Origin of the sequence: Kitasatospora sp. NPDC001603 (assembly GCF_040298365.1) — a bacterium.
Taxonomy (GTDB): domain Bacteria; phylum Actinomycetota; class Actinomycetes; order Streptomycetales; family Streptomycetaceae; genus Kitasatospora.
Genome location: NZ_JBEPAA010000009.1, coordinates 1 through 115343, shown reverse-complemented (window position 1 = coordinate 115343; position 115343 = coordinate 1). Strand labels below are relative to the sequence as shown.

Annotated in this window: 98 protein-coding genes and 3 tRNA genes (1 of these 101 running past the window's edge); 72 read left to right on the top strand and 29 right to left on the bottom strand. The window is 73.6% G+C overall.

Annotated features, from left to right (window positions below; all coding sequences use genetic code 11):
• The 3 genes from ABT263_RS09070 to ABT263_RS09060 all read right to left on the bottom strand — a co-directional run.
• Window positions 1-662, bottom strand: the 5' end (the start) of a protein-coding gene (locus tag ABT263_RS09070; protein ID WP_352289179.1) for a chitinase. The gene continues 880 nt to the left of window position 1, outside the view; 662 of the gene's 1542 nt are visible here — the first part of the coding sequence; the start codon lies at window positions 660-662; the stop codon falls past the left edge of the window.
• A 165-nt stretch (window positions 663-827) separates the two neighbouring features.
• A complete protein-coding gene (gene wecB / locus ABT263_RS09065) occupies window positions 828-1970 on the bottom strand; it encodes a non-hydrolyzing UDP-N-acetylglucosamine 2-epimerase (protein WP_352289176.1) in 1143 nt (380 codons plus the stop codon).
• 115 nt (window positions 1971-2085) lie between these two features.
• Window positions 2086-3519 (bottom strand): XrtP-associated glycosyltransferase, encoded by a 1434-nt coding sequence (locus tag ABT263_RS09060; protein ID WP_352289173.1) that lies wholly within the window; start codon window positions 3517-3519, stop codon window positions 2086-2088.
• A gap of 174 nt (window positions 3520-3693) precedes the next feature.
• Between ABT263_RS09060 and folC the strand changes: the two genes are divergently transcribed.
• From folC to rodA, 8 genes are all read left to right on the top strand, one after another.
• Window positions 3694-5085, top strand: a complete 1392-nt coding sequence (gene folC, locus ABT263_RS09055) for a bifunctional tetrahydrofolate synthase/dihydrofolate synthase (protein WP_352289170.1) — start codon at window positions 3694-3696, stop codon at window positions 5083-5085.
• Window positions 5086-5087: 2 nt separating this feature from the next.
• The gene (locus ABT263_RS09050; protein ID WP_329487632.1) at window positions 5088-5432 is read left to right on the top strand and encodes a DUF4233 domain-containing protein; all 345 of its coding nucleotides are present in this window, start codon (window positions 5088-5090) and stop codon (window positions 5430-5432) included.
• 109 nt (window positions 5433-5541) lie between these two features.
• Window positions 5542-5955, top strand: coding sequence for a nucleoside-diphosphate kinase (gene ndk / locus ABT263_RS09045; protein WP_329487631.1), 414 nt, complete (start codon window positions 5542-5544; stop codon window positions 5953-5955).
• Between the two features lie 309 nt (window positions 5956-6264).
• Window positions 6265-7290 carry a rod shape-determining protein gene (locus ABT263_RS09040; protein WP_305067939.1) on the top strand — a complete coding sequence of 342 codons (1026 nt, stop codon included), beginning with the start codon at window positions 6265-6267 and terminating at the stop codon, window positions 7288-7290.
• Window positions 7291-7383: 93 nt separating this feature from the next.
• Complete coding sequence (gene mreC, locus ABT263_RS09035; protein ID WP_352289167.1) at window positions 7384-8337, top strand: rod shape-determining protein MreC; 954 nt, start codon at window positions 7384-7386, stop codon at window positions 8335-8337.
• 3 nt (window positions 8338-8340) lie between these two features.
• A complete protein-coding gene (gene mreD, locus ABT263_RS09030; protein ID WP_329487629.1) occupies window positions 8341-8982 on the top strand; it encodes a rod shape-determining protein MreD in 642 nt (213 codons plus the stop codon).
• 54 nt (window positions 8983-9036) lie between these two features.
• Window positions 9037-11298 (top strand): penicillin-binding protein 2, encoded by a 2262-nt coding sequence (mrdA, locus tag ABT263_RS09025; protein ID WP_329487628.1) that lies wholly within the window; start codon window positions 9037-9039, stop codon window positions 11296-11298.
• The gene (gene rodA, locus ABT263_RS09020) at window positions 11295-12494 is read left to right on the top strand and encodes a rod shape-determining protein RodA (RefSeq protein WP_352289164.1); all 1200 of its coding nucleotides are present in this window, start codon (window positions 11295-11297) and stop codon (window positions 12492-12494) included. Before mrdA ends, rodA begins: the two co-directional genes overlap by 4 nt.
• Before the next feature lie 75 nt (window positions 12495-12569).
• Here the strand turns inward: rodA and ABT263_RS09015 are convergent, their stop codons facing one another.
• The gene (locus ABT263_RS09015) at window positions 12570-13874 is read right to left on the bottom strand and encodes a M14 family zinc carboxypeptidase (RefSeq protein ID WP_352289161.1); all 1305 of its coding nucleotides are present in this window, start codon (window positions 13872-13874) and stop codon (window positions 12570-12572) included.
• Between the two features lie 276 nt (window positions 13875-14150).
• Here ABT263_RS09015 and ABT263_RS09010 point away from each other — a divergent pair, with 276 nt between their 5' ends.
• The 11 genes from ABT263_RS09010 (at window position 14151) to ABT263_RS08960 (ending at window position 28813) form a co-directional block, all read left to right on the top strand.
• Window positions 14151-16076 carry a TIGR03960 family B12-binding radical SAM protein gene (locus ABT263_RS09010; protein WP_329487625.1) on the top strand — a complete coding sequence of 642 codons (1926 nt, stop codon included), beginning with the start codon at window positions 14151-14153 and terminating at the stop codon, window positions 16074-16076.
• Window positions 16077-16298: 222 nt separating this feature from the next.
• On the top strand, window positions 16299-17099 hold the full coding sequence (locus ABT263_RS09005) for a TIGR03936 family radical SAM-associated protein (RefSeq protein ID WP_329487624.1): 801 nt from the start codon (window positions 16299-16301) through the stop codon (window positions 17097-17099).
• Window positions 17100-17495: 396 nt separating this feature from the next.
• On the top strand, window positions 17496-20933 hold the full coding sequence (locus tag ABT263_RS09000; protein ID WP_352289158.1) for an Rne/Rng family ribonuclease: 3438 nt from the start codon (window positions 17496-17498) through the stop codon (window positions 20931-20933).
• Between the two features lie 223 nt (window positions 20934-21156).
• Entirely contained in the window at window positions 21157-21474 is a 318-nt protein-coding gene (gene rplU, locus ABT263_RS08995; RefSeq protein ID WP_030397424.1) for a 50S ribosomal protein L21, read from the top strand.
• 12 nt (window positions 21475-21486) lie between these two features.
• Complete coding sequence (gene rpmA / locus ABT263_RS08990; RefSeq protein WP_329487622.1) at window positions 21487-21744, top strand: 50S ribosomal protein L27; 258 nt, start codon at window positions 21487-21489, stop codon at window positions 21742-21744.
• Between the two features lie 99 nt (window positions 21745-21843).
• Entirely contained in the window at window positions 21844-23322 is a 1479-nt protein-coding gene (gene obgE, locus ABT263_RS08985) for a GTPase ObgE (protein ID WP_329487621.1), read from the top strand.
• A 335-nt stretch (window positions 23323-23657) separates the two neighbouring features.
• A complete protein-coding gene (proB, locus tag ABT263_RS08980) occupies window positions 23658-24794 on the top strand; it encodes a glutamate 5-kinase (protein ID WP_352289155.1) in 1137 nt (378 codons plus the stop codon).
• A gap of 118 nt (window positions 24795-24912) precedes the next feature.
• Window positions 24913-25440, top strand: coding sequence for a DUF8830 family protein (locus tag ABT263_RS08975; protein WP_352289152.1), 528 nt, complete (start codon window positions 24913-24915; stop codon window positions 25438-25440).
• Window positions 25441-25549: 109 nt separating this feature from the next.
• Window positions 25550-26872 (top strand): glutamate-5-semialdehyde dehydrogenase, encoded by a 1323-nt coding sequence (locus ABT263_RS08970; protein ID WP_352289149.1) that lies wholly within the window; start codon window positions 25550-25552, stop codon window positions 26870-26872.
• Window positions 26873-26972: 100 nt separating this feature from the next.
• A complete protein-coding gene (locus ABT263_RS08965) occupies window positions 26973-27566 on the top strand; it encodes an SCO2584 family spore wall biosynthesis protein (RefSeq protein ID WP_329487617.1) in 594 nt (197 codons plus the stop codon).
• 134 nt (window positions 27567-27700) lie between these two features.
• Window positions 27701-28813: an SCO2583 family membrane protein gene (locus tag ABT263_RS08960; RefSeq protein ID WP_352289146.1), complete on the top strand. Its 1113-nt coding sequence runs from the start codon at window positions 27701-27703 to the stop codon at window positions 28811-28813.
• A gap of 142 nt (window positions 28814-28955) precedes the next feature.
• On the opposite strand, the gene ABT263_RS08955 is transcribed toward ABT263_RS08960, so the two are convergent.
• Complete coding sequence (locus ABT263_RS08955; RefSeq protein WP_329487615.1) at window positions 28956-30014, bottom strand: M48 family metallopeptidase; 1059 nt, start codon at window positions 30012-30014, stop codon at window positions 28956-28958.
• Between the two features lie 245 nt (window positions 30015-30259).
• Here ABT263_RS08955 and ABT263_RS08950 point away from each other — a divergent pair, with 245 nt between their 5' ends.
• The 8 genes from ABT263_RS08950 to ABT263_RS08915 all read left to right on the top strand — a co-directional run bounded on the left by ABT263_RS08950 (window position 30260) and on the right by ABT263_RS08915 (window position 35023).
• The gene (locus ABT263_RS08950; RefSeq protein ID WP_329487614.1) at window positions 30260-30406 is read left to right on the top strand and encodes a hypothetical protein; all 147 of its coding nucleotides are present in this window, start codon (window positions 30260-30262) and stop codon (window positions 30404-30406) included.
• 160 nt (window positions 30407-30566) lie between these two features.
• Window positions 30567-30725, top strand: a complete 159-nt coding sequence (locus tag ABT263_RS08945) for a hypothetical protein (protein ID WP_329487613.1) — start codon at window positions 30567-30569, stop codon at window positions 30723-30725.
• Between the two features lie 136 nt (window positions 30726-30861).
• Window positions 30862-31494 carry a nicotinate-nucleotide adenylyltransferase gene (nadD, locus tag ABT263_RS08940; protein ID WP_329487612.1) on the top strand — a complete coding sequence of 211 codons (633 nt, stop codon included), beginning with the start codon at window positions 30862-30864 and terminating at the stop codon, window positions 31492-31494.
• Window positions 31495-31513: 19 nt separating this feature from the next.
• Window positions 31514-33373, top strand: a complete 1860-nt coding sequence (locus tag ABT263_RS08935; RefSeq protein ID WP_352289143.1) for an LCP family protein — start codon at window positions 31514-31516, stop codon at window positions 33371-33373.
• A gap of 173 nt (window positions 33374-33546) precedes the next feature.
• A complete protein-coding gene (rsfS, locus tag ABT263_RS08930) occupies window positions 33547-34017 on the top strand; it encodes a ribosome silencing factor (protein ID WP_329492097.1) in 471 nt (156 codons plus the stop codon).
• Window positions 34014-34661 (top strand): histidine phosphatase family protein, encoded by a 648-nt coding sequence (locus tag ABT263_RS08925; RefSeq protein ID WP_329492096.1) that lies wholly within the window; start codon window positions 34014-34016, stop codon window positions 34659-34661. Before rsfS ends, ABT263_RS08925 begins: the two co-directional genes overlap by 4 nt.
• A 179-nt stretch (window positions 34662-34840) precedes the next feature.
• Window positions 34841-34913, top strand: a tRNA-Ala gene (locus ABT263_RS08920).
• 37 nt (window positions 34914-34950) lie between these two features.
• Window positions 34951-35023: transfer RNA gene (locus ABT263_RS08915), tRNA-Ala, on the top strand.
• An 87-nt stretch (window positions 35024-35110) separates the two neighbouring features.
• On the opposite strand, the gene ABT263_RS08910 is transcribed toward ABT263_RS08915, so the two are convergent.
• Window positions 35111-36016 (bottom strand): helix-turn-helix transcriptional regulator, encoded by a 906-nt coding sequence (locus ABT263_RS08910; protein ID WP_352289140.1) that lies wholly within the window; start codon window positions 36014-36016, stop codon window positions 35111-35113.
• A gap of 102 nt (window positions 36017-36118) precedes the next feature.
• On the opposite strand from ABT263_RS08910, the gene ABT263_RS08905 reads away from it, so the two are divergent.
• From ABT263_RS08905 to ABT263_RS08870, 8 genes are all read left to right on the top strand, one after another.
• Window positions 36119-37561 (top strand): MFS transporter, encoded by a 1443-nt coding sequence (locus ABT263_RS08905; RefSeq protein WP_352289137.1) that lies wholly within the window; start codon window positions 36119-36121, stop codon window positions 37559-37561.
• Between the two features lie 101 nt (window positions 37562-37662).
• A tRNA-Ala gene (locus ABT263_RS08900) sits at window positions 37663-37735 on the top strand.
• Window positions 37736-37949: 214 nt separating this feature from the next.
• On the top strand, window positions 37950-39452 hold the full coding sequence (locus ABT263_RS08895) for an NsdA family TPR-like regulatory protein (protein WP_352289134.1): 1503 nt from the start codon (window positions 37950-37952) through the stop codon (window positions 39450-39452).
• A 209-nt stretch (window positions 39453-39661) separates the two neighbouring features.
• Complete coding sequence (gene leuS, locus ABT263_RS08890; protein WP_352289131.1) at window positions 39662-42559, top strand: leucine--tRNA ligase; 2898 nt, start codon at window positions 39662-39664, stop codon at window positions 42557-42559.
• A gap of 295 nt (window positions 42560-42854) precedes the next feature.
• On the top strand, window positions 42855-43640 hold the full coding sequence (locus tag ABT263_RS08885; RefSeq protein ID WP_352289128.1) for a hypothetical protein: 786 nt from the start codon (window positions 42855-42857) through the stop codon (window positions 43638-43640).
• A 204-nt stretch (window positions 43641-43844) separates the two neighbouring features.
• On the top strand, window positions 43845-44690 hold the full coding sequence (locus ABT263_RS08880; protein WP_352289125.1) for a DegV family protein: 846 nt from the start codon (window positions 43845-43847) through the stop codon (window positions 44688-44690).
• Window positions 44691-44960: 270 nt separating this feature from the next.
• The gene (locus ABT263_RS08875) at window positions 44961-45959 is read left to right on the top strand and encodes a helix-hairpin-helix domain-containing protein (protein WP_352289122.1); all 999 of its coding nucleotides are present in this window, start codon (window positions 44961-44963) and stop codon (window positions 45957-45959) included.
• A gap of 195 nt (window positions 45960-46154) precedes the next feature.
• The gene (locus ABT263_RS08870) at window positions 46155-48833 is read left to right on the top strand and encodes a ComEC/Rec2 family competence protein (RefSeq protein WP_352289119.1); all 2679 of its coding nucleotides are present in this window, start codon (window positions 46155-46157) and stop codon (window positions 48831-48833) included.
• A gap of 111 nt (window positions 48834-48944) precedes the next feature.
• Here ABT263_RS08870 and ABT263_RS08865 read toward each other — a convergent pair whose 3' ends face one another.
• A complete protein-coding gene (locus tag ABT263_RS08865; RefSeq protein ID WP_329487602.1) occupies window positions 48945-49238 on the bottom strand; it encodes a hypothetical protein in 294 nt (97 codons plus the stop codon).
• A 187-nt stretch (window positions 49239-49425) separates the two neighbouring features.
• Between ABT263_RS08865 and holA the strand changes: the two genes are divergently transcribed.
• Window positions 49426-50427: a DNA polymerase III subunit delta gene (gene holA / locus ABT263_RS08860; protein ID WP_329487601.1), complete on the top strand. Its 1002-nt coding sequence runs from the start codon at window positions 49426-49428 to the stop codon at window positions 50425-50427.
• Window positions 50428-50572: 145 nt separating this feature from the next.
• Here the strand turns inward: holA and ABT263_RS08855 are convergent, their stop codons facing one another.
• The 3 genes from ABT263_RS08855 to ABT263_RS08845 all read right to left on the bottom strand — a co-directional run bounded on the left by ABT263_RS08855 (window position 50573) and on the right by ABT263_RS08845 (window position 52730).
• Complete coding sequence (locus tag ABT263_RS08855; RefSeq protein ID WP_352289116.1) at window positions 50573-51439, bottom strand: hypothetical protein; 867 nt, start codon at window positions 51437-51439, stop codon at window positions 50573-50575.
• A gap of 550 nt (window positions 51440-51989) precedes the next feature.
• On the bottom strand, window positions 51990-52256 hold the full coding sequence (gene rpsT, locus ABT263_RS08850; RefSeq protein WP_329487599.1) for a 30S ribosomal protein S20: 267 nt from the start codon (window positions 52254-52256) through the stop codon (window positions 51990-51992).
• Window positions 52257-52424: 168 nt separating this feature from the next.
• On the bottom strand, window positions 52425-52730 hold the full coding sequence (locus ABT263_RS08845; protein ID WP_352289113.1) for an antibiotic biosynthesis monooxygenase family protein: 306 nt from the start codon (window positions 52728-52730) through the stop codon (window positions 52425-52427).
• 297 nt (window positions 52731-53027) lie between these two features.
• Between ABT263_RS08845 and lepA the strand changes: the two genes are divergently transcribed.
• The gene (gene lepA / locus ABT263_RS08840) at window positions 53028-54896 is read left to right on the top strand and encodes a translation elongation factor 4 (RefSeq protein ID WP_352289110.1); all 1869 of its coding nucleotides are present in this window, start codon (window positions 53028-53030) and stop codon (window positions 54894-54896) included.
• Between the two features lie 154 nt (window positions 54897-55050).
• Here lepA and ABT263_RS08835 read toward each other — a convergent pair whose 3' ends face one another.
• The 4 genes from ABT263_RS08835 to ABT263_RS08820 form a co-directional block, all read right to left on the bottom strand.
• On the bottom strand, window positions 55051-56118 hold the full coding sequence (locus ABT263_RS08835; protein ID WP_352289107.1) for an NAD(P)/FAD-dependent oxidoreductase: 1068 nt from the start codon (window positions 56116-56118) through the stop codon (window positions 55051-55053).
• 133 nt (window positions 56119-56251) lie between these two features.
• Window positions 56252-57178, bottom strand: coding sequence for an RNA polymerase sigma factor SigJ (sigJ, locus tag ABT263_RS08830; protein WP_352289104.1), 927 nt, complete (start codon window positions 57176-57178; stop codon window positions 56252-56254).
• Between the two features lie 146 nt (window positions 57179-57324).
• On the bottom strand, window positions 57325-59307 hold the full coding sequence (locus tag ABT263_RS08825) for an ABC transporter ATP-binding protein (RefSeq protein WP_352289289.1): 1983 nt from the start codon (window positions 59305-59307) through the stop codon (window positions 57325-57327).
• 23 nt (window positions 59308-59330) lie between these two features.
• Window positions 59331-61064, bottom strand: coding sequence for an ABC transporter ATP-binding protein (locus ABT263_RS08820; protein ID WP_352289101.1), 1734 nt, complete (start codon window positions 61062-61064; stop codon window positions 59331-59333).
• A gap of 323 nt (window positions 61065-61387) precedes the next feature.
• Here ABT263_RS08820 and ABT263_RS08815 point away from each other — a divergent pair, with 323 nt between their 5' ends.
• Entirely contained in the window at window positions 61388-63310 is a 1923-nt protein-coding gene (locus tag ABT263_RS08815) for an AMP-dependent synthetase/ligase (protein ID WP_352289098.1), read from the top strand.
• Between the two features lie 59 nt (window positions 63311-63369).
• Window positions 63370-64599, top strand: coding sequence for a radical SAM family heme chaperone HemW (gene hemW, locus ABT263_RS08810; RefSeq protein ID WP_329487592.1), 1230 nt, complete (start codon window positions 63370-63372; stop codon window positions 64597-64599).
• Between the two features lie 57 nt (window positions 64600-64656).
• Here hemW and ABT263_RS08805 read toward each other — a convergent pair whose 3' ends face one another.
• From ABT263_RS08805 to htpX, 3 genes are read right to left on the bottom strand one after another with little or no spacing between them, the layout of a single operon-like run.
• Entirely contained in the window at window positions 64657-65490 is an 834-nt protein-coding gene (locus tag ABT263_RS08805; protein ID WP_329487591.1) for a DUF3097 domain-containing protein, read from the bottom strand.
• Between the two features lie 31 nt (window positions 65491-65521).
• Entirely contained in the window at window positions 65522-66106 is a 585-nt protein-coding gene (gene pspAB / locus ABT263_RS08800; protein WP_352289095.1) for a PspA-associated protein PspAB, read from the bottom strand.
• Between the two features lie 29 nt (window positions 66107-66135).
• Entirely contained in the window at window positions 66136-67056 is a 921-nt protein-coding gene (gene htpX, locus ABT263_RS08795) for a zinc metalloprotease HtpX (RefSeq protein WP_352289092.1), read from the bottom strand.
• 260 nt (window positions 67057-67316) lie between these two features.
• Here htpX and hrcA point away from each other — a divergent pair, with 260 nt between their 5' ends.
• The 14 genes from hrcA (at window position 67317) to era (ending at window position 81174) form a co-directional block, all read left to right on the top strand.
• Window positions 67317-68351, top strand: a complete 1035-nt coding sequence (gene hrcA, locus ABT263_RS08790; RefSeq protein WP_329487588.1) for a heat-inducible transcriptional repressor HrcA — start codon at window positions 67317-67319, stop codon at window positions 68349-68351.
• A gap of 76 nt (window positions 68352-68427) precedes the next feature.
• A complete protein-coding gene (gene dnaJ, locus ABT263_RS08785; RefSeq protein ID WP_329487587.1) occupies window positions 68428-69567 on the top strand; it encodes a molecular chaperone DnaJ in 1140 nt (379 codons plus the stop codon).
• Window positions 69568-69657: 90 nt separating this feature from the next.
• Window positions 69658-70407 carry a 16S rRNA (uracil(1498)-N(3))-methyltransferase gene (locus ABT263_RS08780; RefSeq protein ID WP_352289089.1) on the top strand — a complete coding sequence of 250 codons (750 nt, stop codon included), beginning with the start codon at window positions 69658-69660 and terminating at the stop codon, window positions 70405-70407.
• Window positions 70408-70533: 126 nt separating this feature from the next.
• Window positions 70534-73854 carry a S41 family peptidase gene (locus ABT263_RS08775; RefSeq protein ID WP_352289086.1) on the top strand — a complete coding sequence of 1107 codons (3321 nt, stop codon included), beginning with the start codon at window positions 70534-70536 and terminating at the stop codon, window positions 73852-73854.
• A 183-nt stretch (window positions 73855-74037) separates the two neighbouring features.
• Window positions 74038-74391, top strand: coding sequence for a histidine triad nucleotide-binding protein (locus tag ABT263_RS08770; RefSeq protein WP_329487584.1), 354 nt, complete (start codon window positions 74038-74040; stop codon window positions 74389-74391).
• Between the two features lie 5 nt (window positions 74392-74396).
• Window positions 74397-75320, top strand: a complete 924-nt coding sequence (locus ABT263_RS08765; protein ID WP_329487583.1) for a ribonuclease Z — start codon at window positions 74397-74399, stop codon at window positions 75318-75320.
• A 226-nt stretch (window positions 75321-75546) separates the two neighbouring features.
• Window positions 75547-76680: a PhoH family protein gene (locus ABT263_RS08760; protein WP_396487028.1), complete on the top strand. Its 1134-nt coding sequence runs from the start codon at window positions 75547-75549 to the stop codon at window positions 76678-76680.
• A gap of 14 nt (window positions 76681-76694) precedes the next feature.
• Window positions 76695-77189 (top strand): rRNA maturation RNase YbeY, encoded by a 495-nt coding sequence (ybeY, locus tag ABT263_RS08755; RefSeq protein WP_329487582.1) that lies wholly within the window; start codon window positions 76695-76697, stop codon window positions 77187-77189.
• Window positions 77190-77208: 19 nt separating this feature from the next.
• On the top strand, window positions 77209-78534 hold the full coding sequence (locus ABT263_RS08750; protein WP_329487581.1) for a hemolysin family protein: 1326 nt from the start codon (window positions 77209-77211) through the stop codon (window positions 78532-78534).
• Window positions 78535-78566: 32 nt separating this feature from the next.
• Complete coding sequence (locus tag ABT263_RS08745) at window positions 78567-78803, top strand: hypothetical protein (RefSeq protein ID WP_329487580.1); 237 nt, start codon at window positions 78567-78569, stop codon at window positions 78801-78803.
• Between the two features lie 101 nt (window positions 78804-78904).
• Window positions 78905-79444: a DUF4383 domain-containing protein gene (locus ABT263_RS08740; protein WP_352289083.1), complete on the top strand. Its 540-nt coding sequence runs from the start codon at window positions 78905-78907 to the stop codon at window positions 79442-79444.
• 95 nt (window positions 79445-79539) lie between these two features.
• Complete coding sequence (locus ABT263_RS08735) at window positions 79540-79893, top strand: cytidine deaminase-like protein (RefSeq protein WP_329487578.1); 354 nt, start codon at window positions 79540-79542, stop codon at window positions 79891-79893.
• 139 nt (window positions 79894-80032) lie between these two features.
• Window positions 80033-80194 (top strand): hypothetical protein, encoded by a 162-nt coding sequence (locus ABT263_RS08730; RefSeq protein ID WP_329487576.1) that lies wholly within the window; start codon window positions 80033-80035, stop codon window positions 80192-80194.
• Window positions 80195-80244: 50 nt separating this feature from the next.
• Window positions 80245-81174: a GTPase Era gene (gene era / locus ABT263_RS08725; protein ID WP_329487573.1), complete on the top strand. Its 930-nt coding sequence runs from the start codon at window positions 80245-80247 to the stop codon at window positions 81172-81174.
• 63 nt (window positions 81175-81237) lie between these two features.
• On the opposite strand, the gene ABT263_RS08720 is transcribed toward era, so the two are convergent.
• Together ABT263_RS08720 and ABT263_RS08715 are read right to left on the bottom strand one after the other, a co-directional pair.
• A complete protein-coding gene (locus ABT263_RS08720) occupies window positions 81238-81504 on the bottom strand; it encodes a protealysin inhibitor emfourin (protein WP_329487572.1) in 267 nt (88 codons plus the stop codon).
• Between the two features lie 114 nt (window positions 81505-81618).
• A complete protein-coding gene (locus ABT263_RS08715) occupies window positions 81619-82638 on the bottom strand; it encodes a M4 family metallopeptidase (RefSeq protein ID WP_352289080.1) in 1020 nt (339 codons plus the stop codon).
• A gap of 332 nt (window positions 82639-82970) precedes the next feature.
• Here ABT263_RS08715 and leuA point away from each other — a divergent pair, with 332 nt between their 5' ends.
• The 4 genes from leuA (at window position 82971) to ABT263_RS08695 (ending at window position 87576) form a co-directional block, all read left to right on the top strand.
• Entirely contained in the window at window positions 82971-84767 is a 1797-nt protein-coding gene (gene leuA / locus ABT263_RS08710) for a 2-isopropylmalate synthase (RefSeq protein ID WP_329487570.1), read from the top strand.
• A 369-nt stretch (window positions 84768-85136) separates the two neighbouring features.
• Complete coding sequence (locus tag ABT263_RS08705; RefSeq protein ID WP_352289077.1) at window positions 85137-85703, top strand: TerB family tellurite resistance protein; 567 nt, start codon at window positions 85137-85139, stop codon at window positions 85701-85703.
• 276 nt (window positions 85704-85979) lie between these two features.
• Window positions 85980-86726, top strand: coding sequence for a DNA repair protein RecO (gene recO / locus ABT263_RS08700; protein WP_329487568.1), 747 nt, complete (start codon window positions 85980-85982; stop codon window positions 86724-86726).
• Window positions 86727-86730: 4 nt separating this feature from the next.
• On the top strand, window positions 86731-87576 hold the full coding sequence (locus tag ABT263_RS08695) for an isoprenyl transferase (RefSeq protein WP_352289074.1): 846 nt from the start codon (window positions 86731-86733) through the stop codon (window positions 87574-87576).
• A gap of 469 nt (window positions 87577-88045) precedes the next feature.
• Here the strand turns inward: ABT263_RS08695 and ABT263_RS08690 are convergent, their stop codons facing one another.
• Both ABT263_RS08690 and ABT263_RS08685 read right to left on the bottom strand, forming a co-directional pair.
• The gene (locus tag ABT263_RS08690; protein ID WP_352289071.1) at window positions 88046-89341 is read right to left on the bottom strand and encodes an LCP family protein; all 1296 of its coding nucleotides are present in this window, start codon (window positions 89339-89341) and stop codon (window positions 88046-88048) included.
• Window positions 89342-89377: 36 nt separating this feature from the next.
• A complete protein-coding gene (locus tag ABT263_RS08685) occupies window positions 89378-90169 on the bottom strand; it encodes a TIGR03089 family protein (protein WP_352289068.1) in 792 nt (263 codons plus the stop codon).
• A gap of 104 nt (window positions 90170-90273) precedes the next feature.
• Here ABT263_RS08685 and ABT263_RS08680 point away from each other — a divergent pair, with 104 nt between their 5' ends.
• The gene (locus ABT263_RS08680; protein WP_352289065.1) at window positions 90274-91410 is read left to right on the top strand and encodes a peptidoglycan recognition protein family protein; all 1137 of its coding nucleotides are present in this window, start codon (window positions 90274-90276) and stop codon (window positions 91408-91410) included.
• A gap of 17 nt (window positions 91411-91427) precedes the next feature.
• Here the strand turns inward: ABT263_RS08680 and ABT263_RS08675 are convergent, their stop codons facing one another.
• Window positions 91428-91919, bottom strand: coding sequence for an SgcJ/EcaC family oxidoreductase (locus ABT263_RS08675; RefSeq protein WP_352289062.1), 492 nt, complete (start codon window positions 91917-91919; stop codon window positions 91428-91430).
• Window positions 91920-91925: 6 nt separating this feature from the next.
• Here ABT263_RS08675 and ABT263_RS08670 point away from each other — a divergent pair, with 6 nt between their 5' ends.
• From ABT263_RS08670 to ABT263_RS08660, 3 genes are read left to right on the top strand one after another with little or no spacing between them, the layout of a single operon-like run.
• Window positions 91926-92906, top strand: coding sequence for a DNA-3-methyladenine glycosylase family protein (locus ABT263_RS08670; RefSeq protein WP_380390025.1), 981 nt, complete (start codon window positions 91926-91928; stop codon window positions 92904-92906).
• A 55-nt stretch (window positions 92907-92961) separates the two neighbouring features.
• Window positions 92962-93234: a type II toxin-antitoxin system Phd/YefM family antitoxin gene (locus tag ABT263_RS08665; RefSeq protein ID WP_352289056.1), complete on the top strand. Its 273-nt coding sequence runs from the start codon at window positions 92962-92964 to the stop codon at window positions 93232-93234.
• Window positions 93231-93500, top strand: a complete 270-nt coding sequence (locus tag ABT263_RS08660; RefSeq protein WP_352289053.1) for a type II toxin-antitoxin system RelE family toxin — start codon at window positions 93231-93233, stop codon at window positions 93498-93500. The genes ABT263_RS08665 and ABT263_RS08660 overlap by 4 nt, the downstream gene beginning before the upstream one ends.
• Before the next feature lie 2 nt (window positions 93501-93502).
• Here ABT263_RS08660 and ABT263_RS08655 read toward each other — a convergent pair whose 3' ends face one another.
• The 3 genes from ABT263_RS08655 to ABT263_RS08645 all read right to left on the bottom strand — a co-directional run bounded on the left by ABT263_RS08655 (window position 93503) and on the right by ABT263_RS08645 (window position 96454).
• Entirely contained in the window at window positions 93503-94795 is a 1293-nt protein-coding gene (locus tag ABT263_RS08655) for a coenzyme F420-0:L-glutamate ligase (protein ID WP_352289050.1), read from the bottom strand.
• The gene (cofD, locus tag ABT263_RS08650) at window positions 94792-95751 is read right to left on the bottom strand and encodes a 2-phospho-L-lactate transferase (protein WP_352289047.1); all 960 of its coding nucleotides are present in this window, start codon (window positions 95749-95751) and stop codon (window positions 94792-94794) included. Before cofD ends, ABT263_RS08655 begins: the two co-directional genes overlap by 4 nt.
• 64 nt (window positions 95752-95815) lie before the next feature.
• Window positions 95816-96454: a cysteine dioxygenase gene (locus ABT263_RS08645; RefSeq protein WP_352289044.1), complete on the bottom strand. Its 639-nt coding sequence runs from the start codon at window positions 96452-96454 to the stop codon at window positions 95816-95818.
• A 606-nt stretch (window positions 96455-97060) separates the two neighbouring features.
• Here ABT263_RS08645 and ABT263_RS08640 point away from each other — a divergent pair.
• The 3 genes from ABT263_RS08640 to ABT263_RS08630 all read left to right on the top strand — a co-directional run bounded on the left by ABT263_RS08640 (window position 97061) and on the right by ABT263_RS08630 (window position 103157).
• Window positions 97061-97333 (top strand): WhiB family transcriptional regulator, encoded by a 273-nt coding sequence (locus ABT263_RS08640; RefSeq protein ID WP_148644569.1) that lies wholly within the window; start codon window positions 97061-97063, stop codon window positions 97331-97333.
• Between the two features lie 226 nt (window positions 97334-97559).
• Window positions 97560-101453, top strand: coding sequence for a glycosyltransferase family 2 protein (locus ABT263_RS08635; RefSeq protein ID WP_352289041.1), 3894 nt, complete (start codon window positions 97560-97562; stop codon window positions 101451-101453).
• A gap of 6 nt (window positions 101454-101459) precedes the next feature.
• Window positions 101460-103157, top strand: a complete 1698-nt coding sequence (locus tag ABT263_RS08630; RefSeq protein ID WP_352289038.1) for a DUF5719 family protein — start codon at window positions 101460-101462, stop codon at window positions 103155-103157.
• 54 nt (window positions 103158-103211) lie between these two features.
• Here the strand turns inward: ABT263_RS08630 and ABT263_RS08625 are convergent, their stop codons facing one another.
• Window positions 103212-103664: a metallopeptidase family protein gene (locus tag ABT263_RS08625; RefSeq protein WP_352289035.1), complete on the bottom strand. Its 453-nt coding sequence runs from the start codon at window positions 103662-103664 to the stop codon at window positions 103212-103214.
• A gap of 162 nt (window positions 103665-103826) precedes the next feature.
• Between ABT263_RS08625 and ABT263_RS08620 the strand changes: the two genes are divergently transcribed.
• The 6 genes from ABT263_RS08620 (at window position 103827) to ahcY (ending at window position 110333) form a co-directional block, all read left to right on the top strand.
• Window positions 103827-104192 carry a DUF3499 domain-containing protein gene (locus ABT263_RS08620; protein WP_329487920.1) on the top strand — a complete coding sequence of 122 codons (366 nt, stop codon included), beginning with the start codon at window positions 103827-103829 and terminating at the stop codon, window positions 104190-104192.
• 164 nt (window positions 104193-104356) lie between these two features.
• On the top strand, window positions 104357-105742 hold the full coding sequence (locus tag ABT263_RS08615; protein ID WP_352289032.1) for a phosphomannomutase/phosphoglucomutase: 1386 nt from the start codon (window positions 104357-104359) through the stop codon (window positions 105740-105742).
• 148 nt (window positions 105743-105890) lie between these two features.
• Entirely contained in the window at window positions 105891-106073 is a 183-nt protein-coding gene (locus ABT263_RS08610; RefSeq protein ID WP_329487918.1) for a Trm112 family protein, read from the top strand.
• A gap of 87 nt (window positions 106074-106160) precedes the next feature.
• The gene (locus tag ABT263_RS08605) at window positions 106161-107411 is read left to right on the top strand and encodes an SIS domain-containing protein (RefSeq protein WP_329487917.1); all 1251 of its coding nucleotides are present in this window, start codon (window positions 106161-106163) and stop codon (window positions 107409-107411) included.
• A 178-nt stretch (window positions 107412-107589) separates the two neighbouring features.
• Window positions 107590-108564, top strand: a complete 975-nt coding sequence (locus tag ABT263_RS08600) for a cation diffusion facilitator family transporter (RefSeq protein WP_352289029.1) — start codon at window positions 107590-107592, stop codon at window positions 108562-108564.
• 320 nt (window positions 108565-108884) lie between these two features.
• Entirely contained in the window at window positions 108885-110333 is a 1449-nt protein-coding gene (gene ahcY / locus ABT263_RS08595; protein ID WP_329487915.1) for an adenosylhomocysteinase, read from the top strand.
• Between the two features lie 66 nt (window positions 110334-110399).
• On the opposite strand, the gene ABT263_RS08590 is transcribed toward ahcY, so the two are convergent.
• Both ABT263_RS08590 and ABT263_RS08585 read right to left on the bottom strand, forming a co-directional pair.
• Window positions 110400-111440, bottom strand: a complete 1041-nt coding sequence (locus ABT263_RS08590; protein ID WP_352289026.1) for a hypothetical protein — start codon at window positions 111438-111440, stop codon at window positions 110400-110402.
• Window positions 111437-111949 carry a SigE family RNA polymerase sigma factor gene (locus tag ABT263_RS08585; RefSeq protein ID WP_329487913.1) on the bottom strand — a complete coding sequence of 171 codons (513 nt, stop codon included), beginning with the start codon at window positions 111947-111949 and terminating at the stop codon, window positions 111437-111439. The genes ABT263_RS08590 and ABT263_RS08585 overlap by 4 nt, the downstream gene beginning before the upstream one ends.
• A gap of 119 nt (window positions 111950-112068) precedes the next feature.
• On the opposite strand from ABT263_RS08585, the gene ABT263_RS08580 reads away from it, so the two are divergent.
• Window positions 112069-112707, top strand: a complete 639-nt coding sequence (locus tag ABT263_RS08580; protein WP_352289023.1) for a hypothetical protein — start codon at window positions 112069-112071, stop codon at window positions 112705-112707.
• A 28-nt stretch (window positions 112708-112735) separates the two neighbouring features.
• Here ABT263_RS08580 and ABT263_RS08575 read toward each other — a convergent pair whose 3' ends face one another.
• Entirely contained in the window at window positions 112736-113692 is a 957-nt protein-coding gene (locus ABT263_RS08575) for an RDD family protein (RefSeq protein WP_352289020.1), read from the bottom strand.
• A 230-nt stretch (window positions 113693-113922) separates the two neighbouring features.
• On the opposite strand from ABT263_RS08575, the gene ABT263_RS08570 reads away from it, so the two are divergent.
• The gene (locus ABT263_RS08570) at window positions 113923-114927 is read left to right on the top strand and encodes a stage II sporulation protein M (protein WP_352289017.1); all 1005 of its coding nucleotides are present in this window, start codon (window positions 113923-113925) and stop codon (window positions 114925-114927) included.
• The last annotated feature ends 416 nt before the right edge of the window (window positions 114928-115343 follow it).

Here is a 115343-nt window from a genome sequence, read left to right as displayed (position 1 = left end):
AGGTGCTTGGGCAGCCCCGGCCGGGTCGGCGTGACGGTCGGGGTGACCGTGGGAGTCCCGGTGGGCGTCTGGGTCGGGGTCGTGGTCGGCGTCGCGGTGGGGGTCGCGGTCCCGGTCGGGGTGGGCTTCGGGTCGCCCGGCCCGATCAGCGAGACGTCGTCGGCCAGGTAGGAGGGCTGGCCGTACCAGCCGTGCAGGTAGACCGTGACGCTGGTGGTGCCGGCTCCGGTGGTGAAGGTGGTGGAGAGCTTGGACCAGCCCGCCGAGTTGGTCCAGGTGCCGGGGTCCGTGCCGCCGGTGCCGCGGGCGCCGAGGTAGACGTAGGAGCCCTGCACCCAGGCGCTCAGGGTGTACGTGGACGAGGGCTTCACGGTGACGGTCTGGGTGCACTCGCCGGTGTCGCCCGAGCCCGGGGTGGCGCGCAGCGCGTACGAGCCGGAGTGGACGGTGGCGGTGTCCGCGGCGGCGCCGGACGGACAGGTCCAGTGGCCGAGGTGGTCGGCGGCCTCGAAGCCGCCGTTGTCGATCACGTCGACGTCGGCGGTCGCCGCGCCGGAGGCGCTGGTGGCGACGACCAGGCCGCTCAGGCCCAGGGCGATCGCCGAGGCGCCGGCGAGCAGGGTGTGGACGACGCGGGCGCGCCGGTGTCGGGCAGGTGGCATGACTCCATCTCCTGTGGGGGGAGACCGTCGGCTCACGTGGGGGAGAGCCGTCCGGCTGTCGCTGGTGCGGGAGCTACCGACAACTCAAGTCCCTGTCGGGGGAGGAGACTTGCCCTCACAAGGTGGAGTAGACCAATCCGGCTGTCAAGAGTGCCTGTCCGGGCGTCAGGCGGCGGCGGGCTCCGACCGCGCGGCGAGCCCTGCCGTCAGCCGGGCGATCCGGGCGGAGGCCAGGCCGTCCCCGTACGGGCTCGGGGTGGCCGCCAGCCGGGCGAGCCGCTCGGGGGTGTCGGCCAGCCAGGTCCGGGCCAGGCCGCCGAGCTCCTCGCCGGGGGCGACCAGGGCGGCGAACCCCGCGTCGACGGCCTCCGGGCGTTCGGTGGAGCGGCGCACCACCAGCAGCGGGCGGCCGAGCACGGTGCACTCCTCCTGGACCCCGCCGGAGTCGGAGACCAGCAGTGCCGCGTGCCGGGCCAGGCCCAGGAACTCCGCGTACCCGACCGGCGCGGTCACGGCGATCCGCTCCAGCAGGCCGTCCAGCGCGAACCGTTCGACGGCGGCCGCGGTCCGCGGGTGCATCGGGAACAGGACGGGGGTGCCGGCCCGGGTGATCCGGTCCAGTTCGGCGAGGACGGCGCCCAGGGCCTCGGCGCTGTCGGTGTTCTCCGGCCGGTGCACGGTGGCCAGGACGTAGCCGTCCGGCTCCAGCCCGTGCGAGGCCAGCAGCGCGGTCCGGGCGGCCCGGTCGGGCAGCCGGCGGTGGACCACCTCGACGACGGTGTTGCCGGTGACGGTGATCCGTTCCTCGTCCAGCGACTCGGCGCGCAGGTTGGCCGCGTTCTCCGCGGTGGCGGCGCAGAGCAGGTCGGAGACGTGGTCGACCATCACCCGGTTGTGCTCCTCGGGCATCGCCCGGTCGAAGCTGCGCAGCCCGGCCTCGACGTGCACCAGCGGGATCTCCCGGGCGTTGGCGGCCAGCGCGCCGGCCAGGGTGGCGTTGGTGTCGCCCTGGACGACGACGGCGGCGGGCCGGTCCTCGGCGAAGGCGGCGTCCAGCTGGCCGAGCGACTGGGCGATCTGGCCGGCCCGCGGGCGACCGCCGACGCCGGTCAGCAGCTCCGGCCGGGGCAGGTCGAGGTCGCGCAGGAAGCGGCCGGACAGCGCCTCGTCCCAGTGCTGGCCGGTGTGCACCAGCCGGGTCGCGGCGCCGAGCTCGTGGATCAGCGGGGCGAGCTTGACCAGCTCGGGGCGGGTGCCGAGGACGACGGCGACACTGGCGGGCGGCAGCGGGGGAAGGAACGGGGACACGGTGGAACTCCGGACGGGTCTGGGCGGGACGGCGGGATCGCCCGCGGGCATCGAGGGTGTCGAGGATGTCGAGGATGTCGAGGCGGAAGCGGGTGGAAGGCGGAGCGGGCGCGGCTCAGGTCTCGAGGGCGGTGGGGGCGCCCACCGCGACCTTCTCGGCGTTGCGCCTGGTCTTGGCCCAGCCGTTGCGGCCGAGCAGCAGGCGGACGGCGGCCCGGGTGGCGACCAGGAACAGGTGGTAGGCGTAGAGCCAGACCAGGACGCCCCAGAGCAGGCCGGTGAGCCGGCTCCGGTCGGGGTGGACGCGCCGGCGGTAGGCGAAGCCCCAGAGCACCATCGGCAGCGTCGCGATCACGAAGGCGGCGGCCATCAGCGGCCCGAACCGGGCCTGGAAGTCGACGGTGTCCTCGGGGAACAGCGCCAGTCCGGCGGCCGTGATCCCGAGCGACAGCGGGGTGAGCACCACCAGCAGCACGCAGACCACCGGCTGCAGGAAGGTGTACAGCACCTCGGCCTTGCCGGCCCAGCGGTAGTGCGGCGAGCGCAGCACCCGCCCGGTGTAGCGCAGGCACTGCATGTTGCCCTGGGCCCACCGGGTGCGCTGGGTGAGGAAGCGGCGGAGCGAGACCAGCCCCTCCTGGGACACCCGGGCCTCCGTCACGTGTGTCAACCGCCACCCGGCCAGCCGCAGTTCGAGACCGGACTCGTAGTCCTCCAGGAGGGCCCGCTCCGGCCAGGGGCGGCCCTCGCGGCCTTCGTCGGCGGTGAGCGAGTCCAGCGCGGTGAGCCGGACGAACTGGCCGTTGCCGCCGAGACCGACGCTGCCGGTGCGCCGGCGCAGCAGCTGCATGCCGGCGTTGTTGGCCTGGAACTCGACGTCCTGCATCCGGACCAGCGCGCGGGCCAGCGCGTTGGCGGTCCGGCCGCGGCCGGGCAGCGGCCGTTCGTCGTCCGCGTTGCGCATCCGGACGCCGATCTGCACGGCGCCGGTGTCGGGGCGGGCCAGCGCGTGGTCGGAGCAGACCAGGCCCAGGGTGCCCGGCTCCAGCTCGCCGTCGGCGTCGACGACGCCGATGATCACCCGAGCGCGGTCGGCGTCCTCGGGCAGCCAGGCGTCGACGCTCCGGTAGGCGGCGTTGAGCGCGGCGCCCTTGCCGATCCGCGCGTGCGGACGGCGGCGCTGGACGAGGTGGATCCGGTCGTCCCGCTCCGCGGCGGCCAGGACCAGCTCGCGGGTGCGGTCCTCGCTGTCGTCGTCGATCACCCACAGGTGCGCCTCGGGGGCGGCTGCACGCAGCCCGGCGAGGGTCTGGGTGACGACGGCCTCCTCGTCCCGGCAGGGGATCAGCAGGTGCCACTGGAAGGCGGCCGGATCGCCCGGCTCGGCGGGCCGGTCGTGCCGGAAGGCGTGCCGGGAGCCGGCCCAGTAGAGGAGGAAGCGGCCGAACACCAGGACCATGTAGGCGAGGAGCACCAGCGACAGCAGCTCGGCGAGCTGGACGACACCGCTCCGATGGACCAGGAACGACTCGCGCAGGGCGTCGGGCATGGGACTGTCCTCCTGGTGATCAAAGGTGATGCGTCTCCCTGGGGTGCGAATCGATGCTTCATTGCCGTCTGAACTCGCTGAATCAATAGTAAATCGGGTGAATCGGAAAGTCAGGGCAAAGTGGTGGTTCTCACCCCGTCGGGAGCGCGCGACGCCGCTCCGTAGACTGTGCTCGTGAGCGACAAGGCCGACCCGAACCCGTACACCCTCCGCCCCGCCGACGACGGCTCCGGCGACGCCCTGCGCGACGTCGAGGTGGAACTCTCCAAGCGCTGGCCGGAGAACAAGCTGGAGCCCTCGCTCGACCGGATCGAGGCGCTGATGGACATCCTGGGCCAGCCCCAGCGGTCCTTCCCCTCGATCCACATCACCGGCACCAACGGCAAGACCTCCACCGCGCGGATGGTCGAGCAGCTGCTCAACACCTTCGAGCTGCGCACCGGCCGCTACACCAGCCCGCACGTGGAGTCCGTCACCGAGCGGATCACCCTGGACGGCGCCCCGATCACCCCCGAGCGGTTCGTCGAGGTCTACCGGGACATCGAGCCCTACGTCCGGATGGTCGACGAGCGCGAGCCGGTCGCGATGTCCTTCTTCGAGGTGCTGACCGGCATGGCCTACGCGGCCTTCGCCGACGCCCCGGTGGACGTCGGCGTGATCGAGGTCGGCATGGGCGGCTCCTGGGACGCCACCAACGTGATCGACGCCGCCGTCGCGGTGATCGCCCCGATCTCGCTGGACCACACCGACAAGCTGGGCGAGACCACCGGCGAGATCGCGGTCGAGAAGTCCGGGATCATCAAGCCGGGCTCCATCGCGGTCGTCGCCCAGCAGCAGCTGGACGCCGCCCAGAACATCCTGCGGCGCGCCGTCGAGGTGGACGCGACGGTGGCCCGCGAGGGCATGGAGTTCGGGGTGATCCGCCGTGAGGTCGCCATCGGCGGCCAGCTGGTGACGCTGCGCGGGCTCGGCGGCGAGGAGTACACGGACGTCTTCCTCCCGCTGCACGGCGCCCACCAGGCGCAGAACGCGGCGCTCGCGCTCGCGGCGGTCGAGGCCTTCTTCGGCGTCGGCGGCGCGCGCGGCGGGCAGCTGGACGCGGACAAGGTGCGGCAGGCGTTCTCCGGCGTCGCCTCGCCGGGCCGCCTGGAGGTCGTCCGCCGCAGCCCGACCATCGTCCTGGACGCCGCGCACAACCCGGACGGCGCGCACGCCACGGTGGCCGCGATCGGCGAGTCCTTCGGCTTCACCCGGCTCGTCGGCGTGATCGGCACCAGCGGCGACAAGGACGTGGCCGGCCTGCTGGAGGCCTTCGAGCCGATCCTGGCCGAGGTGGTCATCACCCAGAACTCCACCCACCGCGCGATGGACGCGGACGCGCTGGCCGCGCTCGCCGTCGAGGTCTTCGGGGAGGACCGCGTCCAGGTCGAGCCCCGGCTCGACGACGCCATCGCCGCCGCTGTCACCCTCGCCGAGGAGGACGGGGACCTCGGCGGCGCCGGGGTGCTGGTCACCGGTTCGGTCATCACGGTGGGCGAGGCCCGCCTGCTGCTCGGGAGGAAGTGACGATGAGGACGCTCTGTTCCTCGACACTGATCGGCGAGGCGCTGCTGGCGCTCTTCGCCGGGCTGGTGGCCATGCAGCTGTCCGACGTGCCGACCGCCACCGTCTGGACCGTGACGGGCATCGCGATGGCGCTGTGCGTGCTGCTCTGCGGCATGATCACCCGCCCCGGCGCGGTCGCGATCGGCTGGGTGCTCCAGCTCGGCCTGATCGCCAGCGGCTTCATCCTGCCGACCATGTTCGGCCTGGGCGTGGTCTTCGCCGGACTCTGGTGGTGCTCGGTGCACTACGGCCGGAAGATCGACGAGTTCAAGGCCGCCCGCGCGGCCGGCGCGGTCCCGGCGGCATAGGGCCCGGGCTCGCCCGAGGCCCGCTGCTCACGCAAGGTAACCTCTGCGGTAGTCGCACTCCGCACCGCGAACCGGGTGCGCGCCGAACCGAATTCCCAGGAGACGCACCGTGTCCCAGCGCACTCTCGTCCTGCTCAAGCCCGACGCCGTCAAGCGCGGCCTGGCCGGCGAGATCATCAGCCGCATCGAGCGCAAGGCCGGCTGGCGGCTCGCCGCCGTCGAGCTGCGGACCTTCGACCGGGCGACGCTGGAGCAGCACTACGCGGAGCACGTCGGCCGCCCGTTCTACGAGCCGCTGCTGGAGTTCATGACCTCCGGTCCGTCGATCGCGCTGATCGTCGAGGGCGAGGAGGTCGTCCCCGGCATCCGGATGCTGGCCGGTGCGACCAACCCGCTGGAGGCCGGTGCCGGCACCATCCGCGGCGACTACGCGACGATCACCCGGGAGAACCTGATCCACGCCTCCGACTCCACGGAGTCCGCCGAGCGCGAGATCAAGATCTTCTTCCCGACGCACGCCTGAGCACCACCCAGGACCTTCGGGTGCCCCGGTCGGGACCATTGGCCCGGCCGGGGCATTCTTATCGTGAAATAGGGAACTGGGGACGCCGACACGGCGTCCCAATGCTCGGAGAAGCGATCACGCTCCGGACAATGGACGGTATGCCCCACGTCGACGTCCGTACTGGCGGGCGTGACTACGATGGACGCGACTCATGGGCCCGGTACGGCTGGTCAGCTCGTCTTCGCCCAAGCCGTGGGCGCGCTCCCTCGTCCACCCCCCGCAATGACTCCGAGCCCGGGAAGGCACCTACACCCCATGGCAACCAACCTGTCGTTCATCGGCCGCGATCTGGCGATCGACCTCGGAACCGCCAACACGCTGGTGTACGTCAGGGGCAAGGGGATCGTGCTCAACGAGCCGTCCGTGGTCGCGGTCAACACCAACACCGGCGGCATCCTGGCGGTCGGCGCCGAGGCCAAGAAGATGATCGGCCGCACGCCCGGCAACATCGTCGCCATCCGCCCGCTCAAGGACGGCGTGATCGCCGACTTCGAGATCACCGAGCGGATGCTCCGCTACTTCATCCTCAAGATCCACCGCCGCCGCTACCTGGCCCGCCCCCGCGTCGTGGTCTGCGTTCCCTCGGGCATCACCGGGGTCGAGCGCCGCGCCGTGATCGAGGCCTCCTCGCAGGCCGGCGCGCGCCAGGTGCACATCATCGAGGAACCGATGGCCGCCGCGATCGGCGCCGGCCTGCCGGTCCACGAGGCCACCGGCAACATGGTGGTCGACATCGGCGGCGGCACCACCGAGGTGGCCGTGATCTCGCTCGGCGGCATCGTCACCGCGCAGTCGATCCGGGTGGCCGGCGACGAGCTGGACAACGCGATCGTCCAGCACATCAAGAAGGAGTACTCGCTCCTCCTGGGCGAGCGCAGCGCCGAGCAGATCAAGATGAGCATCGGCTCCGCCTTCGCGCTGGAGGGCGAGAAGGACGAGCACGCCGAGATCCGCGGCCGCGACCTGGTCAGCGGCCTGCCCAAGACCGTCGTCATCTCGGCGGCCGAGGTCCGCGAGGCCATCGACGAGCCGGTCAACTCGATCATCGACGCGGTCAAGACCACCCTCGACCAGTGCCCGCCCGAGCTCGCCGGCGACGTCATGGACCGCGGCATCGTGCTCACCGGCGGCGGCGCCCTGCTGCGCGGCCTGGACGAGCGGCTGCGCCGCGAGACCGGCATGCCGATCCACATCGCCGAGAACCCGCTGGACTCCGTGGCGCTCGGCTCCGGCAAGTGCGTCGAGGAGTTCGAGGCCCTCCAGCAGGTACTCGACGCCCAGCCGCGCCGTTAGCAGAAGCGTCAGACCTTGTAGTCAACTGAACGGCCCCCGCCCGGGCCCACAGCCCGGGTGGGCGGCCAGGTACGAAGGGGCAGTACCAGCACCGTGAGGGACACACGAGAGAGCCGGCTACTGCTCATCCTGCTGGTGGCCGTCGCCTTCGCGCTGATCACCGTGGACATCAAGGGCGGTGAGGGTTCGCCGCTCGGCGGCGCCCGGCGCGCCGCGGCAGGCGTCCTCGGCCCGGTCGAGCGCGGCGCCGCCACGGTGGTCGACCCGGTGGCCGACACCGTCCGCGCCTTCCGCGACGCCACCGGCCACAGCGGCCGCACCGACCAGCTGGCCCGCGAGAACACCGAGCTGCGCCAGAAGCTGGCCTCCTCCGACATGGCCGGCGGACGCACCAAGCAACTCGACGACCTGCTGCGCACCGCCGGCTCCGGCGGGTACACCGTCAAGGCCGCCCAGGTGATCGCGATCGGGCCGGCGCAGGGCTTCTCCTGGACCATCACCATCGACGCCGGCGGTGACGACGGCCTCACCCGGGACATGACGGTGATCAACGGCCAGGGCCTGGTCGGCCGGATCACCACCGTCGCCCCGACCACCTCCACCGTCCTGCTCGCCTCCGACCCGGGCTTCAGCGCCGGGGCCCGGCTGGAGGGCAGCGGGGAGATCGGCTTCGCCTCCGGCGGCGGCACCAGCGCGATGAAGGTCTCCCTGCTCAACGGCAAGGCCCAGGTGAAGGAGGGCGACCGGCTGGTCACCTTCGGCTCGCAGAGCGGCCGCCCGTTCGTGCCCGGAGTCCCGGTCGGCAAGGTGGTCCAGGTCGAGGCGACCCCGGGCCAGCTGACCAAGACGATCCTGGTCGAGCCCTTCGTCCAGTTCACCCGGCTCGACCTGGTCGGCGTGGTGGTCGTGCCGCCGCGCACCGACCCGCGCGACGCCGTCCTGCCGCCGGCCCCGGCCGCCCAGGGCCAGGCGGCGGCACCGGCCCCGGCCGCGCCCGCCGTCCCGGCCGCCGCCGTCCCGCCCGCCAAGACCACTGGGGGGAACTGAACCATGCGCCTCGCCCGCGTCCCCGTCACCGCCGTCCTCGTCCTGCTCGGCCTGATCCTTCAGGTCAGCGTCTTCGGCAGGCTCCAACTCCCGGGCGCCACACCGGACATACTGCTCCTCGTGGTGGTCGGCCTGGCGATGGTCTACGGGCCGACCGGCGGCTGCCTGGTGGGCTTCGCCGCCGGCCTGCTGGCCGACCTCGCGCCGCCGTCCGACCACGCGATCGGCCGCTACGCGCTGGTGCTCTGCCTGATGGGCTACGCCGCCGGACTGCTGCGCCCCGACCACGGCCGGCAGCGCTCGGTCTCCAGCGCGCTGCTGGTGGTGGCCGCCGCGGCGGTCGCCTCCACCCTGCTGTACGCGATGGTCGGCGCCCTGGTCGGCGACACCGCCGCCCGCCACGTCGGCCTCGGCAGCCTGGTGCTCACCGCCCTGCTGTACGACCTGCTGCTGGCGCCGTTCGTCGTCCCGGCGGTGATGCTGATCGGCCGCCGCTTCGGGCGCGACCCGGTGGCCGCCGCGGCCGGTGACGACGAGGGCGGCCCCGGGCTGGGCACGCTCGCCCGCTACCGGACGACCCGTGAGACCTCGTCCGGGCCGGGCTACAAGAAGCGGCGCTCGCTCGGCTTCGCCAAGCGGCCGTAGCCCCCGGCCCCCGCCCATGAATCCCGGAACCCCGCACTCTGGAGCGCACGAGACGTGAGCAACATCCCCGAGACCGGCCGTACCCGGCGGGTGACGATCCGTCTGGTGGTACTGCAGATCCTGGTGCTGTCGCTGCTCGCCACCCTCGGTGGCCGGCTCTGGTACCTGCAGATCCGCAACGCCAGCGTCTACACCGCCAAGGCGACCGGCAACCACATCCGCGAGGTCGTCGAACCCGCCGTGCGCGGCGAGATCCTCGACGCCTCGGGCCGCATCCTGGCCGGCAACGAGACCCGGCTGGTGGTCTCGGTCAGCCGCACCTCGCTGCTCCAGCAGAAGGACGGCGGCAAGGCGGTGCTGGGCCGGCTCGCCGAGGTGCTCGGCATGCCGGCCAAGGACGTCCAGGAGAAGGTCCGGCTCTGCGACGCCAAGACGCCGCAGCCGTGCTGGAACGGCTCGCCGTACCAGCCGATCCCGGTCACCAAGGAGGCGACCACCCAGCAGGCGCTGCAGATGATGGAGCGCCGCGAGGACTTCCCCGGGGTGACCGCGCAGCCCACCGCCGTGCGCCACTACACCGGCGTCGAGGGCGCCAACATGGCCCAGGTGCTCGGCTACCTCTCGCCGGTGACGGACGAGGAGGTCAGCAAGACCGCCGACAAGACCGGCCTGGACCGCTACCTCCCGGCCGACCAGATCGGCCGCGCCGGCCTGGAGTCGGTGTACGACCGCGACCTGCGCGGGACGGCCGGGATCACCAAGCTGGAGGTGGACAACCTCGGCCGGGTGATCGGCAACGCCGGCATCGTCGAGCCGCAGACCGGCAACAACCTGGTGACCAGCATCGACGCCCGGGTGCAGAAGGTCGTCGAGGACAACCTGGCGCAGGCGATGAACGACGCCAGGAAGACCTTCGACAAGGTGACCAACCGCAACTACGAGGCCGACTCCGGCGCCGCGGTCGTCATGGACGTGCACACCGGGCGGATCGTGGCGATGGCCAGCGCGCCGACGTACGACCCCAACCTCTGGCAGGGTGGTATCTCCGGCAAGGACTACCAGGCGCTGACCAGCAAGGACTCCAACTTCCCGCTGCTGAACCGGGCCATACAGGGTCAGTCCGCGCCCGGCTCGACCTTCAAGGTCATCTCCACCACCGCCGCCGTGCAGGCCGGCTACTCGCTGGACGGGACGTACCCGTGCCCGAAGAGCATGACCATCGGCGGCCGTGAGTTCAAGAACTTCGAGAGCGAGAGCTTCGGCTCGATCACGCTGGAGAAGGCGCTCGAAGTCTCCTGCGACACCGTCTTCTACGGGCTGGCCTACGACCAGTGGATGAAGGACGGCGGCATCAAGCCGAAGAAGGAGACCGCCGACTGGTTCTTCAAGACCGCCCACCAGTTCGGCCTCGGCGCCAAGACCGGCATCGACCTGCCCAGCGAGGTCACCGGCCGGGTGCCGGACCGGCAGTGGAAGCAGTCCTTCTACGACAACAACAAGGACGCCTGGTGCCGGCAGGCGGAGAAGGGCGGCAACACCTTCTCCGACCAGATCGCCCGGGAGAACTGCGTCGACGGCTACCAGATGCGCGCCGGTGACTCGGTCAACTTCGCGATCGGCCAGGGCGACACCCTCGTCACCCCGATCCAGATGGCCCGGATCTACTCGGCGCTCGCCAACGGCGGCACCTTCTACCGGCCGACCGTCGCCAAGGCGGTGATAAGCCCGGGCGGGGAGCTCGTCCGCGAGATCGCCCCGCACGAGGACGCCAAGTTCCCCGGCGACCAGAAGCTGCTGAGCTACATCGACCAGGCCACCGCGGGCGTCGTCACCAGCGGTACCGCCGCCTGGAAGTTCACCGGCGCCGGCTGGCCGCAGGGCAAGATCGAGCTGCACGCCAAGACCGGCACCGCCGAGGTCGAGGGCAAGCAGACCACCTCGTGGCTGACCACCTACAGCGGCGACTACGCGGTCGTGATGACGATAAGCCAGGGCGGCACCGGCTCCGGCGGCTCCGGCGACGCGATCCGACGGATCTACCAGTCGCTCTACGGCGTCGACGACAAGGGCAACATCGACAACGGCAAGGCGCTGCTGCCCAAGCCGCAGGCCGAGCTGCCGAAGTTCAACGCGGACGGCACCGCCATCATCAAGCCGGCCGGCTTCACCGCCGCCGCCGGGGACCCGGGCGTGACCGGCGGCTCGCCGCGGGTCTTCCTGGACCCGGCACCGCCGGCCGGCCCGCCGATCGCGCTCGCCGCGGTGGACGCCGCCGCCGTCGAGCCCAACCGGAGCACCGGAAGGAGCCGGACATGACCTCCTACGGCTCGTACCGCCAGCTGCGGCTCGCCCCGCAGCGCAGCGGGGTCTCGAAGGCCCTCGCCAAGGACTCCCCGCTCTGGCGGATCGACTGGATACTGCTGCTGGCCGCGATGGTGCTGTCGCTGGGCAGCTCCCTGCTGGTCTGGTCCGCCACCCGGGGGCGGGACTCGCTCACCCACGGCGATCCGCAGTACTTCCTGTTCCGGCACCTCACCAACGTGGTGATCGGGCTGGTGCTGTGCGCGGTGGTGATAGGGATAGGGAGCCGGCGGTTCCGCACGGTGGTGCCGTTCCTGTACGTCGCGGTGATCCTGCTGCTGGTGGCCACGCTGAGCCCGCTCGGCTCGACCATCAACGGCCAGCACTCCTGGATCCAGCTCGGCGGCGGCTTCTCCGTCCAGCCGGCCGAGTTCGCCAAGCTGGCGATCGTGCTGGCGATGGCCGTGGTGCTGTCCGACCAGGTGGACGCGGGGGAGCGGGAGTTCCCCTCGCACCGGGCGGTCTTCCGCGGACTGGTCTGGGCCACCGTGCCGATGGCGATCGTGATGCTGATGCCGGACGCCGGGTCGGTGATGGTCATGGCGGTCATCGTGCTGGGCATCCTGCTCGCCTCCGGCGCGGCCAACCGCTGGGTGTTCGGGCTGATCCTGGCCGGCGTCGGCGGCTGCGTGGCGATCTGGAAGCTCGGGGTGCTGAGCAAGTACCAGATCGACCGCTTCGCGGCCTTCGCCAACCCGGCGCTGGACCCGTCCGGAGTGGGCTACAACACCGCCCAGGCCCGGATCGCGATCGGCTCGGGCGGGCTCACCGGCAAGGGCCTGTTCCACGGGACGCAGACCACCGGGCAGTTCGTGCCGGAGCAGCAGACCGACTTCGTCTTCACGGTGGCCGGCGAGGAGCTGGGCTTCCTCGGGGCGATGGCCATCATCGTGCTGCTCGGCGTGGTGCTCTGGCGGGCCTGCCGGATCGCCCGGCACGCCACCGACCTGTACGGCACCATCGTGGCCGCCGGCGTGGTCGCCTGGTTCGCCTTCCAGGGCTTCGAGAACATAGGGATGTGCCTGGGCATCATGCCGGTGGCCGGCATCCCGCTGCCGTTCGTCTCCTACGGAGGGTCGTCGATGTTCTCGACCTGGGTGGCGATCGGACTGCTGCAGGCGGTGCAGAGCCAGCGGCCGATAGCGGCCTGAGCGCACGGACGCACCGGCGGGGCCGGTCCGGGGTCACCCCCGGACCGGCCCCGCCGCCGTGCGGGCGGCCCGCCGCTACCGGCCCTGGCCGCGCAGGCAGGCGGCCGCGGCGAGCACCGCGCGGGTCTGGTGGGCGGTCTGGACCTCCACCGGCACCCAGCGGGCGCCGAAGCGGTGGCGCAACTGGTCCAGGCTCTCGGTGACGATCCCCAGCGCCCGCTCGCGGGCGGCGTCCACGGCCGGACCCCCGGTGTCCGCCAGCAGGCGCAGCAGCACCGAGGCCACCCGCAGCGGGATCCGCGCGGCGGCGAGCCCGGCGGTGGTCACCCGGGAGACGGTGAGCGGCTGGGCGCACCACTGCTCCAGCCACTCGTCGGCGACCGGCGAGCAGACCGCCAGCGTGAACTCCACGGCGCGCACCATCGGGCCGTAGGCCCGGCGGGCGTGCGGCGGGACGTGCACGAGCAGGCCGGACAGCTCCTCGGCGCGGTCCCGCAGCACCCGGGCGGCGGTCCCGACCGCCTGCCGGACGGCCGGGTGCCGGCGGCCGTCCCCCACCGCGTCGACGGCCCACATCGGCACCTCCAGGACGGCCGTCACCCCGCCGTGGCGGCCGGCGTACGACCAGGTGGACAGCTCGGGCTCGTCCGGGAGCGCCCGGGACAGGCCGGAGCCGCCGGGCGCGGGCATCAGGTACGTCCCGGGGGCGGGGCTGGCCCAGCCGACCGCGTCGTACGAGTCGACGTCCAGCGGGACGGCGCCGCGCGCCGCCGAGCGGCCGAAGCGCTCGGACAGGCCCGGGACGGGCCCGGTGAGCTGCACGAAGGCGCCGCCGAAGTCCACGCCGTGCAGGGAGCACTGCAGGAACGGCCGCAGCTCGTCGATCAGACCGGTCAGCGCCAGGCTCTCCGGCATCGGCGCGCGGTCGGCGCCGGCGGGCGGCAGCAGCTCGGGCTGCTCCTCGAAGGAGGGCCGGAAGAAGTGCTCGTAGTGGCGGCGCATGGTGAGCGGTCCGTCCAGCCAGCCGGCGTTGAACGCGGCGCCGTCCGGGTCCAGGCAGGGCAGGATGTGCCAGGAGACGCCCGGCCGGGGCGGGTGGTCCAGCAACCGCTCCGCCAGCCGCAGGGCGCTGCTGACGCCGACCGGCTCGTTGGGGTGCGGGCCGCCGACCACCAGGACGGCGTCCGGGCCCTCGTCCACGGAGAGCAGCAGCAGCGGGTGCCCGGCCCGGGAGCGGCCCACCTCCCGCAGCCGGCAGCGGCCAGGGTGGCGGCGGGCGAGCCGGCCGGCCGCCGCCTCGGCGCGGGCCACCGTGAGGTAGCGGTCCGCCTGCTCGGGCGCGGGGTGGCACTGGGGCACCCGCCGGCCGGTGTCGGTCATGTCAGGAGGCCGGTGTCGGTGCCGTCGTGCATGGTCAACTTCCTTGTCCCGATGGCGTGCAGGGCCTCCCGGCGGAGCCCTGCCAGTACCGCATGGGCCGTCCGGGGCTGTCAACAGCCGATTCGACCCCCGCTCGGGGGCCGGCCGGGGCCCGCGGCCGGCCGGAGCGTCCCGGGATTCGGCTACCCTTGAGGGTCACCCCTCCCAGCCGTCGCGCACCACCCCACCGGGTCCGATGCCAGCGACACCATTCAACGTCGTAAGGGTTCCTAGTACATGACTGTCGAATCGGTCTTCCCACGCCTGGAGGCCCTCCTCCCGCACGTCCAGAAGCCGATCCAGTACGTCGGCGGCGAGCTCAACTCGACCGTCAAGGACTGGGACGCCTGCGACGTCCGCTGGGCGCTGATGTACCCCGACGCCTACGAGGTCGGCCTGCCCAACCAGGGCGTCATGATCCTCTACGAGGTGCTCAACGAGCGCGAGGGCGTGCTCGCCGAGCGCACCTACAGCGTCTGGCCGGACCTCGAAGCGCTCATGCGCGAGCACGACGTCCCGCAGTTCACCGTGGACGCGCACCGGCCGGTCAAGGCCTTCGACGTGTTCGGGCTCTCGTTCTCCACCGAGCTCGGCTACACCAACATGCTGACCGCGCTCGACCTGGCCGGGATCCCGCTGGAGGCCCGCGACCGGACGGTGGACGACCCGATCGTGCTGGCCGGCGGCCACGCCGCGTTCAACCCCGAGCCGATCGCCGACTTCATCGACTGCGCGGTGGTGGGCGACGGCGAGCAGGCCGTCCTGGACATCACCGAGCTGGTCCGCGGCTGGAAGGCCGAGGGCCGCCCGGGCGGGCGCGACGAGCTGCTGCTGCGCCTGGCGCGCACCGGCGGCGTGTACGTCCCCCGGTTCTACGACGTGGAGTACCTGGCCGACGGCCGGATCGCCCGCGTGGTGCCGAACGCGCCGGGCGTGCCGTGGCGGGTCTCCAAGCACACCGTGATGGACCTCGACGAGTGGCCCTATCCCAAGCAGCCGCTCGTCCCGCTCGCCGAGACGGTGCACGAGCGGATGTCCGTCGAGATCTTCCGCGGCTGCACCCGCGGCTGCCGCTTCTGCCAGGCCGGCATGATCACGCGCCCCGTGCGGGAGCGAAGCATCACCGGCATCGGCGAGATGGTGGAGCGCGGGCTGAAGGCCACCGGCTTCGAGGAGGTCGGCCTGCTGTCGCTGTCCAGCGCCGACCACACCGAGATCGGTGACATCGCCAAGGGCCTGGCCGACCGCTACACCGAGGACAAGATCGGTCTGTCGCTGCCGTCCACCCGGGTCGACGCCTTCAACATCGACCTCGCCAACGAGCTCAGCCGCAACGGCCGCCGCTCGGGCCTCACCTTCGCCCCCGAGGGCGGCAGTGAGCGCATGCGCAAGGTGATCAACAAGATGGTGTCGGAGGAGGACCTGATCCGCACCGTCTCGACCGCGTACGGCAACGGCTGGCGCCAGGTGAAGCTGTACTTCATGTGCGGCCTGCCCACCGAGACCGACGAGGACGTCCTCCAGATCGGTGAGATGGCGAAGAACGTCATCCAGAAGGGGCGCGAGGTCACCGGCCAGAACGACATCCGCTGCACCGTCTCGATCGGCGGGTTCGTGCCCAAGCCGCACACCCCGTTCCAGTGGGCCCCGCAGCTGTCCGCCGAGGACACCGACGCCCGGCTGGCCAAGCTGCGCGACTCGATCCGCGGCGACCGCAAGTACGGCAAGAACATCGGCTACCGCTACCACGACGGCAAGCCCGGCATCGTCGAGGGCCTGCTCTCCCGGGGTGACCGCCGGATCGGCGCCGTCATCCGGGCGGTCTACGAGGACGGCGGCCGTTTCGACGGCTGGCGCGAGCACTTCTCCTACGACCGCTGGATGGCCTCGGCCGAGAAGGGCCTGGCCGGCACCGGCGTCGACGTCGACTGGTACACCACCCGCGAGCGCACCTACGAGGAGGTGCTGCCCTGGGACCACCTGGACAGCGGCCTCGACAAGGACTGGCTCTGGGAGGACTGGCAGGACGCCCTCGAAGAGGTCGAGGTCGACGACTGCCGCTGGACCCCGTGCTTCGACTGCGGTGTCTGTCCTCAGATGGACACGGCCATCCAGATCGGCCCGACGGGCAAGAAGCTCCTGCCGCTGACGGTCGTCAAGTAGGGCGGCGCACGCCATCGCGGGACCCCGGCCGGGCGCTCCGGCCGGGGTTTCGCGCATCCGGGCTGACCAGGGGCGGAGCGAAGGTGGCGCGCGGGCGCGTACCCTTTGGGTGACAGAGTCCGGAGAGTGGCGCGATCGTGTCACGCCGGACGGGGACATCTGACTAAGGACTGAGCGACTCTGGCACGCCGTACGCCCGACGGTCCGCCTCCCGCGCCGACGGTGCAGCGGATCCGTCTCCGCTACACCAAGCGCGGCCGGCTCCGCTTCACCAGCCACCGCGACTTCCAGCGCGCCTTCGAGCGCGCCCTGCGCCGGTCGGCCGTGCCGATGGCCTACTCGGCCGGCTTCACACCGCACCCGAAGGTGTCCTACGCCAACGCGGCCCCCACCGGGGTGGCCAGCGAGGCGGAGTACCTGGAGATCGGCCTGGCGGCCCACCGCGACCCCGAGGAGCTGCGCGCGCAGCTGGACGAGTCGCTGCCGAAGGGCCTCGACATCATCGACGCGGTCGAAGTCCGGACGCCGAACTTCGTCGAGCGTCTGGAAGCCTCCGAATGGCAGGTCCGGCTGGATGGTGTCACCGGGCCGGAGGCGTCCCGCGCGGCCGCCGCCTTCCTCGCCGAGGAGCGGGTCGAGGTCGAACGCCGCACCAAGAACGGCGTGCGCGTCTTCGACGCGCGCGGCGCGGTCGCGGCGCTGGAAATCCTCTCGCCGCAGGTCGACGACGGTGCGGACACGGAGGGCGAAGGGGCCCGCGATGTTCGGACCGGCCGTGCCTGTGCGATACTGCGCCTGGTAGTACGACACGCCACACCAGCCGTACGACCCGACGACGTATTGTCCGGTCTCCGTGCGACGGCTGACCTGGCGCCGCCGGTCCCCGCAGAGGTGACCAGGCTGGCGCAGGGGCCGCTCGACGAGGAGACCGGCACGGTGACCGACCCGCTGGCGCTCGACCGCGCCGCGGCCCCGGCCGGCCCTGTGGCCGCCGACGAGCCGCGCGCAACCGCGTCCGCCTAGCGGGCGGAGGCCTGGTCCAGTGCCTCACTGGACCCGTTGGTCCTCCAGGCCCCCGCGGCTCCCCAGGGGAGCGAGCGTCGTCGAAGCACAGGCCGGCCTCTTGTGGCCCGCCGACCCGGATGGTCGGTGGGCCCGAGGTCCCCGTCCGGGAGCCACCCGGGGTTGGGGAACGGCGCAGCTTGGGAAAACCTCAGAAGACTGGGCAGACCAGAAGACTTTCGACACCCCGCCGCGTGCGGGGCGCCGAGCGAGACTACGAGCCCCTGTGCGGCCTCGCGTCCGCACGGCGGCACCAGGAAAGGCTCCGGCCCGAGCATCCTCGTGATGCCGGCCGGCCACCGGTGCCCTGCCGTGCCCGGATACGGAGCCCGGGGGCCTGACGGGAGATCCACCCGCATGCTCGATAACACCGATCCGCAGCAGAACGCGGCGCCGGAACCGAACGAGAACACCGCCGCCACCGGCGACGGCACGACCGGCGCACCGCCGCGCCGCCGCCGCCGTGCGGTGTCCCGCCCCGCGGGCGCCCCGCAGGGCGCGGCCGCCGACGGCGCCGAGACGGTCATCGCGGCCGAGGCGCCCGCCGCCGAGGCCCCCGCCGTGGAGGCGCCGGCGGCCGAGCCGGCCGCCGAGAAGCCGGTTCGGGCCCGCCGGACCCGCAAGCGGGCCGAGGCGCCGGTGAGCGCGCCCGCCGCGGCCGACGCACCCGTCGAGACCCCGGTCGAGGCCGCACCCGCCGAGGCGCCCGCCGCCGAGGCCGCGCCGGTCGAGGAGGCCCCCGCGGCCCCCGCCCGCCGCCCCCGTCGCCGCCGCGTGGCCGAGGCCGCGCCGGTCGTCGAGGCGGCCCCGGTCGAGGAGCCCGCCGCGGAGGAGGAGCCCGCCGAGGAGGCCGAGGCCGTCGCGCCCGCCGCCGAGCCGGAGCCCGCCCCGGCCCCCGCGCCGGTCGCCGAGGCCGAGCCGACCCACCGGGTGCGCCGCCGTGCGGTCCGCCCGTCCACCGCGATCTTCCAGGCCCCCGTCTTCCAGGAGCCGGCCCCCTACACCGCGCCGTCGGCCCCGGCCGCCGCCGCCCCCGCCGCGGCCGCCCCGGCCGAGACCCCGGCTCCGGCCGAGGCCCCCGCCGTGAAGAGCACGGAGGAGGACGAGTACGAGTACAGCGGCGTCGGCCGCCGTCGCCGTACCCGCACCCAGGTGCGGGTGCAGACCCCGAACCGCCGCAAGTCGGCCGCCGCCGCCGCTCCGGTGGCGCCCGCCGCCCCCGTGGTCGAGGCCCCGGTCGCGCCGCCCGCCCCGGTCGCGGCCCCGGCCGCCGTCGAGGCGCCCGCCGCCGGTCCCGAGGCCGAGGACGAGTGGGAGGACGGTCGTCCGTCCCGCCGTCGCCGCCGGGGCGGCCGCCGCCGCCGTCGTGGCGAGGCCGAGGACTTCGAGGCCGAGACGGCCGAGACCGAGCAGCCCGTCCAGGAGCCGGCCGCCGAGGCCGAGGACGAGGACGGCGAGGACGACGACGACCTGTCGGCCGGCCTGGCCTCGACCCGTCGTCGCCGTCGTCGCCGCCGTCGCAGTGGTGAGGCCGGTGCCGGCGAGGCCGCCGAGACCACCGAGGACGGCGTCCGCACGGTGGTGAAGGTGCGCGAGCCGCGCCGCCGCTCCACCGAGCCGTCGTTCGACCCGGACGAGGTGCAGTCCATCAAGGGCTCCACCCGTCTGGAGGCCAAGAAGCAGCGCCGCCGTGAGGGCCGCGAGCTGGGCCGCCGCCGGGTGCCGATCATCACCGAGGCCGAGTTCCTGGCCCGTCGCGAGTCGGTCGAGCGCGTCATGGTGGTGCGCCAGAACGGCCAGCGCACCCAGATCGGCGTCCTCGAGGACGGCGTGCTGGTCGAGCACTACGTCAACAAGGAGCAGGCCACCTCGTACGTCGGCAACGTCTACCTGGGCAAGGTCCAGAACGTGCTGCCGTCGATGGAGGCCGCCTTCGTCGACATCGGCAAGGGCCGCAACGCGGTGCTGTACGCCGGTGAGGTGAACTTCGGCTCGCTGGGCGGCCACGGTGGCCCGCGCCGGATCGAGTCGGTGCTGAAGTCCGGCCAGTCCGTCCTGGTGCAGGTCTCCAAGGACCCGATCGGCCACAAGGGCGCCCGCCTGACCAGCCAGATCTCGCTGCCCGGCCGCTACCTGGTCTACGTGCCCGAGGGCTCGATGACCGGCATCTCGCGCAAGCTGCCCGAGAACGAGCGGGCCCGTCTGAAGCAGATCCTCAAGAAGATCGTCCCGGACGACGCGGGCGTCATCGTGCGCACCGCCGCCGAGGGCGCCTCCGAGGACGAGCTGACCCGTGACGTCCAGCGCCTCCAGCAGCAGTGGGAGGAGATCCAGAAGAAGGCCGCGACCGGCAACGCCCCCGCGCTGCTCTACGGTGAGCCGGACATGACCGTCCGGGTCGTCCGCGACATCTTCAACGAGGACTTCACCAAGGTCATCGTCTCCGGCACCGAGGCGTGGAACACCATCCACGACTACGTCTCCAACGTGGCCCCCGACCTGGCCGAGCGCCTGCAGCGGTGGACCTCCGAGGTCGACGTGTTCGCGACCTACCGGATCGACGAGCAGCTGATGAAGGCGCTGGACCGCAAGGTCTGGCTGCCCAGCGGCGGTTCGCTGGTGATCGACCGCACCGAGGCGATGGTCGTCATCGACGTCAACACCGGCAAGTTCGTCGGTCAGGGCGGCAACCTCGAAGAGACCGTCACCCGCAACAACATCGAGGCGGCCGAGGAGATCGTGCGCCAGCTGCGGCTGCGCGACCTCGGCGGCATCATCGTGATCGACTTCATCGACATGGTGCTGGAGTCCAACCGGGACCTGGTGCTGCGCCGTCTGCTGGAGTGCCTGGGCCGGGACCGGACCAAGCACCAGGTGGCCGAGGTGACCTCGCTGGGCCTGGTCCAGATGACCCGCAAGCGGGTCGGCCAGGGCCTGCTGGAGTCCTTCTCCGAGCCGTGCGTCCACTGCAACGGGCGCGGCGTGATCGTCCACATGGAGCAGCCGAGCAGCCACGTCCACACCGGTGGCGGCCACGCCGTCGCGGCGGGCGAGCCGGCCTCGGGCGGCGGCAAGCGCCGGCGCCGGGGCAAGGGCGGCGGCGCCCAGGACGAGGCGCAGACCGTGGTCGAGGCCGACATCGAGGCTCCGGAGCACGAGGAGGTCGAGGGGCAGCTCGCGATCGACGTGCCGGTGGCCGAGGTCGAGGTCGAGGCCGAGGCCGTCGTCGAGCCGGTGGCCCAGCCGGTGACCGAGCCGGTGGCCGTCGAGGAGCCGGCCCAGCCGAGCCTGGTCGAGATCCCCGCCGCCACGGCGGCGCCGGCCGGCCGCACCCGCCGCCGGGCGGTGCGCAAGGCGACGGCTCCGGCCGGGGCGCCCGCCGAGGCCGAGATCGTGGTGCTGCAGGCCCGTGCCGACGCGGCGCTGCAGGCGGCCTTCGCGGCCGTCGAGACGCCCGCCGAGGCCCCGGCCGAGCCGGTGGCGGAGGCCGTCGAGGCACCCGTCGAGGCGCCGGCCGCGGCCGAGCCGGTCGCGACGGAGCCCGAGGCGGCCGCGGAGACCGGTACGCCGGAGCCCGCCGCCGAGGCCGCCCCGGCCGAGGAGCCCGCCGAGGAGGCGCCGGCGCCGAAGAAGCGGGCCGCCCGCAAGACCACCGCGAAGAAGACGGCCGCCAAGAAGACCACCACCACGGCGGCCGCCGCGAAGAAGACCACCGCCCGCAAGACCGCCACCAAGCGGACGAGCGCGGCGGCCAAGAAGGCCGCGGCCGCCGAGGGTGATTCGGCAGCCGAGTAGTGCGTCGGTCCGGGGCGGGCTCGCGCCCGCCCCGGACCGGGACGGCCCGGTTTGCCCCCGAGGGGGCCGGTCCGTATTCTTGACCCTCGGCGTGTCTACGCCGTCGCTCCCGAACACATCACCTTCCGGGCCCCTCGTCAGAGGAGTCGGGGAGAGGCCCCTGTGTCCGTACCCAGGTGGCTGGCATCTGGAGCTCCGACCGAGTTAGGAAAGTGGGTACCGCATGTACGCGATCGTTCGCGCAGGCGGCCGCCAGCACAAGGTCGCCGTCGGCGACGTGCTGGAGATCGACCGTATCGAGGCCAAGCCGGGTGACTCGGTGGAGCTCTCCACCATCCTGGTCGTCGATGGTGAAGCTGTCACCTCCGACCCGTGGGTGCTGGCCGGCGTGAAGGCTCACGCCGAGGTGGTCGACCAGACCAAGGGCGACAAGATCGTCATCCTGCGCTACAAGAACAAGACCGGTTACCGTCGCCGCCAGGGTCACCGCCAGCAGCACACTGCTGTGCGGATCACGAGCATCGACTCCGTCAGCAAGTAAGGGGATAGCGAGATGGCACACAAGAAGGGCGCAAGCTCTACCCGGAACGGCCGTGACTCGAACGCCCAGCGCCTCGGCGTGAAGCGCTTCGGCGGCCAGGTCGTCTCCGCCGGCGAGATCATCGTCCGCCAGCGCGGCACCCACTTCCACCCGGGCGCCAACGTCGGCCGTGGTGGCGACGACACCCTGTTCGCGCTGTCCGCCGGTGCGGTGCAGTTCGGCACCCGTCGCGGCCGCAAGGTCGTCAACATCGTGGCCGTCGAGGCCTGAGTCCGACAAGACTCACAATGAAGGGTGGGCCGGAATGATCCGGTCCACCCTTCATGCTTGAGAAGCAGGCAACACTTTCTTCGCACTGGAGGCACAACCATGACCACCTTCGTGGACCGCGTCGAGCTGTACGTCGCCGCGGGTAACGGGGGCCACGGCTGCGCCTCCGTTCACCGGGAGAAGTTCAAGCCGCTGGGAGGCCCCGACGGCGGCAACGGCGGTCAGGGCGGCAGCGTCATCCTGACCGTGGACGCGCAGATCACCACCCTGCTGGAGTACCACCACTCGCCCAAGCGCAAGGCGACCAACGGCAAGCCCGGCGCGGGCGGCAACCGGACCGGCGCCGAGGGTCACGACCTCGTCCTGCCGGTGCCGGACGGCACCGTCGTGATGGACCGGCAGGGCAACGTCCTCGCCGACCTGGTCGGCCACGGCACCAGCTTCGTCGTCGCCGCCGGCGGCCGGGGCGGCCTGGGCAACGCGGCGCTGGCCTCGTCCCGCCGCAAGGCGCCCGGCTTCGCGCTGCTCGGCGAGCCGGGTGAGGCCCGTGACATCGTCATGGAGCTCAAGTCCGTCGCCGACGTGGCCCTGGTGGGCTACCCGAGCGCCGGCAAGTCCTCGCTGATCTCGGTGATCTCCGCCGCCAAGCCGAAGATCGCGGACTACCCGTTCACCACCCTGGTCCCCAACCTCGGCGTGGTGACCGCCGGCGACTTCGTCTACACCGTCGCCGACGTCCCCGGCCTGATCCCGGGCGCCAGCCAGGGCCGCGGCCTCGGCCTGGAGTTCCTGCGGCACGTCGAGCGCTGCTCGGCGCTGGTCCACGTGCTGGACTGCGCGACCCTGGAGCCCGGCCGCGACCCGCTGACCGACCTGGAGACCATCGAGGCCGAGCTGGCGCAGTACGGCGGCCTGGAGGACCGGCCGCGACTGGTCGCGCTCAACAAGGTCGACGTCCCGGACGGCCAGGACATCGCCGACCTCACCCGGGCCTCGCTGGAGGAGCGCGGCTACCGCGTGTTCGAGGTGTCCGCCGCCTCCCGCAAGGGCCTGCGCGAGCTGAACTTCGCGATGGCGCAGATCGTCGCCGAGGCCCGCGCCGCCAAGCCGCTGGAGGAGTCCACCCGGATCGTGCTGCGGCCCACCGCCGTGGACGACGCGGGCTTCACCATCACCGAGGAGGACGGCGCCTTCCGCATCCGCGGGATCAAGCCGGAGCGCTGGGTCCGCCAGACGGACTTCTCCAACGACGAGGCCGTCGGCTACCTCGCCGACCGGCTGGCCCGCCTCGGCGTGGAGGACAAGCTCTGGAAGGTCGGCGCCCACGAGGGCGACACCGTCATCATCGGCGCGGAGGACAACGCGGTCGTCTTCGACTGGGAGCCGACCATGGCCGCCGGCGCCGAGATGCTCGGGCGCCGCGGTGAGGACCACCGCCTGGAGAGCCCGCGTCCGGCGGTCGACCGCCGCCGCGACAAGCTGAAGAACCGGGACGCGGCCGAGTCCGAGTTCCTCGCCTTCGAGGCGCTCTCCAGTGGCCGCCAGGCCGCCGTCGAGGGCGACGACGACGAGGAGTAGGACCGGCCGGTCCGACCCGTGTAGTGCCGCGGCCCCGCTCCCTCCCGGAGGCGGGGCCGCGGTGCGTCGGGGGCCTTGCTGAAACGTCACTTCGCTTGGCGGGAGCCGGACTTGGCGGGACCGCCGCCGCCCGGGTGACGGGACGGGGCCCGCCGGGCGGGTGCGGTCCGCCCGGCGTCCCGCGACCGGTCCGGGCCGGCCGGTGACCGGGGAGGGGCGCGGTCCAGCCGGTGAAATGCCCTGCGGACGGGCTGCGCCGATCGCGTAGATTGCGGGGGTGACGGCCGGGCCCGGGCCCGCCGTACCCGCACCACACCGGAAGGGCGTACAGCGAGATGAGCGAGGACTCACTGCGGCAGGAGGTCCTGACCGCACGACGGATCGTCGTCAAGGTCGGTTCCTCCTCCCTCACCACGGCGGCCGGCGGCCTGGACGCCGACCGGGTCGACGCCCTGGTGGACGCGCTCGCCAAGGTCCGCGGCGGCCCGGACGCCCCCGAGGTGGTCCTGGTCTCCTCCGGTGCCATCGCGGCCGGCCTGGCCCCGCTGGGCCTGGACCGCCGGCCCAAGGACCTCGCCCGCCAGCAGGCCGCCGCGAGCGTCGGCCAGGGCCTGCTGGTCGCCCGCTACACCGCCTCCTTCGCCCGGTACGGCATCCGGGTCGGCCAGGTACTGCTGACCGCCGAGGACGCCAGCCGGCGCGCCCACTACCGCAACGCCTACCGGACGCTGGACCAGTTGCTGGCGATGGGCGCGATGCCGATCGTCAACGAGAACGACACCGTCGCCACCGCCGAAATCAAGTTCGGTGACAACGACCGGCTGGCCGCGCTGGTCGCCCACCTGGTCCGGGCCGACCTGCTGGTGCTGCTCTCCGACGTGGACGGGCTCTACGACGGCGACCCGAGCCGCCCCGGCACCAGCCGGATCGCCCAGGTGGCCGGGCCGCACGACCTGGACGGCGTCTCGATCGGCAGCGCGGGCAAGGCCGGGGTCGGTACCGGCGGCATGGTCACCAAGGTGGAGGCGGCCCGGATCGCCACCGGCGCGGGCATCCCCGTGGTGCTCACCGCCGCCAGCCGGGCCGCCGACGCGCTGGCCGGCCGGCCCACCGGCACGCTCTTCCTGCGCACCGGCAGCCGCTCCTCCGACCGGCTGCTCTGGCTGGCGCACGCGAGCAGCCCGCGCGGCGCCCTCCACCTGGACGAGGGGGCCGTCGCGGCGGTCGTCTCGGGGGGCGCCTCGCTGCTGCCCGCCGGGGTCACCAAGGTCGACGGGGAGTTCGCCGCGGGTGATCCGGTGGACCTTCTTGGCGAAAACGGCCACATCGTGGCGCGCGGACTGGTCAACTTTGATGCGAGGGAGTTGCCCCGGCTGCTCGGCCGGTCCACCCGAGACCTGGCCCAGGAGTTCGGTGCCGCGTACGAGCGCGAGGTCGTCCACCGCGACGACCTGGTCGTCCTGCGGGGCTGACCGGTCCGCGGGAGCGGCGGCGGTGCGGGCCTTGCCGCGGGCGAGGGGGCGCAGCCGTACGCGCCGGACCGGGGCCGGCGGGTACGACGACACGAGATCGCCGAACAGGAGGCCGCCGGTGGAACGCAGGCGCGAGGCAGCGCTGACCGGAGGAACGGCGGGCCGGCGGCTGACCAGCATCGACGGCGGGCGCGGGGCCGACACCCCGGCCGGGCCGGCCGGTCCGCCGCCGCAGGAGCCCGGCGCGCTACGCGGGGTCCGGCCGGACCGCCGGGACGAGGGGGAGCCGCCCACGGTGCCCGAACAGGCCCGGCTCTGGCACGTGGTGCTGAGCGTGGCGGGGCAGGCCACCCCGCTGTCCGCGTTGCGGGCGGGGCTGGAGCGGCTGGCGCACGACCACTCGTTCTTCCTGACCGCCCGCTACGCGGCCGACCACGCGGAGATCCGCTACTGGGAGCAGGCCCGGGACCTGCACGACGCGGCGGCGATCGCGCTGCGGCTCTGGGGCGAGCACAAGGTGACCGCGAACCTGCCGCCGTGGGAGATCGTCGGGCTGGAGGTGGTCGACCGGGCGACGTACCACAAGCGCGTCGCCGAGGGCTTCGGCGGCCCGCCGCCCCATCCGGGCGGGGTGCACCCGTACTGACGCACGTGCCGCGCCCGGGACACGGCACGTGCGGGCCTTGCTGGGCGCCCATGTCTCACCGGGCGAAATGCCCGGTGGGCGGGGGCGGCCCACTCGCTACCCTTGGCGCATGACCAGCGACCTCGCCACCGCCGACAGCCCCGTCCTCGCCGTAGCGCGCCGAGCCCGGGAGGCCGCCGCCGTGCTCGCCCCGCTCCCGCGCCGGGCGAAGGACGCCGCGCTGTCGGCGATCGCGGACGCCCTGGTGGCCCGGAGCGCCGAGATCACCGCCGCCAACGCCGAGGACGTCGCCCGGGCCCGTGAGGCGGGTACCGCCGAGTCGGTGATCGACCGCCTGACCCTCACCGACGAGCGGATCGCCGCGATCGCCTCGGACGTCCGCGACGTGGCCGGCCTGCCCGACCCGGTCGGCGAGGTGGTGCGCGGCTACACCCTGCCCAACGGCCTGGACGTGCGGCAGGTCCGCGTCCCGCTCGGCGTGGTCGGCATCATCTACGAGGCCCGTCCGAACGTCACCGTGGACGCCGCCGCGCTCTGCCTGAAGTCCGGCAACGCGGTGCTGCTGCGCGGTTCGGCCTCGGCCTACCGCTCCAACACCGCGCTGATCGCGGTGCTGCGCGACGCCGTCGTCTCGGCGGGCCTGCCCGCCGACGTGATCCAGCTCGTCCCGGGCGAGAGCCGGGACTCCGTCCAGGAGCTGATGCGCGCCCGGGGCCTGGTGGACGTGCTGATCCCGCGCGGCGGGGCCTCGCTGATCCGTACCGTGGTCGAGGGCTCGACCGTGCCGGTGATCGAGACGGGGACGGGCAACTGCCACGTCTACGTGGACGCCGAGACGGACCTGGCGATGGCCGTCGGCATCCTGCTGAACTCGAAGGCGCAGCGGGTCAGCGTCTGCAACTCGGCCGAGACCCTGCTCGTCCACCAGGACGTCGCGGGGGCCTTCCTGCCGCTCGCGCTGGCGGCCCTGGCCCAGGCCGGGGTGACGGTGCACGGCGACGACGCGGTCCTCAAGGCCGCCGAGGGCTCGGCGGCGACCGTGGTGCCGGCCACCGAGGCGGACTGGGAGACCGAGTACCTCTCCTACGACCTGGCGGCGGCCGTGGTGCCCTCGCTGGAGGCCGCCGTCGCGCACATCCGCCGCTGGTCCTCCGGCCACACCGAGGCGATCGTGACCACCTCGCAGGCCGCGGCCCGCCGTTTCACCCAGTTGGTCGACGCGACGACGGTGGCCGTCAACGCCTCGACGCGGTTCACCGACGGCGGTGAGTTCGGGTTCGGCGCCGAGATCGGCATCTCGACCCAGAAGCTGCACGCCCGCGGCCCGATGGGCCTGCCGGAGCTGACCAGCACCAAGTACATCGTCACTGGTGACGGGCATGTCCGGGGCGAGGCGACGCAGACCGTGGGCGGGGCGGCCGACGCCGGCTGAGCCGGCCGGGAGCCCCCGGCGGGCGGTCCGCGTCACACGGGTGACGGACCAAGTGCGAGGAGCCACAGACAAAACGCCCGACCGGTAATACGCTGAATCCGTGGCTGACGATGTGGGGGGCTTGCCGTACCCCGACGGCGCCGACCACGGTGGTGCGGACGACGAGTTCGCCACCGTGGTCTTCGATGAGGCCTTCGTCCGGTCCGCCGCCGTGCACGAGCCGACAGCCAAGGAGCGGCAGCTCGCCGCCGCCGAGGCCCGGTTCGAGCCGGACGCGGTGGTACCGGGCTGGGGCTATGACGTTCCCGTGGGGGACGGGGTGCCGCTGGAGCTGCGCCCCTACCCGAGCGGACTGGACGACGACCGCCTCTACCCCGATCCGTGGTCGGGCCCCGGCCGGGTGGTCGGGCGCCGGGCCGGGCGCTGGGGGCGGGACAGTGTCTACGACCCGGTCCGGTCGCGGCGCGGGCGCTATGTCGCCCAGCAGCGCTGGCACCGGCCGGTGGCCTGGGTGCTCGCCGTGATCATGGGCGTGAGCCTGGTCGCGGTGGCGGTCGCGGCGGTCTACCAGGGTGTGGGCGGCTCCGGTGGCGGTACGCCCCGGCGGCCCGACTCGGGGAGCAGCAGCGCGGGTGTCGATCCGGCGCCCACGCCGGCCGAACCGTCGCTCGTGGTCACCGCGCCGGCGGGCTGAGGCACTGGTCCGCGGGCGCTGCGCCGGAGTGCGCCGGAGTGCGTTCGCGCGCCGGGCCTCCGGTCACGGAGCGCTCCCGGGAATCTGGGTGAACACCCTCGTGGCGGGGCGCGGATGCGGCTTACCCTGGTGTCATGGGTGACCCGCGAGAGCCTCCGGAGGGTGCGCCCGACGGTGGTTCCGGAAGCGATGACGAGTACCGGTCCGTCGTCTTCGACGAATCCTTCGTCCGTGCTGCCCGGATCCAGGAGCTCTCCGCCCGGGAGCGGCTGGCGGGCTCGTTCGGCCGGGCCACCCGCCCGCGGGTGCGGCTCGGTCCGCTGGGCACCGTGCCGCGGCAGGCGCTCGCGCTGCTGCTGTTGATCCTGCTGGCCTTCGCGGCCGCCGTGTACTTCGGCATCAGCACGCCGAACCGGCAGAGCTCCCGCCCCGAGGGCAGCCAACTGACCGTCAGCCTGGTGGCGTTGAGCCCGGCGTCGGCCGTGCGGCCGGTCGCCGACCCGGCCGCCCCGTTCGCCGCGCTGCCGCCCGGCTACGGGGACGGTGCCATCGGCCTGGGGACGCCCGCCGGGGCGGCCACCGCGCACTTCAGCAAGATCGAGGTCACCAAGGCGCTCGACACCGTCCAGCGCTATCTGGTGGCCTCCTCGCTGGCGCCGACGACCCTGATCCAGGGGTCGACCGCCGATGTGCGGGCCTTCGTGACGCCCGGCGAGCAGGCCCAGTTCGACGCCAGTGCGGCGCACCCCGTCGACGACCGCCACCACGCGCTGACCGGGTGGATGGTCCGGTTCGACCCGGCGCAGGTCGCGCTGGCCGCCGACAGCGTGAAGGTGGCCGGGGCGATGCGGATCGACGAGGCGGACAGCACCACCCTGCAGATCACCACCGACCACACCTTCGTCTACGCGCTCAAGCCCGCCGGGGCCCCGAGCGGCGCACCGGTGACGCTGGAGACCGTCCGGCGGCAGCTGACCTTCCAGTTCGACCGGATCGACCTGGCCTCCGCCCAGCTGCGGCTGGTGGACTCGGTGCTCCAGGCCGGGCCGGCGCCGTGCGCCGGTTCGCTGGCCGGGTACGTCCGGCCGCTGCTGGCGGGGGCGGACGGCGCCGTGACCGGTGCGCAGCCGACGGAGGGTGCGCAGCCGACGGAGGGTGCGCAGCCGACGGAGGGCGTGCAGCCGATCGATCCGGGCAACCACGCCCGTCCGGCCTGGCAGGTCTGCGGGGTCCTGGCGGGCAGCTGACGTCCGGCGGCGGGCCCCGTCGCGGGCGGCCGCTCGGGCACACCGGGGCCGCCGCCGGGGCAACAGCGGGTGCCGGGGCCGGGGCCGGGGACGCCGACGGCCCCCGGCGGGAGGCCGGGAGCCGTCGGGAGCCGTCGCGCGATCAGTCCTCGTCGCGCGGCGTCGAGGAGCCGTTGGCGCGGGTGGCGCCGGTGAAGGTGTCGCGGAGCTTGCCGCCGACGGTGGCGGCGCCGCCGGCGACGTCGCGGATCAGGCCCATCAGCGGGTCCTTGCTCTCCTTCACCGAGGTCGTGTAGTGGTCGGCCGCGGCCTTCCACTGCTCGCCGACCGAGGTGTCGCCGTCGTCGGAGCGGCGCGGGTAGGCACCGGCCAGGATCGAGCGGTACTCCTCGCTCTCCGCCCACTTCTTCAGCTTGGCGACCCGCACCACCGCGAACGGGTGGCTCTGCGGCAGCACCTGCAGCAGCTTGAGCACGCCGTCGCGCAGGTCCCCGGCCTTGTCGTACTCCTCGGCCTGCTCCAGGAAGGCGTCGACGTTCATCTCGGCCAGGTTGTGGCCGCCGGCCAGCTTCATCAGGGCCCGCATGGAGGCCTGGAGGTCCTGTCCGGCGAGCAGGCCGGCCCGGTCGCTGGAGAGCTCGGCCTTGCGGAACCACTCCTTGAGGGCCGTCACGATCGCCATGATCGCGAGGTTGCCGAGCGGCACCCAGGCGATCCGGGCGGCGATGTTGGTGAGGATCAGCAGCATCGTCCGGTAGACCGCGTGGCCGGACATCGCGTGGCCGACCTCGTGGCCGATGACGGAGCGCAGCTCCTCCTCGTCCAGGAGCTCGACCAGGCCGCTGGTCACCACGATGATCGGGGTGTCGATGCCGATGCAGTAGGCGTTGACCGTCGGGTCCTGGGAGACGTAGAGGTCCGGGACCTTCTCCAGGTCCAGCACGTACGCGGCGTCGCGCACCATCCCGTGCAGCTCGGGGAACTGCCGCTCGGACGTCTTCACCGCGGTGGCCAGGAACATCAGCCGGATCGAGCGCTCGGAGACCAGCCCGGCGAGCTTCTTGAGGATGTCGTCGAAGCCGGTCAGCTTGCGCAGCGCGACGAGCGCGGAGCGGTCCGCCGGGTGCTCCCAGGCGCGGGTGGAGATCTCCGGGAAGCGCTGGCGGCGCCGGCTCGGGGTCTTCGAGGTCGTATCGGTCATGGTGTGAGTACCCTCCTGGTCGACGGCGGCCCCGGCAGCTGGCCGGCCCCCGCTGGTCTTCGCCTGCAACGACTGTCTGTGCAACGTCCGTGGTTGCGTACTCGTCCCCGGGCTCACCCTACGCGGCGCGAACGGCGCCGCAGGGGGCGGTGGCCGTCGCGGGTGTGAGGCCGGTTTACCCTGAATGCCCTGGAGAGCCGAGACCAGACCTGGCCGCGGTACCGAGCAGTCCGAGGAGCCCGCAGATGTCCACCTCCGCCCTTGTCAGCCTGGCCGGCCCGATCTCCACGGAGAACGGCCCGGGGCTCTTCCTGCGGATCATCGTGGTGGCCTCCTTCGTCGGCGTCGGCCTGCTGGCGTGGGTCCTGCTGCGGGCCGGCCGCAACAACTGAGCACCCTCCCGCCGGGCCCCGCCGGGCGCCCGGCTCACGCCGGATCAGACGCGGTGGGCCGCCGAGCGGTTGCCGTGTCGGCACCCGTACGATGACAGGTGGGCCCTCACCGGCCCGCACACCCCTGGTCCGTCATCCGAGCCGAGAAGGTCCGCCGACCATGAGCACTGCCGCCGCACTCCCCGTCCTGAACCTGCTCGCCTCCGAGGGCGAGGGGGGCAATCATGACAGCCTCAACCCGTACCTGACGGGTGGCGCCGCGCTGTTCATCCTGCTGCTGCTGCTCTACGTCACCACGCGCTTCAACCGGGACCGCTGAGCGGGGCACCGAGCCCCCGCCGGGGCGGCCCGGGGAGCGTCCGGCGGGAGCGCCGGCCGCTCCCTCACGCGTCCTCCCGGCGGCCGCCACCCGGTCGTTCCCGCCCCGTCACGGGCGTCGCGTAAGGTGTGGCGCCATGGGAGAGCAGGCCGGGAATCCCGGCGGACCGGAACCGGTGAAGAAGCGGCTCGGTGTGATGGGCGGCACCTTCGACCCGATCCACCACGGGCACCTGGTCGCCGCCAGCGAGGTGGCGAGCGCGTTCCACCTCGATGAGGTGATCTTCGTGCCGACCGGACAGCCGTGGCAGAAGACCGACCGCCTGGTGACGCCGGCCGAGGACCGCTACCTGATGACGGTCATCGCCACGGCGGAGAACCCGCAGTTCTCGGTCAGCCGGATCGACATCGACCGCGAGGGCCCGACCTACACCGTCGACACCCTGCGCGACCTGCGCGCGCTCCACCCGGACGCCGACCTCTTCTTCATCACCGGCGCCGACGCGCTCGCGCAGATCCTCTCCTGGCGGGACTCCGAGGAGCTCTTCTCGCTCGCCCACTTCATCGGCTGCACCCGGCCGGGGCACACTCTGTCGGACGCCGGACTTCCGGTGGGCGGGGTCTCCCTGGTGGAGGTCCCGGCGCTGGCCATCTCCTCCACGGACTGCCGCAACCGGGTCGCCAAGGGCGAACCGGTCTGGTACCTCGTCCCGGACGGCGTGGTCCGCTACATCGACAAGCGGGCGCTCTACGCGCCGCACCGGACCTGATCCCCGGAGGGGCCGACGGATGACCGATCGCAGGGGACAGCAGGACGACTGGTCCACCGGGCAGTACCAGCAGCAGTACCCGCCCCAGCAACAGGGCGGCTACGAGCAGCAGTACGACCAGTACGGGCAGCCGGTCCCGCCGGCGCAGCCCTACGGGCAGGACCAGTACACCGCCTACCAGGGGCAGGGCCAGGACCAGTACCAGCAGGCGTACCAGCCGTACGAGCAGCAGCAGCCGCAGCAGGGCGGCGGGTACGACCAGCAGCAGTACGACCAGTACGAGCAGTACGACCCGTACGGGCAGCCGCAGCAGGGCGGCGGCCAGGCGTACCAGCAGCCCGGGGTCTACCAGGGGCAGTACCAGCAGGGGTACCAGCCGTACGAGCAGCAGCAGCCGCAGCAGGGTGGCGGGTACGACCAGCAGGGCGGCTACGAGCAGCAGTACGCGACCGCGCCGCAGCCGGTCGTCACCGAGCCGGTGGCCGAGCAGCCCGCCCCGGCGCCGCCGCGACCCCGGACGCCCCGGCCGGGCCCCGCCGAGGCGGCGCCGGCCCGGCCCGCGGCGCCGTCCGAGCAGGTCGGCGGAAGCCGCGCGGCCAAGGCCGCCGGCGGCGCCGGCAAGACGCCCACGGGCGACTACCCCACCGGTGAGTTCACCTTCGTCGACGAGGAGGCGGAGGAGACCGAGGACGTCATCGACTGGCTGAAGTTCGCCGAGTCGCGCAGCGAGGTGCGCGCCGAGCGCCGCCGCAAGCTCCGCAACCGGCTGGTCGGCGTCGGCGTGGTGCTGGCCCTCGCCGCGGCCGGCACCGGCGGCTACCTCTGGTTCACCGGCGACAAGCAGAGCGCGGCGACCGCCGCCGGCCCGCGCCAGGTCAACGTGGTCCACCTGCGGGACCTCCAGGGCAAGGTCTCCAGCGCGCTGCTGGTCAACGACGCCTCGGGGCACAAGGGCACCGTGCTGCTGCTCCCGGACACGCTGCGCCTGCCCGGCCCGGGCGACCCGCCGGTCACCACGGTCGGCCAGGCGATGGACAGCGTCGGTCCGTCCGCCACCCGGGACGCCCTGGCCACCGTGCTGGGCGCCCCGGTGGCCGGCACCTGGCGGCTCGACACGCCGTACCTGGAACTGCTGGTCGCCCAGCTCGGCGGGGTCCGGGTGGACACCAACGCCGAGACCCACGAGGGCGGCAAGCCGGACGGCAAGCTGCTCGCCGCCGCGGGCAAGAACACCCTGCTGAGCGGGAAGGCCGCGGTCGCCTACGCCACCCTGCAGGCGGCCGGCGAGGGCCGCGACGCCCAACTGGCCCGGTTCGGGCAGGTGATGGACGCGGTGGTGCGGACCATGCCGACCGAGTTCAAGGACGCCAAGGACGACGTGCACCGGATGAACGCGGTGCTCGACCCGTCGCTGCCCGAGGACGCCCTGGCCGGCGTGCTGGTCCAGCTCGCCCAGCAGGCGAAGGACGGCCACCTCGGGACCACGGTGCTGACCGTGAAGCCGGACGGCTCGCTGGACGAGGCCGCCGCCGGCCAGCAGGTCAAGGACGTGCTGGGCGGCACGGTGAAGTCCGCCACCTCGGCCGACACCCCGGCCCGGGTCTCGATCCAGGACGCCACCGGCAACGACCAGGCGGCCGCCGCCGCGCAGGTCCAGGTGGTGAACGCGGGCCTCACCCTCATCCCCGGCGGGACGAGGACCGCGGCGCAGGCCGCCAGTGAGATCCGCTACACCGACGACGCCCGGCAGGCCGCGGCGAAGTCCCTGGCGCTGAGCCTCAACCTGCCGGAGACGGCGGCGAAGAAGGTCACCGACGCGCAGAACGCCGACCTGGTGGTCGTCCTCGGCAAGGACTACCAGCCGCCGAAGACCCCGTAGGGCGGCGGCGGCCCCGCGTCCTCCACGCAGGGTCGCGGGGGCTCGGGGCGGGGCCGCGGCGGGCGCGGGCCGGTAAACGGTTCCTGGGCCACCTGGGCGGCGTGAGATCCTGGAAGGCGATGCCCGGCCGCGTGCCGGGCATCGCCCCCAAGCCGCCGAGCCGGAAGAACATCGTGACCGCCACCGAGCACAGCCAGGAAATCATCAACGTCGCCGCCCAGGCGGCGGCCGACAAACTGGCGCACAACATCATCGCGTTCGACGTCAGCGACGTGCTGTCGATCACCGACGCGTTCCTGATCGCCTCCGCGAACAACGACCGCCAGGTCAAGTCCATCGCCGAGGAGATCGAGGACAAGCTGCGCGAGCAGCTGGACATCAAGCCGGTGCGCCGGGAGGGCGAGCGCGACGGCCGCTGGATCCTGCTCGACTACCTGGACATCGTGGTGCACGTCCAGCACTCCGAGGAGCGCTCCTTCTACTCCCTGGACCGGCTCTGGAAGGACTGCCCCGAGCTGCCGCTGCCGGCCGACGCGCTGGCCTCGCGCAACCGCCCCGACGCGCACACCGACGAGGCCGGCAACGCCCTCGCCCCGGCCGAGGCCGCCCCGGCCGACAACTTCGGCGCCGAGGACTACAGCTGAGCCGGGAGGCGCGGGGCCCGCGCATCGTCTTCTGGCGGCACGGCCAGACCTCCTGGAACCTCGAATCGCGGTTCCAGGGCACCACGGACATCGAGCTGACCGGCCAGGGCGTCCTGCAGGCCCAGCGGGCGGCCCGGCTGCTCTCCGGCCTGCGCCCCGACCTGCTGATCTCCTCGGACCTCCAGCGCGCCCGGCGGACCGCCGACGAGCTGGCCGTGATCACCGGCCTGGACGTGCAGCACCACGAGGGGCTGCGCGAGACCTACGCCGGCTCCTGGCAGGGGCTGACCAACGCGGAGATCCGGGCCCGGTTCCCGGAGGAGTACGAGGCCTGGGCGCAGGGCGAGCCCGTGCGGCGCGGCGGCGGAGAACTCTCCACCGAGGTCGCCGACCGTTCGGTGCCGGTGGTGCTGGACGCGGTCGGCAAGCTGCCGGAGGACGGCACGCTGGTGGTCGTCAGCCACGGCGGCACCATCCGCACCATGCTCGGGCGGCTGCTCGGCCTGGAGCCGGAGCTCTGGGAGTGCTTCGGCGGCCTGTCCAACTGCTGCTGGTCCGTGCTGGGCCGCGGCGCACGCGGCTGGCGCCTGCTGGAGCACAACGCGGGCACCCTCCCGCAGCCGGTGATCGGCGACGACACCTGACCGGCGACGGCACCTGACCGGTGGCGACGGCCGATCGGCGACGGTCGAGCCGCGCCCCCGCCGTTCGCCGGCACCGCGCGGGGACGGATTTCGCAGTTCCGGGCCTGACCGGTTAGAGTCTTCCTCGTTCGCACGGAAGAAACGCGGCCCGGAAGGGAAGCGGGAAATCCGGTGAGTGCGGGGCTGTAGCTCAGTTGGTAGAGCGCTTGCATGGCATGCAAGAGGTCCGGGGTTCAATTCCCCGTAGCTCCACTCCGCACCTGCGGTCCGCGAGGGCCGTGCGTGTCGCGGGGCTGTAGCTCAGTTGGTAGAGCGCTTGCATGGCATGCAAGAGGTCCGGGGTTCAATTCCCCGTAGCTCCACAGACCGCGAGAAGGCCGTCACCCACCGGGTGGCGGCCTTCGGCGTTCCCCGGGCCCCGGCCGCCAGCGCGCCGGCCCCCCGGCCGTTCAGGAGTGGCAGCTGTTCAGCCAGCCGCCGGGCGGCAGCGCGGCGAGCTCCTCGATCCGCTCACGGTCCCCTGCGCCGTCCGGGAGGTAGACCACCACGTAGGTCTCGGGCACCCCGGGCAGCGTCAGGTACGAGGCGTTCAGCCGCAGCACCCCGACCTGCGGGTGCCGGAACACCCGCAGCGACGTCTCCGGCGGCGCCACCTCCTGCCGGGCCCAGAGGTCCCGGAACAGCTCGCTCTTCGCCGACAGCCCCTGCACGTGCTGCTCCCAGACCGGCTCGCCGACGTGCTTGCCGTACGCGGCCCGCAGCACCGCCACCATCCGCGGCAGCGCCTCCGCGCGGTTCAGGAACGGGTTGCAGCACGGCGGCATGAGCAGCGTGCACCAGATGCTGTTGAACCGCCCGCTGGGCGTGACGTTCCGGTTCGTCCCGAACAGCGACTCGTACGACCGGTTGTACATCAGCACGTCGAACCGGGTGTTCGAGACCGCGGCCGGCAGCGGCGCGAGGGCGTCCAGGATGGCCTGGGTGGAGGGGTCGAGGACGGGGGGCTCGGGCCGGCTGCTCGGGCTCGCGGACACCCCGGCGAGCCGGAACAGGTGCTCCCGCTCGGTGTCGTCCAGCCGCAGCGTCCGGGCCACCGCCGCCAGCACCTGCTCGCTGGCGTTGATCGGCCGCCCCTGCTCCAGCCAGGTGTACCAGGTGACGCCGACCCCGGAGAGCTGCGCCACCTCCTCCCGGCGCAGCCCCGGCGTGCGGCGGCGCAGCCCCGGCGGCAGGCCGACCTCCTCGGGGGTGACCCGGGCGCGGCAGGCCTTGAGGTAGCCGGCCAGCTCGGTGCGGCGGCGGTCCTGCCGGCGCGGTCCGACGGCGGTGGCGGTGCGGTCGTCCAGGACGGTCATACCCGCCATCGTGCCGCAGACCGGGCGGCCGAAACAGGTGCTGCCAGTACCAGGATCGGCAGGCTCTAACCACCAGTACCGGACGCGCCGCAGGCTGGGCCCATGACGGACCTTCAGATCCGGCCCGGTGCGGCCGGCGCCACCACCACCGGCGGCCCGGCCACCAGGCCCGGGCTGCTCCTCACCCTCCTGCTCTGCGGCCAGTTCATGGCCATCCTGGACGTCTCCATCGTCAACGTCGCGGTGCCGACCATCCGCACCGACCTGCACGCCTCGGGCGCGGCCCTCCAACTCGTGATCGCCGGCTACACCATCGCCTACGCGGTGCTGCTCATCACCGGGGCCCGGCTGGGCGCCCGCTACGGCTACAGCCGGCTGTTCCAGCTGGGCCTGGCCGCCTTCACCCTCGCCTCGCTGGCCTGCGGGCTGGCGCCGGCCACCGGCTGGCTGATCGCCTTCCGGCTGCTCCAGGGCGCCGGCTCGGCGCTGATGGTGCCGCAGGTCATGAGCCTGCTGCAGCGCACCTTCACCGGCGCCGCCCGGACCAGGGCGCTCGGCCTCTACTCGGCCGTGCTGGCCGGCGGTCTGGCGGTCGGCCAGGTGCTCGGCGGAGTCCTGGTCAGCGCCGACCTGTTCGGGACGGGCTGGCGCCCGGTCTTCCTGGTCAACGTGCCGATCGGGCTGGCCCTGCTGGCGGCCGGCGCCCGGCTGCTGCCGAGCCTGCCGGGCGACCGCGGGCGCGGGTTCGACCTCCCCGGCCTGGTGGTGCTCGGCGCGGCCCTCGGGCTGCTGGTGGTGCCGCTGGTGCTCGGCCACGAACTGGGCTGGCCCGTCTGGGGCTGGGCGATGCTCGCCGCCAGCGCCGTCCTGTTCGCCCTGTTCGCGGTGGTCGAGCGGCGGATCGCCCGGCGCGGCGGACAGCCGCTGATCAGCGGCCGGGTGCTGCGGACGGCCACGCTGCGACCGGCGGCGGGCGCGATCTTCATGATCATGGCCGCCTTCGCGGGCTTCCTGTTCGCCTTCGCGCTGCACCAGCAGTCCGGCCTCGGGCACAGCGCGCTGCGGGCCGGCCTCTGCTCGGCGCCGATGGCGCTCGGCTTCGGGTTCTCCAGCCTGCACTGGCACCGGCTGCCCGCCCGGCTGCACGGCGTCCTGCCGCTGCTCGGGGCCGGGCTGCTCGTCCCCGGCTACCTGCTGCTCGGGCTGCTGCTCGGCGGCGGCGCGGAGATCGGCCCGGTGGCGCTGCTGCTGATGACCGGGCTCGGCCTCGTGGCCGGCTGCACGTACTCGCCGCTGTTCGCCCGGGCGCTGGGCGGCGTCGCCCCGGCCGACGCGGCGGACGCCAGCGGGGTGATGGTGACGGTCGTACAGCTCGGCCAGGTGGTCGGGGTCGCGGTGCTGGGCTCGGTCTTCCTCGGCGGGGTCTCGCTGCCGGCGGCGGCCCGGGACTCCGGACACGCCCTGCTGGTGACCACCGCCGCGATCGCGGGCCTGGTCGGCGTCGGTGCGGCCTTCGCCGCCCGCGCCCGCCCGACGGCCGGGTAGTACCTCCGGTAACGGATTCGTGGAGCACCCCTTCGACCGTGTAAAGTAGTCGATGTCGCCGAGGGAAACCGAAGGAAACCTCCGGTGACGCAGCAGGTCAAGGGGCTGTAGCTCAGTTGGTAGAGCGCTTGCATGGCATGCAAGAGGTCCGGGGTTCAATTCCCCGTAGCTCCACAGCAGTCGAGGGCCGTCTCCCGTTCCGGGAGGCGGCCCTCGGTGTTTTCCGGGTGCGTTTGCGGGGAGTCCGGGGGTGCTTCCGGTGGCGTCCGGGGTGCGTTCTCGCGGCGCGGGATCCCTCCGGAGGGTTCGGGGGCGCTCGCGGTCCCGGCGGTCCGGGGTTTTCCGAACGGCTCGGCAGCCGGCCCCGCCGGACCGCTACCGTCGTCCCATGGCCGATCTGGAGCGCAGGCGCAACGAGGAGCTGGCCCGGATACTGCACCAGCTCGGCTGGAACCCGGAGCGCCTGGCCCGCGAGGTGAACCTCACCCTGCCGCCCGGCCTGGCGATCAGCTCCACCGCCCCGTACAAGTGGCGCGACCGGGGCATGGTCCCGCGCAGCCCGCACGACCAGACGGTCTGCGAGGTGCTCGGCCGCGCCCTCGGCATCGCCGTCACCTACGAGCAGCTCTGGGGCCGGATGGGCGGCAACCGGGGGGCCAAGATCCTCTCGCCGCGGCTGCTCACCGACCCCTGGACGGCCGACACCGCCCAGACCGCGTTGCGCGAGGCGGCCACCGACGCGGGCCCGGTCCGTCTCACCGACCTGTTCCGCGGCGCCGACCTCGACCAGGCCGCCGGCCGGCTGGCCACCGCGCCGCCCCCGGTCGGCGGCGGGGAGGGCGCGCTGCGGATCGACCCCGCGCTGGTCGGGGAGCTCCGGCTCTCCTACCGGAGCAAGCTGCGGCTGGAGCGGGCCTGCGGCGGCGGCCTGGTGCTCGGGCCGACCCGGGCCGAGCTGGCCATGGTCGCGAAGCTGCTGGAACTCGGCGGGTACGACGAGGAGTTGGGCCGCGTGCTGTACGGCACGGCCAGCCGGCTGGCCCGGCTGGCGGGCTGGGCCGCGTACGACCTCGGACACGAGGCGGCCGCCCAGCGGGCGTTCGTGGCCGCGCTGCGCGCCGCCCACCTCAGCGGGGACCTGCGGCTCGGGGTGGGCGTGGTGGGCTGCCTGGTGGTGCTGGCCACCCAGGGCGGGGGAGGGCGCGGGCTGGACGCGGTCACCGTGCTCGCCGGGGTGCTGGAGACGGCGGGTGACGCGCTCGGGCCGGTCGACCGGGCCCTGCAGCTCGGCCGGATGGCCCGGGCGTACGGGCGGCGCGGCGAGCCGGGGGAGCTGGCGGCGGTGGCCGGGCGGGCGTTCGCGGAGCTGGACGCCGCGGCGGGCGCGGGCGCGGGTGCTTCTGCCGGTGCCGGTGCGGGTGCTTCTGCCAGTGGGGGTGCCGGTGCCGGTGCGGGTGCTTCTGCCAGTGGGGGTGCCGGTGCCGGTGCGGGTGCGTCTGCCAGTGGGGGTGCCGGTGCCGGTGCGTCTGCTCGTGCTTGTGCGGGGCAAGGTGCGGCTTCCGGCGCGGGTGCCGGGCCGGACGTGGCGCAGGCCCGGGCGGACCTCGCGGGGATGGTGGGGGAGGGCCGCCTGTTCCTCGGCGACCACCGCGGCGCCCAGGCCCTGCTCACCGAGGCGGTGGCCGGGCTAGGCCCCGGCCGCGCGCGGGCCAGGGCCCTGCTGATGGTCCGGCTGGCGGACTCCCAGCGCCGCACCGGCTCCCTCCGGGAGGCCGCCGACACGGCCGAGCGGGCACGCGCCCTGGCCGCGGGCATGCAGTCCGAGCGGGTGGCCCGCGCGCTGCGCGACTTCGACGCGGCCTCGCGGTCGATATCTCCGGAGGAGGCCTGAGCCCCTTGCGGTACCCTGAGCCCATGCGAACCGTGCGCCTGCTCCTTAGCCGGCCGCGCTGACCAGGACCGGCCGCGCCCCAGGGCGGGTGCCGGAGTCGGCGTGGCACCCCCTCCTGCGAGGGGCTTTTTTGTTTTCCGCCGCCTTTTCGTGCCGCGCCCGGCCCTGTGCCCGGTTCGCCCACTGACATCGATGGAGCCTGAAGGACCATGAGCGAGACGACCCCTGCTTCCGGCGCGGCCGAGGCCGCGACCGAGCCGTTCCGGTACAGCGCCACCCTGGCGGCGGAGATCGAGTCCCGCTGGCAGGACATCTGGGAGAAGGAGGGCACGTTCAGCGCCCCCAACCCGGCCGGTGACCTGGCCGACCCGAGCGCCGGGGACGTCTCCGCGAAGCCGCACAGCTTCATCATGGACATGTTCCCGTACCCCTCGGGCGCGGGCCTGCACGTCGGCCACCCGCTGGGCTACATCGCCACCGACGTCTTCGCCCGCTACCAGCGGATGACCGGCCACAACGTGCTGCACACGCTGGGCTACGACGCGTTCGGCCTGCCCGCCGAGCAGTACGCGGTGCAGACCGGTACCCACCCGCGGGTCTCCACCGAGGCCAACATCGCCAACATGCGCCAGCAGCTGCGCCGGCTGGGCCTGGGCCACGACCCGCGCCGCTCGATCTCCACGATCGACCCGGAGTACTACCGCTGGACCCAGTGGATCTTCCTGCAGATCTTCAACTCCTGGTACGACGAGGAGGCCGGCCGGGCCCGCCCGATCGCCGAGCTGATCGCCGGCTTCGCGGACGGCTCGCGCGAGGTCCCCGGCGGCCGCGCGTGGTCGGAGCTGTCCGCCGCCGAGCGCGACGAACTGCTGGGCGACTACCGGCTGGCGTACTCCAAGGAGGTGCCGGTCAACTGGTGCCCCGGGCTGGGCACCGTGCTGGCCAACGAGGAGGTCACCGCGGACGGCCGCTCCGAGCGCGGCAACTTCCCGGTGTTCAAGTCGAACCTGCGCCAGTGGATGATGCGGATCACCGCCTACTCGGACCGGCTGATCTCCGACCTGGACCTGCTGGACTGGCCCGAGGCCATCAAGCTGCAGCAGCGCAACTGGATCGGCCGCTCGGAAGGCGCCCGGGTCGACTTCGCGGCCCCCGGCGACCGGAAGATCACCGTCTTCACCACCCGCCCCGACACCCTGTTCGGCGCCACCTACATGGTGCTGGCCCCCGAGCACGACCTGGTCGACTCGATCGTGCCGGCCGCCTGGCCCGCCGGCACCCGTGACGAGTGGACCGGCGGCGCCGCCACCCCCGCCGAGGCCGTCGCCGCCTACCGAGCGAGTGCCGCCGCCAAGTCCGACGTGGAACGCCAGGTCGAGGCCAAGGTCAAGACCGGTGTCTTCACCGGCGCCTACGCGGTCAACCCGGTCAGCGGCGAGCCCGTCCCGGTCTTCGTCGCCGACTACGTGCTGATGGGCTACGGCACCGGCGCGATCATGGCCGTCCCGGCCCACGACCACCGCGACTTCGCGTTCGCCCGCGCCTTCGAGCTGCCGATGCGCTGCGTCGTCAAGCCGACCGACGGCCGCGACGAGGACCCGCACACCTGGGACGACGCCTTCAGCACGTACGACTCCGTCATCGTCAACTCGGCCCACGCCGAGGGCACCGAGAACGGCATCTCGCTGGACGGTCTGAGCGTCGCCGACGGCAAGGCCGCCGTCACCGCCTGGCTGGCCGAGCGCGGCATCGGCGAGGGAACCGTCAACTACCGCCTGCGCGACTGGCTGTTCAGCCGCCAGCGGTACTGGGGCGAGCCCTTCCCGATCGTCTACGACGAGGACGGCGTGATGCACGCGCTGCCCGAGTCGATGCTGCCGGTCGAGGTCCCCGAGGTGGACGACTACTCGCCGCACACCTACGACCCGTTCGACTCGACCTCCTCCCCGAAGACGCCGCTGTCGCGCAACGAGGACTGGGTCAACGTCGAGCTGGACCTGGGCGACGGGCCGAAGAAGTACCGCCGCGAGACCAACACCATGCCCAACTGGGCCGGTTCCTGCTGGTACGAGCTGCGCTACATCGACCCGTCGAACGGCGCGCGGGTCGTCGACCCGGCCAACGAGCAGTACTGGCTGGGCCCGACCGCCGAGAAGCCCGGCGGCGGCGCCGACCTGTACGTCGGCGGTGCCGAGCACGCCGTGCTGCACCTGCTGTACGCGCGGTTCTGGCACAAGGTCCTGCACGACCTGGGCCACGTCTCCTCGGTCGAGCCGTTCCACAAGCTGTTCAACCAGGGCATGATCACCGCCGACGTCTACCGCGACGAGCGCGGCTTCCCGGTGCCCGCCACCGAGGTCGAGGAGCGCGACGGCGGCTACTTCTGGCAGGGCGAGCCGGTCAAGCGCGAGGCCGGCAAGATGGGCAAGTCCCTGAAGAACGCCGTCGCCCCGGACGAGATCGCCGACGAGTACGGCGCCGACACGCTGCGCCTGTACGAGATGTCGATGGGCCCGCTGGACGTCTCCCGCCCGTGGGACACCCGCGCGGTGGTCGGCTCGTACCGCTTCCTGCAGCGACTGTGGCGCAACATCGTCTCCGAGGCCACCGGCGAGCTGGTCGTCACCGACGAGGAGCCGGACGAGGCGACGCTGCGCGCGCTGCACAAGGCCATCGACGGCATCCGCGCCGACATGGCCGCGCTGCGCTTCAACACGGCCGTGGCCAAGGCGATCGAGCTGAACAACTTCCTGGTGAAGCGCGGCTCCACGCCGCGACCGGTCGCCGAGCGGCTGGTCCTGCTGGTCGCCCCGCTGGCCCCGCACATCGCGGAGGAGCTGTGGCGCCGACTGGGCCACGGCGACTCGCTGGCCCACACCGACTACCCCGTCGCCGACCCGGCGTACGTGGTGGACGAGGCGGTCACCTGCGTCGTGCAGATCAAGGGCAAGGTCAAGGCCCGGCTGGAGGTCGCGCCGTCGATCTCCGACGCCGAGCTGGAGGCCCTGGCGCTGGCCGATCCGGCCGTCGTCGCGGCGATCGGGGACGCGCCGGTGCGCAAGGTGATCGCGCGGGCGCCGAAGCTGGTGAACATCGTCACCGGCTGACTGCCGGTGGTCGCCGTGGGTCGTCGACGGCCGGGGCGGGTGTCCTTCGGGGCGCCCGCCCTTCGGCGTTCCCGGGGCGGTGGTCCGCCGGTGTGTGAGGGCAGCTGGGGGCGGGATGCGTCGCCCCGAGGCCGGGCCCGCCTCGGGGAGATCCCCCATCTGTCCCTGATCTCCGGAGCCCGGGCCCGTTCGACCTGCCCCCGGCACGGGTCGGGCGGCTACCGTGGAACCCACGGTGGGCCGGCCCGCGTTGGGCCCGGTGGGGGCCGGTTCGGCGGACGGAAGGTGGCTCGTGATGGACGCGCTCGGCGTGATGGTCGGCCTGGCCCTGCTCTTCGGCCTCGCGATGCTGGTGCTGGTGGTGGTCGGGACCGTCAAGGCGGCGAGGGCGGTCGCCACGAAGGTGGAGCGGCACGAGGCCAACGCGCGGCGTGCGGTCGAGAACGTGACCCTCAAGGCGAAGACCTACGCCAAGCCCGGCCCGCAGGGCCAGATCTCCGCCGTCCGGCTGGGGCTGCGGACCTCCCTGGACGGCACGCGCCAGGTCCTGGATAGCGGTCTGGTGCAGGACGGCCAGCTCGGTGAGGCACTCGCCCTGCTGCGGCGGCTGGACACCCACGCGGCGGAGCTGGACGCTGAGCTGCGGATCCTGGAGCGCGAGCCGGACCCGGGCCGGATCGCGGCCAAGCTGCCCGAGCTGCGGGAGCGCGCCGAGCGGATCACCCACTCCGCCGAGACCATGCGCTGGGCGGCCCAGGACCGGATGCACCGCTTCGCCGACGACGAGCTCCGGCGGCTCAGCCAGGAGTGCGAGAGCGAGGCGGGGGCGCTGCGGCACTGGGACCACTCGGGGGCGGGGGCGGATTCCGGTTCGGGGTCGGGTACGGGGGCGGGCTTCGGCTCGGGCGTCGGTTCCGGTGGGTCGGCTGGTGCTGGTGCTGGCGGGGCGGCGGCTGGTCGGGCCGGGCTGACGGACGGGAAGGGGCGCCCGGGCGCCGAGGAACTGCTGGGGCTGAACGACCCGCTGTCGCGGCTGGCGGACCGGCTGCGGAAGCCGTCGGCCGGGCCGACGGCGGGCTGACCGGACGTCCCGCTCCTCCGGCCCGCCGCATCCCGGAAGACTCGATCCTCCCGGAGGGCTCGGGTGGGGTCGCCGTGCCCGGCGCACCGACCGGCTGTCCCTGGCGCCCCGCCCGGCGCCGGGGCCGGACGGCGGGTGGGCGGGCCGGGGCAGGCCCGGTTCGGGCGCTGTCCTCCTGGCCGGACGCGGAGTAACCTCCGCCTCATGCCCGCCGACCTCGCACTTGTCACCGATTCCACGGCTTATCTGCCCCAGCAGGCCGTCGACCGTCACGAGATCGCGGTGGTGCCGCTGAGCGTCGCGGTCGGTGACACCGTCCTCGCCGAGGGCGTGGAGATCTCGCCGAAGGACGTCGCCGAGGCGCTGCGCGGCAAGCAGCGGGTGACGACCTCCCGGCCGAGCCCCGAGGCCTTCGCCGCCGCCTACCGGGCCGCCGCCGAGGCCGGCGCGAAGGGCATCGTCTCGGTGCACATCTCCGCCGAGCTGTCCGGCACCGCGGAGGCGGCCCGGCTGGCGGCGGCCGAGGCGCCCGTCCCGGTGCGTGTGGTGGACAGCCGGCTGGTCGGCATGGCCCTCGGATACGGCGTACTGGCAGCGGCCGAGGCGATCGAGGCGGGGCGGGAACTGGACGAGGTGGTCGCCGCTGTGGCCGCGCGGACGGCGGTGACCAGCGGATTCTTCTACGTGGACACCCTGGAGCACCTGCGTCGGGGCGGCCGGATCGGGGCGGCCCGGGCGCTGCTCGGGTCGGCGCTGGCGGTGAAGCCGCTGCTGCACCTGGACGGCGGGCGGATCGAGCCGCTGGAGAAGGTCCGGACGGCGTCGCGGGCGATCGCGCGGCTGGAGGAGATCGCGGTCGAGCAGGCGGGGGAGCGGGAGGTCGACATCGCCGTCCACCACCTGGCGGCGGAGGAGCGGGCCGAGCCGCTCGCGGAGCGGCTGCGGGGGCGGATCCCCGGGCTGCGCGACCTGTACGTGGGCGAGGTGGGCGCGGTGATCGGTGCGCATGTCGGACCGGGGCTGCTGGCGGTGGTGGTCTCGCCGCGCTGAGGCCCGTGAAGCCGCGGTGCGTGAAGCCGGGGTGCGTGAAGCTGGGGTGGTGAACCCTGAGGGGCGTGGAGCCGCGGTGCGTGAAGACGCCTCCGGACGAGGGCTGAGACGGGCCTCGTGAGGACCTCTGCCGGGCGGGAAGTCAACTCCGACACTGCTGATCACTCGTGCGAGCGACATGAGTTGTCCACAACCCCGGGGTTTTCCACAGGGTTTCGCCGATTCTCCCGCCGACGGCGGACGGCTCCTAGCGTGCTCCGCATGACGAGCATGAACATCGGCGCGGTGAAGCGCCAGCGGGTCGGGGAGACGGCGCGGCGTCGGCTGGCAGCGCTGCTGCCGGCGGCCGGGGGAGGCGCCGAAGGGGCCGCCGAGGAACCGGCCGCGGGGGTGGCCGGGGGAGGCGCCGGCGCGACGGAGCCGTCGGCCACCGGGCCGCCCGGGGGATCGCCCCTCGGGGGCGGGTCGGGCGGCGGGTCGGGTGACGTGCCGAGTGCGGCGGTCGATGGACCCGCTGGTGGCGCGGGGTTTGACGGTGTGCCGCCCTACGGCGTGCCGTCCGACGATGGCGGGTCCGCCGACCCGGGTCGCGCGCCGTTTCGCTTCGGTCCTGCGGTGGTGCTCGACCGGCGGGCCGTGTCGGGGCTGGTCGTCCTGCTGCTGCTCGCCGTGGGCTACGGTGTCCAGCACTTCTGGCTGGCGCGGCCCCAGCCGGTCGCGGTGCCGACGGTGGCGTTGCCGACGCCGGCGGTCGCGCCGGCCGAGCCGGGGGCATCGCCCCCGAGCACACCGGAGTCCTCCGCCGGCCCCGTCCCAGCAGCTCCGGGAGACGCCGCGGCGCGCACTGTCGTCGTGGTCGACATCGGGGGGCGGGTGCACGCACCCGGTGTCCACACGCTGCCCGGCGGCTCCCGGGTGGCGGACGCGTTGCGCGTGGCCGGCGGACCGCTGCCCGAGACGGAGACCAAGGGCCTCAACCTGGCCCGGGTGCTGACGGACGGTGAGCAGATCCTCGTCGGCGAACCGGACGGCGCGGCGCAGGCCGTGGGCGGGCCGGCCACGGGCGCCGTGCCGAAACCGCCGGTCAGTCTGAACCACGCCACCCTCGAACAGCTCGACACGCTCCCGGGCGTCGGTCCGACGCTGGCGCAGCGCATCATCGCCTTCCGCGCGTCGCACGGATCGTTCCGCTCACTCGACCAGCTCCGGCAGGTCAGCGGCATCGGCGAACGCACCTATGCGGAGCTCAGACCGATGCTCACGCTCTGACCCGCCCGTACGCGCCCGTACCCGCCCGGTGACGCTTCCGGTCGGTGCTCCTGCTTCCGGCTCGGCCGACGCACGGAGCCGTTCGACCCGTCAGCCCATCGACCTCTGCCCGTCGACCCGGCTGCCCATCGACCCGTCGGTCACTCCCCGGAAGGAGGTGCCGTCATCGCCGCCACTGCCACCACAGACGCCGTCGTGCCGCACCGGCCTCCCGGCGATCTTCGCCTGCTCCTCCCCGCCGTCGCGGCCTGGGTGGTCACGGCGGGTGTTCTCGGGCTGGGCCCCGGGCACGGCCTCCTGCTGTCCTCGGCCGCCGGCACGGCCGTCCTGTTCGCCGTGCTCCTGCTCGCCCGCCCGGGAGTGCGGCGGCGTCGCGGCGCCGCCATGACGCTGGCCGCCGTGCTGCTCACCGGTGCGGCGGCCGCCGCCGCGACCCTGCTGCACACCGCCGACCTCCACCGGGGGCCGCTGCCCGGGCTGGCCCGGGCCGGAGCCGCCGCGCCGGAGGTGGGCGTCGAACTGACCATCACCGCCGACCCGAGAGGCCACACCTCCCGCACCAGGGGAACGGCTGCCGGGCAGGCCGTCCTCACCGTGGACGCGGTGGTGGAGCGGGTCACCGTCCCGGCGGGCTTCGAGCCGGCGGCTCCGGCCCCGGGCGACGGCGCGGGCGGCCCGCCGGTCGGCACCGAGACGGTGACCAGGACGCGGACGCCGGTGACGGTGATGGCGCGAGGGCCGGAGATCAGCGCGTGGCAACGGCTGCTCCCGTCGGCCCGTGTCGCCGTGGAAGCGGACGTCCGCCCGGCGGGGGAGGGCTACGGCGACGAGTCGGCCGCGCTGTTGATCGCCCACGGGCCGCCACGGGAGCTCGCGCCGCCCAACCTGCCGCAACGGGTCGCCGGCCGGTTGCGGGCGGGACTGCGGACGGCAAGTGACGATCTGCCGCCGGACGCACGGGGGTTGCTCCCGGCCCTGGTGGTCGGTGACACCTCACGCCTGCCCGGGGACCTCCTGGACGCCTTCCGGGCCACCGACATGGCGCATCTGGTCGCGGTCAGCGGGGCCAACCTCGCGATCGTGCTGGGTGTCCTGCTCGGTGCCCCCAGTCGTGCCGGTACAGCCGAACGACGTGGCCTGGCCGCCGCGTTCGGCATCCCGCTGCGCACCACCGCGCTGCTCGGCACAGTCGTCACGCTGGCGTTCGTGACCGTCTGCCGACCGGAACCCAGCGTGTTGCGGGCCGCCGGTACGGGGCTGATCGGACTGCTCGCGCTCGCCACCGGCCGACCCCGGCAGGCGGTGCCCGCCCTGGCCGGTACGGCGTTGCTCCTGGTGCTCCTCGACCCTTACCTCGCCCGGTCGTTCGGCTTCCTGCTCTCCGTGCTCGCCACCACCGGTCTGCTGGTGGTCGGCCCGCACTGGGCGCAGCGCCTGCGGGCGCGGGGCTGGCCGCACCACCTGGCGGGCGCCGTCGCCGCGACGGCAGCGGCCCAGGCGCTCTGTGCGCCCGTGACGGTCGTGCTGTCCGGACACATCAGCCTGGTCGCGGTGCCGTGCAACCTGCTGGCCGAGCTGGCGGTGGCTCCGGCGACCCTTCTCGGCTTCGCGGTGCTCGTCCTGGAGCCGCTCTCGCCGGCCCTGGCCCGGCTGCTCGCGGAGCCGGCCGGGCTCCCGGTGGGCTGGCTCGCGGCGGTGGCCCGGCACGGGGCGGAGCTGCCGGGCGCTCAGATCTCCTGGCCCGGCGGGCTGCTCGGCACGGTGACGCTGGCCCTGGCGACGGTGGCGGTGTGCTGGACGGTTCCTCTCCTGGCGCCCGGACGCGCCGCAGCGGTCGGTCTGCGCGTCAGGGGCGGCTGGGCCCGGCCGCTGGTGGCGGGCCTGCTCCTCCTGGTCCTGCTGGCCGTGCTGGTGCGGCCGCCCCTGCTCACCCGGCTCGCGACCGGCTGGCCGCCACCGGGCTGGCGGCTGGTCATGTGCGACGTCGGTCAGGGGGACATGGTGGTGCTGCCGGTCACCGCCGGCGGCGGGGCTCCGGGGAGCGCGGTGGTGGTGGACGCCGGGCCGGATCCGCGTGCGGCGGACCGCTGTCTGCGCGACCTCGGGATCACCCGGGTGCCGTTGCTGGTGGTGACGCACTTCCACGCGGACCACGTGGAGGGTGTGCCCGGGGTGTTGCGGGGGCGTTCGGTGGGCGCGATCGAGGGGACGGTCCTGGGTGAGCCGCCGGGTGAGGCCGCCCGGGTGTCGGGGTGGGCGGCTGCGGCCGGAGTGCCACTGGTGCGCGCGCGGACAGGCGAGCGCCGGTCGGCCGGACCGGGGCTGTCATGGGAGGTGGTGTGGCCCGATGCCGTGCTTCCGGCGGAGGCTGCCGGGGCCAACAACGCGAGTGTCGTGCTGCTGGTGACGGTGGCGGACGGTGTGCGGCTGGCCCTGTTGGGCGATCTCGAACCGCCCGCGCAGGCCGCGCTGTCGGCGCGGTGGGGCCGTGGTGTCCGGGTCGATGTGCTGAAGGTGGCCCACCACGGGTCGGCGCACCAGGACTGGGAGCTCGCGGCCGCGTTGAGGCCCAGGCTGGCGTTGATCTCGTGTGGCGAGGGGAATCCGTACGGGCATCCGTCGGTGCGGACGGTGGAGCGGCTACGTGCCCTCGGTGCCACGGTGTTGCGCACGGATACCGCTGGGGACATCGCGGTGACGGGCGACACTCCGGCTCGTCTGGGGGCGTCCGTGCACCCGCACGGCGGGCAGACCCGCCACGCCGCGGCCGCGTCGCGCGGGTCCGTGCACCCGCACGGCGGGCAGACCCGCCACGCCGCGGCCGCGTCGCGCGGTCGGCACACGGCCGGCGGGCCGCGCGGCCCGCCAGCGTGAGCCCTCTCGCTCAACCCGCCCTCTCCACAGGGAGGAGGTGGAGAGGGCGGGGAGGGGGAGCGGGGGTGGGGGGTGGGGGCGGGCCCCGGAAGACATGGCGGGGCCGACGGATCAGCCCTCCTCGCGCCACCCCTCGTGCTCGGCGGCGACGGCGTCCAGAGCGCGGAGCAGCTCCGCGGTCCAGCCGTCCTCGGGGGGTTCCACGACCACCAGCCACTGGGCGTCCTCGGCGTCGTCCTCGCCGGCGAGGGCGTCCCGGACGATTTCGAGTTCGCCGAGGTCGGGGTGGTTGGCGCTGAGTTCCTCCGTGGCGTCCTCGGCGGCGTCGCGGTCGGGCAGGACGAGGAGCTGCCGGGCGCTCGGGTCGAAGTCGTCCGGCTGGTCGGTGGTGAGGTGTTCGGTCACCGGCCCATTCTCCCGGGAGCGCCTCCCGCGTCGGAGCACACCCCCCACCGGTCGGGCCCACCCCGGCCACCCCGGCGGCTCCGCCCCTCCGGCCGTCGGACCCCGGCCCGCCCGCCCCCGCCCACCCCCGCCCGCCCGTCGTTCCTCCGGGTGGGAGTGTCCCCACCCCATGGGATGCTGGTAGGCGATGGCCAGGAAGAGTGCACCCGACGACCTGCTCGCCCCGCTGACCCTCGCGGTCGGCCAGGAGGAGCTGCTGCTCGACCGCGCGGTCGCCCAGGTGGTGGCGGCGGCGAGGGCTGCGGACCCGGACACCGATGTGCGGGACCTCCCACCCGGCACCCTGCAGCCCGGCAGCCTCGCCGAGCTGACCACGCCCTCGCTGTTCGCCGAGCGCAAGGTGATCGTCGTCCGGGCCGCCCAGGACCTCTCCGCCGACTCCGTCAAGGAGCTCAAGGCGTACATCGAGGCCCCGGCCGACGAGGTGATCGTGGTGCTGGTGCACGCGGGCGGCGCCAAGGGCAAGGGCCTGCTGGACGCCGGGCGGAAGGCGGGCGGCCGTGAGGTCGCCTGCGCGAAGCTGGCGAAGGCGTCGGACCGGCTGGCCTTCGTCCGGGGAGAGTTCCGCACGCTCGGCCGGTCGGCCACCCCGGAGGCGTGCCAGGCCCTGCTGGACGCGCTCGGCAGCGACCTCCGCGAGCTGGCGGCCGCGTGCAGCCAGCTCACCTCGGACGTCGAGGGCACCATCGACGAGACGGTGGTGGCCCGCTACTACAGCGGCCGGGCCGAGGCCACCGGCTTCGAGGTGGCGGACTTCGCGGTCACCGGCCGGGCCGCCGAGGCGCTGGAGCGGTTGCGCTGGGCGCTGGCCGTCGGGCAGCCGCCGACCGGTATCACCTACGCGCTGGCGTCCGGGGTCCGCAGCATCGGCCGGCTGGCGACCACCGGGCGGAACATGCGCCCGGCCGATCTGGCCCGCGAGCTGGGGATGCCCCCGTGGAAGGTCGAGCGGGTCCGCCAGCAGATGCGCGGCTGGACGGGCGACGGCGTGGCCACGGCCCTGACGGCGATCGCCCAGGCGGACGCGGCCGTCAAGGGCGGTTCCGACGACCCCGCCTTCGCGCTGGAGCGGGCCGTGGTGGCCGTTGCCCGGGCCGCGCGCGCCGGCTCCGGGGGCCGCTCCTACTGATCCCGGCACGGGCGCCCCGGCAACCCGAGCCCGCCCGCCGGGACGCCCGGCCGCCACGAGCAGCTCCTGCGGCCGACCCGACCGACCCGATCGACCCGACCGGCCCCACGGGAAACCCTTCCGACCCGGCCGCCACGACCGGCCCTTACGAGCCGCCGATCGCCTTCAGGATGTCCCGGGTGTCGTCGAGCATCGCGCGGCGGACGGTCTCGCGGTCCAGCGTGGTGTTCTTCCCGACCTGGTAGTTGTCCGTCCAGAACAGGGAGTACGTCATCCCGCCGTCCCGGACCTGTAGGTAGTGGTTGATGTCGTGGAAGGTCTGGTCCGAGCTGGTCGGCTCGTCGCCGTAGGCGAAGTAGGCCTCCTGGCCGAGGTTCGGCACATCGGTGATCTCGTACTTCTGCTGCTCGAAGTAGCTTCGGGTGGCGGCGAATTCGGGCGCGGAGTCGACCGCCCGGTGCAGTTCGGCGCGGATGTCGAGGGTGGCGTAGTCGGCGACGTCGCTCCCGCTGACCGCCCGTTTGACCAGCGCGTAGCACCGCATGATGTCCATGGAGTCGGACCGGCCGGTGTGCTGCAGCGGGTAGTCGGCGACCATGCGGTACTGCTTCTTGAACGCGGTGAGCTTGCCCGACTCGCAGAGCCTGTCGACGGCGTGGTAGCCGTGGAGGCTCTGCGCCGGGGAGCCGCTGTCGACGATCCGCGGCACCAGGGCCACGGCGCCGGACCAGGCGGCCGAGGCCAGGGCGGCGCCGACGAACGCCCAGACGGCGTTGCGGCGCAGGTTTCCGCCCCGCCTGACCGTCCCCTCGCGCGGCCCGGGCCCCCCGGCGGGGGCCGTACCGGGTGAGGGGACGGGCCCCGGAGCGGGGGGAAGTCCGGGCGACGCGGGCAGTCCGGGCGGTGGTCCGAAGCCCGGGGCCGCCCCAGGTGGCGGGGGCTGCTGCGGGAAGCCGCCGAACCCCGGTCCGCCCTGGGCCGGTGGTGGTGGCGGCGGTGGTGGCGTCGTCATAGGTGCCCCCCTGAGCGTCGACGAAGATGCCTGCCACGAAGGTGCCGCCCGGGAACCGTGACTCGCAACGGTGGCCCGAAACGGTGACCCGGAACGCGGTGGCCCCCGGGAGGGGGACGCGACCGCCGCCCGCCCGGTTTCCGTGAGCGCGGCCCCCCGAGCTGCCGTCACCGACCATAGCGGCAGGACCACAGAACGCGACAGAAGCCGCAGGACCCGCAGCCGCAGGACCCGCAGCCGCAGGACCCGCAGCCGCAGCGACAGAAGCCGCAGCCGCAGGACCCGCAGCCGGTCCGCCGGACGACGGGGATCCGCGCGAGAACGTCCGCGGCGGAAGCCCCGGCCGGAAACGACGACTGCCCGCCCGGTGGGGACCGGGCGGGCAGTCGGGGAAGCGCCTACGAACGGGCACTTCCGGTGGATCTTCGTGCACCGCACCCGCGTGGCGAACGCAGGCCGCGTGCGGTGCGAGTCTTGAGCTCGTCCCTCAGGGGACCGGGTAGAGGGCCGGTCCGTCCTGGGACGGTCGGGGCCGTGGGCCCCGGCGGAGTCAGGCCTGGACGGCGTTGACGCGCTTGGTGATGGCCGACTTCTTGTTGGCGGCCTGGTTGGCGTGGATGACGCCCTTGCTGACGGCCTTGTCCAGCGCCTTGGAGGCGGCGCGGGCCAGCACGGTGGCCTTCTCGGTCTCGCCGGCGGCAGCGGCCTCACGGGCCTTGCGCAGGGCGGTCTTCAGCGAGGACTTGACGGCCTTGTTGCGCAGGCGCGCCTTCTCGTTGGTCTTGTTGCGCTTGATCTGGGACTTGATGTTCGCCACGAAGGAGCCTCAGTCTTGTCAGTAAACGGTTCAGGGGTCCCCCCGGCCGAAGGCTGGGGGAGAGTTGCACCGCGCGGCCGCCGGACTGCTGAGAGGGCATGCCTGGGCCAGGTGCAGCGCCCCACGCTACCAGGGGGCACCGCCCGACCCAAACCGGCCGGATCCGGATCAGGCCCGGAGCACCGGCTCGCCGTAGTGCTCGACCTCGGGAAACGGCCGGTAGAAGCGGTGCAGCAGCTCGCGCCACCGCTGGTACTCGGCGGAACGGCGGAACCCCTCCGTGTGGTCCTCCAGCGTCTCCCATTCCACCTGGAGCAGGAACCTGGCGCCGCGGTCCTCGTCGAGGCAGCGGCGCAGCGCGAGGGAGCGGAAGCCGGACTGGACCGCGATCAGCGGCTTCGCCTCCGCGAAGGCGGCGAGGAACGCGTCCTCCTGGCCGGGGACGACGTCGAGGAGGGCGCTTTCCAGGATCATGGACGACCATCCTGCCCCGACCGGTCGGGGCGCGGGAAGGGACGGCCGTTCAAGGGCCCCGCGGCGGCACTTGAACGGACCCGCGGACCAGCCCCGGACGGACTCCCGGACGGACCCGCGCACCGACCCCCGGAGCACCCCCGGCGCGGCCCCGGTGGAACCGAACGGCGGCGGACGTCGCGCTCGTGGGAGGATGGGAAGAACTATTTCGATCGGACGACTGTCCGGTCCCCGGGAAACCGGTCAGCGATGACCCGGACGCCCCCGGCCCCCGGACCAACGGAGAATCGGACCAAGGTGCCCGCGACCCCCAGCAATGTGCCAGAGCCCAGCCGTACCGACCCGGCGCTGATCCGCAACTTCTGCATCATCGCCCACATCGACCACGGCAAGTCGACGCTCGCAGACCGGATGCTCCAGATCACCGGTGTGGTCGACCCGCGGCAGATGCGCGCCCAGTACCTCGACCGCATGGACATCGAGCGTGAGCGCGGCATCACCATCAAGTCGCAGGCCGTCCGCCTCCCATGGGCGCCGAAGACGGGGCCGAACGCCGGCTCGACGCACATCCTCAACATGATCGACACCCCGGGCCACGTGGACTTCACGTACGAGGTGTCCCGTTCCCTCGCCGCCTGCGAGGGCACCGTCCTCGTGGTGGACGCCGCCCAGGGCATCGAGGCGCAGACCCTCGCCAACCTGTACCTGGCGCTGGAGAACGACCTCACGATCGTCCCGGTGCTCAACAAGATCGACCTGCCGGCCGCCCAGCCGGAGAAGTACGCCGCCGAGATCGCGCACATCATCGGCTGCGACCCGGACGACGTGCTCAAGGTCAGCGCCAAGACCGGTCTCGGCGTCGAGGAGCTGCTCGACCACCTGGTCGACAAGATCCCGGCCCCGGTCGGCGTCAAGGACGCCCCGGCCCGCGCGATGATCTTCGACTCGGTCTACGACTCCTACCGCGGCGTGGTCACCTACGTCCGGGTGGTCGACGGCCAGCTCACCAAGCGCGAGCGCATCGCCATGATGTCCACCGGCGCGACCCACGAGCTGCTGGAGATCGGCGTCATCTCGCCGGAGCCGAAGGTCGCCGACGGCCTGGGCGTCGGCGAGGTCGGCTACATCATCACCGGGGTGAAGGACGTCCGGCAGTCCAAGGTCGGTGACACCATCACCTCGATGCACAAGGGTGCGACCGAGGCGCTGGGCGGCTACAAGGACCCGCGTCCGATGGTCTTCTCCGGCCTGTACCCGCTGGACGGCTCGGACTACCCGCTGCTGCGCGACGCCCTCGACAAGCTGCGCCTGAACGACGCCGCGCTGGTCTACGAGCCGGAGACCTCGGTCGCCCTCGGCTTCGGCTACCGCTGCGGCTTCCTCGGCCTGCTGCACCTGGAGATCATCCGGGAGCGCCTGGAGCGCGAGTTCAACCTCGACCTGATCTCCACCGCCCCGAACGTGGTCTACCGCGTCGTGATGGAGGACGGCACCGAGCACACCGTCACCAACCCCAGCGAGTTCCCGACCGGGAAGCTCGCCGAGGTCTACGAGCCGGTCGTGCGCGGCACCATCCTGGCGCCGAACGAGTTCGTCGGCGCCATCATGGAGCTCTGCCAGGCCCGTCGCGGCAACCTCCAGGGCATGGACTACCTCTCCGAGGACCGCGTCGAGCTGCGCTACACCCTGCCGCTCGCCGAGATCGTCTTCGACTTCTTCGACCAGTTGAAGTCCAAGACCCGCGGCTACGGCTCCTTCGACTACGAGCCCATCGGCGAGCAGAGCGCCCAGCTGGTCAAGGTCGACATCCTGCTGCACGGCGACGCGGTGGACGCGTTCTCCGCGATCGTGCACAAGGACAAGGCCTACAACTACGGCGTGATGATGGCCGGCAAGCTGCAGAAGCTGATCCCGCGCCAGCAGTTCGAGGTGCCGATCCAGGCCGCCATCGGCTCCCGGGTGATCGCCCGTGAGACGGTCCGCGCGATCCGCAAGGACGTTCTCGCCAAGTGCTACGGCGGTGACATCTCGCGCAAGCGCAAGCTGCTGGAGAAGCAGAAGGAAGGCAAGAAGCGGATGAAGATGGTCGGCCGCGTGGAGGTCCCGCAGGAGGCCTTCATCGCCGCGCTGTCCACCGACGCCGAGGCGCCGAAGGAGAAGAAGTAGCCGGCGCGAGCCGGGTGTTTCCGGCCGGCCCGACGGGGTCGGCCGCAGCGGTGCCCGACGGGCCCGGGGCGTCTCGCCCCGGGCCCGTCGGCCTGTCCGCACGGTCGGCCTGTCCGCACGGCGGCCGGTCGGTGCGGCGGCCCGGCTCAGGCTCTCAACGCAGCGCCCAGACGACGCCGTTGACGATGGCGGCCTTGGTCAGCCGCCCGGCCCGGCCGGTCAGCACCGAGGGCCGCATCGAGTCGTCGCCGTGGATCAGCTGGACCAGGCCGTCCCGGCGGCCGAGGCTCAGGCACTGCACGGCGTAGCGGAACGCGAAGGGCTTGTCGGTGCGCCCGGTGAGCAGCTTGCCGAGGTAGCGGCCCATCGGCTGGGCGGTGGCGCAGCCCATCCGCAGGGTGCCGGTGCCGGGGACGGTCACCGCGGCGGCGTCGCCGATGACGTGGACCTCCGGGTGCGAGACGGAGCGCAGGTGGCCGTCCACCACCGCCCGGCCGGCCGGGTCGACGGTCAGGCCCGCCTCGGCCGCCAGCGGGTGCGGCTCCATGGCGGCGGCCCAGGCGACCACGTCGGCGGGGATCCGGCCGCCGGTGGTGTCGAGGCCCCCGGCGTCGACCCCGGTGACGGTGTGCCGCTCGTGCACCTCGATCCCGAGCCGGGCCATGACGGTGCGGACGTGGGCCCGGCCACGGGCCGAGAACCAGCCGCCGACCTGTCCGGCGGCGACGATCCGCACCCGCCAGGCGGGGTGGGCCTCGGCGATCTCGGTGGCCAGTTCGATGCCGGTGGCACCGCCGCCGACCACGGCGACGGTGCCGGGCCGCCCGGCGGTGCGCAGCCGCTCGCCCAGTTCGGCGGCCCGCTCGGCGGAGTAGGCGTGCTCGGCGGCGCCGGGGACGGCGTGCCAGGCGGTGCGGCTGCCGAGGGCGTAGACCAGGGTGTCGTAGGGGAGGGCCTCGCCGGTGTCCAGGAAGACCTTGCGGGCGGCGAGGTCCAGGCCGGTGGCCCGGGCCGGGACGTGCCGCACGCCGCGGCCGCGGACCACCTCGGCCAGGGCGGGCCGGTGCTCGGGGAGGCCGGCGGCGGTCTCGTGCTGGCGGACGCGGTGCAGGAAGCGGGTCTCCGGGGCGATCAGGGTCACCCGGTGGCGCCGGCCCGCCCGGGTCGCCGCGGTCAGCCCCGCGTAGCCGGCGCCCAGTACGACGATCTGCTTCTCGGTCATGTCGTCCGCCTCCTCCGAAACGCCCCTGCGGAGCGTTCTGTCGACACGTTCTCGGTGTCCGTTCGGGAAGGGGACGACGCGGCCGGTCAGGGTGTGACGGTGAGCCGCGTCACAGGTCCGTCGGCGTGCCGGGTCACAGGTCCGTCGGCGTGCCGGCGGCGTCGGCCACCCGGGTCAGCTTCTCGGGGTTGACCACCACGAAGGCCTCGGTGATCCGGCCGTCGGCGACGGTGAACGCCAGCACGCCGCCGGGCCGGCCGTCCGCGTCCTGGACGAGCAGCCCCGGCTCGTCGTTGACCAGGGCGGGCACCAGGCTCATGCCCGGCAGGAACCACTTCGCGACCAGGCCGGCCACCAGGCGGGAGACCTTGTCCGCGCCGAGGACCGGGCGGGCGCCGGCGCTGACGACGCCGCCGCCGTCGGAGTGCCAGACCACGTCCGGGTCGAGCACGGCCAGCAGGCCCTCGATGTCGCCGCGGGTGCTGGCCGCCGCGAAGGCGGTCACGGCCTGCCGGTGCTCGGCCGGGTCCGCGGTGGCGCGGCGCCCGCCGTCCTTGACCCGGCGCCGGGCCCGGGAGGCGAGCTGGCGGGCGGCGTCGGGGGAGCGGTCGAGGGAGGCGGCGATCTCGTCGAAGCCGACCGCGAACACGTCGTGCAGCACGAAGGCGGCGCGTTCGGCCGGGGTGAGCTGCTCCAGGACGGCGAGCACCGCCAGCGAGACGGACTCGCCGAGTTCGGCCAGCTCGGCCGGTGAGGCGGGGGAGTCCTGGTAGGAGACGGCCGGTTCGGGCAGCCATTCGCCGAAGTAGGCCTCCCGGCGGGCCCGGGCGGAGCCCAGCTGGTCGTAGCAGAGCCGGGTGACGACGGTGGTCAGGAAGGCGCGCGGGTCGGCGACGGCGGACCGGTCGGTGCCGCGCCAGCGCAGCCAGGCCTCCTGCAGCACGTCCTCGGCGTCGCTGAACGAGCCGAGCAGCCGGTAGGCGACCGAGCCCAGGTAGCGCCGGTGGGCCTCGAAGGCGTCGGGTTGTGCGGCGGCAGCGGCCGACAGGTCGTCACTCACAGGCCCACCGTAGCGGCCCGGGGCGGCGGCCGGAGCGTTCGAGGGGCACCCCGGACGGGGCCCCGGCCTCCCCGTGGGCGGAACGCCGGAGGGGGAGGCCGGGTGACCCCGACCTCCCCCTCCGGTGCGGCCCGCCGGCCCGCCGGTCAGTCCACCTCGGCGACGGCCTCGGCGAACTGCGCCTGGTACAGGCGGGCGTACGCGCCCTCGGCGGCGATCAGCTCGTCGTGCGTGCCCTGTTCGACGATCGAGCCGCTCTCCATCACCAGGATCACGTCGGCGTCCCGGATGGTGGAGAGCCGGTGGGCGATCACGAAGCTGGTGCGGCCGGTGCGCAGCCGGGCCATGGCGCGCTGGATCAGCACCTCGGTCCGGGTGTCGACCGAGCTGGTCGCCTCGTCCAGGACCAGGATCGACGGCTGCGCCAGGAACGCCCGGGCGATGGTGATCAGCTGCTTCTCGCCGGTGCTGACGCCGGTGCCCTCGTCGTCGATGACGGTGTCGTAGCCGTTCGGCAGGGTCCGGACGAAGCGGTCCACGTGGGCGGCCCTGGCCGCCTCGACGACCTGCTCGTGGGTGGCGCCCTGGGCGCCGTAGGCGATGTTCTCGGCGATGGTGCCGCCGAACAGCCAGGTGTCCTGGAGGACCATGCCGATGCCGGAGCGGAGGTCCTCGCGGGACATCGCCGCGATGTCGACCCCGTCCAGGGTGATCCGCCCGCCGCTGACCTCGTAGAACCGCATCAGCAGGTTGACCAGGGTGGTCTTGCCGGCGCCGGTCGGGCCGACGATGGCGACGGTCTGGCCCGGTTCGACCTTCAGCGAGAGGTCGTCGATGAGCGGCTTGTCGGGGTCGTAGCGGAAGGAGACGTCCTGGAAGGCGACCCGGCCGCGGATCGCGTCGGGGCGTTCCGGCATGGCCGGCTCCGGGGTCTGCTCGGTCGCGTCCAGCAGCTCGAAGACGCGCTCGGCGGAGGCGACGCCGGACTGCACCAGGTTGGCCATGCTGGCGACCTGGGTGAGCGGCTGGCTGAACTGCCGCGAGTACTGGATGAACGCCTGCACGTCGCCGATCGACAGCGCGCCGCTGGCGACCCGCAGGCCGCCGACGACGGCCACCAGCACGTACTGCAGGTTGCCGATCAGCATCATCGCGGGCTGGATGATGCCGGAGATGAACTGGGCCCGGAAGCTGGCCGTGTACAGCGCCTCGTTGTGCTCCCGGAAGGTCTCGGCGGACTCCTTCTGCCGGCCGAAGACCTTCACCAGGGCGTGGCCGGTGTACATCTCCTCGATGTGCGCGTTCAGCTGCCCGGTGGACTTCCACTGCTGGACGAACTGCGGCTGCGCCCGCTTGCCGACCCTGGTCGCCACCACGACCGACAGCGGGACGGAGACCAGGGCGATCAGGGCGAGCAGCGGGGAGATCCAGAACATCATGGCGAGCACGCCGACCACGGTGAGCAGTGAGTTCACCACCTGGCCCATGGTCTGCTGCATGGACTGGCCGATGTTGTCGATGTCGTTGGTGACCCGGCTGAGCACCTCGCCGCGGGGCTGCTTGTCGAAGTAGCTGAGCGGCAGCCGGGCGAGCTTGGACTCGACGTCCTGGCGCAGCCGGTAGCTGGCCCGCTGGATCGCCTTGGTGGCGAGCCGGCCCTGGACGATGCCGAAGGCGGCGGAGGCGACGTAGATCGCCAGCACCCAGAGCAGCACGGTGCCGATCGCGCCGAAGTCCATGTGCTGGCCGGGGGTGAAGTCGACCGCGGAGAGCAGGTCAGCGGCGCCGCCGTCGTGCGCCCGCACGTCCGCGACGGCCTGCGCCTTGGAGATGCCGGCCGGGAACTGCTGGCCGACCACGCCGGCGAAGATCAGGTCGGTGGCCCTGCCGAGTACCTTGGGCCCGGTCACGGCGCAGCCGATGCTGAGCACGCCGAGGGCCAGCACGCCGCTGAGCAGGGCGCGTTCGGGGCGGAGCAGGGCGAGCAGCCGCTTGCCCGAGCCCTTGAAGTCCATCGACTTCTCGGAGCCCTGGCCGCCCATGAACCGGCCGGGGCCGGCCGGGCCGCGGCGGGCGGCGGCGGCCTGCGAGTCGCTGGGCACCTCGCCGGAGCCGGGGCCCTTCGTCATGGGCGCCTTCTTCTGCGGGGTGGTCACGCCGCCTCCTGCTCGGTGAGCTGGGAGAGCACGATCTCCCGGTACGTCGGGTTGTCGGCCATCAGTTCGCCGTGGGTGCCGCTGCCGACGACCGCGCCCTCGTCCAGGACGACGATCCGGTCGGCGTCGCGGATGGTGGAGACGCGCTGGGCGACGATCAGCACGGTGGCGTCGGCGGTCTCCCGGGAGAGGGCCCTGCGCAGCCTGGCGTCGGTGGCGTAGTCCAGCGCCGAGAACGAGTCGTCGAACAGGTAGACGCCGGGCTTGCGGACGAGCGCGCGGGCGATCGCCAGGCGCTGGCGCTGGCCGCCGGAGACGTTGCTGCCGCCCTGGGCGATGGGCGCGTCGAGGCCCTCGGGGAAGCGCTCGACGAACTCCTTGGCCTGGGCGACCTCCAGGGCGTGCCAGAGTTCCTCGTCGGTGGCGTCGGGCCGGCCGTAGCGCAGGTTGCTGGCGACGGTGCCGGTGAACAGGTAGGGCTTCTGCGGGACGAGGCCGACGGTCTCGGCGATCGTCTCGGGGGCGAGTTCGCGGACGTCCACGCCGTCCAGCAGGACTTGTCCGGCGGTGGCGTCGAAGAGCCGGGGGACGAGGCCGAGCAGGGTGGACTTGCCGCTGCCGGTGGAGCCGATGACGGCGGTGGTCTCGCCGGGGCGGGCGGTGATGTCGACGCCGCGCAGGACGGAGGCCTCGGCGCCGGGGTAGCGGAACTCGACGGCGCGCAGTTCGAGCTTGCCCCGGGCCAGGAGTTCGGTGACGGGGGTGGCCGGCGGGACGACGCTGGAGCTGGTGTCCAGGACCTCCTGGATGCGCTCGGCGCAGACCTCGGCGCGCGGCACCATCATGAACATGAAGGTGGCCATCATGACGCTCATCAGGATCTGCATCAGGTAGGAGAGGAAGGCGGTCAGCCCGCCGATCTCCATGCCGCCGCTGTCGATGCGCATGGCGCCGAACCAGAGCACGGCGACGCTGGAGGCGTTCACCACCAGCATCACGGCCGGGAACATGAACGACATCAGCTGGCCGACCTGGAGGGCGACCCCGGTCAGGTCCCGGTTGGCGCCGGCGAACCGGGCCTGCTCGTGGTCGTCCTTGACGAAGGCGCGGATGACCCGGATGCCGGTGATCTGCTCGCGCAGGACCCGGTTCACCGTGTCGATCTTCTTCTGCATGCTGCGGAACTTCGGGCGCAGCGCGCGGACGAGCAGGGCGACCACGACGCCCAGCAGGGGGACGACGGCCAGCAGCAGCGCGGAGAGCGGCACGTCCTGGTTGAGCGCCATGACGATGCCGCCGACGCACATGATCGGCGCGGCGACCATCAGGGTGAAGGTCATCAGGGCCAGCATCTGGACCTGCTGGACGTCGTTGGTCGTCCGGGTGATCAGGGAGGGGGCGCCGAAGGAGCCGACCTCGCGGGCGGAGAAGGTCTGCACCCGGTCGAAGACGGCGGCCCGGACGTCCCGGCCGAACGCCATGGCGGTGCGCGCGCCGTAGAAGACGGCACCGATCGAGCAGAGCGCCTGGGCGACGGTGACGGCGATCATCACAGCGCCGATGCGCAGGATGTAACCGGTGTCGCCCTTGACCACGCCCTGGTCGATGATGTCGGCGTTCAGCGTCGGCAGGTAGAGCAGGGCGAGCGTGGACACCAGCTGGAGGAGCACCAGCAGGGAGATCGGTCGGGAGTACGGGCGCAGGTACGCCCTCAGCAGTCTGATCAGCACTGGCACACTCTTGTCTTCGGCAGTGGGGTTCGCATCCCAATTCTCATGCTTCTGTGGACTCGCACAGTTGATTCCGGCCCCGCGCCCCGAGGTTTGTCCAGTCCTTTGCTGAACGCACCGGCGGGCCCGGTTGCGCCGTGCACCGGCGGCTCGGCAGTGTGCCAGCTGTCCTCACCCTCTTACGGAATGACCGGTTTCCCCCTAGGCTGCTGATTGCCCCCTTGTTACTCACCGGTATCGGATCGATTGCCCGGGGGCCCGGCGACCGCCCCCACGGGCGCCGCGACATCCCTCAGACGGCCACCCGCCCCCGGAGGTCCTCGTTGAGTTCCGCGCAGTCCCTGATCGACTCCGGCCGTGCCGACATCGTCGCCGGGCGGCCCGCCTCCGTCGCCCACCTGTTCCTGGAGCGGGTCGCCGCCACGCCGGCGGGTGAGGCCTACCGCTTCCCCGTCCCGGTGGACGAGCACGCGGCGGACGGCGCCCCCGGCGCCGAGCAGTGGCGTTCGCTGACCTGGGCGCAGACCGCCACCCGGGTGTACGCGGTGGCCGCCGGCCTGCTGTCGCTGGGCATCAGCCCGGAGGACCGGGTCGCGCTGATGTCCTCCACCCGGCTGGAGTGGGTCATCGCCGACCTCGGCAACATGTGCGCGGGGGCGGCCACCACGGCCGTCTACCCGAGCACCAACGCCGACGAGACGGCCTACATCCTCTCCGACTCGGGCTCCAGGGCGATCTTCGTCGAGAACGAGAAGCAGCTCGCCAAGGTCGTCGGCGAGCTCGGCCAGCTGCCCGAGCTGCGCACCGCCGTCCTCTTCGACGGCACCGGCCCGGTCGCCGGGGCGTCCGGGCTGAACGTGCTCACCCTGGCCGAGCTGGAGCAGCTCGGCACCGAGTACCTGGAGCAGCACCCGGACGCCGTGCGGCGGGCCGTCGACGCGCTCGACAAGGAGCAGCTGGCGACCCTGATCTACACCTCCGGCACCACCGGCCGCCCCAAGGGCGTGCGGCTGGTCCACGACTGCTGGGCGTACCAGGGGCGGGCGCAGGAGGAGAGCGGGCTGCTGCGCGCGGACGACGTGCAGTTCATGTGGCTGCCGCTGTCGCACGTGTTCGGCAAGAGCCTGATCTGCGGCCAGATCGCCACCGGTCACGTGATGGCGCTGGACGGCCGGGTGGACCGGATCATCCACAACCTGCCGGTGATCCGCCCGACCATGATGGCCTCGGCGCCGCGCATCTTCGAGAAGGTCTACAACGGCATCGCCGGCAAGGCCCGGGCCGAGGGCGGCGCCAAGTACAAGATCTTCATGTGGGCGGCGAAGACCGCCCGCGACTACGCCCGGGTCACCCAGGCCAACCGGATCGCCACCGGGCAGGACAGCGCCCCGCTGGGGCTGCGGGTGCGGCACGCGGTGGCCGACAAGCTGGTGTACGCCAAGATCCGGGCCGCGTTCGGCGGGCGGATGCGCGGCTCGGTCTCCGGCAGTGCCGCGCTGGCACCCGAGATCGGCTACTTCTTCGCCGGCGTCGGCGTGCCCGTCCTGGAGGGCTACGGCCTGACCGAGAGCTCGGCCGGGATCTGCGTCAACCCCGCCGAGGACCTCCGGGTCGGCACCATCGGCACCGTGCTGCCCGGCAGCGAGATCCGGATCGCCGAGGACGGCGAGATCCTGCTGCGCGGCCCCGGCGTCATGCGCGGCTACCACAACCTGCCGGAGAAGACCGCCGAGGTGCTGGAGCCGGACGGCTGGTTCCACACCGAGGACATCGGCGAGATCGGCCAGGACGGCTTCCTGCGGATCACCGACCGCAAGAAGGACATGTTCAAGACCTCCGGCGGCAAGTACGTCGCGCCGAGCGAGGTGGAGGGCAAGTTCAAGGCGGTCTGCCCGTTCGTCAGCAACATCCTGGTGATCGGCAACGGCCGCAACTACTGCACCGCGCTGATCGGCCTGGACGAGTCGGTGATCATGCCGTGGGCGGCCGAGCACGGCCTGGCCGGCAAGTCCTACGCCGAGGTGGTCGGCGACCCGAAGGTGCACCAGCTGGTCGACGGCTTCGTGCAGCGCCTCAACGGCGACCTCCAGCGCTGGCAGACGATCAAGAAGTTCACCCTGCTCCCGCGCGACCTGGACATCGAGCACGGCGAGCTCACGCCGAGCCTGAAGATCAAGCGCCCGGTGGTCGAGCGGACGTACGCGGACGCCGTCACCGAGATGTACGCGGGCGCGAACGAGGCCTGATCCGTCCGTCGTCCCGTACGGCCTCGATGATCACCGGGGCCGTACGGGACAATGGGGTCATGCCCTCCGCACTCCCCGACGGCGAACCCGTGCCGTCCGACGGTTCCCTGCCCGCGCACGCCCTCGCCGGGCTCGGGTCGCGGCCGTTCGGCTTCTACCTGCACGTGCCGTACTGCGCGAGCCGCTGCGGCTACTGCGACTTCAACACCTACACCGCCACCGAGCTGCGCTCCTCCGGCGCCGTCGCCTCCCAGGAGACCTACGCCGACAACGTGGTCGCCGAGATCCGGCTGGCCCGCGAGGTCCTCGGCGACACCGACCTGCCCGTGCGGACCGTCTTCCTCGGCGGCGGCACGCCCACCCTGCTGCCCGCCCGGGACCTGGTGAAGATGCTGGCGGCGATCCGGGCGGAGTTCGGGCTCGCCGACGACGCCGAGGTGACCACCGAGGCCAACCCCGAGTCGGTCGACCCGGCCTACCTCGCCGAACTGCGCGAGGGCGGCTACAACCGGGTCTCCTTCGGCATGCAGAGCGCCCGGCCGCACGTCCTGCGGCTGCTCGACCGCCACCACACCCCGGGCCGCCCGGAGGCCTGCGTGGCCGAGGCCCGCGCGGCCGGCTTCGAGCACGTCAACCTGGACCTCATCTACGGCACCCCCGGCGAGTCCGACGACGACTGGCGGGCCTCCCTGGACGCCGCGATCGGCGCCGGGCCGGACCACGTCTCGGCCTACTCGCTGATCGTCGAGGACGGCACCAAGCTGGCCGCCCGGGTCAAGCGCGGCGAGCTGCCGATGATCGACGACGACGTGCACGCCGACCGCTACCTGATCGCCGAGCAGGCGCTCGCCGCCGCCGGCTACTCCTGGTACGAGGTCTCCAACTGGGCCACCACCCCGCAGGGCCGCTGCCGCCACAACGAGCTCTACTGGACCGGCGGCGACTGGTGGGGCGCCGGCCCCGGCGCGCACAGCCACGTCGGCGGCGTCCGCTGGTGGAACGCCAAGCACCCGGCCGGCTACGCCCGCGCCCTCGCCGAGCGCCGCACCCCGGCCCAGGGCCGCGAGCGGCTCACCGACGAGGACCGCCGGGTCGAGCGCATCCTGCTCGAACTGCGCCTCGCCGAGGGCATCCCGCTGGACCTGCTCACGGCGACCGGCCGCGCGGCCGCCGACCGGCACCTCGCCGACGGCCTGCTCGACCGCACCACCCACGAGCGCGGCCGGGCCACCCTGACCCTCCAGGGCCGCCTCCTGGCCGACGCCGTGGTCCGCGACCTGGTGGACTGAGAGTCGTTGCCGTGGTGCCAGCCGCCGGCTCGCGGTCGCGGGCCCACGGCTGACCGGTCAGTCCTCCAGGGTGACGAAGTCGATCAGTTCCTCGACCTTCGCCAGCAGGGCGGGCTCCAGGTCCTTGAAGGAGTCGACCGAGGCGAGGATCCGCTTCCACGCGGCGGGGGTGTCGGCCGGCCAGCCGAGGCGGCGGCAGACGCCCCCCTTCCAGTCCTCGCCGTAGGGGACGTCCGGCCAGCCGGGGATGCCGACGGAGGAGGGCTTCACGGCCTGCCAGACGTCGATGTACGGGTGGCCGACGACCAGCACGGCGTCGCCGGTGACCCGGGCGGCGATCCGGTGCTCCTTGGTGCCGGGGAGCAGGTGGTCGACCAGGACGCCGAGCCGGCGGCCCGGGCCGGGGGCGAAGTCGGCGACGATCGCGGGCAGGTCGTCGATGCCCTCCAGGTACTCGACGACGACGCCCTCGATCCGCAGGTCGTCCCCCCAGACCCGCTCGACCAGTTCGGCGTCGTGCCGCCCCTCGACGTAGATCCGCGACTCCCGGGCCACCCGGGCCCGCGCTCCGGGGACGGCGACCGAGCCGGAGGCCGTCCGGCCCGGCGCGCGCGGGGGAGCCGGCGCGGCGGCGGCGGGGCGGACCAGGGTGACGGTCCGGCCCTCCAGCAGGAAGCCGCGCGGCACCAGCGGGAACACCCGCCGCTTGCCGAACCGGTCCTCCAGGGTGACGGTGAACCCCTCGGCGGTCTTCTCGCAGCGCACCACCGCGCCGCAGAAGCCGGTCGCGGCCTCCTCGACCACGAGGTCCCGGTCGGCGGGCACCTCGGGGGCGGGCTGCTGCCGCTTCCACGGCGGGGTGAGGTCGGGTCCGTACTGGCGGCTGCGCATGCAGGTGACTATAGGCAGGCCCGACGGGGCGTCACAGGCCCGGCGCGCCCCAGACCGGGAACCAGCGGGTGAGGTCCTTCTCCAGCCGCAGGTCGTTCCCCAGCATGGCGTTGACCTGCAGTTCCAGCGGGCTGTCGCGCTTCTCCCCGCCGCCCGGCACCGGCGCGAACGGGTAGAAGGTGCCGCGCTTGTACAGGTAGACCAGCGCCAGCGGCTGCCCCTCGGCGCCGCGGAAGGCCACCAGCGAGCAGAGCAGCTGCGGGCCGAAGCCGTTCCCCTCCAGCTCGCTGTTGACCGCGTGCAGGTCGTTGACCAGCTCCGGCAGCTCCTTGGGGGTGTGCCGGGCGAGCAGCCAGGAGTAGCCGTAGGCGTCCTTGGAGGCCTCCACCGGGACGCCGCCGCGCTCGGTGTCGGCGTCCAGCAGGGCCCGGACCTGCCGCTCGACCTCGACGAAGGCGCCGCCCTCGACCGAGGAGAAGCAGACCGACCCGACGCCGGTCGGCCGGAAGCCGGCCGCCGCCTCCAGGGTCAGCGCGGCCGAGGGCACGCCGAACAGCTGGTCGAGGTCGGGCCGGACGGGCTTGGTGCGGCCGAACAGTGCGTCCAGGATTCCCACGGCGGTCCCCTCCGGGGCGGGTCGTCGGCTCAGCGGCCGAGCTGGGTGGAGATCTTCGCCAGCTGCTCCAGCCGCTTCTCCAGCGAGGGGTGGGTGGAGAACAGCTGCGAGGCGGCCTCCCGGGCGCTCAGCGCGGGGGCGAAGTAGAAGGCGTTGTACGGCTGGGCCTGGCGCAGGTCCTTGGTCGGGATCGCGGCGATCTGGCCGGTCACCTTGGTGAGCGCCGAGGCCAGTGCGCTGGGCCGGCCGGTGAGCTGGGCGGCGGCCCGGTCGGCGGCCAGCTCCCGGTAGCGGGAGAGCAGCCGGGTCAGCAGGAAGCTGATCGCGTACACCACCACCGACACCAGCGGGATGACCAGCGCGGCGATCGCGGCGTTGGAGTCGTTGCTGTTGCGGCCGCCGCCCATGAAGCCGCCGTACATCGCGATCCGGGTCATCGCCCCGGCCAGTACGCCGAGGAAGCCGGCGATGGTCATCACCGCGACGTCCCGGTGGGCGACGTGCGACAGCTCGTGCGCCAGGACGCCCTCCAGTTCCTCCGGTTCCAGCCGCCGCAGCAGCCCGGTGGTGACGCAGACCACCGCGTTCTGCGGGTTGCGGCCGGTCGCGAAGGCGTTCGGCATGTCGTTGTCGGCGACCGCCACCCGGGGTTTGGGCATGTCGGCGAGGGCGCAGAGCCGGTCGACGGTGCCGTGCAGCTGGGGGTACTGCTCCGGGGTCACCCGGTGGGCGCCCATCGCCCGTTCGGTGATCTTGTCGCTGAACCAGAACTGGGCCACGAACAGCCCGCCGGAGATCAGCACGATCAGTGGCCAGGCGCCGCGCAGCAGCGCGATCAGCAGGCCGGTGAAACCCACGTACAGGAGCCCGATCACGAACATGGTCCCGACCATCCGGCCGGTCAGGCCGCGGTCCGGGGCGAAGCGGGTGGGCTGGCCCGAGGTCGACATCGCTGGTCCTCCGTTCGCCGTTCGCTATCGATGCTGCCACCCGGCCGGTCCCGCGGCATCACCCGCGCGCCGCGCGATGCGGGCAGGATCACCCCGGCGGTGCCGTTCCTGCCGTCGGACCCGGGCCTTACACTGGCAGGTACGGTTCTGGCACTCCTCTGTTCAGAGTGCCAAAGGCCGCGGTCCGCCCGGCGGACCGCACCATGCCGGAACGACACACGTCACCACGGACAACGTGCGAAGAGGGAGGTGCGTGCCCCATGGCCGGTGAGGTCCGCCAGCTCGACGAACGCAAGCTCGCCGTGCTCCGCGCCATCGTCCAGGACTACGTGGGCACCGAGGAGCCGGTCGGCTCCAAGGCTCTCGTCGAACGCCACAACCTCGGGGTCTCCCCGGCCACCGTCCGCAACGACATGGCCGCGCTGGAGGAGGACGGCTTCATCCACCAGCCGCACACCAGCGCCGGGCGGATCCCCACCGACAAGGGGTACCGCCTCTTCGTCGACCGGCTCGCCGAGGTCAAGCCGATGAGCGCGCCCGAGCGGCGGGCGATCCGGCACTTCCTGGACGGCGCGGTGGACCTGGACGACGTGGTCGCCCGCACGGTCCGGCTGCTCGCCCAGCTCACCCGGCAGGTGGCGGTGGTCCAGTACCCCTCGCTCTCCCGCTCCACGGTGCGCCACATCGAGCTGGTCGCGCTCGCTCCGGCCAAGGTCATGCTGGTCCTGATCACCAACACCGGCCGGGTCGAGCAGCGGATGGTCGACTGCCCGGGTCCGGTCGGCGAGGTGGTCCTCGCGGACCTCCGTGCCAAGATCAACACGAGGGCCGTCGGCGTGCGGCTGCCCGACGTGCCGGGGCTGCTGGACGAGCTCCCGGCGATGTTCGAGGCGGTGGACCGGCCGGCCGTCACCATCGTCCTGGCGACGCTCTTCGAGGCGCTCGCCGAGCAGAACGAGGAGCGGATCATGCTGGCCGGCACGGCCAACCTGACCCGCTTCGGCCACGACTTCCCGCTCACCATCCAGCCGGTGCTGGAGGCGCTGGAGGAGCAGGTCGTCCTGCTGCGCCTCCTGGGTGAGACGGCGGACGCCGGGATGACGGTCCGGATCGGCCGGGAGAACGCGTACGAAGGGCTCAATTCCACCTCGGTCGTCTCGGTCGGTTACGGTTCGGGCGACGAGAGCGTGGCCAAACTGGGTGTGATCGGTCCGACCCGGATGGACTATCCGGGCACAATGGGGGCGGTGCGAGCGGTGGCACGGTACGTGGGCCAGATCCTGGCCGAGTCGTAGGGAACGACCGGTGTCACACGGATGACACCGGTACCAGTCGCAAGCACTTCTACAGGCGGAACAAGCGGAGCATTTGGTGGCCACGGACTACTACGCGGTACTCGGCGTCCGACGGGATGCGGGGCAGGACGAGATCAAGAAGGCGTTCCGGCGCCTGGCGCGCGAACTGCACCCGGACGTCAACCCCGACCCGAAGACGCAGGAGCGGTTCAAGGAGATCAACGCCGCCTACGAGGTCCTCTCCGACCCGCAGAAGCGGCAGGTCTACGACCTCGGCGGGGATCCCCTCTCGCCCAACGGCGGAGGCGCGGGCGGCTTCGGCGCGGGCGCGGCCGGGTTCGGCTTCTCCGACATCATGGACGCGTTCTTCGGCGCGGCCGCCGGTCAGCGCGGCCCGCGCTCGCGCACCCGGCGCGGCCAGGACGCCATGATCCGGCTGGAGATCACCCTGGAGGAGGCCGCGTTCGGCACCACCAAGGAACTCCAGGTCGACACCGCCGTCACCTGCACCACGTGCAGCGGCGAGGGCGCCGCCCCCGGCACCTCCGCGCAGACCTGTGACATGTGTCGCGGCAAGGGCGAGGTCTCCCAGGTCACCCGGTCCTTCCTGGGCCAGGTCATGACCTCCCGGCCCTGCCCGCAGTGCCAGGGCTTCGGCACCGTCGTGCCGACCCCGTGCCCGGAGTGCGCCGGCGACGGCCGCGTGCGGGCCCGCCGCACCCTGACCGTGAAGATCCCGGCCGGTGTCGACAACGGCACCCGGATCCAGCTGGCCGGCGAGGGCGAGGTCGGCCCCGGCGGCGGCCCGGCCGGCGACCTCTACGTCGAGATCGCCGAGAGCACCCACCCGACCTTCCAGCGCCGCGGCGACGACCTGCACTGCACGGTCACCATCCCGATGACGGCCGCCTCGCTCGGCACCCAGGTGCCGCTGCAGACCCTGGACGGGCTGGAGGAGGTCGACATCCGGCCCGGCACCCAGTCCGGCCAGTCGATCCCGCTGCACGCCCGCGGCATCACCCATCTGCGCGGCGGCGGCCGGGGCGACTTGATAGTGCACGTCGAGGTGCAGACGCCCACCAAGCTCGACCCCGAGCAGGAGGACCTGCTGCGCCGGCTCGCGGTGCTGCGCGGCGAGGAGCGGCCCTCCGGGCAGTTCGCGCCGGGCCAGCAGGGGCTGTTCTCCCGGCTGAAGGACGCCTTCAACGGCCGCTGACCGTACCGGCGCCCGGTGCCCCGCTCCCGGCGGGTCACCGGGCGCCGTCGTTCCCCCGTCCGTCCCCCCACCCCCACTCCAGGAACCGCCATGACCGCGCCCGTGTTCGTCGTCGAGACCGCGCAGCTCGCCTCCGCCGCCCCCGGCGCGGTGGTCCGGCTGGACGGCCCGGAGGGGCGGCACGCCGCCGCCGTGAAGCGGCTGGAGCCGGGCGAGGCGGTGACCCTGGCCGACGGGCTCGGCCTGGGCGCCGACGGCACCGTCACGGCCGTGCACGGCAAGGACGCCGTCGAGGTGACGGTCGCCGCGGTCCGCCGGGAGGCCGAGCCGGCGCCGCGGATCGTCGTCGTCCAGGCGCTGCCCAAGGGCGACCGCGGCGAGCTGGCGGTGGAGACCATGACCGAGGTCGGCGTGGACGTGGTGATCCCCTGGGCCGCCTCCCGCTGCATCACCCAGTGGAAGGGCGAGCGCGGTGCCAAGGCGCTCGCGAAGTGGCGCTCCACCGCCCGCGAGGCGGGCAAGCAGTCCCGCCGGCTGCGGTTCCCCGAGGTCCGCGAACTCGCCACCACCCGCCAGCTGGCGCCCGTCCTGGCCGGGGCCGCGCTCGCCGCGGTGCTGCACGAGGACGGCGCCGAGCCGCTGGCCGGCGCCGCGCTGCCCGGCGGCGGGGACATCGTGCTGGTGGTCGGCCCCGAGGGCGGGGTCTCCCCGGAGGAGCTGGCCGCCTTCGCCGAGGCCGGTGCCAGGCCGTACCGGCTCGGGTCCTCGGTGCTGCGCACCTCGACCGCGGGAGTGGCCGCCGGCGCCCTGCTGCTGGGCCGCACCGGCCGCTGGGGCTGAGCGGGCCGGTCGCCGCACGGACCGTTCGTCCTCCGGCGGTTCGTTCCCCGGCGGTTCGTCCCCCGTAGGGGGCGGCCTGCGCGAAACCGGAGGCGCGCCGCCCCGGCGGGTGCGTAGGGTGCGGCTGTGAGCGAATCCCCGAGCACCCCTGCCGGCGCCTACCTGCGCCATCCGCACCTGCACGGTGACCTGATCACCTTCGTCGCGGAGAACGACGTCTGGCTCGCCCCGCTGGACGGCGGCCGGCCCTGGCGGCTGACGGCCGATCACGTCCCGGTCCGCCGCCCGCGCTTCTCGCCGGACGGCCGGCACATCGCCTTCGTCTCCACCCGGGACGGCGCGCCCGAGGTGCACGTCGCGCCGGTGGACGGCGGGCCGTCCCGGCGGCTGACGTACTGGGGCAGCGACCAGACGCAGCTGCAGGGCTGGACGGCCGACGGCAGCCCGGTCGCCACCACCTCCGCCGGACAGGCCACCCTGCGCCGCACCTGGGCCCACGCCGTACCGCTGGACGGCGGCGAGCCGCGGCGGCTGCCGTACGGGCCGGTCGGCGGCGTGGCGTACGAGCCGGGCGGCGACCGGGTGCTGCTGCTCTCGGCGGCCGGTGCGGAGCCCGCGCGGTGGAAGCGCTACCGGGGCGGCCGGGTCGGCAAGCTCTGGATCGGCGCCGAACGGTTCGCCCGCGTCCACGAGGAGCTGGACGGGCACATCGAGGCGCCGCTCTGGGTCGACGCGCCCGGCGGCGCCCGGATCGCCTTCCTGGCCGACCACGAGGGCGTCGGCGAGCTCTACTCCAGCCTTCCCGACGGCAGCGGCCTGCGCCGCCACACCACCTCCCCGGAGGGCTTCTACGCCCGCGGCGCGACCAGCGACGGCACCCGGGTGATCTGGCACCGGGCCGGTGACCTCTGGCTGCTGGACGACCTCGACGGCGCCGAGCCGCGCCGGCTGGACGTCCGGCCGTCCGGCCCCCGGGCCGGCCGGCGGCCCCGCCCGGTGCCGGCCGCGCACTGGCTGGAGAGCGCCGCCCCCGACCGCACCGGCCGGGCCGGCGCCGTGGTGGTGCGCGGCAGCGTGCACTGGCTGCCGCACCGGGAGGGCCCCGCCCGGGTGCTGGACGAGACGCCCGGCGTCCGGGCCCGGCGGGCCCACGTGGTGCCGGGCGAGGACGGCGCGCAGGGCGTGCTCTGGGTGACCGACGCCGACGGCGAGGACGCCGTCGAGTACGCCCCCGCCGTGCTCGGCGAGGAGCGCCGCCGGCTGGCCGGCGGACAGCTGGGCCGGGTCCGCGCGCTGGCGGTCTCGCCGGACGGCAAGCAGGCGGCGGTCGGCGCGCACGACGGCCGGGTCCTCCTGGTGTCGCTCGCCGACGGGACGGTGCACGAGCTGGACCGCAGCACGGACGGCGAGGTCAGCGGGCTGGCGTTCAGTCCGGACTCCGCCTGGCTCGCCTGGTCGCGGCCGAGCCCGGGCTTCGGGGCCTGGTCGCTGCGCCAGATCGTGCTGGCCAACCTGGCCACCCGCACGGTCGGCGAGGTCACCCCGGCGCGCTTCATCGACACCTCGCCGGCCTTCACCGCCGACGGCCGCCACCTGGCCTTCCTCTCGGTGCGCAACTTCGACCCGGTCTACGACTCGCACGTCTTCGACCTGTCGTTCCCCAACGGCTGCCGCCCGTACCTGGTCACCCTGGCCGCCGACACCCCCTCCCCGTTCGGCCCGCGCCGGGCCGGCCGGCCGGCCGGCGGGGAGGACGACGAGCCCAAGGGCAAGAAGGCGGACGGCGAGGAGGGGGCGGCCGACGCCCCGCCCGCCACCCGGGTCGACCTGGACGGGATCGCCGACCGGATCATCCCCTTCCCGGTCGAGGGCGGCCGGTTCGGCGAGCTGGCGGCCGCCAAGGACGGCGTGCTCTGGACGCGGATCCCGCTCACCGGCGAGCTCGGCGACGACGCGGCCACGCCGGAGGACGAGCAGCCGCGCCCCACCCTGGAGCGGTTCGACCTGCGCAAGCGCCGGGTCGAGCAACTGGTCGACGGGCTCGACGAGTTCGCGGTCAGCGGCGACGGCAGCCGGGTTGCCGTGCTGGACGAGGGCGAGCTGCGGATCGTCCCGGCCGACCACAAGGCGGTGGGCGACGACGACGAGATCGACGTCGACCTGCACCGGCTGCGGGTGACCGTCGACCCGGCCGCCGAGTGGCGGCAGATGTACGACGAGAACGGCCGCCTGATGCGCGACAACTTCTGGCGCCCGGACCTCGGCGGCCTGCCCTGGGCCGAGATCCTCGACCGCTACCGGCCGCTGGTGGAGCGGCTCGGCTCGCACGACGACCTGGTCGACTTGCTCTGGGAGGTGCACGGCGAGCTGGGCACCTCGCACGCCTACGTGCAGCCCTACGGCATCCACACCGAGGCCGCCCGCCGGCAGGGCAAGCTCGGCGCCGACCTGGTCAAGGACGGCGAGGTCTGGCGGATCGCCCGGATCCTGCCCGGCGAGTCCTCGGACCCGCGGGCCCGCTCGCCGCTGGCCGCGCCGGGCGCCGCCGTCCGCCCGGGCGACGCGGTGCTGGCCGTCAACGGCCGCCCGGTGGACGCGACCGCCGGCCCGGCCCCGCTGCTGGCCGGCACCGCCGGACAACCGGTCGAGCTGACCGTGGCCGGCAAGGACGGCACCGACCGCCGGTACCCGGTGGTCGTCCCGCTCGCCGACGACGAGCCGCTGCGCTACCACGACTGGGTGGCCGGGCGGCGGGCCGCCGTCCGGGAGCTGTCCGGCGGGCGGCTCGGCTACCTGCACATCCCCGACATGCAGAGCACCGGCTGGGCCCAGATCCACCGCGACCTGCGGTCGGAGATGGCCCGGGAGGGCGTGATCGTCGACATCCGGGAGAACCGCGGCGGCCACACCTCGCAGCTGGTGATCGAGAAGCTGGCCCGGCGGATCGTCGGCTGGACGGTCGCCCGCGACCTCGCCAACCCGGTGCCCTACCCCGGCGACGCGCCGCGCGGGCCGATCGTGGCGCTGGCCGACGAGTTCTCCGGCTCGGACGGCGACATCGTCAACGCCGCCATCCAGGCGCTGAAGCTCGGCCCGGTGGTCGGGACGAGGACCTGGGGCGGCGTGATCGGCATCGACAGCAAGTACAGCCTGGTGGACGGCACCCTGGTCACCCAGCCGAAGTACGCGTTCTGGCTGGAGGGCTACGGCTGGGGCGTGGAGAACCACGGCGTCGACCCGGACGTCGAGGTGCCGGTCGCGCCGCACCAGTGGGCCGCGGGGGAGGACCCGCAGCTCGCCGAGGGCGTCCGGATCGCCCTGGCGGCGCTGACCGAGACCCCGGGCAGCACGCCGCCGCCGCTGCCCTGGGAGCAGGGCCCGGCGCCGGACGCCCCGCAGGACGCGGGGCAGGAGAGCGGGCACGGCGCCGGGCAGGACGCCGGGTAGGACGGGCGCAGGTCCGGCGGGGGTGCCCGGGCAGCTGACCGGGCACCCCCCACGGGCCGTACGCCCCTCGCGGGCGGCGGGTCCGCGGGGGCGGGCGCGACTGCCAGCAGGCGACCGGGCCGCTCGGCTAGCATGCGGCCGTACGCCCCGACCGACACCGTGCGACACCGCGAGGAGACCCCGATGGCCGGCGAGCCGCAGTCCGACTGCCTGTTCTGCAAGATCGTGGCGGGCGAGATCCCGGCCACCGTGGTGCGCAAGACCGAGCGCGTCCTCGCCTTCCGGGACATCGCCCCGAAGGCTCCGACCCACGTCCTGGTCATCCCGCACGCCCACTACCCGAACGCCGCCGCGCTGGCCGCCGCCGAGCCGCGGATCGCCGGCGAGCTGCTCGCCGAGGCCGGCGAGGTCGCCCGGGACGAGGGCCTCGACGACTACCGGCTGATCTTCAACACCGGCGCGGGCGCGGGCCAGACCGTCTTCCACGCCCACGTCCACGTGCTCGGCGGCATGCCGATGAACGAGCGCATGGTCTGAACGACGTGTCACAGCGCGAACTCGTCGTCCTCGGCACGGCCAGCCAGGTCCCGACCCGGCACCGCAACCACAACGGCTACCTGCTGCGCTGGGACGGCGAGGGCCTGCTGTTCGACCCCGGCGAGGGCACCCAGCGCCAGATGCTGCACGCCGGGGTCTCCGCCACCCAGATCACCCGGATCGCGGTCACCCACTTCCACGGCGACCACAGCCTGGGCCTCGCCGGGGTGATCCAGCGGATCAACCTGGACCGCGTCCCGCACCCGGTGGACATCTACTTCCCGGCCTCCGGGGAGGTCTACTTCGAGCGGCTGCGGCACGCCACCGCGTTCCACGAGACCGCCGTGCTGCGCCCCCGCCCGATCGACGGGCCGGGGCCGCTGCCGGCGCCCGGCGCCCGCTTCGCACTGGACGCCGTCCGGCTCTCGCACCCCGTCGAGTCCTTCGGCTACCGGCTCACCGAGCCGGACGGCCGCCGGCTGGTGCCCGAGCGGCTGGCCGCGCTCGGCATCGCCGGCCCGGACGTCGGCCGGCTCCAGCACCGGGGAGCGATCGAGTCGGGCGGCCGGCGGGTCACCCTCGACGAGGTCAGCGAGTTCCGCCGGGGCCAGCGGTTCGCCTTCGTGATGGACACCCGGCTCTGCGAGGGCGTCCACGAACTCGCCGAGGGCGCCGACCTGCTGGTCATCGAGTCCACCTTCACCGACGCCGACACCCGGCTCGCCGAGGAGCACGGCCACCTCACCGCCGGCCAGGCCGGCAAGGTCGCCGCCGAGGCCGGTGCGGGCACCCTGGTGCTGACCCACTTCTCGCAGCGCTACCCGGACCTCGGCCAGCACCTCGCCGACGCCCGCAAGCACTTCGACGGCACCGTCGTGCTCGCCGAGGACCTCGCCCGGGTGCCCGTGCCGCCCCGCCGACGGCCGTGAGCGGCCGGGCGCGCGGAGCCGCGGGCCGGTGGCCGTGCGCCCGGGCGGGGCACCGGTCCCGGGCGGAAAACCGTTCGCGCCGCTCCGCGATCTGCCCCAGCATCGTCGGGAGCGGCCCCGCCGCCCGCCGCAGCGATCACGCTCGCGGCGTACCCTGGTGCCCCGGAAGGACCGCGCGGCACCACGAGACCACGGATTGGGATGAGGCAGGCCCCAGCGCCGACCTATGAGTGACACATCGCAGACCCGTACGAACGGACAGCCGCGCCCCGAACCGGCCGACGAGGGCCGCACCAGCGCCCGGATCGTCATCCCCGAGAAGCACCCGATGGTCACCCTGCTCGGCACCGCGGACTCGCTGCTGAGGGTGATCGAGCGAGGCTTCCCCGCCGCGGACATCCACGTCCGCGGCAACGAGGTGACCGCCACCGGAGAGCGCGCCGAGGTCGCCCTCGTCAAGCAGCTCTTCGACGAGATGATGCTGGTGCTGCGCACCGGCCAACCCCTCACGGAGGACGCCGTGGAGCGCTCCATCGCCATGCTCCGGAGCGCCGTCGACGACCCGGACAGCCCGGCGCCGTCGCAGGTGTTCACCGCGAACATCCTGTCCAACCGGGGCCGCACCATCCGCCCCAAGACGCTCAACCAGCAGCGCTACGTCGACGCGATCGACAAGCACACCATCGTCTTCGGGCTCGGCCCGGCCGGTACCGGCAAGACCTACCTCGCGATGGCCAAGGCCGTCCAGGCCCTCCAGGCCAAGGAGGTCAACCGGATCATCCTGACCCGTCCGGCGGTCGAGGCGGGGGAGCGGCTGGGCTTCCTGCCCGGCACCCTCTTCGACAAGATCGACCCGTACCTGCGTCCGCTCTACGACGCGCTGCACGACATGATGGACCCGGACTCCATCCCGCGCCTGATGGCGGCCGGCACCATCGAGGTCGCCCCGCTCGCCTACATGCGCGGCCGGACCCTCAACGACGCCTTCATCATCCTCGACGAGGCCCAGAACACCTCGCCCGAGCAGATGAAGATGTTCCTCACCCGCCTCGGGTTCAACTCCCGGGTGGTCGTCACCGGCGACACCAGCCAGATCGACCTCCCGGGCGGCACCCGCAGCGGCCTCAAGGTCGTCCAGGAGATCCTGGTCGACGTGCCCGACATCCACTTCTCCGTGCTCACCAGCACCGACGTGGTCCGCCACAAGCTGGTCGGCCGGATCGTGGACGCCTACGAGCGCTGGGACGCCCGGCAGGAGGCCGAGGAGAACGCTCCGTCGGCCCGCAAGCCCGGCCAGCGGCGCCCCGGCAAGACGACCGCACCGCGCGCACCCCGACAGTCCCATCGCACCGAAAGCTGAGTAACCAGCCCGTCATGTCGATCGACATCGCCAATGAGTCCGGTTGGGACGCCGACGAGGAGTCCATCCTCGACGTCGCCCGCTACGCGCTGGACAAGATGCGGATCCACCCGCAGTCAGAACTGTCCGTGATCCTGGTGGACGGTGCGGCGATGGAGGAGCTGCACATCCAGTGGATGGACCTCCCCGGCCCGACCGACGTGATGTCCTTCCCGATGGACGAGCTGCGTCCCGGCAAGGAGGGCGAGGAGCTGCCGCAGGGCCTGCTCGGCGACATCGTGCTCTGCCCCGAGGTGGCCGAGCAGCAGGGCAAGGCGGCTCCGTCCAAGCACTCGATGGACGAGGAGCTGCAGCTGCTCACCGTCCACGGGGTGCTCCACGTGCTCGGGTACGACCACGAGGAGCCGGACGAGGAGGAGGAGATGTTCGGCCTCCAGAAGGCCATCCTCGACGGCTGGCGGGCCGGCCGCGGCCTGGGCGGGATCTCCCCGGCCCCCACCACCCACTGAGCGCGGAGCCCGAACCCCTGTGAGTGGTGAGAGTACGAGTTTCATCCTCGGCGCCGTGCTGCTGGTCGTCCTCGGCTGGCTGGCGGCCTGCGCCGAGGCGGGTATCTCCCGGGTCTCCCGGTTCCGCGCGGAGGAGGCCGTCCGGGCCGGCCGGCGGGGCTCGGCCCGGCTGCTGGCGCTGGCCTCCGACCCGATCCGCTACCTCAACCTGGCCACCCTGATCCGGGTGGCCAGCGAGATGGCGGCGGCGGTCCTGGTCACCGTGGTCTGCGTGCGGAGCCTGGACTCCACCTGGCAGGCCGTGCTGCTGGCGTTCGGCGTGATGGTGCTGGTCTCCTTCGTGGCGGTCGGCGTCTCGCCCCGCACGATCGGGCGCCAGCACCCGCTGACCACCTCCACGGCGGCCTCCTTCGTGCTGCTGCCGCTGGCGGGCGTGCTCGGCCCGATCCCGCGGCTGCTGATCCTGCTCGGCAACGCGCTGACCCCGGGCAAGGGCTACCGCGAGGGGCCGTTCGCCTCCGAGGCGGAGCTGCGCGCCCTGGTGGACCTCGCCGAGAAGGACGACCTGATCGAGGACGAGGAGCGCCGGATGGTGCACTCGGTCTTCGAGCTGGGCGACACCATCGTCCGCGAGGTGATGGTGCCGCGCACCGACCTGGTGATGATCGAGCGTCACAAGACCGTCCGTCAGGCGCTGACCCTGGCGCTGCGTTCGGGCTTCTCGCGGATCCCGGTGGTCGGCGACAACGAGGACGACGTGGTCGGCATCGTCTACCTCAAGGACCTCGTGCGGCGCACCCACATCAACCGGGAGGCCGAGTCCGAGGAGGTCGGCGCGGTGATGCGGCCGGCCGTCTTCGTCCCGGACTCCAAGCCGGCCGGCGACCTGCTGCGCGAGATGCAGCAGCGCCGCTCGCACGTGGCGATCGTGATCGACGAGTACGGCGGCACGGCCGGACTGGTCACCATCGAGGACATCCTGGAGGAGATCGTCGGCGAGATCACCGACGAGTACGACCGGGAGATCGCGCCGGTCGAGGACCTCGGTGACGGCTCGTACCGGATCACCGCCCGGCTGCTGGTCGAGGACCTCGGCGAGCTGTTCGGGATCGAGCTGGAGGACGAGGACGTCGAGACCGTCGGCGGCCTGCTCGCCAAGCACCTCGGCCGGGTGCCGATCCCGGGCTCGTCCTGCGAGATCCCGCTGCCCGAGGACGCGGCCACCGACCTGACCGCCATCCGGCTGACCGCGGAGAGCTCGGCCGGCCGCCGCAACCGGATCGGTTCGATGGTCGCGATCCCGGTCCGGGTCTCGGCCGAGGCCCTCCAGGAGTCCGGCGAGTAGCGTTCGGGCGGCCGCGGGGCGACGATGGCGTCATGACTCATCTACTGCGTGCGGAGTACGGCCCGCAGGGTCGGTCGGCCGGGGCGAAGACCTGGCACGTCGTCCGGGCCGCCGAACCCGCGGCGGCCCTCTGCGGCCGCACGATGGACACCGACGCCGAGACCCGGCCGGACCAGGAGTGGGGCACCGGGCTGCGCTGCTGTCAGCAGTGCGGCTCGCTGTACATGCACGAGGTGCCGCACATGCAGGGGAGCCACCCCTACAGCTAGGCACATGCGGGGGTACCCCCCGGAAGCCAGGCCGTGCGCCCGCTCCGCGGTCGGAGTAGCGTGAACGAGGCCGTTTCGACGTCGCCATGGTGGAGGTCGCCATGAAGCTGCAAGACGAACTGCCGGTCGACCACCGGCTGCTCCTGGTCTGGCGGACCGGGGCGGGACTCGGCGGGATCTTCCTGATCGTGTTCGGCATCCTCGGGCTGGCGGACCATCCCGGCTTCCTGTCCACCGAGGGCGACGACATCGCCGGGATGTCGACCAACGGAGCGCTGAGCATCCTCTCCATCGTGATGGGCGCGGTCCTGGTGGCCGGCGCGGTGATCGGCGGGAACTTCGCCGCCAACCTCAACATGGTGGTCGGCATCCTCTTCGTGCTCTCCGGTTTCTACGGGCTGACGGTGCTCGGCCGGCCGGACGCCAACATCCTCAACTTCCGGATGTCCAACGTGCTGTTCGCGTTCATCTTCGGACTGGTCGTGGTGACCTTCGGGATGTACGGCAGGGTCAGCAGCCACCTGCCGCACGACAACCCGTACTGGCGCAAGCGGTCCGCCGAGGAGGAGCCGCTGCCGAACGGTCCGAAGACCTTCGTCAAGGTCATGCGGCCCGGGCCGCCCAATCCGATCGGCCACTGAGGCCACTGAGGCCACTGGGGCCCCTGAGGCCGGCGGGGCCGTCCGCGTCGCTGGGCGCGGACGGCCGGTCGGCGGGGCGTCCTATGCTCGGCGCCATGAGTGACATCGTCGAGCTGGATCCCGAAGACAAGAAGATCATCACCCTGGCCCGCTCCGCGCGCGCCCGCAACGGCGTCGCGGAGGGGGCCGCGGTGCGTGACGAGACCGGGCGCACCTACGTGGCGGGCACGGTCGCGCTGGAGTCGCTGCGGCTCAGCGCGCTGCAGACGGCGGTGGCGATGGCGGTGGCCAGCGGCGCCAGGTCGCTGGAGGCGGCCGCCGTGGTGAGCGAGGCCGGGGAGCCGGCCGAGGCCGATCTGGCCGCGGTGCGGGACCTCGGCGGGGCCGGGACGCCGGTGCTGCTCGCCGGACCGGACGGGGCGCTGAAGGTGGCGGCCGAGGCGCGCTGAGGCGCGTCGACGGCGTACCGGGGCCCGCCGGGGGGCGGCTCGGGGCGCCCGGGGCAGCCCGGGCGCCCGGCCCTGCAGGATCCGCAGATAATCTCACCGGTACAGATGGTGAGCAGGTCGCGGTGAGGGGGCTGGGGGCATGGGACCGTTCGCGTTCTTCGCGGGCCTGCTGCTGGGCGTCATGGGGATGGGCAAGTGGCAGGAGACCGGGTCGCCGTTCTGGCTCTGGGGCTCCGTCGCCTTCCTCCTCATCGTCCTGATCAGCGGGATCTCCGCCGTTCTGGGCGGCAAAAAGGGCTGACGGGGGCGGGCTGTCCGCCGGGCGCCCGGTGATCAGGGAGAATGGGGCCCATGAGTGCCCCTTCCTCCTCGTACCGCTCCGGCTTCGCGTGCTTCGTCGGCCGGCCCAACGCGGGCAAGTCGACCCTGACCAACGCCCTGGTGGGGACGAAGGTCGCGATCACCTCCGACCGTCCGCAGACCACCCGGCACACCGTGCGCGGCATCGTGCACCGCCCGGACGCCCAGCTCGTGCTGGTCGACACCCCCGGTCTGCACAAGCCGCGCACCCTGCTCGGCGAGCGGCTGAACGACCTCGTCCGCTCCACCTGGGCCGAGGTCGACGTGATCGGCTTCTGCCTGCCCGCCGACCAGAAGCTCGGCCCCGGCGACAAGTTCATCGCCAAGGAACTCGCCGACATCAAGAAGACCCCCAAGGTGGCCATCGTCACCAAGACCGACCTGGTCGACTCCAAGCGGCTGGCCGAGCAGCTGATCGCCGTCCACCAGCTCGGTGCCGAGCTGGGCATCGAGTGGGCCGAGATCATCCCGGTCTCGGCGGTCGGTGACAAGCAGGTCGAGCTGGTCGCCGAGCTGATCACCAAGCTGCTCCCGGAGGGCATGCCGCTCTACCCGGACGGCGACCTCACCGACGAGCCCGAGGTGATCATGGTCGCCGAGCTGATCCGGGAGGCCGCCCTGGAGGGCGTCCGGGACGAGCTGCCGCACTCGCTGGCCGTGGTCGTCGAGGAGATGATCCCGCGCGAGGACCGCCCGGCGGACCGGCCGCTGCTGGACATCCACGCGAACGTCTACATCGAGCGGCAGAGCCAGAAGGCCATCGTGATCGGGGCCAAGGGCGCCCGGTTGAAGCACGTCGGCACCACCGCCCGCAAGCACATCGAGGCGCTGCTCGGCACGCCGGTCTACCTGGACCTGCACGTCAAGGTCGCCAAGGACTGGCAGCGCGACCCGAAGCAGCTGCGCAAGCTGGGCTTCTGAGCCCGCCCGCACCGAGCAGGGCCCGTCCGGACGACCGCGTCCGGACGGGCCCTGCGCCGTCCCCTAGGCGCCCTCGCGCAGCACCAGCGAGACCAGCTCCCGTTGCGACTCGGTGAGCTTCGGGTCGGCGCAGTGCACCGTCCGGCCGTCGACGGTGATCTCGTAGTGGAAGCCGTCCGGCACCCCGTAGGAGGGCGCCCGCAGCCCGCCCGCGACGGCCTCGCGGGCGAGCGCGTGCACGTGCGGGGCGTCCGTCCGCGCGGTGGTGTCGAGCTCCGCGCGGCGGACGTTCCCCGCGAGGCCGCCGGTCCGGGTCACCTGGATACGCATGGTGTCCATGGTGCTACGCAGGGATGGCGTTTGCCGGGCTTTTCCAGGACCTTGACCTTATGCGCTCTTAAACCTTATGACCGCTCAAGTCGGGCTCGACCGCGGTCGGGCGGCTCAGGCCGTACTGACCCCGACCTTCGCCCAGGCCGCCGTCACGGTGTCGCCCACCGCGGGCTCGGGGTAGCGGGCCCGGGCGGCCGCCACGGTGGCCCGGGCGAAGGCCGCGAAGTCGGCGTCCCCGGGCAGCTGCCGGCCGGTCAGCGCGTCGTACCAGATCCGCCCGGCCCGCTCCCAGGCCGGCCCGCCGAGCGCGGTGGCCAGCAGGTAGAAGGCGTGGTTCGGGATGCCGGAGTTGATGTGCACGCCGCCGTTGTCCTGGGCGGTGCGGACGTAGTCGCGCAGATGGGCCGGCTGCGGGTCCTTGCCGAGCCGGGGGTCGTCGTACGCGGTCCCGGGCGCCTTCATCGAGCGCAGTGCCACCCCCTGCACGCCCGGGGCGAGCAGGCCGGCGCCGATCAGCCAGTCCGCTTCGCCGGCGTCCTGGCGCAGCGCGTACTGCTTCACGAGCGAGCCGAACACGTCGGAGACGGACTCGTTGAGCGCGCCGGGCTGGCCCCGGTACTCCAGTGCGGCGGTGAACTGGGTGACGCCGTGGGTGAGTTCGTGGCCGATCACGTCGACGCAGGCGGTGAAGTCGCCGAACACCTCGCCGTCGCCGTCGCCGAAGACCATCCGCCGGCCGTCCCAGAAGGCGTTGTCGTAGTCGCGGCCGTAGTGCACGGTGGCGTCCAGCCGCAGACCCTGGTCGTCGATCGAACGGCGGCCGAAGGCGTCGGCGAAGAGGGCGAAGGTGTCGCCGAGGCCGTCGTAGGCGTGGTTGACGGACTGGTCGGGGACGGGCCCCTGGTCCTCCCGGCGGACGGTGCGGCCGGGCAGCCGTTCGCTGTGTCCGGCGTCGCAGATCACCCGCTCCAGGCGGGCGCCGCCGGGCTGCGGCGCGGTGGCGGTGAGGCGGGCCGTGCGGTGCGCGGCATCCAGGGCGAGGGAGCGGGCGGCGGGCTCGTGACCGGCCTCGGCGAGGCGGTCCAGGACGTACGGCGGAACGATCGCGCAGAGCGGCGGTTCGGCGGTCATGTGGCCAAGAGTGAGGCATTCGTGACCTGTTGTCACCGGCGTGGACGGAATCGGGCGCCGTCTCAAGGGGTGGAATGTCCGCCCGGCTCACTTCGGGGGCGCGTGCTCCTCGGTTACGCTGGACGACATCATGCGCAACGGGCTGCTTCTTCTTAGCTGCCGCGTCGAGGGCCTGTAGTCCACCAGGGCCGGCTCCCTCGCCGCGGGGACTGTGCTGTGCGCGTTGCAATACTGCGGCCCACCGAGGGGTCGTGCGCGGCAGCAGGCCGGCCGGTCGGGTGTCCATCTCACCCCGACAAGCCCCGCATCACAGGAAGCCGAGAGTCACCTCCATGACCGAGCAGAGCTCCGCCGCGTCCATCCCCGCTGGTCGCGCGTTCGTCGACCGTCCGACGCCGATCACCGCCGCGACCGTGCGCCAGCGGGGCGCCGGCATGCGCCACGGCCGCTACCTGCCGTTCGGCACGGTCGACCTGCCGGACCGCAGCTGGCCGTCGAAGGTGATCACCAAGGCGCCGCGCTGGCTCTCCACCGACCTGCGGGACGGCAACCAGGCGCTGATCGACCCGATGTCCCCGGCCCGCAAGCGCAAGATGTTCGACCTGCTGGTCGGCATGGGCTACAAGGAGATCGAGGTCGGCTTCCCCTCCTCCGGCGCCACCGACCACGCCTTCGTACGGTCGCTGATCGAGGAGGGGGCGATCCCGGAGGACGTCACCATCTCGGTGCTGACCCAGGCCCGCGAGGAGCTGATCGAGAAGACCGTCGAGTCGCTGGTCGGCGCGCCGCGGGCGACCGTCCACCTGTACAACGCGACCGCGCCGCTGTTCCGCCGGGTGGTGTTCCGCAACGACCGGGCGGCCACCAAGGCGATCGCCACCGACGGCACCCGGCTGGTGATGGAGTACGCCGAGAAGCTGCTGGGCGACGACACCGTCTTCGGCTACCAGTACTCGCCGGAGATCTTCGTCGACACCGAGCTGGACTTCGCCCTGGAGGTCTGCGAGGCGGTGATGGACGTCTGGCAGCCGGGCGAGGGCCGCGAGATCATCCTGAACCTGCCGGCCACCATCGAGCGGGCCACCCCGAACGTCCAGGCCGACCAGTTCGAGTGGATGTCGCGCAACCTGTCCCGCCGCGAGCACGTCTGCCTGTCGGTGCACCCGCACAACGACCGCGGCACCGCCGTCGCCTCCGCCGAGCTGGCCTACATGGCCGGCGCCGACCGCATCGAGGGCTGCCTGTTCGGCCAGGGCGAGCGGACCGGCAACGTCGACCTGGTGACCCTGGGCATGAACCTGTTCTCGCAGGGCATCGACCCGCAGATCGACTTCTCCGACATCGACGAGGTGCGCCGCACCGCCGAGTACTGCAACCAGATGGAGGTGCACCCGCGCCACCCGTACGCCGGCGACCTGGTGTACACCTCCTTCTCCGGCTCGCACCAGGACGCGATCAAGAAGGGCTTCGACGCCCTGGAGGCCGACGCGAAGGCGGCCGGCGTGCCGGTGGGCGAGCACACCTGGGGTGTGCCGTACCTGCCGATCGACCCGAAGGACGTCGGCCGCACGTACGAGGCGGTCATCCGGGTCAACAGCCAGTCCGGCAAGGGCGGCGTCGCCTACGTCCTGAAGAACGACCACAAGCTGGACCTGCCGCGCCGGATGCAGATCGAGTTCTCCCGGATCATCCAGGCCAAGACCGACGCCGAGGGCGGCGAGGTCACCCCGGCGGCGATCTGGGCGGTCTTCCAGGACGAGTACCTGCCGACCACCGACAACCCGTGGGGCCGGATCTCGCTGAGCGGCTCGCGCAGCCTGACCACCGAGGACGGCCGGGACGCGCTGACCGCCCAGGCCGTGGTCGAGGGCGCGCCGGTCACCCTGGCCGGTACCGGCAACGGCCCGGTCTCCGCCTTCGCCGACGCGCTGGGCCGGATCGGGGTGGACGTCCGGGTGCTGGACTACGCGGAGCACGCGCTGAGCGAGGGCGGCGACGCCCAGGCCGCCGCGTACGTCGAGTGCGCCGTGGACGGCAAGGTGCTGTGGGGCGTGGGCATCGACGGCAACACGGTGCTGGCCTCGCTGAAGGCGATGATCAGCGCCGTCAACCGGGCGCAGCGCGGGTAGTTCGTACGAGTGGTAGTGGCGGGCCGTCCTCCGGGGCGGCCCGCCGTCGTGGTGGGCGGTCCCGGGTGGGCGGCTGTGGCCTGCGCCACATTTTTTCGGCCCGGAAGCCGTTCGAGGTACTGACACGTGCCGGTAACCATGGCAACATCGACCCACCGGAAATCCGGGTCGGTGGGACGGCCTCGGGGTCCGGTCGCGTGACCTGCCCATTGTTGTGCAGGCCGCCTGCCATGTCTGGGGAGTGGCGCCGTGACAGGGTTGTGGGGTGTTCGCCCGCGCTGGCGGACTGACGTTCTCGGTGACTTCTTCTGTCCAGGCTGCGGCGGGGACCGCAACTACCGCCGGCAGCACGGCCGGCGGTGGCTGCGGTTGCTGGGCGCGGCGGTGCTGCCGCTCGGCCCGGTCGTCCGCAGCGTGCAGTGCACCACCTGCCACGGCCGCTACGGCGTGGAGAGCCTGGACCAGCCCACCTGCGTGCGCCTCGGCGGGATGCTGCGCGACGCGCAGTACACGGTGGCCCTCGCGCTGCTGGCGGCCGGCGGGACGGCGCACCGGGCGGCCCGCGAGGCGGCCTGCGCGGCCGTCCGGGAGGCCGGTTTCGACGACTGCGGCGAGGCCCAGGTGCTCGCCGCGCTGGCCGCGCTCTCCGGGCTCGGCGGCGAACTCCGGGACGCCCACGACCTGGAGGCGTCCTCCGGGCTCGGGGACGCCGGCGCGCTGGCGGTGGAACTGCACGCGGTGCTCGAACCGCTCGCCCCGCACCTGGCCCACCACGGCCGGGAGCGGCTGCTGCTGCAGGGGGCGGCGATCGCGCTGGCCGACGGGCGCTACCTGCCCCAGGAGCGGGAGGCGCTGGCTGCCGTGGGGCGCTGCCTGGACCTGCCGCAGGCGAGGGTCGGGGCGCTGCTGGAGGCGGCCACCCACGCTTCGTACTAGGCCGCGCGGGCCACGTCCCGGCCGCGCGGGAAGGACCTCGGCCGTCGCACCACGCGGCCCCCGGACGGCCGCCCCCGGGACCCCCACGAACCGGGCCCGAACCGCCCCCCGGCCCCCCGGCCGGGCGGCGCCCCACCCTGGGCCCGCCGTGCCCCGCACCGATCGGGTCTCCCCCACGGCCCCGGTGCGGGCCACACGGCTGCCGCCCGGAGGTCGGCCGGTGGGGGACAATGGTGGGATGTCCACACTGTTCGACGCCGGCCGCGAGGCCGCCGCATGAGCCTGTTCCGGGACGACGGCGTGGTGCTCCGGGCGCAGAAGCTCGGCGAGGCCGACCGGATCATCACCATGCTCACCCGCCAGCACGGCAAGGTGCGCGCGGTGGCCCGCGGGGTGCGCAAGACCAAGTCCAAGTTCGGCGCCCGGCTGGAGCCGTTCTCGCACGTGGACGTGCAGTTCTTCAGCCGCGGGAGCGAGCTGGTGGGGCGCGGGCTGCCGCTCTGCACCCAGGTGGAGACGATCGCCCCGTACGGCGGCTCGATCGTCACCGACTACGGCCGCTACACCGCGGGGACGGCGATGCTGGAGACGGCGGAGCGGTTCGCCGAGAACGAGGGCGAGCCGGCCGTCCAGCAGTACCTGCTGCTGGTCGGCGGTCTGCGGACGCTGGCGGCCGGGGTGCACGAGTCGCACCTGGTGATGGACGCCTTCCTGCTCCGCTCGCTGGCCGTCAACGGGTACGGCGCGAGCTTCACCGACTGCGCCAAGTGCGGCCTGGAGGGCCCGAACCGGTTCTTCTCGCTCCAGGCGGGCGGCGTGCTGTGCGGAGACTGCCGAGTCCCCGGTTGTGCCGTACCCTCCCCTGAGACACTGGTACTGCTCGGGGCGCTGCTGTCAGGGGACTGGCGGACGGCCGACACCTGCGAGCCGAGGTACTGGCGGGAGGGCAGCGGCCTGGTCGCGGCCTATCTGCAGTGGCACCTGGAGCGGGGCATCCGCTCGATGAGATACGTGGAGAAGTGAGCACATGGCAGCGCGACGGCTCTTCGGCGGTGGCAAGCAAAGGGAGTACCTCCCCCCGACCCCGCACCCCAGCGGCGCACAGCCCCCGAAGATCCCCGGCGAGCTGGTCCCCCACCACGTCGCGATCGTGATGGACGGGAACGGGCGCTGGGCCAAGGAGCGCGGGCTGCCGCGCACGGAGGGCCACAAGGTCGGCGAGTCCGTGGTGCTGGACGTGCTCAAGGGCGCGATCGAGCTCGGTGTGAAGAACATCTCGCTGTACGCGTTCTCCACCGAGAACTGGAAGCGCTCGCCCGACGAGGTGAAGTTCCTGATGAACTTCAACCGGGACGTCATCCACCGCCGCCGTGACGAGATGGACGCGATGGGCGTGCGGGTCCGCTGGGCCGGCCGGATGCCCAAGCTGTGGAAGAGCGTCGTCCAGGAGCTCAAGGTCGCCGAGGAGCAGACCAGGGAGAACGACGCCGTCACGCTCTACATGTGCGTCAACTACGGCGGCCGGGCGGAGATCGCGGACGCCATGGCGGCCATCGCGGCCGATGTCGCGGCGGGCCGGCTGGACCCGAAGAAGGTCAACGAGAAGACCATCGCCAAGTACCTGTACCACCCGGACATGCCGGACGTGGACCTCTTCCTGCGCCCGAGCGGCGAGCAGCGGACGTCCAACTTCCTGCTCTGGCAGTCGGCGTACGCGGAGTTCGTGTTCCAGGACGTGCTCTGGCCGGACTTCGACCGCCGGGACCTCTGGCGGGCCTGCGAGCAGTACGCGCGGCGCGACCGCCGCTTCGGCGGGGCGATCCCCAACGAGGTCGCCCCCGGCGAGGCCGCGGAGGTCCCCGCGCAGCGCTGAGCCGCCGTGGGGGGGGGGGGGGGCGGCGGCGCGCGGCCGGGCGCCGCGCCCGCCCCGCGCCCCCCCGGCGGGCGGCCCGGCCGCCGGTGTGCGCGGCCCCGGGGGCGGCCTCGGCGGCGGTGCCGGGCGTCCGGCGGCGCTGGACCGGGATGCCCGCGGCCTGCTCGGACCGGGCCTGCTCGGACCGGTACGGCGCGCCGTGGGCCGGCGGGATCCGAGGGTCGGCGGGGTCGGTCTGCTGGCTGTCCTGCTGCACGGGGTTCCCTCCCTCCGACCGGTCCTCGGGTGGCGCACGGGCTGCGCGCCGACCCGGACACACTAGACGAGTCGAGTACGGGAATTGTTCCTGGTGTGATCTCCGCCATGTTCGGGAACCGCAATTCACCAGGCGCATCGTGTTCCGGTGAATTCCCCGGAAAGCCATTTCGGGTCATGATCTGTACACAAAAGGGTGACCCTGACCAGGTGGTCAATGGATCGCGCAGCCGTCCATGTCCGCGGTGCGTCCCTCGAACGAGGGCGCCGTGGTCGCGGTGGATGACGCACCGGCGGCCCGGTCCGATCCGGCCGCCGCCGCCCCCGAGGGCCCCGGGCTCGCGCCCGCCACCGCCGACGGGTCGGGGGAGCCCGGCGGCCGGACGGTGATCGACCGATCGTCGCGCAGCGCCGTGAACAGCTGGGTGGTCAGCGGCTGCACGAACTCGTCCCGGTCCGAGTCGAAGCGGTACGGGCGGCGCGGCGCGGTCAGGAAGACCGCGTCGGCGGACGGGATGCCGCGCAGGTCCTGGGTCAGGTCGTAGAGCGCGCCGAGCGAGGAGAGGCCGCCGTCGGCCCGGACCGAGGAGGTCGCCGCGTCGAGCACCGGCCAGAGCCGGGCCGGGTTCAGCAGCACCCCCTGCGACTGGACCTTGCGGATCAGGGCGGCCAGGAACTGCTGCTGACGGCCCATCCGCTGGGTGTCGCTGCCGTCGCCGAGGGTCTCCCGGGCGCGGACGTAGCCGAGCGCCTGTTCGCCGCGCAGGGTCTGCCGCCCGGCCGGCAGGTCCAGCTTGGCGTCCTTGTCGTGGATCGCCTGCGGGACGCACACCTCGACGCCGTCCACGGCGTCCACCATCGTCTTGAAGCCGTGGAAGTCGAGGATCACGTAGTGGTCCATCCGGATGCCGCTCAGCTGTTCGACGGCCCGGATCGAGCAGGCCGGACCGCCGGTCTCGAAGGCCGAGTTGAACTGCGCCAGCACCTGCCTGCTCCGGGTGCCGTCCGGCTTCTCGCAGACCGGCACGGTGACCATGACGTCGCGCGGGATGGAGACGGCGGTCGCGTGCTTCCGGTCCGCCGCCAGGTGCAGCAGGATCGTGGTGTCCGAGCGCTGGCCGCCGGCCTCGCCGTACGTGGCGTTGGCGCCGGTGCGGTCGTCACTGCCGATCAGCAGGATGTTCTCGGCGCCCTTGGCCCCCGCGGTGCGGCTGGGCCGTTCGGCCTCCAGCCGGGCCAGCAGCTGGTCGGTGGCGGAGTCGGTCCGGATGTTGCCGTCCAGCTTGCGGTAGGCGATCCAGAGCACGGTGCCGCAGGCGACCAGCAGGAGGGCGAGGACGCCGGCGGTGATCATCAGCCACCGCCGGCGCCTGCGCCGGGGCCTGGTCGGGGAGTCCGGGGCCGCGGGCTCCGGGTCGGGGGAGTCCCGGTCCGGGGAGCCCGCGGTCGCGCGGGCGTCCCCGGTCGGGGGGTTCTCGGTCGGGGGGTGCTCGGTGTCGTCCTCGGCCATGGCAGGGATGCCTACCCGCCGGGCCGGAGCCGGGGGTTAGCCGAGGCGCAGTGTCACCCGTTCGGACTCGGTCCGCTTCTCCCACTGCTCGGCGCTCAGGCCCTCCGAGTTGCGGCAGAGCACCACCGAGGCGCCGGCCGCCAGCGGTGCCAGCAGACCGGCCTCCAGGCCCGCCCAGTCCTGGTACGAGAGGGTGGAGAGCACCCGGTCGCCGGCCGTGATGCCGAGCCGGGCCGCGCCCTCCCGGGCCAGCTGGACGGTCTGGTCGCCGGTCAGCTTCAGCGGCAGGCCGTCGATGCCGGTCTCCAGCGCGGGCGCGTCCGGGGTGACGGGGGAGTACGGCGCGAAGCGGTCGCCCTGGCCGGGCACCTCGGCGGCGTAGTCGAGGAAGCCGTCCGGGCGCTGGGGGAACCGGCCGCCCAGCGGACGCAGGGCGAGGGCCACCCGTTCGCCCTCGCAGGCCTGGGCGGCCTCCAGGCCGTCCGGTCCGCTGACCACCAGGTCGGCGTCGGCCGGGTCGCCGGCCGGCACCGCCGTCACACCGACCGACCAGCAGGCGAGCAGCCAGACGGCGCTCTGCCAGTGGGCGGGCAGCAGGAGGGCGGCGCGGTCACCCGGACCGGCGTTCAGCTCGTCCTGGAGCAGGTTGGCGGTCTTGGCCACCCAGTTGTCGAAGGTTCGGGCGGAGAGTTCCACCCGTTCGCCGGTGGCGTCGTCGTAGAAGGTGACCAGCGGAGCCGCGGGGTCGACTGAGGGAGTGCCACCTCGCAGGAATGCGTGCAGCAGCTCGACAGGGGTTCGGGCATCGGCAGCGAAAGGCGCAGTCATGGTGCGCCCCAGCCTACGGCCTTCGGGTGGGCGACCGGGAGGGGTGGCGGACCCTGCGCGAGGTGGCATGGCGAGTTCGGTGTTTTGCGCTGAACATCCCTTTTATGGGTATCTCTTTGCCGGCCGCCGCACTCGCCGGCTGCACCGCCGTCCTGCTCCTCCAGCCCGTTCCGGCCGCGGCCGCCGCCGATCCCGCCCAGCAGCGCCGCACCTCGGCCGGCGGCGGCTCGGTCACCTCGCTGCCGCTGGGCGCCGACCGCGCCCTGGCGCCGCGCGCCACCCGCCCGTTCGAACTGCTCGGCGTCGGCTGGAACGGCCCCGCCCGCTCGCTCGACGGCGGCTCCGTCCGGGTCCGCACCAGGGACGCCGCCACCCACGTCTGGGGCGACTGGCAGGTGCTGGAGGCGGACGGCGAGGACGGACCGGACACCCCGGGCGGCGGAGCGACGGCGCCGCTCTGGACCGGTCCGAGCGACGGCGTGGCGGTCCAGGTCACCGCCGGCCCCCGCGGCCTGCCGGACGGCCTGCGGCTCGACCTGGTCGACCCCGGCCAGGGCGCCGCCGGGGCCGCCGGCCGGACGCTGCCCGCCGAACCGCCGGACGGGCGCCGGGCCGCCCGGCCCGCCGTCGTCACCCGGGCCGGCTGGGGCGCCGACGAGTCCCTCCGGGACCCGCAGGTCGAGTACACCGGCCCGGTCCGGGTGGTCTTCGTCCACCACACCGCGACCGCCACCGAGTACGACTGCGCCGACGCGCCCCGGATGATCAGGGCGATCTACCAGTACCACGTGCAGAGCAACGGCTGGCGGGACATCGGCTACAACTTCCTGGTCGACCGCTGCGGCACCCTCTACGAGGGCCGGGCCGGCGGCGCCGAGCTCGCGGTGCACGGCGCGCACACCCTGGGCTTCAACACCGACTCGGCGGGCGTCGCGGTGCTCGGCACCTTCGTCACCGACACCCCGCCGCCGGCCGTACCGGACGGGCTCGCCCGGCTCGCCGCCTGGAAGCTCGGGCTGGCCGGCCAGGACGCCGCCGGCCGCACCCAGCTGGTCTCCGGCGCCGACGGCACCCGCTACCCCAAGGGCACCACCGCCACCTTCGACGCCGTCTCCGGCCACCGCGACGCGGTCGCCACCGAGTGCCCCGGCGCCACCCTCTACCCGCTGCTCCCCGCCGTCCGCACCCAGGCGGCCGCGCTGCAGAGCGCCGCCCGCCCGGCGGCCCCCTGGGCACGCTGAACCCGCGAGCCCGGGGCCTACACCGGGCCGGGGCCCCGGGGGAGCAGCGCCCGCAGCTCGGCGGTCAGCGCCCGCGCGACGTCCGGCCGCAGGTCGTACCGGGCCGGAGTGTTCTGCAGCAGCGCGATCCGCCAGCCCGCGCCCGCGTTGACGGCGATCACCGTCTGCAGGGCGTTCAGGCCGGGATCGAGGTCCTCGGCGTCGTCCGGCACCAGACCGGCGACGGCGTCCAGCTCGGCCACCCCCGGGCCGAGCGCCCGGATCCGCCGCACCTTGGCGACGTACTCGGGGGTGGCGTGGTCCGCGAAGATCCGCCCCAGTTCGGCGGCGATCACCGACCGCCCCGCGTACCTCGTTCCGTCGAATCCGACCATCTCCCCGTCCTCGGCGAACGGTCCGGCGCACGCCGCGCCGTCCCGCAGGTTCCACCCGTCCAGGGTCCGGTGGTAGAGCGCCCGCACCGCGCCCTCGTCGGCGTGGGACAGCTCCGGCAGCCGCGTATCGTTCATATCCCCATGGTCGGCGAAGGCGGTGGAGCCGGACAGCGGAGGAGGCGCGGGGCGGTGTCGGACGAGGCGGCGACCGGTGCGCGGGTGCGCCTCTGGCGCCCGGGCTTCCCGCTCGACGTGGCCCGCACCCTGCTGCCGCTGCGGCGCGGGCCGGCCGACCCGGCCTACCGGACCACCGGTGACGGCGCGGTCTGGCGGGCCTCCCGCACCCCGGCCGGCATCGGCACGCTGCGGGTACTGGCCAGGCCGGCCGACGGCGAGGTCGAGGCGCGGGCCTGGGGCCCGGGGGCGGCGTGGCTGCTGGACCGGCTGCCCGTGCTGCTCGGCGCCGAGGACGACCCGGCCGCCCTGGTGCTGCCGCCCGGCCCGCTGCGGGAGGCCCAGCGGCGTGCGGCCGGCGTGCGGCTCACCCGGACCGGGCTGGTGCTGGAGTCACTGGTGCCCGCGATCCTGGAGCAGAAGGTGACCACCGACGAGGCGTACCGGGCCTGGCGGACGCTGCTGCGCGACTTCGGCGCCCCGGCGCCCGGCCCGGCCGAGGGCATGCGGGTGGCGCCGTCGGCCCGCGAGTGGGCGCTCGTCCCCAGCTGGGAGTGGCACCGCGCGGGGGTGGACCCGAAGCGCTCCGCCACCGTGGTGCGCGCCGTCCGGCTGGCCGCCCGGCTGGAGGAGGCCTCGGCGATGGACCACGCCGAGGCGTTCGCCCGGCTGACCTCCGTGCCCGGCATCGGGATCTGGACGGCCGCCGAGACCCTGCAGCGCAGCAACGGCGACCCGGACGCGGTCTCGGTCGGCGACTACCACCTCCCCAACCTGGTCGGCTGGGCCCTGGCCGGCCGTCCCCGCAGCGACGACACCCAGATGCTGGCCCTGCTGGAGCCGTACCGCCCGCACCGCCACCGCCTCTGCCGCCTGCTGCTGAGCACCGGCACCCACGCCCCGCGGTACGGCCCCCGGCTGACCCCCAACGACCACCGGCGGCGGTGAACTCCGGCGCCGAAACGACGCCTTCGGTGTACACATCCAGGTGTACGCTCGATGCATGGCCGATTCGCTGAGCATCCGTGAAGCCCGGGCGCACCTCGCCGACGTCGTGACCAAGGCCGAGGCCGGAGAGATCACGGTCATCACCCGCAAAGGGGAGCGGGTCGGTGCGGTGGTCCCGATCGAGATCCTCGACGCGATAGAGGAAGCGGCGGACGAATTGGCGGCCAGAGAGGCCGAACAGCACCGGCACGATCCGACCGTCAGCATGGCCGAGTTGCTGGCCGACCTCTTCGACTCGCCGCCCGGCTCGGCCGGGAGCGCCGCGTGAAGTACGCCTTTCGGTTCACCACCCACGCCCAGCGCCAGTTGCGGGCGATCGGGCAGGTGGCGGCGTTGAGGATCCTCACCGCCCTCACGGAGCTCGGCGACGACCCGTTCGCCGACGGTCCGAGCGTGAAGAAGCTGACAGGCCATGACGGGCTCTACCGGCTGCGGGTCGGCGACTACCGCGTGGTCTACGAAGTCCAGGGCGACGTGATGGTCATCCTCGTGGTCAATGTCGGCAACCGCCGTGACGTGTACCGCCGGTACTGACCCTACCGAACCTCGACGAAGGCGTCGGCGCCGCGGGCCGGGCGGTCGCGGGGCGGTTCGGCGGGGCGGCCGACCGCGACGGCGCCCATCGGGTCCCAGCCGGCCGGCAGGTCGAGGGCCGCGCGCACGGTGTCGCGGCAGAACATGGTGGACGAGACCCAGGCCGTGCCGTAGCCCTCGCCGGCCAGGGTGACCAGCAGGTTCTGCACGGCGGCGCCGATGGCGACGGTGAACATCTCGCGTTCGGCGGCGGCGCGGCGCGCGTCGGGGTAGTCGTGCGAGCCGTCCATCACCAGGCAGGGGACGACCAGGTAGGGCGCGTCGCGCAGGACGTCGCCGCGGGCGGTGCGCCGGGCGATCAGCGCGTCGTCCCAGCCGTCCAGCTCGCGCAGGTCGCGCTGCCAGGCGGCGAGCATCGCGTCCAGCAGCCGGGTGCGGACCGCGGCCGACTCCAGCAGGACGAACCGCCAGGGCGTGGTGTGGTGCGGGGCGGGCGCGGTGACGGCGGCGGCGACGGCGCGGCGGACGGCGCCCGGGTCGACCGGTTCGGGGGTGAACGCGCGGATGGTGCGGCGCAGGGTGACGGCCTGCCGGACCGCCTCGGAGGTGCCGAGCCGGAACATGTCGTCCGCGGCGGCGCGCACCAGCGGGCGGGTGCCCGCGCCGTCCTCGGCGGTGACCAGGTGGCCGAGGCCCCGGACCACGGCGACCGGGGTGCCGGTGGACTTGCCCTTGACCAGGTCGGCGGCGGCGGCGAGTTCGTCGGCGGTGGCGGTGACGGTCATCGCCAGTTCGTTGCCGTGGCTGTCGGTGCGGCCGCGGTGGTCCTCCAGGACGGGCAGTCCGGCGGCGCCGATCGCGACGTCGGTGAGGCCGTTGCGCCAGGGCCGGCCGAAGGTGTCGGTGACGACGACGGCCAGCCGCAGCCCGGTCAGCTGCTGGAGGCGGGCGCGCAGCGCGCGGGCGGAGGCGTCCGGGTCCTCGGGCAGCAGCAGCACGGTGCCGGCGGCGGTGTTGGAGGCGTCCACCCCGGCGGCGGCCATCACCAGGCCGTTGCGGTTCTCGACGATCCGGACCGGGCCGCGCCGGGCGACCACCCGGACGGTCTCGGCGTCGATCGCGGCCTCGCGGTCGGCGGCCCGCAGCACCCGGCCCTCGGCCTTGCTGACGATCTTCGAGGTGACGAGCAGGATGTCGCCGTCCTGGTACGTCCCGGCCTTGGCGATCAGCGCGGCGAGGTCGGCGCCGGCGTCGATCTCGGGCAGGCCCGGGACGGGCAGGACGTGCAGGGTCACGCCCGCACCAGCTCGGCGAGCGCCAGCGCGGCCCGGGCCATCTCGGCGGTCGCCGCGACGTCCGTCATCAGCAGCGGCACGGCCCGGCAGGCGATCCCGCCGGCCTCGACCGCGCCGACCGAGGCCTCGTCGACGGTGTCCACCAGCCAGCCGTCCAGCAGGTCGGCGCCGTAGTCCAGGGCGACCGCCGCCGCGGTCGCCTCGACGCCGACGGCGGCCAGCACCTTGTCGGCCATGCCGCGGACCGGGGCCCCGCCGATGATCGGGGAGAGCCCGACCACCGGCGCCGCGGCGGCGGCCACCGCGGCCCGGATGCCGGGCACGGCGAGGATGGTGCCGATCGAGACCACCGGGTTGGACGGCGGGAACAGGATGACGTCGGCGGCGGCGATGGCCTCCAGCACACCGGGCGCGGGCTTGGCGGTGTCCGCGCCGACCGGGACGATCGCCTCGGCGTCGACGGCGGCGTGCAGCCGGACCCAGTACTCCTGGAAGTGGATGGCCCGGGTGCCGTCCGCGTCGGTGATCCGCACGTGGGTCTCGACCCGGTCGTCGCTCATCGGCAGCAGCCGCACGCCCGGCTGCCAGCGCACGCAGAGCGCCTCGGTGACCTGGCTGAGGGTGTACCCGGCGGTGAGCATCTGGCTGCGGACGAGGTGGGTGGCGAAGTCGCGGTCGCCGAGCCCGAACCACTCGGGCCCGACGCCGTACTCCTTCATCTCGGCCTTGATCGACCAGGTCTCGTCGGTGCGGCCCCAGCCCTGCTCCTCGTTGATGCCGCCGCCGAGGGTGTACATCACGGTGTCGAGGTCGGGGCAGACCTTCAGGCCGTAGAGGTGGATGTCGTCGCCGGTGTTGCCGATGACGGTGATCTCGTCCTGCGGGCCGAGGGCCTCCTTGAGTCCGCGCAGGAAGCGCGCCCCACCGATTCCGCCTGCCAGTGCCACGATGCGCATGCGCCCATCCTGCCACGGCCCGACTGGCCGTCAGCCCGGTCCGCGGGTCGCCGCCCGCCCGTCGTCAGCGGGCCTCGGCCTGCTCCTGCGGGTGCTGCTCGGGGACGGTGGCGCCGCCGCCGTACTGGTTCATCTCGGTCAGCCCGGGCGTGTAGAGGTGGATGGAGACGGCGGGCTCCAGCGCGCCGTTGACCACCTCGTGCAGGTACCCGGAGGAGAACACCCGCTGCCCGCCCGGGCGCAGGGTGCGGGCACCCTCGCCCGCGTGCGTGAGGGAGCGCTCGATCAGCTCGCCCCGGACGACGCTCATCACCCCGGAGGAGACGCCGTGGTCGTGGAAGCCGCTGCTCTGGCCGGGCAGCCAGCTGAGCAGCCAGACCTCGTAGCCGGGGCCGGTCTCCAGCCGGGCGTACCAGCGGGTGAGCGCGTCGTAGCGGACCAGCGGTTCCCAGCGGGCGCGGTCGGCGGCGATCTCGCGGACCAGCCGGGCGTAGCCGGCGACGGTGGTGGGGTGGCCGGGCAGGTCGGTGCGGGCCAGGTGCGGGAAGGCCAGCGGGTCGCCGGCGATGGAGACGTCGCTCAGTCCGTCGGCCCAGCCGCGGGCGGGCCGGGCGGCTGCCGGGGGAGGCGTGGTGGGCGCGAGGCCACGGCGGGTGAGCTTGTTGCGGTCGCGGTTCCGCTTGCGGATGCGGTTCATGCGCACGGGAGTCGTCCTCGGAGTACGGCTGGTTCGACAGGGATCAGCCGGATCCGGGATGTCCTGGGGCGGGAATCGCGGGCGGCCTCTGTGCTTCCTGGGCGGCGCGCGGTGGGACAGCGGGCGCCTAGATACAGGAACAGAGGCGACAACAGGGGTTCACGGCACGGCGGAGCGCGGAACCGCTCCGGGGGCGAGTGAACTCTGACATGTGGGAAAGGAGACCGCATCGAGCGCTCCGGTGTCAACTCATGAGCCGGGGCAATCGGGCGGGATAGGCCATGAACTACCCGATGGGGTGATAAATCACCCTCTAGGTTTCGATGAGAAGATCGCCGGGAAGGCAGGCCGATGACCGACCTGTGACGATGACTGCGCGTCACGTGGTGGAGGGTTGTCAGGGTTCGACGTGATCCGGGCTGTTAGTCCGATGTGTCCAGATATGTACACTATTCGTAACGGCTTGGTGCCGGGGAGTGAATCCTGGCCCCAATACCAGAGCTCGGCTTGACTGGGCCAGAGTGACGCAACTGTAATTTCTCTCGTGTCGTCCGCCGCACGAGGCAACGGCAACCACGGGGACGCCAAATAGGGGCAGAGGAGGCGCGCCACATGAGCGAGCTCTTTGAGCTGTTGATCGGTGACGGCATCGAGGAGGAGGAAGAAGAACTCGGTTGGCAGGAGCGCGCGCTGTGCGCCCAGACCGACCCCGAGTCCTTCTTCCCGGAGAAGGGCGGCTCCACCCGCGAGGCCAAGAAGGTCTGCCTCGCCTGCGAGGTCCGCTCCGAGTGCCTGGAGTACGCCCTCGCCAACGACGAGCGGTTCGGCATCTGGGGCGGCCTCTCCGAGCGCGAGCGCCGTCGGCTCAAGAAGAGCGCGGTCTGACCGGGGCGGCCCCTGGCCCTGCTGACCCTCCGACAACCGCACAGCTCGACGGGCGCCTCACCGCGACGGTGGGGCGCTTCCGTGTTTCCGGGCCCCTGCGCGGCCCGGTGCGCACAGCTCCTCCACGGCCCGCGGACGGCGGCGCCATCCGGAGCCGTTAGTGTGGTGCGCCATCCGGTTGCCGTTCACCGGCTGTGTCCACCGAGAACTGGGGCCCGCGCACTCGATGACCGTCTACAGCCACCAGAGCGGCTTCACCGCTGCCAGGCCGCCCGCCTATCCGCGCCACCTGGTCACCGCGGTGATCGTCTCGCACGACGGGGCCCGCTGGCTGCCACAGGCCCTCGCCGGCCTGCTCGGCCAGGACCGTCAGGTCCAGCGGGTGCTCGCCGTCGACACCGGCTCCACCGACAGCTCCCCGCAGTTGCTCGCCGACACCCTCGCCGACTGGCTCCCGGAGAGCGGCCCGATCGTCCTCGGCCGCCGGGCCGGCTTCGGCACCGCCGTCGGCGAGGCCGTCTTCAACAGCCCGCCGCTGCGCCCCGAGGACCTCCCCTACCGGCTCGACCCGTCCGGCTACGACCCGGTCACCGGCGGCTGGGACGACTTCGGCGACCCGCTCGGCCACGAGGACGACCTCGGCCGCGGCGGCCCCCGGGAGACCCAGCCGGTCGAGTGGCTCTGGCTGCTGCACGACGACTGCGAGCCGCAGACCGACGCGCTGCGCCGCCTCCTCCAGGTCGCCGACTCCACCCCCAGCGCCGCCGTCGTCGGCCCCAAGCTGCGCAGCTGGTACGACCGCCGCCAGCTGCTGGAGGTGGGCGTCACCATCGCCCGCTCCGGCCGCCGCTGGACCGGCCTCGACCGCCGCGAGCAGGACCAGGGCCAGCACGACCAGGTCCGCCCGGTGCTCGCCGTCTCCACCGCCGGCATGCTGGTCCGCCGCGACGTCTTCGAGGAGCTCGGCGGCTTCGACCGCGCGCTGCCGCTGATGCGCGACGACACCGACTTCTGCTGGCGGGTCAACGCCGCCGGCCACCGCGTCGTGGTCGCCCCCGACGCCGTGCTGCGGCACGCCGAGGCGGCCAGCCGCGAGCGCCGCGCGATCGACTGCGGCCCCTCCCACCCGCACCGGCTGGACAAGGCCGGCGCCGTCTACACCCTGCTCGCCAACTCCAAGGGCGCGCTCTTCCCCTACGTCCTGCTGCGGCTGGTGCTCGGCACCCTGCTGCGGGTGGTCACCAACCTGCTCGGCAAGGACCCGAAGCAGGCCTTCGACGAACTCGCCGGTCTCGGCCACGAACTGCTCCGGCTGCCCCGGCTGCTGGCGGCCCGCAAACGCCGGGCCCGGCTGCGGGCCGCCGACGCCCTGGACGACCGCTCGCTCTTCCCGGCGCCCGGAGCCACCGCCCGGCTCGCCGTCGAGGGCGTGATCGGCTCGCTCGGCATAGGGGGCGGCGACGACTCCGGGGCCGGCCGGCACGGCTCGGTCGAGGCCGGCCCGGGCGACGAGGACTCCGAGGACCTGGTCGTCGAGCAGTTCACGCTGATCAAGAAGCTGGCCCGCCGCCCGGCGCCGGTCCTGTTCGCCGCGCTGCTGGTCTTCGCGCTGGTCGCCTGCCGCGGCCTGTTCGGCGCCGGCGCCCTGTTCGGCGGCGCGCTGCTGCCCGCGACCGGCGGCGTCGGCGGCCTCTGGTCGATGTACGCGGACGCCTGGCACCCCGTCGGCACCGGCTCCACCGCGGCGGCGCCGCCGTACCTCGCGGTGCTGTCGGTGCTCTCCTGGGCGCTGTTCGACCACGCCGACCTCGCGGTCACCCTGCTGGTCGTCCTCGCCGTGCCGCTCGCCGCCGTCAGCGCCTACCTGGTCTCCCGGCCGCTGCTCGACTCCAAGCTGGTCCGTGCCTGGGCCAGCGCCACCTATGCCCTGCTGCCCGCGGCCACCGGCGCGCTCGCCCAGGGCCGGATCGGCACCGCCGTCCTCGCCGTCCTGCTGCCGCCGCTGGCCCGCGCGGCCGCGATCTCCGCCGGCCTCGGCATCCGCGCCGAGAGCGCCGCCAAGGGCGCCCGGCCCGGCTGGCGCCCGGTCTGGATGACCGTCCTGCTGCTCACCCTCGCCACCGCCTTCGTGCCGCTGGCGTGGGCGCTGGCCGTGCCGCTCTGCCTGGCCATGCTCGCCGCCGCCGTGGTGCGCGGCGGGGCGTTCGGCTCCGGCGGGGCCGCGCTGCGGCTGCTCGGGCTGCGCGTGCTGGTGATCCTCGGCGCGCCGGTGCTGGTGCTCGCGCCCTGGTCGCTGCAGGTGCTCTCGCACCCCCAGCTGCTGCTGCTGGAGGCCGGTCTGCCCGGTCTGCACGGCGGCGGCGCGAACGCCGTCGGCCTGCTGCTGGTCAACCCGGGCGGCGCCGGAGTGCCGCCGGTCTGGCTGTCGGCGGGCGTGGTGCTCGCCGCGCTGGCCGCGCTGCTGCGCGCCGACCGCCGCCGCGCGGTGCTCGCCGCCTGGGGCGCCGCCGGCGCCGGCCTGGTCTTCGCGGTCGCGGTGGCGGGCACCTCGGTGACCCCCGCCTCCGGCGGCCCGGCCGTGCCCGCGTGGGCCGGCCCGGCCTCGCTGCTCGCCGGCATCGCCCTGCTGGCCGCCGCCGCGATCGGCGCCGACGGCGCCAACGCCCGGGTGGCCGGCATCGCCTTCGGCTGGCGCCAGCCGGTCGCCGCCCTGGTGGTGGCCGCCGCGGTGCTCGCCCCGCTCGGCACCGGCGTCTGGTGGGCCGTCACCGGGGCCGACGGCCCGCTGCACCGGGCCCCGGCCGCCCAGGTGCCCGCGTTCATCGCCGAGGAGGCCGGTACCAGCGACCGGGCCCGCACCCTGGTCGTCACCGGCGACCCGAAGGGCGGCTCGGTCCGCTACACCCTGGTGCGCGGCGCCGGGGTGACGCTCGGCCAGGCCGAGTCCACCGTGGACCCGGCCACCGGCACCACCGAGCGCCTCGACAAGGTGGTCGGCAGCCTGCTGGCCGGCTCCGGAGCCGACCAGGCCGAGGCGCTGTCCGACTACGGCATCGCCTACGTGCTGGTCGACCAGCCGGTGATCGGCGCCTTCAAGGACGTCCTGGACACCACCCCGGGCCTGGTCAAGGCCAACCAGGACGGCGGCACCGCGCTCTGGCAGGTCAACGGCACGCCCGCGACCCGCGCCCTGATCACCGCCCCCGGCACCACCCCCGTGGCGGTGCCGTCCGGCGAGCGCGACCTCGACACCGCCGTTCCGGCCGGTCCCGAGGGCCGGGTGCTGCGCCTCGCCGAGGCGGCCGGCCCCGAGTGGAAGGCGACCCTCGACGGCGCCGCGCTGGAGGCCACCACCGTCGACGGCTGGGCACAGGGCTTCAAGCTCCCGGCCGCCGCCGGCAAGCTGGTGGTCACCCGTGAGGGCGGCCTGCTGCACACCGGCTGGATCTGGGCCCAGCTGCTGCTCGGCCTGACCGTCCTGGTGCTGGCGCTGCCCGGCCGCCGCAACCACAAGGACGACGACCTGCCCGAGGAGGTCGTCGCCGCCGCCGCGCTGGCGGCCGCCGCCCAGGCGCAGGCGCCCGCCCCCGGCAGCCGCCGGGCCCGCCGGATGGCCGAACGCGGCGAGGGCGGCGAAGGCGGCGACGGGGACGGCGAGGGCGGCGTGTACGAGGGCCGGCCGGGCGCGATCCCGCCGCAGCCCGCGGGCGAACCGCCGGTCGAGGCGGTCCAGGCGGCCGCGGCCGTCCAGGAGGCCGAGCAGTACGCCGACCCGTACCAGACGTACCAGCAGGCCGACCCGTACAGCTACGGCTCCTACCCGGCCCAGCAGCCGACCGCCGCGCCGTACGGCGGCGGCCAGGAGTACGGCGGCGACGGGTACCAGCAGCAGGCCTACCCGCAGGGCGGCCAGCAGGGCTACGACCCGTACCAGCAGGACCAGCAGTACGGCGGCTACGACCCCTACCAGCAGGACGGGCAGCAGCCGTGGGTGCCGGGGCAGCCGCAGGGCGAGCCCTACTACGACCCGAACGATCCGAATGACCCCAACAACCCCAACAACCCAAACAACCCCAACGGGCCGGGCCGGTACCCGCACCACCACGGATCGGGGAGCTGACCCGCGATGAAGAAGCCCGCCTTCCCGAAGAAGTCCAAGGGCCGGACCGGCTCCGGGGCACCGGACGAGGCCGCGTTCGCCGCGGCCGGCCCCGCGGGGTCGTCCGGAGGGACGAAGACGACCCAGTCGCTGCTGGCCGCCGCCGCGGTGCTCGCCGTGGTGTTCGGGGTCGCCCAGGTGCGCCCGCCGGCCACCGCGGCCGGCCCGGACCAGGGCGGCGCCGCGACCTCGGCGCAGGTCGAGCGGACCGCCCTGGTCTGCCCGCAGCCGCTCCAGGGCCTGACCGGCTCGACCACCCTCACCGCCTACACCCCGCCCGGCACCGGCACCGGCACCGGTGGCGACGCGGCCACGGGGGTCGGCTGGGTCGCCGACGCGGCGGCGCCCGCCACCGCGCCCTCGGCCCCCGCCGCCCCGGCGCCCTCCGCTCCCGCACCGTCCGCCCCGACGGCCGCCGCCTCCACCGCGCCGGTCGCGGCCAAGGACACCGCGCCCGGCGACGCCCGGCTGAACCTGACCAAGCCGGGCGCCCCCGTGGTCGCCCCCGCCGCCAACAGCGACAACGCCCCCGGGACCGGCGCAGTCGCCACCGGCACCCTCGCGCCCGGCTTCACCGTGACCCAGACCACCACCGTCACCGAGCAGCGCGGCCAGGGCCTCTCCGGCCTCACCTGCACCCCGGCCGGTACCAGCTTCTGGTTCGCCGGCGCCAGCACCGCCGGCGACCGGGTCGACTACGTCAGCCTGGTCAACACCGAGGCCACCGCGGCCGTGGTCGACATCAAGCTGTACGGCGACAAGGGCCTGATCGAGAACGACGCCGCCAACGGCATCACCGTCGCCCCCGGCAGCTCGCAGTCGGTCCTGCTGCCCACCATCAGCAAGGGCCAGGTCGCCGACCTCGCGGTGCACGTCGTCGCCCGCAGCGGCCGGGTCGGCGCCGCCGTGCACGCCGCCGACGGCAGCAAGGGCGCCGACTGGGTGCCCGCCTCGGCCGCCCCGGCGCCCGTCCAGGTGCTCCCGGGCCTGCCCGCCGACACCGCCAACGCCCACCTGGTGGTCTGGGCGCCGCCGGAGGACGACGCGGACCTGAAGATCCAGCTCTCCGGCAAGAACGGCCTGTTCACCCCGGCCGGCAACGAGTCGATCCATGTCAAGGCGGGCATGGTGGCCGCCGTCGACCTCGGCAAGGTCACCCGGGACGAGGTGGCCGGCCTGCGCCTGTCACCCACGGACGACAAGCACCCCACCCCGGTGGTGGCCGGCCTGCGGATCGACCGGGTGGGCCAGAACGGCAAGTCCGACGCCGCCTGGCTGACCGGGACCGCCCCGGTCGGCGCCCGCGCCACGGTGGCCGACAACCGCGGCGGCGGCCCGACCACGCTCTTCCTCACCTCCACCGGTGAGGCCGCCAAGGTCAAGGTCACCGCCTCGGCCGGCAGCGGCGGGGGCACCCCGGTCAGCAAGGACGTCGAGCTGCCCGCCGGCGGCACGGTCGCCGTCCCGGCGCCCGAGCCCACCGGTCTGAACGGCGCCTTCGCGCTGACCGTGGAGACGATCACCGGCGGCCCCGTCGTGGCCGCCCGGATGCTGGCGATCCCGACCAAGGACGTCCCGATGTTCACCGTCCAGGCGCTCCGCGACGACCGCAGCAGCGTCAAGGTCCCGCGGGCCGCCCAGGACCCGGCGGTCGTGCTCCGCTGACGCCATGACGGAGGGGCGGTACCCGGCACCGGGTACCGCCCCTCCGTCGTCGGGTCATTCCTCGTCGTAGCGCGGGTCGATGGCGTCCGGCGACAGCCCCAGCAGCTCCGCCACCTGCTCGATCAGGATCTCGTGCACCAGGGCGGCGCGGTCCTCGCGCGACTTCGCCCGGATCTCCACCGGCCGGCGGTACACCACGATCTGGCTCTTGCGCCCCTGCCGGCCCGGCGACACCTGCCCCAGCGGCACCCCGCCGTCCGGGTCCGGCCCCTGCGCCTCGCGCAGCGGGACCTCCTGGACGGCGAACTCCACTTCGATCAGCTGAGGCCAACGCCGTTCGAGACGCTCCACCGACTCGCGCACGTAGTCGTCGAACAACTCGGAGCGGGTGAGCGAGATCGGCACCTGCGGAGGCGCCAGCGGGCCGCGCAGACCCCTGCCGTGCCGGTCGCGGTGGCGCGGGCGGCGCGAAGGTCCCGTCGATGACTGCGGTGCAGAGCTGTCCATATCACTGCCGAGGGTAGTCCTTGGACGGTCGGAAGTGGACCACCTCGACAGCGAACGGCCAGGGCGGCGGGCGCACGGACGGGCGCGCGGAGCGCGACACGGCACGCCCTCCGGACAGGCGGTCTTCGCTCCCCGGCGAGGAGTGCGGTACCGTCCACCCTCGTGAGCTCTGTACGTCGTTGTTCGCGGACCGCGTGCGGCCGACCGGCCGTCGCGACGCTGACGTACGTCTACGCGGACTCCACCGCCGTCCTCGGCCCGCTCGCCACCTACGCCGAGCCGCACTGCTACGACCTGTGCGCCGAGCACGCCGAGCGCCTCACCGCCCCGCGCGGCTGGGAGGTCGTCCGGCTCGCCGCCGAGGCCGGCCCGCTGCGCCGCAGCAGCGACGACCTCGAAGCGCTCGCCAACGCCGTCCGCGAGGCCGCCCGCCCGCAGACCCCCCGTCAGGGCCGAGGCCCCGACGGCGAGTCCACCGAGGCCGGCCGCCGCGGCCATCTGCGCGTGCTGCGCTCGCCCGACAACTGACGAGCCCGCCCCGCCCGCACCGGGCGAGGAGCGGCCACCCGGCCCCGGTACGCTGCCCGTCTACCGCCCGCCCGACGGCGCGGTGCCCCGACGTATCGTGACCCGGGGGCGGCCGGCCGCTCCGGGAAGCACACCGATCAGACAGAGACCAGGGTGGAGCCGCAGTGCGCGACCTCAAGCAGCTCGTGAAGGCGTACGACGTTCGAGGCGTCGTCCCGGACCAGTGGGACGAGAGCCTCGCGCGGGCCTTCGGCGCCGCGTTCGTGCAGGTCACCGGAGCGTCCTCGATCGTCACCGGCCACGACATGCGGCCGTCCTCCCCGTCGCTGAGCCGGGCCTTCGCCGAGGGCGCCGCCGCCTACGGCGCCGACGTGGTCGAGATCGGCCTCTGCTCGACCGACCAGCTGTACTACGCCAGCGGCAAGCTCGACCTGCCCGGCGCGATGTTCACCGCCAGCCACAACCCGGCGCAGTACAACGGCATCAAGCTCTGCCGGGCCGGCGCCGCCCCGGTCGGCCAGGACACCGGCCTCGCCGACATCCGCGAGCTGGTCGAGTCGTGGACCGGCGAGGACGACACGGTCACCGTGCCCGTGCGCGACGTCAAGCCCGGCGCGCTGTCCGCCCAGGACACCCTGCGCGGCTACGCCGACCACCTGCTCGGCCTGGTCGACCTGACCGCGATCCGCCCGCTCAAGGTCGCCGTCGACGCCGGCAACGGGATGGGCGGCCACACCGTGCCGACCGTCTTCGACGGCCTGCCGATCGAGCTCGTCCCGATGTACTTCGAGCTGGACGGCACCTTCCCCAACCACGAGGCCAACCCGCTCGACCCGAAGAACCTCGTCGACCTGCAGGCCAAGGTCCGCGAGGTCGGCGCCGACCTCGGTCTCGCCTTCGACGGCGACGCCGACCGCTGCTTCGTGGTCGACGAGCGCGGCGAGCCGGTCTCCCCGTCCGCCATCACCGCCCTGGTCGCGGTCCGCGAGATCGCCCGGGCCAAGGCGGCCGGCGAGGACGAGCCGACCGTCATCCACAACCTGATCACCTCCTGGACCGTCCCCGAGGTGGTCCGCGAGCTCGGCGGCAAGCCGGTCCGCACCCGGGTCGGCCACTCCTTCATCAAGCAGGAGATGGCCGTCACCGACGCGGTCTTCGGCGGTGAGCACTCCGCGCACTACTACTTCCGCGACTTCTGGCGCGCCGACACCGGCATGCTGGCCGCGCTGCACGTGCTGGCCGCCCTCGGCGGGCAGGACGGCACGCTCTCCGCGCTCACCGCCGAGTACGACCGCTACGCCGCCTCCGGCGAGATCAACAGCACCGTCGCCGACCAGGCCGACCGCTCCGCCGCCGTCCGCGCCGCGTACGCCGGCCTGGAGGGCACCACCGTGGACGAGCTGGACGGTCTCACCGTCGCCGGGCCGGACTGGTGGTTCAACCTGCGCGCCTCCAACACCGAGCCGCTGCTGCGCCTCAACGTCGAGGCCAAGGACCCGGCGCGGATGGCGGAGCTGCGGGACGGCGTGCTCGCCATCGTCCGCGGCTGACACCCGCCGACGCACGCCCCCGGCGGGCGTCCCGAGGCGTGCGCCCGACGCACGCGCCTGACGCACGCCGCCTGTGCCCCGGCCGGTAGGGTTTCCTCCTGGCCGGGGCACCGCCGTGCCACCCCCGAGATCTGGAGCCCGACACCCCATGAAGCTCGAATCCTTCCTGCTGGAGATCCTGGTCTGCCCGCAGTGCCGGGCCGCGCTCACCGAAGGCGGCAGCGAGGAGCACCCCGAGCTGCTCTGCACCGGTGAGGGCTGCGGCCTCGCCTACCCCGTCCGGGACGGCATTCCGGTCCTGCTGGTGGACGAGGCCCGCCGCCCGGCCTGATCCTTGGGGCCAAGACCCGCAGGGGGCACGGACCCGTACCCGCCCCCGCCACCCCCAGCGCCCTGCCAGCAGCCGGAGGCCCGCCGCATGCTCGACGACACCCTGCTCGACGACCCGGCCGCCCTCCAGCGCGCCGACCGCGACCGCGCGCTGCTGGCCCTGGCCGGCGCCGGCGCACGGGTCCGCACCGCCCTGCGGCTCGCCGACGCGGCCGGCCTGGACCGGCTGCGCCCCGACGGCCGACCGCGCGCCGTGCTGGTGGCGGGCCACGGCAGCGCGCTGACGGCGGGCGAGATCCTCGCCGCGCTGGCCGGCACCGCCAGCCTGATCGCGCCGCTGCCGCCCACCGACGCGGCGGCGCCGCCGCGCACCGACCGGGCCAGCGCGCCGCCGGTGTTCGCCGACGGGTTGGCCTGGCAGCTCCCGGGCTGGGCCGGACCGCTCGACCTGCTGGTGATCAGCTCCGCCGACGGCGGCGAGCAGGGCCTGGTCGCCCTCGCCGAACAGGCCTACGCGCGCGGCTGCGCCATCGTCGTCACCGCCCCCGCCGGCAGCCGGCTGGCCGAGGCCGCCCTCCAGGTCCGCGCGCTGCCGCTGCCCTACGTGCCGTCCAACCTGCCCGACGACGGCACGCCCCCGGCCGGGCCGGGGGCCGAGCCCGACCTCCCGGCCGAGGACCCGGCCGCGCTCTGGGCCCACCTCGCCCCGCTGCTGGCGCTGGCCCAGAAGCTCGGCGTCACCCAGCTGCCCTACGACGCGCCGGCCGCCACCGCGGACCTGCTGGACGAGGCCGCCGTGCGCTGCCGGCCGGACGCGGCCGCGTACACCAACCCCGCCAAGAGCCTGGCCGCCCGGCTGGCCGGTACCGTGCCGCTGCTCTGGGCCGAGGGGCCGGTGGCCGGCGCGGCCGCCGCCCGGTTCACCACCCAGCTCGCCGAGCGGGCCGGCCGCCCGGCGCCGGCCGGCCTGCTGCCGCAGGTGCTGACCGCGCACCGCGGCATGTTCGCCGGTCAGCTCGGCGCGGGGGCCGACCCCGACGACTTCTTCCGCGACCGGGTCGACGAGCCCGACCCGCTGCACCTCCAGGTGCTGGTGCTGCGGCACCTCCCCGGCACGCCGGCCCCCGGCGAGGAGGACCGGGGCCCGGCCGAGGTGCCGGCCGACGACGAGCGTCCGCGCAGCTACCCGGTCACCCGGGGGCAGCGGCTGGCCGCCGCCCACGACGTCCGGCTCACCGAGTACGCCACCACCCGGCCCGACCCGCTGCACGCGCTGGCCGACCTGATCGCGCTGACCGACTTCGCCGCCGTCTACCTGGGGCTCGCGGCGCAGTCCTGAGCCCGCGGCGCGGCGCCCCCCGGGCCGGGCCGCGGCGGCGTCCCGACCCCGCGGCGCGGCGGCCCGGTACCGTATGCGCTCGACGGACTCGGCCGGGGCGCGACCCGGCCGAGGCAGCACCCGACAGAGCAGAGCGCGGGCCGCCCGAGCGGCCCCCGGCGGAGGGATCCACACCGGCATGAGCACCGAAGGCGGTACCAAGGCCCTGGTCGCGGCCCTGGCGGCGAACCTGGGCATCGCGGTCAGCAAGTTCGTGGCCTTCGCGTTCTCCGGCTCCTCCTCGATGCTGGCCGAGGGCGTCCACTCGCTGGCCGACTCGGGCAACCAGGTGCTGCTGCTGGTCGGCGGCAAGCGCTCGCAGCGGGCGGCCACCCAGGAGCACCCGTTCGGCTACGGGCGCGAGCGCTACATCTACGCGTTCCTGGTCTCCATCGTGCTGTTCAGCGTCGGTGGCATGTTCGCCGTCTACGAGGGCTACGAGAAGATCGCCCACCCGCACGAGCTGGACAACTGGTACTGGCCGATCGGCGTGCTGGTGCTGGCGATCGGGCTGGAGGCGTGGTCCTTCTTCACCGCCTACCGCGAGGCCGTCAAGGACAAGGGCGCGCACGGCTGGCCCGCCTACATCCGCCGGGCCAAGGCGCCGGAGCTGCCGGTCGTCCTGCTGGAGGACACCGGCGCGCTGATCGGTCTGGTGCTGGCGCTCTTCGGCGTCGGCCTGACCGTGATCACCGGGGACGGCGTCTGGGACGGTATCGGCACCCTGGCGATCGGCCTGCTGCTGATCGTGATCGCCCTCGTGCTGGCGTCGGAGACCAGGTCGCTGCTGATCGGCGAGTCCGCCCACCCGGAGGTGGTGGCCGAGATCCGCGACGCGCTGGTCGACCACGACTCCGTCACCCGCGTGATCCACATGCGGACCCTGCACCTCGGCCCGGAGGAACTGCTGGTCGCCGCCAAGATCGCGGTCAACGCGGAGGACTCCGCCGCGCAGGTGGCGCAGGCCATCGACGCCGCCGAGATCCGCGTCCGCCGGGCCGTCCCGATCGCCCGGGCGATCTACCTGGAGCCCGACGTGTACAGCGCCGAGAAGGAGGCGCAGGGCGACGACCCGTACGCCACGCCCGGTGGACCGGTGCCCGGCGCGCACTGAGCACCCGCACCCCCCGGGGCGGCGGTGCGCAGGCCGAAAAACGGTCATAGCGAGCCGCCGTCCGGGCCCGCCGGTGTAGATTCGTCACCAGAGCCAGAACGTCGCTGCTGATGGCGGTCGATCGGTGGTCCGTCCCCTGGGGGCGCGTACCGGTCGAGGGAGAGAGGTCCTCCGACGGTTTGTGCTGAGCAGCAGGGAACCGGTCCCGCCGCGGATCCGGTGGCCCCGGCGTTGCCGCGCACCCGTGCGTCCCCGCCGTGCCGCGACGCACACCCAGGACCTTTGGCCTTGCCCCATCCCCATCAGCGAGGAGCAGACGCATGTCGACCGACATCACCGGTGACTTCAAGGTCGCCGACCTTTCCCTGGCGCCGTTCGGCCGCAAGGAGATCCAGCTGGCCGAGCACGAGATGCCCGGCCTGATGACGATCCGCGCCGAGTACGCCGCCTCGCAGCCGCTCGCCGGCGCCCGCATCACCGGCTCGCTGCACATGACCGTGCAGACCGCCGTGCTGATCGAGACCCTCACCGCCCTCGGTGCCGAGGTCCGCTGGTGCTCCTGCAACATCTTCTCCACCCAGGACCACGCCGCCGCCGCCATCGCGGTCGGCCCGGAGGGCACCCCCGAGAACCCGCAGGGTGTGCCGGTCTTCGCCTGGAAGGGCGAGACGCTGGACGAGTACTGGTGGTGCACCGAGCAGGCGCTGACCTGGCCGAACGGCCAGACCCCGAACATGATCCTGGACGACGGCGGCGACGCCACCCTGCTGATCCACAAGGGTGTCGAGTTCGAGAAGGCCGGCTCCGCGCCGGACCCGTCGACCGCGGACAACGACGAGTTCCGGATCATCCTGGAGCTGCTCAACCGCACCCTGGTCGAGACCCCGAACAAGTGGACCGAGGTCGCCGCCACCATCAAGGGCGTGACCGAGGAGACCACCACCGGTGTCCACCGCCTGTACGAGATGCACCGCGACGGCAAGCTGCTGTTCCCGGCGATCAACGTCAACGACTCGGTCACCAAGTCGAAGTTCGACAACAAGTACGGCTGCCGCCACTCGCTGATCGACGGCATCAACCGTGCCACCGACGTGCTGATCGGCGGCAAGGTCGCCGTCGTCGCCGGCTACGGCGACGTGGGCAAGGGCTGCGCCGAGTCGCTGCGCGGCCAGGGCGCCCGCGTCATCGTCACCGAGATCGACCCGATCTGCGCGCTCCAGGCGGCGATGGACGGCTACCAGGTCGCGACCCTGGACGACGTCGTGGAGACGGCCGACATCTTCATCACGACGACCGGCAACAAGGACATCATCATGGCCTCGCACATGGCCCGGATGAAGCACCAGGCCATCGTCGGCAACATCGGCCACTTCGACAACGAGATCGACATGGCCGGCCTGGCCCAGCTGCCGGGTGTCGTGAAGACCGAGGTCAAGCCGCAGGTCCACGAGTGGCGCAAGGAGGACGGCCGCACCATCATCGTCCTCTCCGAGGGCCGCCTGCTGAACCTGGGCAACGCGACCGGCCACCCGTCGTTCGTGATGTCCAACTCCTTCGCCAACCAGACGATCGCGCAGATCGAGCTGTTCACGAAGACCGAGCAGTACCCGATCGGCGTCTACGTGCTGCCGAAGCACCTGGACGAGAAGGTCGCCCGTCTGCACCTCGACGCGCTGGGCGTGAAGCTGACCACCCTGACCAAGGACCAGGCCGACTACATCGGCGTCCCGGTCGAGGGCCCGTACAAGGCGGACCAGTACCGCTACTGATCAGGTGACACGGCCGTGGCCGGCGCCCCTTCACGGGGTGCCGGCCACGGCCGCGTCCGGGCCCGGTCAGCGCAGGACGTCGACCGTCCAGGCGCTCTCGTCGGCGCCCGCGGACCTGATCTTCGCCAGCACCCCGGGGAGCCCGCCGATCGCCTCCAGCGCCGGGTTCGCCCCGGAGCGGGTCGACACGCAGATCCGCACGCCCTTGTCCACCTCGCACTCGCGCGGGTCGGCGCCCGGCGGAGCGACCGCGGGCTCGGCGGTCTCCGGCTGGACCATGACGTCGACCGAGCGCTTCTCGGCGGTGAGCGCCAGGCTGACCCGCCAGGGCTCGTCGATGACGGCCGAGGGCCGCAGCAACGACACCGCCGACACCTTGAACGCCGCCGGAAGCCCCGTCAGGTAGACCGGCAGCGGGAGGTCGGTCCGCCCGAAGCGGGCCCCGGCCGCGATCCGCAGCAGCGTCTCCTCGGGCTTCGCCTCCTTCGGCGCGTAGGCGTCCAGCTGCGCCCACCGGCCCGAGGCCGTCTCCCAGGACAGGGTCACCGGGTCGACCGGCAGCGGGTTGTCGGAGACCAGCCAGTGGGCCGAACGCCCGTCGACCGGGGGAGCCGGCACCGTGTGCCGGCCGACGTGCGCGGGCTCGGCGTTCCCCGGCGCGAGCGACAGCGAGAGGTTCGGCGTGGACTGCCCCTTCGTCCACACCTTGGCGGACGTGTGCTCGGCGCCCAGCGCGTAGGCGTAGCCGTAGCCGAGGCCGCCCGCCGCGTTCAGCGAGTCCGGCAGCCAGCCGAACCGCGCCTCGGTGAAGAAGGGGTCGGTGCCCGTGCGCGCGGCGGACGAGACCTGGGGGGAGCTCGCGGCGACGAGCGTGCCCGGCGCCTCCGGCGTGGCGGTCCCGCCGGCCGGCCGGGTCAGCAGCGAACCGCCCAGGACCGCCGCCGCCGTCACCGCCGCCGCCGCGCCCCACGCGGCCCCGCGCCGGCGGCGCAGCCGCGACCGGCCGCGGACGACGGCCCAGGCGGTGTCGACGGCGGACGGCGGGGCGGGCTCGTCGGCCAGCGAGCTCAACCGCCCCGTGAGGTTCTGGTACTCGTTGTTCGTCATGACGTCCTCTCTGCGGTGGCGGGGCGGGCGGCGAGGGAGACGCGGAGCGCCTCCAGACCGCGCGAGGTCTGGCTCTTGACGTTGCCGGACGAGCAGCCCAGCGCCTCGGCGGCCTGGTCGATCGTCAGGTCGCAGTAGTACCGGAGCACCACGGTGGCCCGCTGCCGCGGCGGCAGCGCGGCCAGCGCCTTGCGCAGGTCGAGGGAGGCGTCGAGGTCGACGCCCACGCTCGCCGTGTCGGGCGCCGTGCCGTTGCGCGTCGTCCGCCGCCACCAGGGTGACCGCTGCTCGGCGAGGAACGTGTTGACCAGCACCTTGCGGGCGTAGCCGTCGACGTTCTCGACCCGTCCGGCCCGTGGCCAGTTCACGTAGAGCTTGGTGATGCTCTCCTGGACCAGGTCGTCCGCGCGGTGCCAGTCCCCGCACAGCAAGTAGGCGACCTTGCGCAGCCAGCCGCTCCTGGACGCGACGTACTCGGTGAACTCCGCTTCGCGTGCCGTCTTCGCCATCCCCGCCCCCCTTCCGTAGTACCGACGGCGCCGAACCGCGCCGTCCACCCCCTAATGCGGGCACCCCCGCCGAACGTTGCATGGCGGACGGCCCTGATCGTCCACGTAGGCTCTCGGGCATGCCCAATGGCCGGTACTCGCTCCACGACACCCATGACCACGTCCTGCTCGGCGAGGAGCGGTTCAGCTGCGCGCCCGGTCCGGCCGGCTGGCGGTACGTCTCCAAGACGTACGGGCCGGAGGGCCGGGTTCTCGGCACCCTCGACCTCACGCTGGACTCCCGGGCCCGGCCGCTGCGGACGGAGCTGAAGGCGGGCGGCTGGCAGGTCCGCGGCGGGGCTGTCGACGGGGTGGCCTGGGTGCGCACCGACGCGGCCGACCCGGCCGGGGAGCACGCGGTGGAGGGGCACGACCGGGCCCACGGCTTCACCGGGCGCTCGCCGGCCTTCCTGGTCGCCACCGCCCGACTGCTGCGGCTGCGGGAGGGGGCGAGCACCAAGGTGCGGCTGGTCGCGTTCACCGAGCCGGTGCTGGCGCCGCGCACCTTCGACCAGGGCTGGCTGCTGGAGGCGGTGGAGACGCACGCGACGGACTCGGGGCCGCTGCTGGTCGAGCGCTACCAGGTGGCGGACCTGGAGACGGGCGAGCAGCAGGTGGTGCACCTGGCGGGGGACGTGGTGCTGGCCGCGGCGGGGGTGGAGCTGGAGGAGCTGGAGTCGCCGCCGAACGCCTGGCCGGTCGAGTTCGACGGCCGGTAGCGGGCGGTCGCCCGGGTTGTCCCGCCGGTCAGGCGGGCGGGGCGAATCCGGTGCCGGGGGCCGGCTGCGGGGCGGGGGCCGGCTGGGCGTGGGGCTGGGCCTGGGCCTGGGGATGGGCTTGTACCGGGGGTGTCGTGGGCATCGCGGGTGCGGAGGCGGGGGCCGGTGCGGCCGGTGCCGTGGGGGGCTGGACGTGGGGCCGCGGCGGGTGCTGAAGTCCGTAGCCCTGGGCCCTGGTCCACTCCCGCCGCTGGCGCTCGGTCAGCACCGCGCCGAGGTACGCCGCCGGGTGCAGCCCGTACGGGACGGGGTGGCCGGTGCGCGCGGCGAGGTCGTCGGCGAGCCGGGCGGACATCCGGTGCGCCACCGCCGGGTCCAGCTCGCCGATCCGGCCGAGCAGCTGGCGGATCGCCAGCCAGAGCGGCTCCGGCACGGCGGAGAGGTCCAGGGCGACCAGCTCGCCGCCGATCGTCTGCAGCAGCTGCGGGTGCACCGGCGGCAGCGCGTTCGCCGCACCGCCGCCCCCGGGCACCCGCTCGCGGACCACCAGGGTCCCCGCGAAGACGTCGCCCAGCCGCTTGCCGTCCGCCGAGACCGCCGAACAGATCGCCGCCGGCACGCCGCTCAGCACGATGATCTCGAAGAAGCCGACCAGTCCGCGCACCAGCGAGTGCCGGAACCGCACCGGTCCGCCGTCGCTGCGCACCACCCGCAGGCCCAGCGCGGCCTTTCCGAGCGAGCGCCCCCGGGTGAGGGTCTCGACCATGACGGGTAGGCCGACCAGGAAGAACACCATCAGCCCGAGCAGGACGGCGGCGAGGGCCGCACCGTCGAGGTCGACCAGGGCGAAGCTCAGTACCAGGGACGTCACCACCAGTGCGGCGCCCTGTACGAGCAGGTCCAGCCCGGTCGCCAGCGCCCGGCTCGGAAGCTTCGCCGTGCGCAGGCCGAGGACGACCGCCTCGCCCGTCACCAGGTCGCTCAAGACACCCGTCCGTTCCCGTCGGTGGTTCATGGTCCGCGGTCCGCGGGGAGGGAAGGCCGTCGGATCGGCCCCCACGACCCCGTGATCTGCAGTCGTCAACATACGGGGCCGCGGACCCGCTCGGGAAGGGAGGTCCCGGCGGCCCGGGTGGCCGCCGCCCCTGGCATGCTGGGCCCACTTGTCCGCACCCCGCCTGCCCGCGCGCCCCGCGCCGACCATGGAGCTGCCGCATGGACCTGGACGTCTTCGTCGCCACCCACCAGGGGGAGTGGGCACGGCTGGACGCCCTCGCCAAGAACCGCCGGCTCACCGGCGAGGAGGCGGACGAGCTGGTCACCCTCTACCAGCGCGTCACCGGTCACCTGGCCAAGGTGCAGGCCGCCGCGCCCGACCCCACCCTGGAGGGCCGGCTCACCAGCCTGGTCTCCCGGGCCCGCGACGCCGTCACGGGCACCCGCACCAGCGGCTGGCGGGACGTCGCGCGCTACTACAGCGTGAGCTTCCCGGCCGCGCTCTACCGCTCGCGCCGCTGGTGGCTGCCGCTGGCCGTGCTCTCGCTGCTCGCCACCGCCGTGATCGCGTGGTGGGTCGCGACCCACCCGGAGGTCCGGAACAGCCTGGCCACGCCGGACACGCTCCGGGAGATGACCAGGCCCGGCGGCGAGTACGAGGCGTACTACTCGGACCGCCCGGCGAGCTCGTTCGCGGCCCAGGTCTGGACGAACAACGCCTGGATCGCCGTGCAGTGCCTGCTGTTCGGGATCGCGCTGGGCATCCCGGTGCTCTTCGTGCTGTGGAGCAACGTCCTCAACCTCGGCCTCGGGGTCGGGCTGATGGCCTCGGCCGGCCGGCTCGACGTCTTCCTCGGTCTGCTCATTCCGCACGGTCTGCTGGAGCTCACCGCCGTCTTCGTGGCCGGCGGGCTGGGCCTGCGCCTGGGCTGGACCATCATCGACCCCGGCCCGCGGACCCGGGGGACGGCCCTGGCGGAACAGGGCCGGTCCATCATCGGCATGGCCATCGGCCTCGCGACGGTGCTGGGGGTCTCCGGTGTCCTGGAAGCCTTCGTCACCCCCTCCGGCCTGCCCACCTGGGCCCGCATCACGATCGGCGCGCTGGCCGAGGTCGCATTCCTGTTCTACGCCCTCGTCCTGGGCCGGAAGGCCGCGGCGAACGGCGAGACCGGTGATCTGGACGCGGCCGATCGGGCGGACCTTCAGCCGGTCGCGGCCTGAGCCGAGGTGATCGACATGCCGCTGACCTGCTACTCTTCTCGCATCCCGGTCAAACCATTGACGTGGCACGAGCGGGCTAGTAGGTTTCAACGGTTGGGACTGGTTGGACAACATCCGGTCCGAGGCGTTAGTGTCCACGACACCGCCGAATCAGGGCGATCGCATTTCACGAAGTGCGCGCCCTTTGACGAGGTAAACCCCCGGAACTGAGCACACCGAAAGCTTTGATAAGCTTCGGAGCGAAGTCGAAGGAAATCCCCCAGTGGGAATTCAGAGAAACAAGCGCCGGTAAGAACGGCCGCGAGGATCTGATAAGCTGGGAACACGAAAGAACGAAGCGCCCGGAGGGCCCGCTGGAAGGCGGTCCGAAGGAAGTGTCCGTTCCTTGAGAACTCAACAGCGTGCCAAAAGTCAAC

What these genes read in the sequence shown, in the direction of transcription:
- ABT263_RS09060 (WP_352289173.1), bottom strand. Translation starts at nt 3,519, where the DNA reads ATGCCCGACGCCCTGCGCGAGTCGTTCCTGGTCCATCGGAGCGGTGTC.
- ABT263_RS09050 (WP_329487632.1), top strand. Translation starts at nt 5,088, where the DNA reads ATGAGGACGCTCTGTTCCTCGACACTGATCGGCGAGGCGCTGCTGGCG.
- mreD (WP_329487629.1), top strand. Translation starts at nt 8,341, where the DNA reads ATGCGCCTCGCCCGCGTCCCCGTCACCGCCGTCCTCGTCCTGCTCGGC.
- rodA (WP_352289164.1), top strand. Translation starts at nt 11,295, where the DNA reads ATGACCTCCTACGGCTCGTACCGCCAGCTGCGGCTCGCCCCGCAGCGC.
- ABT263_RS09015 (WP_352289161.1), bottom strand. Translation starts at nt 13,874, where the DNA reads ATGACCGACACCGGCCGGCGGGTGCCCCAGTGCCACCCCGCGCCCGAG.
- ABT263_RS09010 (WP_329487625.1), top strand. Translation starts at nt 14,151, where the DNA reads ATGACTGTCGAATCGGTCTTCCCACGCCTGGAGGCCCTCCTCCCGCAC.
- ABT263_RS09000 (WP_352289158.1), top strand. Translation starts at nt 17,496, where the DNA reads ATGCTCGATAACACCGATCCGCAGCAGAACGCGGCGCCGGAACCGAAC.
- rplU (WP_030397424.1), top strand. Translation starts at nt 21,157, where the DNA reads ATGTACGCGATCGTTCGCGCAGGCGGCCGCCAGCACAAGGTCGCCGTC.
- rpmA (WP_329487622.1), top strand. Translation starts at nt 21,487, where the DNA reads ATGGCACACAAGAAGGGCGCAAGCTCTACCCGGAACGGCCGTGACTCG.
- obgE (WP_329487621.1), top strand. Translation starts at nt 21,844, where the DNA reads ATGACCACCTTCGTGGACCGCGTCGAGCTGTACGTCGCCGCGGGTAAC.
- proB (WP_352289155.1), top strand. Translation starts at nt 23,658, where the DNA reads ATGAGCGAGGACTCACTGCGGCAGGAGGTCCTGACCGCACGACGGATC.
- ABT263_RS08970 (WP_352289149.1), top strand. Translation starts at nt 25,550, where the DNA reads ATGACCAGCGACCTCGCCACCGCCGACAGCCCCGTCCTCGCCGTAGCG.
- ABT263_RS08960 (WP_352289146.1), top strand. Translation starts at nt 27,701, where the DNA reads ATGGGTGACCCGCGAGAGCCTCCGGAGGGTGCGCCCGACGGTGGTTCC.
- ABT263_RS08955 (WP_329487615.1), bottom strand. Translation starts at nt 30,014, where the DNA reads ATGACCGATACGACCTCGAAGACCCCGAGCCGGCGCCGCCAGCGCTTC.
- ABT263_RS08950 (WP_329487614.1), top strand. Translation starts at nt 30,260, where the DNA reads ATGTCCACCTCCGCCCTTGTCAGCCTGGCCGGCCCGATCTCCACGGAG.
- ABT263_RS08945 (WP_329487613.1), top strand. Translation starts at nt 30,567, where the DNA reads ATGAGCACTGCCGCCGCACTCCCCGTCCTGAACCTGCTCGCCTCCGAG.
- nadD (WP_329487612.1), top strand. Translation starts at nt 30,862, where the DNA reads ATGGGAGAGCAGGCCGGGAATCCCGGCGGACCGGAACCGGTGAAGAAG.
- ABT263_RS08935 (WP_352289143.1), top strand. Translation starts at nt 31,514, where the DNA reads ATGACCGATCGCAGGGGACAGCAGGACGACTGGTCCACCGGGCAGTAC.
- ABT263_RS08910 (WP_352289140.1), bottom strand. Translation starts at nt 36,016, where the DNA reads ATGACCGTCCTGGACGACCGCACCGCCACCGCCGTCGGACCGCGCCGG.
- ABT263_RS08905 (WP_352289137.1), top strand. Translation starts at nt 36,119, where the DNA reads ATGACGGACCTTCAGATCCGGCCCGGTGCGGCCGGCGCCACCACCACC.
- ABT263_RS08895 (WP_352289134.1), top strand. Translation starts at nt 37,950, where the DNA reads ATGGCCGATCTGGAGCGCAGGCGCAACGAGGAGCTGGCCCGGATACTG.
- leuS (WP_352289131.1), top strand. Translation starts at nt 39,662, where the DNA reads ATGAGCGAGACGACCCCTGCTTCCGGCGCGGCCGAGGCCGCGACCGAG.
- ABT263_RS08885 (WP_352289128.1), top strand. Translation starts at nt 42,855, where the DNA reads ATGGACGCGCTCGGCGTGATGGTCGGCCTGGCCCTGCTCTTCGGCCTC.
- ABT263_RS08880 (WP_352289125.1), top strand. Translation starts at nt 43,845, where the DNA reads ATGCCCGCCGACCTCGCACTTGTCACCGATTCCACGGCTTATCTGCCC.
- ABT263_RS08875 (WP_352289122.1), top strand. Translation starts at nt 44,961, where the DNA reads ATGAACATCGGCGCGGTGAAGCGCCAGCGGGTCGGGGAGACGGCGCGG.
- holA (WP_329487601.1), top strand. Translation starts at nt 49,426, where the DNA reads ATGGCCAGGAAGAGTGCACCCGACGACCTGCTCGCCCCGCTGACCCTC.
- ABT263_RS08855 (WP_352289116.1), bottom strand. Translation starts at nt 51,439, where the DNA reads ATGACGACGCCACCACCGCCGCCACCACCACCGGCCCAGGGCGGACCG.
- ABT263_RS08845 (WP_352289113.1), bottom strand. Translation starts at nt 52,730, where the DNA reads ATGATCCTGGAAAGCGCCCTCCTCGACGTCGTCCCCGGCCAGGAGGAC.
- ABT263_RS08835 (WP_352289107.1), bottom strand. Translation starts at nt 56,118, where the DNA reads ATGACCGAGAAGCAGATCGTCGTACTGGGCGCCGGCTACGCGGGGCTG.
- ABT263_RS08825 (WP_352289289.1), bottom strand. Translation starts at nt 59,307, where the DNA reads ATGACGAAGGGCCCCGGCTCCGGCGAGGTGCCCAGCGACTCGCAGGCC.
- hemW (WP_329487592.1), top strand. Translation starts at nt 63,370, where the DNA reads ATGCCCTCCGCACTCCCCGACGGCGAACCCGTGCCGTCCGACGGTTCC.
- ABT263_RS08805 (WP_329487591.1), bottom strand. Translation starts at nt 65,490, where the DNA reads ATGCGCAGCCGCCAGTACGGACCCGACCTCACCCCGCCGTGGAAGCGG.
- htpX (WP_352289092.1), bottom strand. Translation starts at nt 67,056, where the DNA reads ATGTCGACCTCGGGCCAGCCCACCCGCTTCGCCCCGGACCGCGGCCTG.
- hrcA (WP_329487588.1), top strand. Translation starts at nt 67,317, where the DNA reads ATGGCCGGTGAGGTCCGCCAGCTCGACGAACGCAAGCTCGCCGTGCTC.
- ABT263_RS08780 (WP_352289089.1), top strand. Translation starts at nt 69,658, where the DNA reads ATGACCGCGCCCGTGTTCGTCGTCGAGACCGCGCAGCTCGCCTCCGCC.
- ABT263_RS08770 (WP_329487584.1), top strand. Translation starts at nt 74,038, where the DNA reads ATGGCCGGCGAGCCGCAGTCCGACTGCCTGTTCTGCAAGATCGTGGCG.
- ABT263_RS08760 (WP_396487028.1), top strand. Translation starts at nt 75,547, where the DNA reads ATGAGTGACACATCGCAGACCCGTACGAACGGACAGCCGCGCCCCGAA.
- ybeY (WP_329487582.1), top strand. Translation starts at nt 76,695, where the DNA reads ATGTCGATCGACATCGCCAATGAGTCCGGTTGGGACGCCGACGAGGAG.
- ABT263_RS08745 (WP_329487580.1), top strand. Translation starts at nt 78,567, where the DNA reads ATGACTCATCTACTGCGTGCGGAGTACGGCCCGCAGGGTCGGTCGGCC.
- ABT263_RS08740 (WP_352289083.1), top strand. Translation starts at nt 78,905, where the DNA reads ATGAAGCTGCAAGACGAACTGCCGGTCGACCACCGGCTGCTCCTGGTC.
- ABT263_RS08735 (WP_329487578.1), top strand. Translation starts at nt 79,540, where the DNA reads ATGAGTGACATCGTCGAGCTGGATCCCGAAGACAAGAAGATCATCACC.
- ABT263_RS08730 (WP_329487576.1), top strand. Translation starts at nt 80,033, where the DNA reads ATGGGACCGTTCGCGTTCTTCGCGGGCCTGCTGCTGGGCGTCATGGGG.
- era (WP_329487573.1), top strand. Translation starts at nt 80,245, where the DNA reads ATGAGTGCCCCTTCCTCCTCGTACCGCTCCGGCTTCGCGTGCTTCGTC.
- ABT263_RS08720 (WP_329487572.1), bottom strand. Translation starts at nt 81,504, where the DNA reads ATGCGTATCCAGGTGACCCGGACCGGCGGCCTCGCGGGGAACGTCCGC.
- ABT263_RS08715 (WP_352289080.1), bottom strand. Translation starts at nt 82,638, where the DNA reads ATGACCGCCGAACCGCCGCTCTGCGCGATCGTTCCGCCGTACGTCCTG.
- leuA (WP_329487570.1), top strand. Translation starts at nt 82,971, where the DNA reads ATGACCGAGCAGAGCTCCGCCGCGTCCATCCCCGCTGGTCGCGCGTTC.
- recO (WP_329487568.1), top strand. Translation starts at nt 85,980, where the DNA reads ATGAGCCTGTTCCGGGACGACGGCGTGGTGCTCCGGGCGCAGAAGCTC.
- ABT263_RS08695 (WP_352289074.1), top strand. Translation starts at nt 86,731, where the DNA reads ATGGCAGCGCGACGGCTCTTCGGCGGTGGCAAGCAAAGGGAGTACCTC.
- ABT263_RS08690 (WP_352289071.1), bottom strand. Translation starts at nt 89,341, where the DNA reads ATGGCCGAGGACGACACCGAGCACCCCCCGACCGAGAACCCCCCGACC.
- ABT263_RS08685 (WP_352289068.1), bottom strand. Translation starts at nt 90,169, where the DNA reads ATGACTGCGCCTTTCGCTGCCGATGCCCGAACCCCTGTCGAGCTGCTG.
- ABT263_RS08680 (WP_352289065.1), top strand. Translation starts at nt 90,274, where the DNA reads ATGGGTATCTCTTTGCCGGCCGCCGCACTCGCCGGCTGCACCGCCGTC.
- ABT263_RS08675 (WP_352289062.1), bottom strand. Translation starts at nt 91,919, where the DNA reads ATGAACGATACGCGGCTGCCGGAGCTGTCCCACGCCGACGAGGGCGCG.
- ABT263_RS08670 (WP_380390025.1), top strand. Translation starts at nt 91,926, where the DNA reads ATGGTCGGCGAAGGCGGTGGAGCCGGACAGCGGAGGAGGCGCGGGGCG.
- ABT263_RS08665 (WP_352289056.1), top strand. Translation starts at nt 92,962, where the DNA reads ATGGCCGATTCGCTGAGCATCCGTGAAGCCCGGGCGCACCTCGCCGAC.
- cofD (WP_352289047.1), bottom strand. Translation starts at nt 95,751, where the DNA reads ATGCGCATCGTGGCACTGGCAGGCGGAATCGGTGGGGCGCGCTTCCTG.
- ABT263_RS08640 (WP_148644569.1), top strand. Translation starts at nt 97,061, where the DNA reads ATGAGCGAGCTCTTTGAGCTGTTGATCGGTGACGGCATCGAGGAGGAG.
- ABT263_RS08635 (WP_352289041.1), top strand. Translation starts at nt 97,560, where the DNA reads ATGACCGTCTACAGCCACCAGAGCGGCTTCACCGCTGCCAGGCCGCCC.
- ABT263_RS08630 (WP_352289038.1), top strand. Translation starts at nt 101,460, where the DNA reads ATGAAGAAGCCCGCCTTCCCGAAGAAGTCCAAGGGCCGGACCGGCTCC.
- ABT263_RS08625 (WP_352289035.1), bottom strand. Translation starts at nt 103,664, where the DNA reads ATGGACAGCTCTGCACCGCAGTCATCGACGGGACCTTCGCGCCGCCCG.
- ABT263_RS08610 (WP_329487918.1), top strand. Translation starts at nt 105,891, where the DNA reads ATGAAGCTCGAATCCTTCCTGCTGGAGATCCTGGTCTGCCCGCAGTGC.
- ABT263_RS08605 (WP_329487917.1), top strand. Translation starts at nt 106,161, where the DNA reads ATGCTCGACGACACCCTGCTCGACGACCCGGCCGCCCTCCAGCGCGCC.
- ABT263_RS08600 (WP_352289029.1), top strand. Translation starts at nt 107,590, where the DNA reads ATGAGCACCGAAGGCGGTACCAAGGCCCTGGTCGCGGCCCTGGCGGCG.
- ahcY (WP_329487915.1), top strand. Translation starts at nt 108,885, where the DNA reads ATGTCGACCGACATCACCGGTGACTTCAAGGTCGCCGACCTTTCCCTG.
- ABT263_RS08590 (WP_352289026.1), bottom strand. Translation starts at nt 111,440, where the DNA reads ATGACGAACAACGAGTACCAGAACCTCACGGGGCGGTTGAGCTCGCTG.
- ABT263_RS08585 (WP_329487913.1), bottom strand. Translation starts at nt 111,949, where the DNA reads ATGGCGAAGACGGCACGCGAAGCGGAGTTCACCGAGTACGTCGCGTCC.
- ABT263_RS08580 (WP_352289023.1), top strand. Translation starts at nt 112,069, where the DNA reads ATGCCCAATGGCCGGTACTCGCTCCACGACACCCATGACCACGTCCTG.
- ABT263_RS08570 (WP_352289017.1), top strand. Translation starts at nt 113,923, where the DNA reads ATGGACCTGGACGTCTTCGTCGCCACCCACCAGGGGGAGTGGGCACGG.